Source organism: Paenibacillus zeisoli, from assembly GCF_003994465.1.
Lineage (GTDB): Bacteria > Bacillota > Bacilli > Paenibacillales > Paenibacillaceae > Fontibacillus > Fontibacillus zeisoli.
Genome location: NZ_RZNX01000001.1, coordinates 519,042 through 634,384 on the forward strand (window position 1 = coordinate 519,042; position 115,343 = coordinate 634,384).

Annotated in this window: 112 protein-coding genes and 2 riboswitches (2 of these 114 cut by a window edge); of the genes, 17 read left to right on the plus strand and 95 right to left on the minus strand. The window is 45.2% G+C overall.

Translation table 11 applies throughout. The features are described 5' to 3' along the window. The 5 genes from EJP77_RS02425 to gerQ form a co-directional block, all read right to left on the minus strand. Positions 1–147: the 5' end (the start) of an ABC transporter permease gene (locus EJP77_RS02425; protein WP_127197577.1), read on the minus strand. The gene continues 807 nt to the left of window position 1, outside the view; only the first 147 of its 954 coding nucleotides appear in the window; the start codon lies at positions 145–147; the stop codon falls past the left edge of the window. A gap of 58 nt (positions 148–205) precedes the next feature. Next, positions 206–1,945: an ABC transporter substrate-binding protein gene (locus EJP77_RS02430; RefSeq protein WP_127197578.1), complete on the minus strand. Its 1,740-nt coding sequence runs from the start codon at positions 1,943–1,945 to the stop codon at positions 206–208. A 199-nt stretch (positions 1,946–2,144) separates the two neighbouring features. Beyond that, on the minus strand, positions 2,145–3,059 hold the full coding sequence (locus tag EJP77_RS02435; RefSeq protein ID WP_127197579.1) for an ArsR/SmtB family transcription factor: 915 nt from the start codon (positions 3,057–3,059) through the stop codon (positions 2,145–2,147). Between the two features lie 127 nt (positions 3,060–3,186). Next, positions 3,187–4,419 carry a hemolysin family protein gene (locus EJP77_RS02440; RefSeq protein WP_246021699.1) on the minus strand — a complete coding sequence of 411 codons (1,233 nt, stop codon included), beginning with the start codon at positions 4,417–4,419 and terminating at the stop codon, positions 3,187–3,189. A gap of 368 nt (positions 4,420–4,787) precedes the next feature. Then, a complete protein-coding gene (gene gerQ / locus EJP77_RS02445; protein WP_127197580.1) occupies positions 4,788–5,321 on the minus strand; it encodes a spore coat protein GerQ in 534 nt (177 codons plus the stop codon). A 352-nt stretch (positions 5,322–5,673) separates the two neighbouring features. On the opposite strand from gerQ, the gene EJP77_RS02450 reads away from it, so the two are divergent. Next, positions 5,674–6,999: a phytoene desaturase family protein gene (locus EJP77_RS02450; RefSeq protein WP_127197581.1), complete on the plus strand. Its 1,326-nt coding sequence runs from the start codon at positions 5,674–5,676 to the stop codon at positions 6,997–6,999. A gap of 114 nt (positions 7,000–7,113) precedes the next feature. On the opposite strand, the gene EJP77_RS02455 is transcribed toward EJP77_RS02450, so the two are convergent. The 3 genes from EJP77_RS02455 to EJP77_RS02465 form a co-directional block, all read right to left on the minus strand. Further along, positions 7,114–7,539, minus strand: a complete 426-nt coding sequence (locus tag EJP77_RS02455; protein ID WP_127197582.1) for a DUF2500 domain-containing protein — start codon at positions 7,537–7,539, stop codon at positions 7,114–7,116. Between the two features lie 137 nt (positions 7,540–7,676). Beyond that, positions 7,677–8,957: a VPS10 domain-containing protein gene (locus tag EJP77_RS02460; RefSeq protein WP_127197583.1), complete on the minus strand. Its 1,281-nt coding sequence runs from the start codon at positions 8,955–8,957 to the stop codon at positions 7,677–7,679. A gap of 71 nt (positions 8,958–9,028) precedes the next feature. Continuing rightward, a complete protein-coding gene (locus tag EJP77_RS02465) occupies positions 9,029–10,006 on the minus strand; it encodes a polysaccharide deacetylase family protein (RefSeq protein WP_246021638.1) in 978 nt (325 codons plus the stop codon). Between the two features lie 322 nt (positions 10,007–10,328). Here EJP77_RS02465 and EJP77_RS02470 point away from each other — a divergent pair, with 322 nt between their 5' ends. Further along, the gene (locus EJP77_RS02470; RefSeq protein WP_127197584.1) at positions 10,329–11,258 is read left to right on the plus strand and encodes an L-lactate dehydrogenase; all 930 of its coding nucleotides are present in this window, start codon (positions 10,329–10,331) and stop codon (positions 11,256–11,258) included. A gap of 189 nt (positions 11,259–11,447) precedes the next feature. Here EJP77_RS02470 and EJP77_RS02475 read toward each other — a convergent pair whose 3' ends face one another. From EJP77_RS02475 to EJP77_RS02530, 14 genes are all read right to left on the minus strand, one after another. Beyond that, entirely contained in the window at positions 11,448–12,998 is a 1,551-nt protein-coding gene (locus EJP77_RS02475) for a 2-isopropylmalate synthase (protein ID WP_127197585.1), read from the minus strand. A 122-nt stretch (positions 12,999–13,120) separates the two neighbouring features. Continuing rightward, positions 13,121–13,270 carry a hypothetical protein gene (locus EJP77_RS20555; protein ID WP_185897123.1) on the minus strand — a complete coding sequence of 50 codons (150 nt, stop codon included), beginning with the start codon at positions 13,268–13,270 and terminating at the stop codon, positions 13,121–13,123. Positions 13,271–13,812: 542 nt separating this feature from the next. Continuing rightward, positions 13,813–14,904, minus strand: coding sequence for a DUF3900 domain-containing protein (locus tag EJP77_RS02480; RefSeq protein WP_127197586.1), 1,092 nt, complete (start codon positions 14,902–14,904; stop codon positions 13,813–13,815). Between the two features lie 69 nt (positions 14,905–14,973). Beyond that, positions 14,974–15,894 (minus strand): tyrosine-type recombinase/integrase, encoded by a 921-nt coding sequence (locus tag EJP77_RS02485; protein WP_281278448.1) that lies wholly within the window; start codon positions 15,892–15,894, stop codon positions 14,974–14,976. 306 nt (positions 15,895–16,200) lie between these two features. After that, positions 16,201–16,344, minus strand: a complete 144-nt coding sequence (locus tag EJP77_RS20560; RefSeq protein ID WP_185897125.1) for a hypothetical protein — start codon at positions 16,342–16,344, stop codon at positions 16,201–16,203. 493 nt (positions 16,345–16,837) lie between these two features. Continuing rightward, positions 16,838–18,313, minus strand: coding sequence for an alpha/beta hydrolase (locus tag EJP77_RS02490; RefSeq protein WP_127197587.1), 1,476 nt, complete (start codon positions 18,311–18,313; stop codon positions 16,838–16,840). 456 nt (positions 18,314–18,769) lie between these two features. Then, positions 18,770–19,987: a type III PLP-dependent enzyme gene (locus EJP77_RS02495; protein ID WP_246021640.1), complete on the minus strand. Its 1,218-nt coding sequence runs from the start codon at positions 19,985–19,987 to the stop codon at positions 18,770–18,772. Next, entirely contained in the window at positions 19,984–21,873 is a 1,890-nt protein-coding gene (locus tag EJP77_RS02500) for an IucA/IucC family protein (RefSeq protein ID WP_127197588.1), read from the minus strand. The genes EJP77_RS02495 and EJP77_RS02500 overlap by 4 nt, the downstream gene beginning before the upstream one ends. After that, complete coding sequence (locus EJP77_RS02505) at positions 21,873–23,654, minus strand: IucA/IucC family protein (RefSeq protein WP_127197589.1); 1,782 nt, start codon at positions 23,652–23,654, stop codon at positions 21,873–21,875. Before EJP77_RS02505 ends, EJP77_RS02500 begins: the two co-directional genes overlap by 1 nt. Continuing rightward, a complete protein-coding gene (locus EJP77_RS02510; RefSeq protein WP_127197590.1) occupies positions 23,623–24,996 on the minus strand; it encodes an MFS transporter in 1,374 nt (457 codons plus the stop codon). The genes EJP77_RS02505 and EJP77_RS02510 overlap by 32 nt, the downstream gene beginning before the upstream one ends. Beyond that, the gene (sbnB, locus tag EJP77_RS02515; RefSeq protein ID WP_127198279.1) at positions 24,989–26,008 is read right to left on the minus strand and encodes a 2,3-diaminopropionate biosynthesis protein SbnB; all 1,020 of its coding nucleotides are present in this window, start codon (positions 26,006–26,008) and stop codon (positions 24,989–24,991) included. The genes EJP77_RS02510 and sbnB overlap by 8 nt, the downstream gene beginning before the upstream one ends. Positions 26,009–26,025: 17 nt before the next feature. Further along, positions 26,026–27,009: a 2,3-diaminopropionate biosynthesis protein SbnA gene (gene sbnA / locus EJP77_RS02520; protein WP_127197591.1), complete on the minus strand. Its 984-nt coding sequence runs from the start codon at positions 27,007–27,009 to the stop codon at positions 26,026–26,028. 119 nt (positions 27,010–27,128) lie between these two features. Continuing rightward, complete coding sequence (locus EJP77_RS02525; protein WP_127197592.1) at positions 27,129–27,551, minus strand: helix-turn-helix domain-containing protein; 423 nt, start codon at positions 27,549–27,551, stop codon at positions 27,129–27,131. Positions 27,552–27,647: 96 nt separating this feature from the next. After that, a complete protein-coding gene (locus tag EJP77_RS02530; protein ID WP_127197593.1) occupies positions 27,648–28,622 on the minus strand; it encodes an ABC transporter substrate-binding protein in 975 nt (324 codons plus the stop codon). A gap of 144 nt (positions 28,623–28,766) precedes the next feature. On the opposite strand from EJP77_RS02530, the gene EJP77_RS02535 reads away from it, so the two are divergent. Beyond that, positions 28,767–29,756, plus strand: coding sequence for a FecCD family ABC transporter permease (locus tag EJP77_RS02535; protein ID WP_127197594.1), 990 nt, complete (start codon positions 28,767–28,769; stop codon positions 29,754–29,756). A 2-nt stretch (positions 29,757–29,758) separates the two neighbouring features. Continuing rightward, positions 29,759–30,739, plus strand: coding sequence for a FecCD family ABC transporter permease (locus EJP77_RS02540; protein ID WP_127197595.1), 981 nt, complete (start codon positions 29,759–29,761; stop codon positions 30,737–30,739). Positions 30,740–30,742: 3 nt separating this feature from the next. On the opposite strand, the gene EJP77_RS02545 is transcribed toward EJP77_RS02540, so the two are convergent. Beyond that, positions 30,743–31,231, minus strand: coding sequence for a GNAT family N-acetyltransferase (locus EJP77_RS02545; RefSeq protein WP_127197596.1), 489 nt, complete (start codon positions 31,229–31,231; stop codon positions 30,743–30,745). Between the two features lie 116 nt (positions 31,232–31,347). Between EJP77_RS02545 and xerS the strand changes: the two genes are divergently transcribed. After that, positions 31,348–32,430 carry a tyrosine recombinase XerS gene (gene xerS, locus EJP77_RS02550; RefSeq protein ID WP_127197597.1) on the plus strand — a complete coding sequence of 361 codons (1,083 nt, stop codon included), beginning with the start codon at positions 31,348–31,350 and terminating at the stop codon, positions 32,428–32,430. A gap of 32 nt (positions 32,431–32,462) precedes the next feature. Here the strand turns inward: xerS and mobB are convergent, their stop codons facing one another. The 8 genes from mobB to EJP77_RS02590 form a co-directional block, all read right to left on the minus strand. Beyond that, positions 32,463–32,993 carry a molybdopterin-guanine dinucleotide biosynthesis protein B gene (gene mobB / locus EJP77_RS02555; protein WP_127197598.1) on the minus strand — a complete coding sequence of 177 codons (531 nt, stop codon included), beginning with the start codon at positions 32,991–32,993 and terminating at the stop codon, positions 32,463–32,465. Beyond that, a complete protein-coding gene (locus tag EJP77_RS02560; protein WP_127197599.1) occupies positions 32,990–34,261 on the minus strand; it encodes a molybdopterin molybdotransferase MoeA in 1,272 nt (423 codons plus the stop codon). Before EJP77_RS02560 ends, mobB begins: the two co-directional genes overlap by 4 nt. Before the next feature lie 140 nt (positions 34,262–34,401). Beyond that, positions 34,402–35,139, minus strand: a complete 738-nt coding sequence (locus EJP77_RS02565; protein ID WP_127197600.1) for a DUF4247 domain-containing protein — start codon at positions 35,137–35,139, stop codon at positions 34,402–34,404. 11 nt (positions 35,140–35,150) lie between these two features. Further along, on the minus strand, positions 35,151–35,657 hold the full coding sequence (locus tag EJP77_RS02570) for a DUF4178 domain-containing protein (protein ID WP_127197601.1): 507 nt from the start codon (positions 35,655–35,657) through the stop codon (positions 35,151–35,153). A 108-nt stretch (positions 35,658–35,765) separates the two neighbouring features. Continuing rightward, positions 35,766–36,431, minus strand: coding sequence for a PspA/IM30 family protein (locus EJP77_RS02575; protein WP_127197602.1), 666 nt, complete (start codon positions 36,429–36,431; stop codon positions 35,766–35,768). Between the two features lie 103 nt (positions 36,432–36,534). After that, positions 36,535–36,912 (minus strand): prenylated flavin chaperone LpdD, encoded by a 378-nt coding sequence (gene lpdD / locus EJP77_RS02580; protein WP_246021642.1) that lies wholly within the window; start codon positions 36,910–36,912, stop codon positions 36,535–36,537. A gap of 14 nt (positions 36,913–36,926) precedes the next feature. Further along, positions 36,927–37,859, minus strand: coding sequence for a dihydroorotate dehydrogenase (locus EJP77_RS02585; RefSeq protein ID WP_127197603.1), 933 nt, complete (start codon positions 37,857–37,859; stop codon positions 36,927–36,929). Beyond that, positions 37,852–38,547 carry a dihydroorotate dehydrogenase electron transfer subunit gene (locus EJP77_RS02590; RefSeq protein WP_127197604.1) on the minus strand — a complete coding sequence of 232 codons (696 nt, stop codon included), beginning with the start codon at positions 38,545–38,547 and terminating at the stop codon, positions 37,852–37,854. The genes EJP77_RS02585 and EJP77_RS02590 overlap by 8 nt, the downstream gene beginning before the upstream one ends. 145 nt (positions 38,548–38,692) lie before the next feature. Between EJP77_RS02590 and EJP77_RS02595 the strand changes: the two genes are divergently transcribed. Continuing rightward, positions 38,693–39,487 (plus strand): polysaccharide deacetylase family protein, encoded by a 795-nt coding sequence (locus tag EJP77_RS02595; RefSeq protein ID WP_127197605.1) that lies wholly within the window; start codon positions 38,693–38,695, stop codon positions 39,485–39,487. Positions 39,488–39,537: 50 nt separating this feature from the next. Here EJP77_RS02595 and EJP77_RS02600 read toward each other — a convergent pair whose 3' ends face one another. Further along, a complete protein-coding gene (locus tag EJP77_RS02600; RefSeq protein ID WP_127197606.1) occupies positions 39,538–40,233 on the minus strand; it encodes a 3D domain-containing protein in 696 nt (231 codons plus the stop codon). Positions 40,234–40,241: 8 nt separating this feature from the next. Beyond that, positions 40,242–40,416, minus strand: a riboswitch (cyclic di-AMP (ydaO/yuaA leader). Positions 40,417–40,625: 209 nt separating this feature from the next. Here EJP77_RS02600 and EJP77_RS02605 point away from each other — a divergent pair. After that, a complete protein-coding gene (locus EJP77_RS02605; protein WP_127197607.1) occupies positions 40,626–41,279 on the plus strand; it encodes a glycosyltransferase in 654 nt (217 codons plus the stop codon). A gap of 113 nt (positions 41,280–41,392) precedes the next feature. Here EJP77_RS02605 and EJP77_RS02610 read toward each other — a convergent pair whose 3' ends face one another. The 5 genes from EJP77_RS02610 to glgB all read right to left on the minus strand — a co-directional run bounded on the left by EJP77_RS02610 (position 41,393) and on the right by glgB (position 47,833). Further along, complete coding sequence (locus EJP77_RS02610; RefSeq protein WP_127197608.1) at positions 41,393–41,839, minus strand: OsmC family protein; 447 nt, start codon at positions 41,837–41,839, stop codon at positions 41,393–41,395. Between the two features lie 209 nt (positions 41,840–42,048). Next, positions 42,049–42,771 (minus strand): amino acid ABC transporter ATP-binding protein, encoded by a 723-nt coding sequence (locus EJP77_RS02615; RefSeq protein ID WP_127197609.1) that lies wholly within the window; start codon positions 42,769–42,771, stop codon positions 42,049–42,051. After that, positions 42,758–44,200: an ABC transporter substrate-binding protein/permease gene (locus EJP77_RS02620; protein ID WP_185897174.1), complete on the minus strand. Its 1,443-nt coding sequence runs from the start codon at positions 44,198–44,200 to the stop codon at positions 42,758–42,760. Before EJP77_RS02620 ends, EJP77_RS02615 begins: the two co-directional genes overlap by 14 nt. A gap of 208 nt (positions 44,201–44,408) precedes the next feature. Continuing rightward, positions 44,409–45,839 carry a glycogen synthase GlgA gene (glgA, locus tag EJP77_RS02625; RefSeq protein ID WP_127197610.1) on the minus strand — a complete coding sequence of 477 codons (1,431 nt, stop codon included), beginning with the start codon at positions 45,837–45,839 and terminating at the stop codon, positions 44,409–44,411. Continuing rightward, positions 45,836–47,833: a 1,4-alpha-glucan branching protein GlgB gene (glgB, locus tag EJP77_RS02630; protein ID WP_127197611.1), complete on the minus strand. Its 1,998-nt coding sequence runs from the start codon at positions 47,831–47,833 to the stop codon at positions 45,836–45,838. The genes glgA and glgB overlap by 4 nt, the downstream gene beginning before the upstream one ends. A gap of 188 nt (positions 47,834–48,021) precedes the next feature. Between glgB and EJP77_RS02635 the strand changes: the two genes are divergently transcribed. Then, positions 48,022–49,242 carry a glucose-1-phosphate adenylyltransferase gene (locus EJP77_RS02635; protein ID WP_127197612.1) on the plus strand — a complete coding sequence of 407 codons (1,221 nt, stop codon included), beginning with the start codon at positions 48,022–48,024 and terminating at the stop codon, positions 49,240–49,242. Between the two features lie 96 nt (positions 49,243–49,338). On the opposite strand, the gene EJP77_RS21050 is transcribed toward EJP77_RS02635, so the two are convergent. From EJP77_RS21050 to EJP77_RS02660, 5 genes are all read right to left on the minus strand, one after another. After that, a complete protein-coding gene (locus EJP77_RS21050) occupies positions 49,339–50,433 on the minus strand; it encodes a GNAT family N-acetyltransferase (protein WP_127197613.1) in 1,095 nt (364 codons plus the stop codon). 114 nt (positions 50,434–50,547) lie between these two features. Next, positions 50,548–51,966 (minus strand): sensor histidine kinase, encoded by a 1,419-nt coding sequence (locus EJP77_RS02645; RefSeq protein WP_127197614.1) that lies wholly within the window; start codon positions 51,964–51,966, stop codon positions 50,548–50,550. Beyond that, positions 51,963–52,661, minus strand: a complete 699-nt coding sequence (locus EJP77_RS02650) for a response regulator transcription factor (protein ID WP_127197615.1) — start codon at positions 52,659–52,661, stop codon at positions 51,963–51,965. The genes EJP77_RS02645 and EJP77_RS02650 overlap by 4 nt, the downstream gene beginning before the upstream one ends. Before the next feature lie 34 nt (positions 52,662–52,695). Then, positions 52,696–53,979 carry a PDDEXK family nuclease gene (locus EJP77_RS02655; RefSeq protein WP_127197616.1) on the minus strand — a complete coding sequence of 428 codons (1,284 nt, stop codon included), beginning with the start codon at positions 53,977–53,979 and terminating at the stop codon, positions 52,696–52,698. Then, complete coding sequence (locus EJP77_RS02660) at positions 53,980–54,705, minus strand: phosphonate ABC transporter ATP-binding protein (RefSeq protein ID WP_127197617.1); 726 nt, start codon at positions 54,703–54,705, stop codon at positions 53,980–53,982. A 177-nt stretch (positions 54,706–54,882) separates the two neighbouring features. Between EJP77_RS02660 and EJP77_RS02665 the strand changes: the two genes are divergently transcribed. Further along, entirely contained in the window at positions 54,883–55,800 is a 918-nt protein-coding gene (locus EJP77_RS02665) for a winged helix-turn-helix domain-containing protein (protein WP_127197618.1), read from the plus strand. A gap of 101 nt (positions 55,801–55,901) precedes the next feature. Next, the gene (locus EJP77_RS02670; protein WP_127198282.1) at positions 55,902–56,630 is read left to right on the plus strand and encodes an HAD family hydrolase; all 729 of its coding nucleotides are present in this window, start codon (positions 55,902–55,904) and stop codon (positions 56,628–56,630) included. 18 nt (positions 56,631–56,648) lie between these two features. Here the strand turns inward: EJP77_RS02670 and EJP77_RS02675 are convergent, their stop codons facing one another. The 8 genes from EJP77_RS02675 to pdhA form a co-directional block, all read right to left on the minus strand. Further along, complete coding sequence (locus EJP77_RS02675; RefSeq protein ID WP_127197619.1) at positions 56,649–58,910, minus strand: type IA DNA topoisomerase; 2,262 nt, start codon at positions 58,908–58,910, stop codon at positions 56,649–56,651. Positions 58,911–59,048: 138 nt separating this feature from the next. Continuing rightward, positions 59,049–60,536 carry a glutamate synthase subunit beta gene (locus tag EJP77_RS02680; RefSeq protein ID WP_127197620.1) on the minus strand — a complete coding sequence of 496 codons (1,488 nt, stop codon included), beginning with the start codon at positions 60,534–60,536 and terminating at the stop codon, positions 59,049–59,051. 209 nt (positions 60,537–60,745) lie between these two features. After that, on the minus strand, positions 60,746–61,246 hold the full coding sequence (locus EJP77_RS02685; RefSeq protein WP_127197621.1) for a dihydrofolate reductase: 501 nt from the start codon (positions 61,244–61,246) through the stop codon (positions 60,746–60,748). A gap of 56 nt (positions 61,247–61,302) precedes the next feature. After that, a complete protein-coding gene (locus tag EJP77_RS02690; RefSeq protein ID WP_127197622.1) occupies positions 61,303–62,097 on the minus strand; it encodes a thymidylate synthase in 795 nt (264 codons plus the stop codon). 162 nt (positions 62,098–62,259) lie between these two features. Next, positions 62,260–63,675: a dihydrolipoyl dehydrogenase gene (gene lpdA, locus EJP77_RS02695; protein WP_127197623.1), complete on the minus strand. Its 1,416-nt coding sequence runs from the start codon at positions 63,673–63,675 to the stop codon at positions 62,260–62,262. Between the two features lie 3 nt (positions 63,676–63,678). Next, entirely contained in the window at positions 63,679–65,001 is a 1,323-nt protein-coding gene (locus EJP77_RS02700) for a dihydrolipoamide acetyltransferase family protein (RefSeq protein WP_127197624.1), read from the minus strand. Positions 65,002–65,031: 30 nt separating this feature from the next. After that, positions 65,032–66,012 carry an alpha-ketoacid dehydrogenase subunit beta gene (locus EJP77_RS02705; protein ID WP_127197625.1) on the minus strand — a complete coding sequence of 327 codons (981 nt, stop codon included), beginning with the start codon at positions 66,010–66,012 and terminating at the stop codon, positions 65,032–65,034. 137 nt (positions 66,013–66,149) lie between these two features. Then, the gene (gene pdhA, locus EJP77_RS02715; protein ID WP_127197626.1) at positions 66,150–67,217 is read right to left on the minus strand and encodes a pyruvate dehydrogenase (acetyl-transferring) E1 component subunit alpha; all 1,068 of its coding nucleotides are present in this window, start codon (positions 67,215–67,217) and stop codon (positions 66,150–66,152) included. 255 nt (positions 67,218–67,472) lie between these two features. Between pdhA and EJP77_RS02720 the strand changes: the two genes are divergently transcribed. Further along, positions 67,473–68,201 (plus strand): alpha/beta hydrolase, encoded by a 729-nt coding sequence (locus EJP77_RS02720; protein WP_127197627.1) that lies wholly within the window; start codon positions 67,473–67,475, stop codon positions 68,199–68,201. Between the two features lie 90 nt (positions 68,202–68,291). Here EJP77_RS02720 and EJP77_RS02725 read toward each other — a convergent pair whose 3' ends face one another. Then, the gene (locus EJP77_RS02725; protein WP_127197628.1) at positions 68,292–68,927 is read right to left on the minus strand and encodes a trimeric intracellular cation channel family protein; all 636 of its coding nucleotides are present in this window, start codon (positions 68,925–68,927) and stop codon (positions 68,292–68,294) included. 135 nt (positions 68,928–69,062) lie between these two features. Between EJP77_RS02725 and EJP77_RS02730 the strand changes: the two genes are divergently transcribed. Together EJP77_RS02730 and EJP77_RS02735 are read left to right on the plus strand one after the other, a co-directional pair. Next, positions 69,063–69,704, plus strand: a complete 642-nt coding sequence (locus tag EJP77_RS02730; protein WP_127198283.1) for a thiamine diphosphokinase — start codon at positions 69,063–69,065, stop codon at positions 69,702–69,704. A 283-nt stretch (positions 69,705–69,987) separates the two neighbouring features. Continuing rightward, positions 69,988–70,512, plus strand: a complete 525-nt coding sequence (locus tag EJP77_RS02735) for a C40 family peptidase (protein ID WP_127197629.1) — start codon at positions 69,988–69,990, stop codon at positions 70,510–70,512. 39 nt (positions 70,513–70,551) lie between these two features. Here the strand turns inward: EJP77_RS02735 and EJP77_RS02740 are convergent, their stop codons facing one another. The 24 genes from EJP77_RS02740 to metH form a co-directional block, all read right to left on the minus strand. Continuing rightward, positions 70,552–71,217, minus strand: coding sequence for a response regulator transcription factor (locus EJP77_RS02740; RefSeq protein ID WP_127197630.1), 666 nt, complete (start codon positions 71,215–71,217; stop codon positions 70,552–70,554). 146 nt (positions 71,218–71,363) lie between these two features. Then, a complete protein-coding gene (locus tag EJP77_RS02745; protein WP_127197631.1) occupies positions 71,364–72,395 on the minus strand; it encodes a thiazole biosynthesis adenylyltransferase ThiF in 1,032 nt (343 codons plus the stop codon). Then, positions 72,392–73,159 (minus strand): thiazole synthase, encoded by a 768-nt coding sequence (locus EJP77_RS02750; protein WP_127197632.1) that lies wholly within the window; start codon positions 73,157–73,159, stop codon positions 72,392–72,394. Before EJP77_RS02750 ends, EJP77_RS02745 begins: the two co-directional genes overlap by 4 nt. A gap of 4 nt (positions 73,160–73,163) precedes the next feature. Then, entirely contained in the window at positions 73,164–73,370 is a 207-nt protein-coding gene (gene thiS, locus EJP77_RS02755) for a sulfur carrier protein ThiS (protein ID WP_127197633.1), read from the minus strand. Then, on the minus strand, positions 73,367–74,497 hold the full coding sequence (gene thiO, locus EJP77_RS02760; protein WP_127197634.1) for a glycine oxidase ThiO: 1,131 nt from the start codon (positions 74,495–74,497) through the stop codon (positions 73,367–73,369). Before thiO ends, thiS begins: the two co-directional genes overlap by 4 nt. 6 nt (positions 74,498–74,503) lie before the next feature. Then, complete coding sequence (locus tag EJP77_RS02765; protein WP_127197635.1) at positions 74,504–75,166, minus strand: thiamine phosphate synthase; 663 nt, start codon at positions 75,164–75,166, stop codon at positions 74,504–74,506. A gap of 170 nt (positions 75,167–75,336) precedes the next feature. Then, a riboswitch (TPP riboswitch) is annotated at positions 75,337–75,444 on the minus strand. A 104-nt stretch (positions 75,445–75,548) separates the two neighbouring features. Next, positions 75,549–77,102, minus strand: coding sequence for an ABC-F family ATP-binding cassette domain-containing protein (locus EJP77_RS02770; RefSeq protein WP_127197636.1), 1,554 nt, complete (start codon positions 77,100–77,102; stop codon positions 75,549–75,551). A gap of 180 nt (positions 77,103–77,282) precedes the next feature. Then, the gene (locus tag EJP77_RS02775; RefSeq protein ID WP_127197637.1) at positions 77,283–78,272 is read right to left on the minus strand and encodes a hypothetical protein; all 990 of its coding nucleotides are present in this window, start codon (positions 78,270–78,272) and stop codon (positions 77,283–77,285) included. After that, positions 78,259–78,810 carry a hypothetical protein gene (locus EJP77_RS02780; protein WP_127197638.1) on the minus strand — a complete coding sequence of 184 codons (552 nt, stop codon included), beginning with the start codon at positions 78,808–78,810 and terminating at the stop codon, positions 78,259–78,261. Before EJP77_RS02780 ends, EJP77_RS02775 begins: the two co-directional genes overlap by 14 nt. An 11-nt stretch (positions 78,811–78,821) precedes the next feature. After that, on the minus strand, positions 78,822–79,214 hold the full coding sequence (locus EJP77_RS02785) for a hypothetical protein (protein ID WP_127197639.1): 393 nt from the start codon (positions 79,212–79,214) through the stop codon (positions 78,822–78,824). Continuing rightward, positions 79,214–79,699, minus strand: a complete 486-nt coding sequence (locus tag EJP77_RS02790) for an ABC transporter permease (protein WP_127197640.1) — start codon at positions 79,697–79,699, stop codon at positions 79,214–79,216. Before EJP77_RS02790 ends, EJP77_RS02785 begins: the two co-directional genes overlap by 1 nt. Before the next feature lie 22 nt (positions 79,700–79,721). Beyond that, on the minus strand, positions 79,722–81,848 hold the full coding sequence (locus EJP77_RS02795; protein WP_246021644.1) for a hypothetical protein: 2,127 nt from the start codon (positions 81,846–81,848) through the stop codon (positions 79,722–79,724). Continuing rightward, complete coding sequence (locus EJP77_RS02800) at positions 81,790–83,583, minus strand: ATPase, T2SS/T4P/T4SS family (protein ID WP_246021646.1); 1,794 nt, start codon at positions 83,581–83,583, stop codon at positions 81,790–81,792. Before EJP77_RS02800 ends, EJP77_RS02795 begins: the two co-directional genes overlap by 59 nt. Further along, positions 83,584–84,411, minus strand: a complete 828-nt coding sequence (locus tag EJP77_RS02805) for a P-loop NTPase family protein (RefSeq protein WP_127197641.1) — start codon at positions 84,409–84,411, stop codon at positions 83,584–83,586. After that, the gene (locus tag EJP77_RS02810; protein WP_127197642.1) at positions 84,408–85,121 is read right to left on the minus strand and encodes a hypothetical protein; all 714 of its coding nucleotides are present in this window, start codon (positions 85,119–85,121) and stop codon (positions 84,408–84,410) included. The genes EJP77_RS02805 and EJP77_RS02810 overlap by 4 nt, the downstream gene beginning before the upstream one ends. 14 nt (positions 85,122–85,135) lie before the next feature. Continuing rightward, positions 85,136–86,056, minus strand: coding sequence for an SAF domain-containing protein (locus EJP77_RS02815; protein WP_127197643.1), 921 nt, complete (start codon positions 86,054–86,056; stop codon positions 85,136–85,138). Then, entirely contained in the window at positions 86,056–87,570 is a 1,515-nt protein-coding gene (locus tag EJP77_RS02820; RefSeq protein WP_127197644.1) for a serine/threonine-protein kinase, read from the minus strand. Before EJP77_RS02820 ends, EJP77_RS02815 begins: the two co-directional genes overlap by 1 nt. A gap of 187 nt (positions 87,571–87,757) precedes the next feature. After that, complete coding sequence (locus EJP77_RS02825) at positions 87,758–88,822, minus strand: SAM-dependent methyltransferase (RefSeq protein WP_127197645.1); 1,065 nt, start codon at positions 88,820–88,822, stop codon at positions 87,758–87,760. A gap of 59 nt (positions 88,823–88,881) precedes the next feature. Next, the gene (locus EJP77_RS02830) at positions 88,882–89,232 is read right to left on the minus strand and encodes a cyclic-phosphate processing receiver domain-containing protein (protein ID WP_127197646.1); all 351 of its coding nucleotides are present in this window, start codon (positions 89,230–89,232) and stop codon (positions 88,882–88,884) included. 33 nt (positions 89,233–89,265) lie between these two features. Further along, on the minus strand, positions 89,266–90,120 hold the full coding sequence (locus EJP77_RS02835; protein WP_127197647.1) for a deoxyribonuclease IV: 855 nt from the start codon (positions 90,118–90,120) through the stop codon (positions 89,266–89,268). Continuing rightward, positions 90,110–90,925 (minus strand): Fpg/Nei family DNA glycosylase, encoded by an 816-nt coding sequence (locus EJP77_RS02840; RefSeq protein ID WP_127197648.1) that lies wholly within the window; start codon positions 90,923–90,925, stop codon positions 90,110–90,112. Before EJP77_RS02840 ends, EJP77_RS02835 begins: the two co-directional genes overlap by 11 nt. Positions 90,926–90,953: 28 nt before the next feature. After that, complete coding sequence (locus EJP77_RS02845; protein WP_127197649.1) at positions 90,954–91,745, minus strand: TIGR01457 family HAD-type hydrolase; 792 nt, start codon at positions 91,743–91,745, stop codon at positions 90,954–90,956. 221 nt (positions 91,746–91,966) lie between these two features. Then, positions 91,967–92,899: a ribonuclease Z gene (gene rnz / locus EJP77_RS02850; protein WP_127197650.1), complete on the minus strand. Its 933-nt coding sequence runs from the start codon at positions 92,897–92,899 to the stop codon at positions 91,967–91,969. Positions 92,900–92,996: 97 nt separating this feature from the next. Further along, complete coding sequence (gene metH, locus EJP77_RS02855) at positions 92,997–96,437, minus strand: methionine synthase (protein WP_127197651.1); 3,441 nt, start codon at positions 96,435–96,437, stop codon at positions 92,997–92,999. 192 nt (positions 96,438–96,629) lie between these two features. Between metH and EJP77_RS02860 the strand changes: the two genes are divergently transcribed. Further along, positions 96,630–97,172, plus strand: coding sequence for an acireductone dioxygenase (locus tag EJP77_RS02860; protein ID WP_127197652.1), 543 nt, complete (start codon positions 96,630–96,632; stop codon positions 97,170–97,172). A 101-nt stretch (positions 97,173–97,273) separates the two neighbouring features. Here EJP77_RS02860 and EJP77_RS02865 read toward each other — a convergent pair whose 3' ends face one another. From EJP77_RS02865 to EJP77_RS02890, 6 genes are all read right to left on the minus strand, one after another. Continuing rightward, entirely contained in the window at positions 97,274–97,672 is a 399-nt protein-coding gene (locus tag EJP77_RS02865) for a FixH family protein (protein ID WP_246021648.1), read from the minus strand. Then, positions 97,669–98,475 (minus strand): HAD family hydrolase, encoded by an 807-nt coding sequence (locus EJP77_RS02870; RefSeq protein WP_127197653.1) that lies wholly within the window; start codon positions 98,473–98,475, stop codon positions 97,669–97,671. The genes EJP77_RS02865 and EJP77_RS02870 overlap by 4 nt, the downstream gene beginning before the upstream one ends. A gap of 16 nt (positions 98,476–98,491) precedes the next feature. Beyond that, positions 98,492–99,007, minus strand: coding sequence for a hypothetical protein (locus EJP77_RS02875; RefSeq protein ID WP_127197654.1), 516 nt, complete (start codon positions 99,005–99,007; stop codon positions 98,492–98,494). Positions 99,008–99,038: 31 nt separating this feature from the next. Beyond that, positions 99,039–100,031 (minus strand): aldo/keto reductase, encoded by a 993-nt coding sequence (locus EJP77_RS02880; protein ID WP_127197655.1) that lies wholly within the window; start codon positions 100,029–100,031, stop codon positions 99,039–99,041. An 87-nt stretch (positions 100,032–100,118) separates the two neighbouring features. After that, the gene (locus EJP77_RS02885) at positions 100,119–100,292 is read right to left on the minus strand and encodes a DUF896 domain-containing protein (protein WP_127197656.1); all 174 of its coding nucleotides are present in this window, start codon (positions 100,290–100,292) and stop codon (positions 100,119–100,121) included. A 125-nt stretch (positions 100,293–100,417) separates the two neighbouring features. After that, positions 100,418–100,783 (minus strand): LysM peptidoglycan-binding domain-containing protein, encoded by a 366-nt coding sequence (locus EJP77_RS02890; RefSeq protein WP_127197657.1) that lies wholly within the window; start codon positions 100,781–100,783, stop codon positions 100,418–100,420. 186 nt (positions 100,784–100,969) lie between these two features. On the opposite strand from EJP77_RS02890, the gene lexA reads away from it, so the two are divergent. Further along, positions 100,970–101,596 carry a transcriptional repressor LexA gene (gene lexA / locus EJP77_RS02895; RefSeq protein ID WP_127197658.1) on the plus strand — a complete coding sequence of 209 codons (627 nt, stop codon included), beginning with the start codon at positions 100,970–100,972 and terminating at the stop codon, positions 101,594–101,596. Between the two features lie 70 nt (positions 101,597–101,666). On the opposite strand, the gene lepB is transcribed toward lexA, so the two are convergent. The 3 genes from lepB to EJP77_RS02910 form a co-directional block, all read right to left on the minus strand. After that, a complete protein-coding gene (gene lepB / locus EJP77_RS02900; protein WP_127197659.1) occupies positions 101,667–102,221 on the minus strand; it encodes a signal peptidase I in 555 nt (184 codons plus the stop codon). Positions 102,222–102,316: 95 nt separating this feature from the next. Beyond that, a complete protein-coding gene (locus tag EJP77_RS02905; protein ID WP_127197660.1) occupies positions 102,317–102,505 on the minus strand; it encodes a hypothetical protein in 189 nt (62 codons plus the stop codon). Then, positions 102,481–102,789, minus strand: a complete 309-nt coding sequence (locus EJP77_RS02910; RefSeq protein ID WP_127197661.1) for a pilus assembly PilX N-terminal domain-containing protein — start codon at positions 102,787–102,789, stop codon at positions 102,481–102,483. The genes EJP77_RS02905 and EJP77_RS02910 overlap by 25 nt, the downstream gene beginning before the upstream one ends. Positions 102,790–102,929: 140 nt before the next feature. On the opposite strand from EJP77_RS02910, the gene EJP77_RS02915 reads away from it, so the two are divergent. Together EJP77_RS02915 and EJP77_RS21070 are read left to right on the plus strand one after the other, a co-directional pair. Further along, a complete protein-coding gene (locus tag EJP77_RS02915) occupies positions 102,930–103,505 on the plus strand; it encodes a nucleotidyltransferase family protein (protein WP_127197662.1) in 576 nt (191 codons plus the stop codon). 96 nt (positions 103,506–103,601) lie between these two features. Further along, positions 103,602–103,805 (plus strand): DUF6199 family natural product biosynthesis protein, encoded by a 204-nt coding sequence (locus EJP77_RS21070; protein ID WP_425464219.1) that lies wholly within the window; start codon positions 103,602–103,604, stop codon positions 103,803–103,805. A 42-nt stretch (positions 103,806–103,847) separates the two neighbouring features. On the opposite strand, the gene glnA is transcribed toward EJP77_RS21070, so the two are convergent. The 11 genes from glnA to EJP77_RS02970 form a co-directional block, all read right to left on the minus strand. Further along, positions 103,848–105,176, minus strand: coding sequence for a type I glutamate--ammonia ligase (gene glnA, locus EJP77_RS02920; protein ID WP_127197663.1), 1,329 nt, complete (start codon positions 105,174–105,176; stop codon positions 103,848–103,850). 33 nt (positions 105,177–105,209) lie between these two features. Next, positions 105,210–105,623, minus strand: a complete 414-nt coding sequence (locus EJP77_RS02925; protein ID WP_127197664.1) for a MerR family transcriptional regulator — start codon at positions 105,621–105,623, stop codon at positions 105,210–105,212. Between the two features lie 82 nt (positions 105,624–105,705). Continuing rightward, on the minus strand, positions 105,706–106,959 hold the full coding sequence (locus tag EJP77_RS02930) for a methionine gamma-lyase family protein (protein ID WP_127197665.1): 1,254 nt from the start codon (positions 106,957–106,959) through the stop codon (positions 105,706–105,708). A gap of 57 nt (positions 106,960–107,016) precedes the next feature. After that, a complete protein-coding gene (gene hflX, locus EJP77_RS02935; protein ID WP_127197666.1) occupies positions 107,017–108,306 on the minus strand; it encodes a GTPase HflX in 1,290 nt (429 codons plus the stop codon). Positions 108,307–108,348: 42 nt separating this feature from the next. Continuing rightward, positions 108,349–109,338 carry an AAA family ATPase gene (locus EJP77_RS02940; RefSeq protein WP_127197667.1) on the minus strand — a complete coding sequence of 330 codons (990 nt, stop codon included), beginning with the start codon at positions 109,336–109,338 and terminating at the stop codon, positions 108,349–108,351. Between the two features lie 116 nt (positions 109,339–109,454). Next, positions 109,455–110,075, minus strand: a complete 621-nt coding sequence (locus EJP77_RS02945) for a YdcF family protein (RefSeq protein WP_127197668.1) — start codon at positions 110,073–110,075, stop codon at positions 109,455–109,457. Then, positions 110,062–110,625 carry a ribonuclease FAU-1 family protein gene (locus EJP77_RS02950; protein WP_127197669.1) on the minus strand — a complete coding sequence of 188 codons (564 nt, stop codon included), beginning with the start codon at positions 110,623–110,625 and terminating at the stop codon, positions 110,062–110,064. The genes EJP77_RS02945 and EJP77_RS02950 overlap by 14 nt, the downstream gene beginning before the upstream one ends. Before the next feature lie 152 nt (positions 110,626–110,777). Continuing rightward, on the minus strand, positions 110,778–113,468 hold the full coding sequence (locus tag EJP77_RS02955) for a transglycosylase domain-containing protein (RefSeq protein ID WP_127197670.1): 2,691 nt from the start codon (positions 113,466–113,468) through the stop codon (positions 110,778–110,780). 138 nt (positions 113,469–113,606) lie between these two features. Beyond that, on the minus strand, positions 113,607–113,846 hold the full coding sequence (gene hfq, locus EJP77_RS02960) for an RNA chaperone Hfq (protein ID WP_127197671.1): 240 nt from the start codon (positions 113,844–113,846) through the stop codon (positions 113,607–113,609). Positions 113,847–113,871: 25 nt separating this feature from the next. After that, positions 113,872–114,846, minus strand: a complete 975-nt coding sequence (gene miaA, locus EJP77_RS02965) for a tRNA (adenosine(37)-N6)-dimethylallyltransferase MiaA (RefSeq protein WP_127197672.1) — start codon at positions 114,844–114,846, stop codon at positions 113,872–113,874. Beyond that, a protein-coding gene (locus EJP77_RS02970; protein WP_127197673.1) for a class I SAM-dependent methyltransferase crosses the window boundary here: on the minus strand, positions 114,833–115,343 show its 3' portion. 272 nt of this gene lie beyond the right edge of the window; 511 of the gene's 783 nt are visible here — the last part of the coding sequence; the start codon falls outside the window, past its right edge; its stop codon occupies positions 114,833–114,835. The genes miaA and EJP77_RS02970 overlap by 14 nt, the downstream gene beginning before the upstream one ends.

Here is a 115,343-nt window from a genome sequence, read left to right on the forward strand (position 1 = left end):
TAGCTCCGCCTTCCGTTCAGGAGACAGTTTCAAATTTCCACTAATAAAATCACCTGGAGTAAGTGCATATAGACTAAAAACGAGCAGCGATGCAGCCAGGAGTATAATCAGCATGTAAATAAGTCTCTTAGAAATATAAGTGCTCATGACCGGCTCCTTATGAGATCCCGTAGCTCCTCTTAAGAAGAGCTACAGGACTGAATTTTTACTTGCTGAGGGACCATTCAGGAAGACTACTTGAAATTCCGTTAAATGGACTTATGCTGAGATTCTCTATTCTGCCGTTATAGCCGTAAACAGTCTTCTTGTAGTTGGTGAAGATTACTGGAAGCTCGTCATTAATTAGTTGGAAGATCTCTTTATATGTCCTTTTTCTCGCTTCTATATCGGATGTGGCCAACGCTTTGTTATAGAGTTCAATAAACTTAGGGTTGTCGTAACCTTTAACCTCACCAGTCGGGAGGAACATAGAAAGGCCGTCGGACGGGTCACTTAGCATAGGCGTTGAGAAGCTTGCGAGGTCATAGTCCTTGCTTTCCACTTTAGACACCAGGGCATTAAAGTCCGCGAATACTTCAGGTTGGAAATCAATGCCGATCGCTTGGAAGTTTTCTTTTGCGATAGGAATAAAGATATCGGTACTCTTACTTTTAAAGCCCAAGTAATGGAGAGTGAGTTTTTTTCCGTTTTTCTCTCGTATGCCACTTGAACCCACCTTCCATCCTGCTTCATCCAACAGTTGCTTCGCTTTCTCTGGATCATATTTATACGGATTAATTCCATCTTGAGTATATGCCCATGAAATAGGAGAGGATGGAATATTGGCAACTTCACCAGCACCCTGTGCAGCATCAACATAAATGCTCTGGCGATCTAATCCATAGGTAATTGCCTGTCTTACTTTCTTATCCTTCAGTTGTTCATGTTCTAAGTTTACTTGTAGGTAGCCGTAGGTACTTGGGGTATATGGAATTACATTAACAAAGCCAAGTCCCTTCAGCTTATCGATATTTTCCTGGGTGGCGCTAAAACTGGCAAAATCGATTTCCCCAGTCTCCAGGTATTGCCACGTATCTCCTTCAGAAGTTTTATATATAAAATGCTTTGTTTTGGGTATGCCTTTGTAATAGTACTCATTAGCTACAAAGCGTACTTCCTGCCCGGGGATAAACTTCTCAAGCTTGTAAGGGCCTGTTCCAACGGGAGCAAGATAGAGCTTCTTGATATAGTCCAACTGACCAAATTTATAATCCTTGCCGTAATAAGCTTTGGAGAGCACAGGTCCACCAAGTGTTGTAAGTGCGGTTGCGTTTGGCTGATCAAGTGTGACTGAGATGGTCAGTGGATCAATTACTTTGATTCCAGTCACTGTACTTGCTTTACCTGCTTTATAATCTGCTCCGCCTTTCACATGCACTACATCAATAGGTGTATCTCCTGCGTAGGCTTTATCATGTAGTATGGTCCAGGTAAACGCAACATCGTCCGAAGTAACGGGTGAGCCATCACTGAATTTCAAATTTTTGCGCAAATGATATGTAATAGTTAAATTGTCTGCTGAAATATCCCATTTCTCAGCAAGCTCTGGAACCGGAACACCTTCATTATCCGTTGTGACCAAGGAAGCTTGCAGCTGTGAATTAACGTTCCCGTCGTATCCGCTCTGTGTGAAGTAGGGTACAAAAGCACCTGATGGGTCGGTCAGACCAACAATGATGGTATCTGTCCGCTGCTTGGCTATGTCCGGAAGTTTGGACAGATCAGAAGCCTTAATATTTTGGGCTGCAGCCTGTTCTGTAGACACTTTGGTCTCTGTTACTGCCCCCCCTTTTGCAGTTGTACTGCTTGATGGAGGAATCGCATCATCCTGACTGTCGGAGCAAGCATTTAAGAGCAGCGAGCTTCCAACCAATAGTGAGACTAATAAAATTGCACCTTTTCTCATAGAATCCACTCCATTATCTTTAATATTAAATTCCGATCAACAAACTATGATTTATGATCGATACTGTAATTATATGGATGAGGATCGGTTCTGTAAAGAGAGAACTACAAAAGAAATTTAAAATTGCAAATTGGATACCCATAAAGTTATAAAAAAACCACTCTTTTCTAAAGAAAAGAATGGCTCTAATGACATGAATCTAATATTCGGTTATATATTCAAGTAGGTTCTTCTGCATTTCTTCGAGTCCGCTTGGTCGCAGACTGTATTCTGTTAACGCTTCACCCTCGAAGTGGGCATAGATTAAACCCGCTCTGCGGAGATTGGAGATGTGATCATGTGTAATTCCCTTAGATAATTTTAAATATCGAACGATTTCAATGAAGCTCCGAGGCCCCTTATTCAGATAGCGCAAAATTTTAAGTCGGCTCTTTTCTCCCACACTTCGGAGCATTCGATAGTTCTGTGGACTTATATTCTCATCATGATCAGCGAAATAAATTCGCGCTGAATAACTGCAAATTGTGAATTTACCGTAATGATATATTACACTAATGGGCTGAAAATGGAATTGCGGGATCAGTATTATCTCTTCGAGCCCACTTATTGGCTTGAACATAAGACCATTCGTGGTTGAATCGATAAATAATTCGGAATTCATTTCAAGCAGCTTGTCTAGTCTGGACTTTTTTTCTTGATGCAATGAAGTGAGGATCTCGGGCCGGATATTCTTGAAATAAAGTTCATTCCATTGCCCAAACAACACTAATGACTTGGAGTGAAATTTCCCCATATTCTCAGGCAAATAAGTACTGTACTCTGCAATCATATCATACAATTCACCTAGCGTAAGGTTCTCCAACCAGCTAATAAAACTTGAAACTTCAGTTTTGTCGGGGCACAAATGAACTAGCAAATACATCAGTTTCCAGTCAGCATCGACATCCGTTTCATCAAGCATATTCGCAAACTCCGGTGCTAAGAGCTTTTTAGCCGATGTAGCCCAGCTGGAGGACAGGTCAATTTTTTTATGGGAGCTTCTGCATATATAGGTATGCAGACTGTTAATTAACTCATGTATGGGTTCAAATTGAACTTCTACTCGAAAAGTCAAATGTTTATCCCTCCTTCCACATTACATTACAACTTGAACGCTTTAGTGTAAAGATGCAAATTAGTTGATAATGCTAAATTATACATCAAAAAAACCCAGCATAAGTTATGCTGGGTGACTTACGTTATTAAGCGCCTGCCTCTTCAAGCTGGGCAAAAGCCTCATGTCTAAGCAGCTTAATCCGAGAAATTCTTTTCTGATCGGTTTCTTCTACAATGAACGTACAGCCGCCATATTCAGCAGATTGACCGATACGCGGCGGGAGAACCTCAATCCTTGAGTATAACCAGCCGCCAATCGTATCATAATCATCAGAATCCATTTCCAGACCGAATCGGTCGTTCACGGCGTCTATTAACATTAGACCGTCAATCGAATACGTATTGTCGCCAATTTGCTCGAACCCTGGCCGTTCTTCATCGAATTCATCCTGAATTTCCCCTACAATTTGTTCGACGATGTCCTCGAGAGTAACTATTCCTGAAGTACCTCCATACTCGTCGATCAGTAGCGCAATCTGGGTCTTTCCCCTCTGCATGCGCTTCATCAGGTCACTAATAGGTATTGAATCAGGTACCGTCATCATCGGTCTGAGCAAATCCCTGTAGTCAGAGCTTCCAGTACGGATCAAATCCTTAATATGGATAAATCCAATAATGTGATCTTTATCGTTATCGCATACCGGATAACGGGTGCGCATACCTTCGAGCGCGATTTCCAAATTTTCATCAAGTGTATTTTGGGAGTATAAACAGATCATTTCCGTACGGGGGATCATAATCTCCCGGGCAGTCGTGTCAGCGAACTCAAAGATGTTATCCACCAGCTTAAGCTCCGTACTATCGAGCAGTCCGCTCTCTCCACTCTCTTTCATCAGAACACGAATCTCTTCTTCTGTATGCACATTATCCTGATCCGAAGCTGGGGATACGCGCATAAGCCGAAGCAGCGCATTCGCAAGTCCATTAAGCACCCATATAAAAGGATAAACTGCTTTGTAGAAGATTGACATGGGTCCTGCCGAGAGCAGTGTGATATTCTCTGCCTTGCGGATTGCTATCGCTTTGGGTGCAAGCTCACCGAGAACAATATGCAGCACGGTAACAAGAATAAAGGCGGCAGTAAAGGACACTCCCTGTAACAGTGAAGGTCCCCATCCAAAAAGCGAAAATACCGGCTTCAGCATAGCAGCAACAAGCGGTCCTCCTAACCAGCCCAACCCAAGCGAACATAAAGTAATTCCGAGCTGGCAGGCGGACAGGTAAGCTTCAGGATTCTGAATAATTCTTCTTGCCATCCTGGCATTCCGTCGTCCTTCTTCTGCTAATGCTTCGATACGGCTGCTGCGGATTTTCACCATAGCAAATTCTACGGACACGAAGAATCCATTTAGCACCACTAATAATATAATACTTCCCACTTGCAAAATACTTGGTAAAGGGTCACTGTCCAATACGTTTCCTGTCCACAGCTAAATCTCGGCGGCGAACAGGTGCACCTCCTTCGGTATTCAAATCATGATCGTAATCTTCATTCATATAATTATTATATTATTATACCTTATACAGTCAAATTTCAGGATATGACATCTACACTCAAATTTCTGGATAATGATCCAGCTTATCGCTCTGTGATTAAGAATAGGTTTCATGCAAAATCACGCTAAGCCGATATGTATCCAGGCTTAGCGTGATTGTTGTCCTATGAATAATGTTACTCTGTATAAGCTTATCTTGTCTGCTGTGCAGGCGGATTCCCAATTACGCCGGGATATTGATACACTAATGGCTGATCAAAAGTAGCATAGTCCAGGTTCACCATTAGCAGGATCGTGCGCATCCCGGTATTCGGATCACTGATGATGATGTGGTCACGGCCGGCCGCTTCCACTACCCCTTTAAATATTTTTGCATTCCACTCCCGGTTGTTCTCATAGGTCATATAGAATGTGCCTACCTTACCCAAATTTAGACGTAAAATATTCTCAATGAAGGACTGCTCGGTGAAATTCTGTGGTGATACCATAGCCGTTCCTTGAGGTGAAATTGAATTAACGCTTAAAGGCGGCGGATAAGTACCAGTTCCTCCAACTGCAGGACCTGTGGTGGTACCCATTTGGGAGCCGTTCTGGGCACCCATTGGTGATCCCATCGGAGAGCCCATCTGAGAGCCCATGGCTTGCCCGGAGCTTCCCATGGGTGCTCCTATGTTATTGTTGTTTCCAACCCTGTAAGTAACTGGACGGTATTGCGGATTATACATAACTTGCTTCCTCCTCAAAATAGGTCTTGTTTTTAATACACATTTGGACAATCTTCAGCAGTTCTTCCTCCTTATAAACACTTTCATCAACGTTATATCCTATGTGCGTTCGCCCATTTTGTGACTAAAATAAATGTTAAATTCATACAAAATTCGCTTCATATAAGGAAATGATTGCGATACCAAGTATGAACAAAACGTGTCCGTTTCTATGGACGCGCTTTCATGAATAGCATATACTATTAGTGAATCCTTGCTTGTGATTAGGAAATTGAGCTGTCATTCGGCACGTTTGGAGATAGCTCATCCTATTGAATTATTTGATTCCGCAGAACATTTAGGAGGTACGTTCATGAAGATCGCAATTATCGGTGGAGGTTTAGCTGGTTTGACCGCCGCCGCCTATTTATCCGAAAACCGCGAATTGGAAGGCACCGTATTCGAACGCAGTCCACAGCTCGGCGGCCGAGCTTTTACGTACCAGAAATCGGGATTCACCCTCAATTATGGAGCTCATGCCATTTATGGAATCGACCGTCATACCCTGCATCACATGGAAGAAGACCTCGGACTGGTTTTTGAGAGTAAGCAGGTAGACAAACGCAAAGTCGTCTATGCTAAGAAGGATCATCTGACACCAGCTCCACTGGATTTTGTGAATATAATGAAGACAGATGTATTGACTGCCATGGAAAAAGTGCGGTTTGTTGGAGAAATAGCAGCCATCATTGGAAATGTTCATCACTTGAAGAACTATGCCACATTGGGTGACTATCTGGACCAGTCCCACGCAGCTGGGGATGTTAAGGAGCTATGGCAGCACCTCGTCTGCTCCAACTTCTTCATTACCCCGTCCGATGCCCGAAAAGTATCCGGAGAAGTTATCGCAGTATATTATCATAATCTCTTCCTCTCCTCGAAGCCTGTCAACTATATCCTGGGCAGCTGGGCAACGATAACGGATCAGCTACAGGACAAGATTGACCATAACGAGAAATGGAATATTGCTCTAAAGGAACCCGTAGAGACGATAGTTATGGAGAATGGCAAGTTCATCCTCAAGACTAAGAATCATGAAGCACTTGTATTCGATAAGGTAGTTATTGCTACTCCGGTTCAACAAGCAGTTAAACTGCTTGAGAATACGGAATGGGCTGTCCATCTTGATCCTTACAAAGACAATACGTCTACCGAAGTTATGGTATATGATCTTGGCTTCAAGGAAGTTGTGGCAAGGCCGTTCCATTATATTAGCGATATGACGAACAAGATGTTCATCAGTGATGTCTCGGCCACGGACTATACCGTAGTCCCTGAAGGCGGACAGCTGCTGCAGGGTATTGCTTATTTGAAAGATGACTTTCAGGACGAAGAAGAACGGAAGGCCTACATGGACAAGAAAACCGAGAATATGGAAGGCTTGTTCGACAAGTATTATCCGGGCTGGCGGGAAGCCGTGGAAGTTAAGCGGGTTTCAAAGAAAGCTATGGTATCCAGCGTGAAGAATATCAGTACGAACCGGCTGCTGCCCAACCGTCTCCCTGAAGTTCCATTCTATTTTTGTGGAGATGGCTGTGTAGGAAAAGGGGAACTGGCTGAGCGAGCATTCTCCAGCGGTCGTAAGGTTGCCTTGAAGCTGCTTAATCAATTGATTAAGCCTGAACAGGTTACATCATAATCACGTACAATCAGACCTCCGAACTCCTTCGGGGGTCTTTGTTTGTTGTGGACTAACACGAATAGTAAAAGACCACCTGCCTCTATTTAGAGGAAAGGCGGTCAAGACGTAATCTTACATATGAGAGTGTCTCCTTACATTTCTGCGATCCAGTGAAGTATCTGCATGGATTCGTCCGTTCCGTTCGAATCCGAGATAACGACTGCCCTGTAGGGTAAGGGTCCCTTCATCGCCTTCTGCAGATTGCCCGAATTCCTCTCCGCTCACCCTGAACTCCAACCGATCCCCGCTCTCCACTTCAAAGGTCAAATAATAAGTAGTACTGGAGTGATGAGCAGAAGAATCTGAGTCATGATGATGGGTTACGGCTGTTCTTTTGCTGCTGATGACGGAGTTGACACTTAGAATGGGCTTTTTATTATTGCTAAACCATCGGTATAGCCCTCCAGACACAGACACTAGAAGAATTGTAATGATAATGAAGAAGAATATTGGAAAGATGGTCCCAGCCGTGTCGAGCACTTCAAAGCCAGTTTGCATGATTTTCTGCCCCCTTCCCATGGACACCAAAGAAAGCAATCACTTTCCGCATACTTATATATATGCGTCCACAAGAGAAACTTGAATTCTACATTACAGGAATTGGACCTCAATACAAAAAAACTGACACGGCTTGTTCAAAGCACGTGCCAGCGGATCCCACCATCTTGGGTTTGAAGCAATAAGGAACGTTTAAGATCATTGTTCTGGACTAGCAGCCAGCCTACCTTCGACGAATAGAACTGGAACTTGACCACTTCCGGATACTTTTTCATAGTCTGCATCAGCACTGAGCTTTCAGGCAGTTCCTCCCACTTAACCCCTTGTGACGTAGTATGGAATACCTTACCGGATTGAAGTGCCCACCCTTCCTTGCTATTCAAGAATGTCGGGGACAGGAGCTGATTTTCACCAGATTGCCAACCAATCGGAAATGAGAAGAATTTCCATGTATTCCCCGAGTCCGGTGTGTAATAAGCATTGAACTTGGTCTGCGCCTTCCGGGTACAGCCGACCGAGATCCAGCCTTCTTTGGCCCCTTCACCGAAGAAGACAGGAGCACTGCTGGTGAATTGTTCGCAGTCTTGGTACTTATCGAGATTGGAGAAGTTCTTGTTCTCATTCCAGGTCACCCCTCCGTCATTGGTGATGTGAAGATGGGGTTCACCTAGGATTAGGGAGGTCACATATCCATGTTGGTTATCCGTGAATACCATACCCATTAATGATCCAATCGTTGGAGATGGACTGCTTCCCCTAATTTCAATGTTGGCCGAATTATCCATAATTTTCTCCCAATTTACTCCCCCGTCTTTCGTACGGTACAGGGCTTTGTGCATATTTAGGGAGTTCTGATCATCCTCGGTAATGATCCAGCCTACATTCTTAGATATGAAAAAAATTGCAGAGGATTTAGCTTGTTGAGGCAGTGAGGCTAATTTCCAATTGGCTCCTCCATCTACCGTCCGCAGTACGACCGTCTCCGCGGAACCTTGCGAATTCCGTACCACCCAGCCAGTCAATGAGTCAATGAAGAATATATCTTTCCCATATTGAGGATTCGTCAGGAATTGCACCGAGGTAGACGGCGATATATTCTTCCATATCTTTCCGTTATCTTGTGTTAAATACAGCCGCAGCTCGTTACGTGTAGAACCCCACGCGATTCCTGTCGTGTCCGAGATCAGCTGGAAATCAGATAGCCTCGTCTGGATCTGATACTTCTCCTTGCTTGCAGGTTCTGCATTATCGTTAATTTTATTAGTTGAGTTCTGCTGAATTACTGTAATCGTCTGTCCAGAGTCTTGTATCTCGTCCTGTGCAGGGACTGATGCTTCGTTTGGTTTATCTGAAGTACAGGCTGTTAACAATACACCCATTACTAGTAAGATCAAGGTAATAGAACGCCATGAGGTCAAAGAACAATCCCCTCCTCTAAGAAGTGATAAATAACTAATAAACTATATTATATCATAATGACTTTTAGCAACTACAAACGGATGTCTTTCCCAAAATTAACAACCACATGATGATCCGGCTTGTATACGGCGAAGGAGTAGCCTTGGTGCTGTAAATAGGCAATAATCTGCGGGAGTGCCTGAACGGTCTGTTTCTTCTCGTGCATAAGAATAACTTCCTGCTTGCGGTGGATCTGGCGTTTCACTTGCTCAATCACCTTAGCTGGTTTTCCTTCATAGCTCCAATCCTTTGAATCAACAGTCCAATCCCACATCTTAAAGCCCGCCTCATAAATGGCTGTGCGGAAATTATAGCCGATCTGCGGAGCACTTCCGTATGGAGCTCGGATTAAACTGGACTTTACCCCTGTCAGTTTGTACAGTAATGCTTGCTCCTGCTTGAATTCTTGAATAAAATGATCGGATCCTCCGCTTTTATAAAGCTTGCTATAGCTGTGACTCATACTATGTAGACCGGCATAATGCCCTTCATGAATTAATCGTTCAACTGAGGATTTCTCATCCCTGAGCTGTGAACCAATCATGAAGAAAGTGGCATGGATATCATTTTTGCTCAGGATATCTAGAATTTGATCCGTATATTGGTTAGGACCATCATCAAATGTTAAATATACAACTTTAGCTTTCTGAAGAGCAGCAGCTGATGCGGCTTGGGAAGCCTTGGTGTCCTCTCCAGATGACTTCTCATTATGCGAATCTGATGGATCCCGGTTCTCAGGTTCCTTGTTTCCCACTTGGTCTTTCTTTGTAACCTGTTTGTGTGGATCTGCCGGATCAATGGACTGTGGCTGCTTGGCATTCACGGCCGCTAGCTTCGGCATCGCTGAGCTTGATTGTTCCTGCCTAATCTTCATAGACAATACAGTTGTAATAGCTATGGCACTGATAAGAACCAAATTAATCGTGAGGATAAGTCGTCTTCTTTTTTTCTTAACCTGTTGCGCTCGCTCAATCCTTGTTTCATTACTCCGCTCCATGACAAATTTCACCGTTTTCCTCTCTAATTTATAATACAAGAATAATATAAATAGTTAGGGGGAATCTTACAGAAAGGTTACACCTATGGTTACAATCTCCTAATCTGTTACATTTAACTGAATTAGTTGACATAATAAAATATATGTCTACTAACTTAATATTCTCTTAATTTCCATGTACAATAGATCTAGGTTAACAACATTTTCCTTTACATAAGTTAGACTCTTGTTAACCGCAGAAGTTGTAAAAGCCTCTTTTTATGGGTATAAATGGGGAGAGCTTTATCGTATCTACAATTTCTGAGCAAATACCTTTACCTGAGGAGATGATTTAATGACAACATCCAAAATGAGTTCCAGCAGAGTTGTAATTATTGGAACCGGCGCGGTGGGTGCAACCACTGCCTACACCTTACTACTAAGAGAACGTGTCTCGGAGCTCGTGTTGATTGATGCCAATCATGAGAGGGCACTCGGCGAAGCGCTTGATATGAATCACGGGCTGCCTTTCACAGGTGGGGTTAAATTATGGGCTGGAGATTACAGCGATTGTGCTGATGCTGACATTGTCATTATTGCAGCCGGTGCATCCCAAAGACCGGGAGAGACTCGAATTGACCTGCTCAAGCGCAATGCGGGAATTTTTGACAGCATTATTCAGAACATTGTGAAATATAACGATCACGGGATTATCCTGGTTGCAACCAATCCGGTTGATATTCTGACATATGTGTCATGGAAAAAAAGCGGCTTCCCTACCAACCGTGTTATCGGCTCAGGTACACTGCTTGACAGTGCCCGCTTCCGCTATTTGATCGGCCAGAACAAAGGAATTAATCCGCGCAGTATACACGCGCATATTGTTGGTGAACATGGCGATTCCGAGCTGCCTCTGTGGAGCCTTGCGAACGTAGCTGGCGTAGGGCTGGAATTTGAAGAACAGGAACGCAGTGATATTTTCTCCCGTACCAAGAATGCGGCATATGAGATTATTAACGCTAAAGGCTCTACATCTTATGCAATTGCACTTGCTTTGGACCGGATTGTAGTATCTATTCTTCAAGATGAAGGATCGGTTCTAAATGTATCCACATTGCTTACCGATTACAAAGGAATTTCCGACGTATATCTGGGAATACCGAGCGTAGTAGATCGCTCCGGGGTTAGAGAGATTCTCGATCTTAACCTTAACGATCAGGAGCTGGAGCAGCTTCGCGCCTCAGCGAACAAGCTCAAATCCGAGATCGAGAAGCTTGAGCTTTAACAAAAAGGCAACAGACGGAACGCAGCAGGCGCCCGTCTGTTTTTTTATTTAAGCGTAATAGACCTCAATGTATACAGGGTGGCAGCTTGATTCTTTGTTTTAATGATCTGCCGCGATCATTGTTTTATCCTCTAACGTGATTACACCTACTCCTAATATATGCTTCTGTCGGTTCTGTAAAGAACATCATTAGGATTGGATGGAAATGTTCCCTTCCCGTTCCGGATCGCTTTGGCGTGCAGCCAGCCTATTTAATGCGTCCAAATATGCTTTGGCGCTCGCCTCAATAATATCGGTGCTCACCCCTCTTCCCGTCGCTGACATATCTTCCATTTGAAGCACAACATGTACTTCACCTAATGCGTCTGTACCTTGGGTTACCGAATGAATCTTGTAATCCTCAAGCTGAGAACTCAGTCCTGTAGCTTTGTCTATCGCACGGTATACCGCATCAACTGAACCATTTCCAATGGCTGCCTCTTCGACACTACTGCCATCTTCTCTAACAATCCGCACAGCCGCGGTTGGCAGCGAATGATTACCATAGGACACTTGGATATTATCCAGCTTGTAAGGAACCGGACCTTCGGTTACGTTCTCATCCATGATCGCGCGGATATCCTCAGTGAGAACTTCCTTCTTACGATCTGCCAGATCTTTAAATTTGGCAAAAGCCATATTCAGACGTTCCTCATCCAAAGAATAGCCAAGGTCAATCAGGCGTTCTTTAAATGCATGTCTTCCGGAATGCTTGCCGAGTACAAGCTTGCTTGCGCTAATTCCAATCGTCTCGGGACTGATGATCTCGTAGGTAGCCCGGTTCTTCAGCATACCGTCTTGATGAATACCCGATTCGTGAGCGAACGCATTGGCTCCGACTATGGCCTTATTCCCTGGTACGGTCATTCCTGTAAGCTTGCTGACAAGCCTGCTGGTCCGGTATATCTCACTAAGTACGAGTGATGTTTTGGCTCCTCCGTAGCTGTCACCACGGGTCTCCAAAGCTAATGCCACCTCTTCAATTGCTGTATTCCCCGCACGTTCCCCAATCCCGTTAATGGTGCCTTCAATTTGATCCACACCACCCTCGATAGCTGCAAGCGTATTGGCCGTAGCCATACCCAGATCATCATGACAATGCGTGCTCAGCTGGATCCGTTCAATCCCCATGACCCTCTCCTTCACGGTCTTGAAAATACGACCAAACTGCACTGGGGTAGCGAATCCCACCGTATCCGGCAGGTTAACTACCGTAGCTCCGGCCTTAATGGCCCGATCTGTAACTTCACATAGGAACTCAATCTCTGTCCGGCTTGCATCTTCTGCTGAGAACTCCACCTTATCAAAATATTTCCGGCCATATCGAATTGCCGCCTCAAGTGTATCAAGCACCTTGCTCTTATCCATGCGGAGCTTATACTCCCTGTGTATTGGCGAAGTGGCCAGGAACAGATGCAGACAAGGATCAACGGCATCCCTTAAAGCTTCTCTTGCAGCATCAATATCCTGCTCTCTGGATCTGGAGAAGGCTACAACCGTAGCGTTCGTTATAACCTTAGCCACTTCCTGTACGCTCGCAACTTCACCTCTTGAAGTGATCGGAAACCCTGCTTCGATGCGGTCAATGCCAAGACGCTGCAGCTGAAGTGCGATCTCAACCTTCTCCTGTGAAGTTAAGCTAACACCTGGCGATTGCTCCCCATCTCTAAGCGTAGTGTCCAATACATAGATTTTGCGCATACATCATTCCACCTTTTCGTTATTTTTGTATAAAAAAACTCTCTCACCCCTGCTGCAGCTTGTGCAACAGGGGCGAGAGAGAATTTTCCTCCGCGGTACCACCCTGATTCACTGCAAAGCACTCAGCTCTGCAGTCTCAGTAGATCACAGCTTGATCTGTGATCCAGCACGTTATCGGGTGCGAACCGGTCCCACCTAACCTGCTCAATCAATACAGGCTTCAGAAGAACTGCTCCAAGGCGAGTTGGCTTCGGGGTTAAGGCGATGATCACACCAATCTCATCGCTCTCTGAACTTAAGGGCCCGTATGCCTGCTCCTTGTCATTGCATTATCCTTTGTATAAAAATAAAACCCCTTTCATCCCACGCAAGAAATGCGATCAGGGACGAAAGGGGTTATCTTCCGTGGTACCACCCATGTTCACAGTGATCTGTAATGGACCACTGCCTCATGAAAGCTAAGCAAGGCTTAGATTTCGCACGTTAACGGGTGCAACTCGGCTGTTCTTAAGTGGAAATTCCATTTGGGAACAGCGGCTCCAAGGCGAGTCGGATTCGGAATTATGGTGGAGATTTCAGCATACTCCCCACTCTCTGCATCATAATTATACGAGTCCTGCTCCTTTTCAATGCCGATGATTAAAAGGTTGAAGTTATTATATGCAGGCTGGAAGTATTTAGTCAACTTTTTTCTAGAAAATAATTCCCATCTTTCATCAAACCCTTGATATATAAGGACTTTGAGTTATATTTAATAACATTAACAATATTATTTAACTACATTAATTAATGTCATTAACCAATGCGTATCTATTTAAAACGGATATTCTTCAGTCTCCTCATCTTGCTTCTGAAGGATTCGCTCAGCAACAACTTCAAAGGATTCAGGCTGCAGCAGTTCGACGGGAGAGAATCCTTTGTCGAATACAAATGAGTCTCCCTCCAGAATTACGGCGTATCTGCCATTTACTTTGGCGATATGAATTTTGTCGCCGAAATCGGCAAGCCTTCCACGAACCATAGTATCCCCGATACGGAATTTAAGTTCAATCTCTGGCTTAATTTCAATAATTCTTTCCGCAGCCTCGACCACGGCCTCCGGCTCCCACTTCTCCTGAATATCACGTTTCTCGCTTGCTGCCCAAAACTCCAGTTCTCTCTCCACATGCTGACGTTCCTCATGCGTTTCATCTGGCCATTTAGTTTCTACATAATCTTGAACAAAATTCATAACGTGATCATTTACGATCTCGGGAATTGACTGCTCGTAGGTCACAAACTTCAAGAAATCCTCAAAGTAACGGGCATGGGAGGATTGATGAATCTTAAGCTCCCACTCCTCAAACATACCTTCTTCGGGCATATAAGGATACTGAATAGATTTCATATTCCGGGCACTTATGGCCATTTCCACCTGGTTCACTAGACTTTTCTCATCTGAGATCCGGGCGATTTTCTGCTCAAAATCACATTTTAGCAAAAAGATAATTGGGGTGTCCGAATGGGTAGCAAGCTCGGCTTGGACAATAATCATGGCCCCTCCCCTTACAGCACTCGTATCCAGATAACTGCGCATTAAGTCATCGCAGGCATTCTTGAAGTCCTCTTTCTCATCCGCAGCTCTTAGGCGGGTGAACAAATTAAAGTTCGGGTTGCTGTCAAGCTCATGGCCTGGCTCAACAATAAAAGTACCAATCTTTGTTGGTGCCTGCTCAGCCGATGGATTCTTCTCGACCTTCCGTTTGGCTATTCGGGTGAACTCCCCATCAAGGAATTTCTTGATTTCACTATCGATATATTCATATCCATCCAGTGTTTGATAATGCTTGTATGAACGGGTACCCTGAGATTCGCTCCCTTCCACTTGAATAACGAAGAAAGATAAGAATTGAATTGAGAATTGCATGTATAGACCCCTTTATAAGTAAATGTATATGCAAAATGATATTGGTTGACATAATAAAAGTTATGTTGCTTATTTCTGTGATGGGATATGAATTTCTAGTCGTCCCACGGCTTCCTCTTTTTCACGACTGGTTATATGGGTATAAATGGTGGTAGTCTGTATGGAAGAATGACCAAGCAATTCCTGAACGGTTCTTAAATCTGCTCCTTTGCGCAGCAGCATAGTGGCGAATGAATGCCTTAATTTATGACTTGAATAAGCTGCCCTTCGATCTTGAGGTACTTCATGCTGAAATCTATCAAAAGTATCTGCTGCAATTTGCTGGATACAGCGAATTGACAGCCTTCTTCCTTTTTGCGATATGAACATGGCTGTTTCTTTGGCCCTCCAAGGTTTCAAGCGATCCGTAATCGCCTGTTGCAGTACTTCCTTGACCGCTTCTGGAACAGGAATCGAACGCCACTTGCGCCCTTTACCATACACACTGAGCAGCTTCCGCTCCGGGTTGAAATCAGCCAGATTCAGTGCGTGAACCTCGCCTACCCGAAGACCCATATAGGACATCAGCAGGAATACGGCCATATTCCGAAGTCTGTGCTTGCCATCAACCGACTGCAGGAACCTGCTCAAATCAACCTCATCTAGAAAAACCGGTGCTCGGTTCTTGTCCATTTTCGATTTCTTAATCCCGGCAGCCGGGTTATCTGCATACAACTCCAGCTCAATTAAGGCTTTGAAGAAACAATTAACTGAAGCATGCTTGCGATTCCGGGTTGAGTCGCTAACTCCTCTCTCTCGTACCGCAGATAAAAAAGACACAACATGAAACTTTTTAACCGAGCTTAATGATTTACCTTTTAGTGACTCCAAAAATTCATGCACATCGCTAAGATATGACTTTTGTGTATAGTGGGTATACCCAGCGTCTTTCATCCAAATCAGAAAAGCTTCAAGCTCCTCACCATATAAATCTTCTGTATCGTCTTGCAAGCAGATCCGCTCCTTTTATACCAGCATTTAATTTTAACATAGTGGCTAGCAGGCCGCTTTAGATTTATTAACTATGATTAATTTAAGATAAACTATAAAGAACTCAGCTGTAACACAAGTTGCGAAAGAATATTCTAATTAATTTCAACAAAAACAGCGTATAACATATATTATACGCTGTTTATTAATAAATTCCACGTCAATTATAAGTACCTGATCATCACTTCCTGAAATCCACCACTTCTCAGCTTGGGCAGCTTAACTTCCAAAAATCGTGACTTATAGGTGGCGCTGCTCTTTGCAGAATTATCGGGGCTGCCAGCGTGTTAACCTGCGGATTCTCCCCTTCTTGCCGACTGACACATCCGTGACGAACAGACGGTAACCTGACATAGCCTTGCTGATTGCGTTCTCTACATATCTATCTACCTCAGACGGATCGAGACTCAATTGTTCCTTGAACTCTTTGAATGGAAAGTAGTAGAAAAACTCGAAGACACTTTGAACATTGGAACCCCCCCCCGGGAATGGCCAATCCGTAGAGCATATTGCAGTTGGCGATAACCTGAAGCCTCCGACTGACCATAAGGATCCAAAAGATGCAGGGCCTGATGAAATCAGCAACAGGTTGAAGTATCAGGTAATCTGCTTTCTTGGCGAGGAAGTCTTCTATAAGCTTGAAAGTATACTAAAAGTGAATAAGAGAAGAATGCACAACCCGTTAGTTAACATAATATATATTATGTCTTAAGCCTTGTTTTTCAATTGTTTAGTTATAGATATGTGGGTAGATGGATTATTGTTTATAGTAACTAGATTCATATTTTTTTGTGTATTCTGAATTTTTCATATGTTGTAAATTCACAATAATTTATTTCTTAATTCGCCGGCCGTTGTGCTGCTCCGTAATTAATCATGATTTGAATTAATCACAATCCCCGCCTCATTTACTTAAATCGCTGCTATTCATGAATTTCACTTCTGGATAGGCTGGACTCGGGCCGGTTAACAATTCTCCGCCTTTTCCCTTCAGCTGCTTGTCGAAGAAGTTAAGGACATACTCGTTCGCGATTTTTGCACCCCTATTACCATCTATATTTCCGGTCATCCCTGTTAGCCGTATAAGCTTGGAATATAATTGAAGATCCGTAAAGTTATAATGCGATGTACCTTGAATATACATCACCTTTCCCCCACTCCTTACTGATTGATTCATGACTTGAAGCTCGGAGGAAATCAACTTGGTCAGCTTGGCATCTTGTATAGCACCTTGCTTATATTTGGTTGTCCATGTCTTAAAATCCTCTGCCCTCAGGGTTATAAATGGCTTAAGTTGGCCTGCTGGCAGACTCAAATCATAAAGGGTCCCATCCATATTTACCCCTGCTTTAAGCTTGGGATTGAATTGCACTTCGTGAAAAGCCGTTGCGCCGCCAAAGGAATGTCCCATAATGCCAATATTATTCATATCCAGTGCCCCTTTAAGGAAGCTGTTCTCGTCACCCGCATTCATCCGCCCGAATTGATTGATCACATAATCGATATCTGCATTCCACACTTTACCGATCTTCTTGGCATTTGATAAGATTTCTTCATCTCCAGTTCCAGAATTCCGTTCATATCCAGTCACTCTTCCATCCGGGAAAGCAGTGGCCGTTGTACTATAGGTGTGATCGATTGCTGCCACAATATATCCATGACTGGCAAGGTTCTCTGCTTGTGAGATATGGAGGATGCGGCCCGTACCTTCTCCATGAGAAAGAAGGATCAGTGGATATGGCTTAGAAGGATGCAGAATACCAGCATTCTCATACGAATTGCTTTTGAAATATTTCCAGTAATCCAGAACAAATTCAGGAAGCTTTAGATTTGAGGCGTAAGCATGAGCGTATTTTTGAAAAAGGAACCTGTCCTGCGGGAAAATAGAGGCTATCTTCTCCCCTTGCTGCTGATCCGAGGGATACCAGATCTGTACCATTAGCTCCCTTTTATCACCTTGATTTGATGTAAATATTTCATCCCTGCTGGAGTCAGTGAAATGGAAAGTTCGTGTGCCCACTGTATATGGCCCTTCCGGTTTAGGCAGCTCAACAACAGGTAAATACACGGACGCCAAAGTTGAAATGGCCAGGAGGAGCACAGATAATGTATACAAAGCATAAGTCAGCAGCTTAGGCATTGCCCAAAGTACTTTCTTGTTAGAGCTTCGCAATAAGCATATCGATATGTAAATACATGCGGTGATATAGATGGGGAGCATCTGCCACCTATATCCTTCCCAGCTCAGTTGGATGATCGAATCAACCAAGACGGCCAAAGAGAGAACTAACCCCACCTTTTTCTCCGATTTCTTGAAAAAAATCAAATATTGAAGCAGTGCCAAACAGGATATTAGCAAAATAATCTCATAAATCCTCATCGTTTCCTCCTAGTCAATTCTATTTCAGCATCTTCATGTTTGAAAAATTACGATTCCGACTGATTTCACCTTCCTCTCATAACTTGATCATAAGGGTCCCTGATTAAAATAAGAGATCCTTCAGCTTTAAAATCTGATTAAATTTATGTTAAGACAACGGTTTAGGATGAGTGAGTATTTTGAAGTTTAAGTTAACATAATATATATTATTTCTCGCTTGATCGTTTTTCTATTTAAACAAATTTGTTATTGAGCTAGGTAAAGAAATACGTAGAGTTTTGGTATAACGAGACTAGATAAATTCCAATAATTTTATCTATTATGAATTTTTCATATGTTGATTTTTTATATTATATAATTGACTTCTGACTTTCTTTTCATTTTGATAGCGTAAAATCAGATCACACAAAAAGGACAGCTCTCCAAAGGAGTAGCTGCCCTGTGTTTAGAAATTTACTAAATGTACACCAATTTGGGATGCGGGTGACTTAAAAAGTCATGGTGAGAGATTGCCCATCCGTATGCACCTGTAAGAACAAACATGATCAAGTCTCCACTTCGTATGCTTGACACCGGAATGTTCTCCGCAAACACGTCTTTGGGAGTGCAAAGCTGACCGACAATCGTCACAGGAACATCGACTGCAATTGGACGCTGAAAAGGATAATCCCACGGGTCTCGCTCTACGATCTCGAAAGGATGATTATGCTTCCAGGATACAGGGAGCCGGAAATGCTGTGTTCCGCCTCTTACTATAGCATACGTTTTTCCATGGTTACGCTTCACATCAATGACTTCGGTTACATAGGTTCCACAGAAAGCTGCCAAATACCTGCCACACTCGAAGTTTAATTTAAGCCTACCGCTGGAGAGAAGTGGATTGCTTTGCCCAAGTTGATGCAGTCCGGTGGTGAATCTTTGCCAGTCAAACTGCCGGTTCAAATCCGCGTAATTAACCCCTATCCCGCCGCCTGCATTCAGGATAAGGTGATCCATCTTGAACATAGACATCCATGTCTCTACTTTGTCGATATAACGGCCTATTAACGAAAGATGCTGTACCGCATCCATCTGATTAGAGACCGTATGGAGATGGAACCCGGCCATTCGGAGAAAACGGGAGTTCTCCAAAATATGAGCCGCAACCTCTAACTCCTCTTCCTCCATACCGAATTGAGTCGGCCTTCCTCCCATCTGCAGGGTTGCCTTCGGTACATCACGTTCCATACTAATATTAACGCGAAGCAATACCGCGACCTCTGTCTCTAGCTTATCCGTGATGTGCATCAGACGCCTTAATTCATGTAGGCTCTCTACGTGAATACTCTCTACATGAAGTAGAACCGCTTCGCGAAGCTCTTCATCGGTTTTACCAGGCCCGCCAAAGATGATTGGGACTTCCGTGCTTACCGCTCTTGCCTTTCTAATCTCTCCGATTGAGGCTGTCTCAAACCCAGTAACATACGGCTGAATGGTATTCAGAATCGGCTCCTCGCTGTTAGCCTTCATAGCATAATACATTTGGCAATAGTCTGGAAGTGCATGTACCACATTGGAGACGTGCTCCCTCAGCGACTCAAGATTATACACAAAAGCGCATAAAGGATCGCCGCTATCTCCCTTCTCATATCCTTGTATCCATTTCTTTGCAACCCGGGTCCATTTTTCGTTCAAGACAATGAATCTCCTCCCTTAAGTAAGTTGATTTGCATTTGAGGCACGGGATGCAGGGGGTTAGGCACGGTATGCTCTCTTCCTTCACCCTCCCCATATATTTTACGGAGTGTTAGTTGACCGACCTGGAAAGTCTCAGCGGCTAGATCGAACAAGTCAAATTGCTGTTCCAATTGAGGGAAAAGACTTTGATAGTGCTGAACTGCAGCGCCGACCATTCCCCAAAATTGTTTTTCTGTAAAGCCATATTGTTCAGTCAAAAACACCGCTATTTCATAAAGCTGAATATGCAGAAAAGCGTCTACCCAGAAATCCCGCACGTCCTGGGCTGTATCTGCCAAGATCGGATGACTGCTCTCACCAGGTCTTAATGCAAGGGAAGGCATTGGCAGCCGATTATCATATAAATGATGATTCCCAAGACATTTAATTCCCCCTGGTAAATCTCGTAATGCGATTCTCTCAGGCCATCCATCCTTATGGATAAGTATCATATTCTGTCCGTGTGATTCCAATCCAACGCCGTATGCATAGAGAAGATGCAGCATCGGTTGTATCGTCACCTCAAGCAGCCGCTGTACCCACCTCTCTGCTCCATACTGATTGATCCAGCTATCTATTTCTGGCACATTGTTAGCAAGATGGGTTACATAAGTATATGGGACAGCTTGTTCATCAGCTCGCAGCAGCGGCTCAAGACTTTCACGATATATAGTACTCATAGAGCCCTCTAACAGTCTAGCCAGTGGTTCAGGAAGATGATCATACCGGAGCGCTGCGGCGGCAGTCTCCCGCAAAATCACCACACCGCATTCTTCTCTTAAATAAATATCATTCTTTAACAGTTGATGCAGCCAATCCGAAATAGCGGGTGCATTACGAACATGATGTATTCCAATGATTCGGAGTGCAGACGTGTTGACAATTTGTATGGATGTTTTCACATATGGCTTGGCCGAATTCGTAATATTAGCTAAAGTACGGATCGATTGAAGCGGCTGATAGAGATCACTATCATTACCTAGCGGGATCAACATTTTGCTGCGAATCAGTTCACTCGCGTCCATCTTGATCTTATGCTCCCACTGCCAAGGATGCACAGGTATCAGGAGATAACTGTTAAAATCTACGCCTCTTGAAGCGATTTTGTCTTCGAACTGCCTTTTCTGATCCTCCCCAAGTAATTTAACAATATAATCCTCGTAGCTTAAGTTAGATAAGGTGTATGCCTCAGCATATGATCGATGGACAGCAACCCAAATCAGATGAAAGTTTGGACTGAACTCCGGAGCGTACGATAGATGGTCTTCCAGTGAGAACCCAATACGTGACTTGTAGCTTGGATGATAAGGATGGCCAGTGCTTGTATAGGCTTCCCATTCCGTAAGTGAACAGGGCTCATGCATGTCAGTATCCACTAAATTGCTCCCTGTAGATTGCCGCTTCCATGCGTTATGAAAAGCATCATTTACAAGGGTTCTTTCCAGCTCTTGGGCAAATGTGGACAGCCGTTCTGCTTCAGCAATCGGATAATGTATAGATAACTCCTGCAGAAGCTGAGCAATTGAGATGACTTCCGATTTTAATGACTCAGAGCCTGACTTGCTTCGGTAGATCGGAGACAGAATACGAATACGGCCGAAGCTCCCGGTGTCTCTTGCATGAAAAGAGTACAATACCGCATGTCCATTCCCCTCTTGCCCTATTACTCGGTATTCCAATTTGTCCACTAGGTCGCCACTGGACATAGCAGACTTTGCAATTTCCACATGAAGTAGACCTTCATGTACCATGGATTCCATCAACTGCCGAAGTACCCGGCGTCTACAATCTTGAGTCTCCTCATAAGTGCATTGCGCTACCCATTCGTCTATCCACTGCTTCATTATCCGTTCACCTTCTTATCGCGGAATCCGTTCAGCGGATTTGGAATTTCTACATAACCGGGCCGCTCGCCATGCTGATGGAAACGGCTGATCAGATTTGCTTTTGCCGGAAGTACAGGTGCTTCTAACAAGCGGTTGATCCATTCTCGTAGTGAAGGAGCTACACTTTCAGAATGCGTGGAGATTGCATGTGCTGCCTCTCGCCATAGATCTCGTTCCTCTGTATGAGAGGACCGGGATACAGTTGCAATCATATGGCTCAGATGATTTGTTACATTATAATAGAGCAGCCGCTTCCATGCTTCTTCTGTATCACTTAGGACTGGGCTATCCGGCGCTACCATGTCATTAATCCATCCCAACTCCTGTGCTTTGTTGCTGCACACGCTTACACCTTCTAAATCACGAATATAACATCCGGTAGGGACACCATCCTGCACTCTAATCAGCGTATTCTGGACATGGGCTTCGAGACTATATCCAAAATCAGCAAACAGTTGAAAAACAGGAAATAAATATACGTGAACATAAGCCCTGATCCACTTAACAGCGTCTTTCTTAGTGGCTGGAAGGTGTTCCAACCTACCAATCTCATCTTCAAGTAAGGTTGCGGCAACATGCCAATCTTCATGGCGCTGTTGGTCACCGGAGAGGGAAGCACGGATGATTACCGTGAACTCCTCGGCAAGCTCGGCATCCGACATGGAGACAACGCCGTGCTCCTGAAGGATTCCAAAGCCCGGATAGTGAAAAGCAGGCTCTATCTCAGCCCAGATTCGGGCCGCATCCATGGACCGCTTGTATTGTTCCTCATTGTTCGTCCGGATAAAGTTCGTAATTCGCACGTGAAGAGGCAGCTTCAAGTAAAATGACTGTGCCGGCGACCAGACTGTCCGCACGGATGAACTTGGGTACTGCCTATCTCCCAGACTACCGAGATATATCAGCTTGCCCTCGTCTATCCAACGGCGAATACTAGATTGTCGTAATAAATATTCAGACTGCCAAGGGTGAGCAGGGAGCAAGCGGTATGAAGTCAGTGCCGCTATCTCATCTGTACTAAGCCCAGTTGATCGTTGGATTGCACCGATCTCTTCCTGCAATCTATGCTCCCAATCCTGCCATTCTGACTTTAGAGGACTCTCTTCTAACCATTCCTCATGATACAGATCCGGATGAATAGCAAACCAGGTTAGTTGAAATGAGGCATTCAACTCAGGAGCATAAAGGCGCAGATCATCTTCCGTGAAGCCTTCTGAACTCTTCGGCGTCGGATGAAAAGGATGCCCGAACAGCAAGGACTGCTCCGAACGAACAAGCGTATAATTCTGGTATTCACTTGTTGGATCAGACTGCTGTTTAGTGTCTTGTAGTCGTTTAAGAACATAGCATGCAGTCTTATTTATACTGTTATTAATTTGATTGCGAAGATCAGCTATTCTATCTTGCACCGTTATGGTATCTGCATCGGCTGCCCCCACTTCTGCCAATAGCCAATCCAAAGCTGTGTAGGGTTCTAATGCGATGACCTCTTTCCCTCCATCCGCATCTCTCCCTATTAATGGGAAAATGTATCTGTGGTGCCCCGCAGCGGAAATGTTGCGGAATTCCATGCTTAAGGATCGACCAGTTAATGGTAATCTTAACTCTGTGTTGTGTTCAGTTACCGGGGTACAATGTACCTCACGCAAATAAGTGTTGAGAAGCCGCGTCAATGTACTGAGCTCTGCTAACTGCTGTGAAAGAATTTCATCTGACATTACTTCTTGTTTCATGCTCATAATTCTTATTCCTTCTCCTTTCCGTGTACTTCTTCCCTATTGCTTGTGAGCGAATCAATGCTGCACCTATTAACGGTAATATCCCAATTCCCCATATGCCATGTATAACACTGGGAAGACTAAGAATGATCTGCGGCATGAAGGAACCAGCTAATTGACCGGTAACTAGCAGACTATTTGCCGTGCCTATATTGACTCCTTGTCTACCCCTAGCTGAGCCCTGAATGATAGACCTGAGTACTAATGGAATAACTGCACTGAATACATATCCCTGCACAAGCTTCGTCAGAATTAGAACAGTAAATACTGGTGTACAGGCTTGAAGGAAGATAACCAGTCCGCTTAGACAAAGGGAATTTATGACCAACCGTGCAGGCTCCTTGCGATCTCCTTTCTTGCTCCATCTTCCCGCTCCGAAAAGTGCTCCTACTCCTGTGGCAGCTTCAAGCAAGCCAATCATACGGGGCGCCGCTGGACCACTCGAATAATTCTCCTGTATGAACAGTGGGTATATAGCTGCCAAGGCTGTCGCAGCGCACTTAGACAGGATGCCTGCTGCTAGCAAATATTTCAATTCACGATGATACCAGAAATACAGCATGCTGGCCCTTACACCATGAGGTTTAGATTCAGATCCCAATTCAGCGCTGTCATTGGGAGCCGCGGCAGCATCCAATGACTGATCAGTTGTGACAGCGGTAAGATCGCAGAGCTTAGCAGGAACGTTCAGCAATATCCATGCCAATGCACTACAGGCCAATGTAAGCAGTCCCGCTATCGTAAGAAAGATTCCGCTGCCAATCCAGCCCATCGCCATCCCTCCAACAAGCGGGCCAGCAAGTCCTCCCGCTGTGACCGCTTGTTGATAGCGGCCAATGGCCTCCCCTTTTCTATCCGAAGGGGCACTAACTGCAATCATCGCGATCGCCGCATCGTAAATGCCTCCAAGCCCACCTTGCAGCAGACGAAATAATACAAATATCGTTAATGTTGGCGCCCAAGCCATTCCGAGCATACATATTCCTAGAGCCACAAGGGCTCTAACAAACATCCATTTACGGCTGACTCGGTCTCCCAGCTTGCCCCATAAAGGAGTCGTAAGCATGTAAGTTACAGATGGTCCCGCCAGCGCCACCGAGGTCCATAGCATAATGGAACTTTCAGAACCAGAAGCCAGTCTCCCGATATGGAATAGCATAAATGGGGTAGTTCCAGTCAGACCGAGCGTAACTACAAACTGACCAACCCAGAGTACAGCAAGATTGCGCTTCCACAGCGGCCATCGCTTTCTTTCGGCAGTTTGTTCGTTCTGTCCCACCTTATTTCCTTCCCGCTTACTCATACAAGGAGAGAGTAACTCCTATCCCTTTGGCATTAGCCTGTTCATATATCCGATACGCACACGAGATATCTTCAATCGCCATGCCCATTGGATTCAGGACAATGATCTCATCATCAAACTCCCGTCCAGGTCTAATCCCGGCTACAATCTCTCCTAGCTCGGCGTGCAGCTTCTCTCTGGAGAAAGCTCCTTCCAATACAAGCTGATTGATGATTTTCTTCTCTCTATTGGATTGATCCCAGTCATCTACGACCACTTTATCCGCACTGGTAAACACATCCTTATGCAGATCCATGATGGATACATTGCTGACAAAGCAGCCTTTCTTCAGCCAGTCATAATGGATATAGGGCTGATCTGTTACCGTACATGGAATTACGATATCACCGCTTCGCACCGCTAATTCAGCCGATTCACTGCTTCGGCAGGAGATATGAGAATACTGAGCGTTCACCCGTTCGGCGAGCCTTTGAGCAGCTTCAGCATGAACATCGTATAGATGAATCTGCTTCACCTGAGGAAATAACTGAGCAACACTTTCGAGCTGACGCTGTCCGATAATCCCACAGCCGATAATAGTCACATCCGAGAAGTCTTGTCTCGCCAAGTACTTAATCCCCACTGTTGTTACTGCTGCTGTCCGCATACTGCTAATGAGCGCAGCCTCCATAACCGCTAACGGATAGTTCGTCTGTGGATCGTTAAGCACAATCATTCCGCTCGCACGCTCTAAACCATGAACGGAAGAATTATCATGCTTACTACCGATCCATTTCAAGCCTGAGATTTGGAGATTCCCGCCTACATAAGAAGGCATAGCAATAATCCGGTCCGCGATATGCCCCTGTTCACCATCCTCTCCTCGCACTCTTAGATAAGGCTTCAGTGGCTGAACAAATTTGCCGAGGGCATGCAGCTCCAAGACCTCTTCGATAACCTTTGCGTAAAATTGTGGTGATTCTCCCCCTGCTTCTGCAACCTGGCTGCGGCTTAAATACAGCAGGGAAGGCATCTGCTTCTCTTGACTGATTAACACTCCTTGCTCACCCTCTCTTTCACCGTACTCAACCATTCATCATCGTACACAAGATCCAGATAGCGATCACCGCGATCGGGCAACAGCGTAGCGATTCGTACAGTCCCCTGTAGCTCCGGAAGAAGCTTCTGAATAGCCGCAACGACTGAACCAGAGGAACCTCCGGCAAATATCCCCTCAGTGCGTACCATCTCCCGGCAAGCCATGGCTGACTCGTAATCATTCACATGAATAACCTTGTCAATTTCCTCACGATTCAGCAGCTCCGGTACACGGCTAGCCCCGATGCCTGGAAGCTCCCTCTTCCCTTTCGGACCGCCAAAAATAACAGATCCTACAGCATCGACTCCAATAACCTTAAGCCTGGGGAACTTCTCACGAAGCCTACGGCTTGTACCCATAATGCTTCCCGATGTACTTATACCAGCCACCAATATGTCCAATTGATCCATTTGCTTAGCAATCTCTTCACCTGCTCCATAATAATGTGCCTTCCAGTTATATTCATTCGCGTACTGATTAATCCAGTAGCCATGAGGAGTTGTATGCAGCAGTTGCTTGACTGTGGCGATTCGTGTATTCAGATAGCCACCATGTTCATCCTTCTCAGTGACCATCTCGATGTTAGCCCCCATCTGTCTCATTATTTTCAGGTTGGTTTGGCAAATGTTCGGGTCAACTACACAAGTGACCTCCAATCCATAAATTCGGCTCATCATAGCAAGAGCAATGCCTAAATTGCCGGACGTGCTCTCAATGATATGACTGTCCTGGTGAAGAGCTCCAGTTCTAAGTGCCTCCTCCAGAATAAAGCGTGCAGGTCGATCCTTCATACTGCCACCAGGGTTCATGAATTCAAGCTTCCCATAGACCTGGACCTCATCACCCGGAAACAATCGGTTCAGTCTGAGCAGCGGGGTATGACCAATACAATCAGTTAAAGATTGTATAACTGGGGACTCCTTAAGTTCGATCATGAACTGTTCCTCCCTTCAAATAATCATCAACGAATCGGTGATATTGATAATCATTATCATTAATTCTTCTCTATCGTACATTCACTTAATTTGACTGTAAATGACCTGATTGAGTTATTTTAGTTATCCAAAGGGATTATTGATCCAAGCTTGATCTGTAATTCGTAGACAAAATCAGGACCGCTCTCGGTAATTTCAAGCACTCTTTTTATATTCTGAATATGCTTCTTAACCGTATTTTCTGATATGTGCAGGGTGGTTGCGATTTTGCGTACCGAGTAGTGTGAACATACTAAACTGGCAATCTCGCGTTGTCTTATACTTAGCGGTACTGCATTTCCGATTGGATTCGTTCCTGACGCGGCGTGAGAAGACAATGGCCGCTCTTCCTGCCCCTCATTTTCCCAGATGATATGAATAGATGCTTGTCCTTCTGTTGATCTTAGCTTCTCTACAATCATTCTCTGCAGTTCATCCATCATACGTTGTTCCTCTTGGGTTCTCGTAAGACTCTCAACAATTAACCGCTGTCTTCTTAACATTTTTCCCCTCCACTATAAATAGAAAATAGATTATTTACGATGCAAAAAGGGACTGTCAGTCTTTCAACTGTCAGCCCCCAGCCAGTCTAATTTCATTTATTTAGAAACGAAAATTTTGAACAAATCATCTACAACCAGGTTCGCAGCCTGAATACCAAGTCCGCTTAGCCACAGATCGGCATCCACCTTAAATACTTTCTTATCTTTCACCGCCTTAAGATTCTTCCAGAGCGGATTATTAGCCAGCTTGCTCTCGAGCAAATTATCAGTATCGCGGCTGAACCAAAGAATGACATCACCATCCATGTTCGCGACTTGTTCTTCAGTTGCTTTACTGGCAAACTCATCAGCCTGCTGAGTAGCAGGACGCTTCAATCCGGCATCCTCTACAATAATTCCGCTGAAAGATTGTCTTAAGTAAATGCGTACATGGTCAGTACGCGGACGTAGAACAGATACGGTTGTGTTAGCAAGTCTGTCTCCCATTTGATCTTTAAATTGTGCGAGCCTATCGGTATAGGCACTTAATAACTTATCTGCTTCCGCTTCCTTACCCAGTGCAGCAGCCTGCACTTTCAAATTATCTTTCCAAGTGTAGCCAAGGGACTCTACATAGACGGTAGGGGCAAGCCGTTTCAACTTCTCAAAAATCTTCTCATGCGTATCTTTACTTCCAAGAATAAGATCAGGCTTCAGTGAGGCAATCGTCTCGAGGTTCGGTTCATCAATGGTACCAATATTCGTTATCCCCTCAGCCTGTGAACGCAAATATGCGGGGTAAGGTTCCTCTAGCTGCACGGTTGGCGCTCCTACGGGCTTGACACCCAGTGCAAGCAAGTTATCCAAAGCTCCGTTGTCGAGTACAACCACCCTCTGCGGAATCCCCTTAAGCTTCTCTTCCCCCATTGCATGTTTTACAATGATTTCTTTTTCCGTTTGCGCCGTAGTAGTAGGTTCGCTTGAAGCATTACCGGATGTTTCTTTTGAGCCGCTTGTTGAACAAGCCGATAATGCCCCCATAAGGACAACTATCAGCATTAAAAATAAAATTTTTCCTCTACTTCTATTCATTGACAACACGCTCCCGACTTTGATAATATATGTAAGGCTTATTGATAATGATTATCATTATCTTTGCAAGGACAAGTATAAGTGCCATTATAATTGATTGTCAATTACAAATTTGGATTATTTTTCTTACGAGGGAGTAAGTTCATGACTAAACAATTTTGTCTGTTAGGATTTGGTCTAGTTTTGCTGATCGGGATTTTTCTGCTGGATCTATCAACCGGTTCCCTGATTATTGATTTTCCAACTGTTTGGTCCTCGATCTGGGGCAATCACAGCACTGAACTACATCAGGTTGTCTCTACTATTCGAGTTCCTAGAGCATTTATCGCTTTATTCGTAGGTGCGGGTTTGGCAGCTGCAGGCGCTTGTATGCAGGCACTAACCAGAAATCCATTAGCTTCACCAGAAATTTTGGGGGTCAACAACGGGGCAGCTCTTGCAATAGTGATCGGGTATTTCTTAGTACCGGGCTCCTCCGTCTGGATTTATCAAATCTTTGCGGTAGCAGGGGCGGCATTTGCAGGTTCATTAATATTTGTCTTGAGTTCAGTAGGCGGTACGCCGTTAACGCCTTTGAAGTTAATCGTTGCCGGCACAGCCGTCTCGCTGCTGCTTGCTTCTTTCACACAAGGCGTTCTTGTTCTTAATGAGAAATCGATTGATGAAGTTCGGTTCTGGCTGGCTGGTTCTGTTGCTGGGAAGGAACTGCAAGATCTTATCTATGGGGGACCTTTAATCCTTATTGGAGTGTTGATCTCCCTTGCCCTCGGAGCCAGAATGAATGCATTGCAGCTTGGTGACGAGGTAGCTGTTGGGATTGGATCTGATACCTCATTTACCAAAAAGATTTTGTTCTTCGTTGTTGTTCTGTTATCCGCGGGCTGTGTGACAATTGCGGGGCCGATTGCATTCGTCGGACTTGCCGTGCCGCATATCGTAAGGTCCATTGCTGGTGCTGATTACCGATGGATTGTCATTCACTCAATCTTGATGGGTTCATCGCTTCTTATGCTGGCCGATATAGCTGCCAAGCTCGTCATTCATCCGGATGAAGTGTCTGCTGGGGTGATGACTGTAATGATGGGGGCGCCTTTCTTTATTTATCTGGCGAGGAAAAAGGAGTGGAGGTTGTGAGGATGCGTCAGAGAATAATGGTTCAATGCAGCCTCATCATTCTGATACTTATTCTGTTTATACTGCAAGTTGGCACTGGGGAGTTTGCTATATCTCCTCTGGATACGATAAAGTCCATTCTTGGGATCGGTCAACCCGATCATGATTTCATCGTTCGTACACTTCGGCTGCCCAGAGCATTGATAGCTGTTGGTATTGGAGCTTGTCTTGCTGCTGCGGGGACACTGCTGCAGGGTATAACGCGCAATCCGCTTGCATCACCAAGCGTAATCGGGCTAAATGCAGGAGCCGCGCTCTGTGCTGTTATCTTCATAGTATGGGTTCAAATTCCTTCATACTGGCTCCCGTTCGCCGCCTTTGGCGGAGCACTTTTGGTGGCTTTCCTTAGTTATGCACTCGCATGGAAAAAAGGGCTATCTCCTATCCGCATGGTTCTGGTCGGTATTGGTATCGCCTCGATCTGTCATGGGTTTATTACCATCGCAATGACCTCCGGCAATATTCGGCTCGTGAATCAAGCAACCATCTGGATGACCGGGAGTCTATATGGACGAAGCTGGGAACAGCTTTGGCCCTATCTTCCTTGGGTAATGATCTTCCTCCCTACTGCTTGGTTGTGTTACCGCCACCTAGACATCCTGGGTCTGGATGATCAGTCATCCATAGGACTCGGAAGCCGCATCCATTCAACCCGGACATGGATCCTGCTAATCGCCGTTGCCTTGGCTGGCTCGTCTGTTGCAACAGCAGGAACTATAGGCTTCGTAGGCTTGATGGCCCCTCATATTGCCAGACAGCTAGTAGGCGGGAAGCACGCCGTATTGATTCCCACTGCTGCCCTGCTCGGAGCCTTAATCGTTCTGGCATCGGATTTTGTTGGACGAACCGTTCTGGCTCCAATTGAAATCCCCTGCGGTTTGATTACTGCGATACTAGGCGGGCCTTATATGTTGTATTTGTTAGCTCGGACTCGAAATCAATGAGTGTTAATTGGTAAACCTCTGGGAAATCTGACGATGAGCAAAGTGGGTCTCTTCTTCATAGCGGCCATTCGTGTACTCATTAATGATCGTACGCCAGAACATTTGAGCTGGAATATTCGAGCTGAGCTGGGAGATTAACCATCTCCCCTTGTATTTCTCAAACAGCTGTGTGGCTGCTGATCTTCCAACACCAAGCTTACGGTATTTTTTGAGTACGAAAAATTCAGTCATGTAACTGTCCGCGTTCCTCCTGCCTTGAAGTGCCTCAATTAGTGCAAACCCTGCCGTACATGATCCTATCTTGAATAAGTATGGAATATATTTATCATCATTTGCCCAATATTTATCGAAGTCCGGATAAGGTGGGTACTTTCCCGTTGTCTCATCGATTTCAAAATTTAGATAACCGCTAAAATCATAGATGTAATACTGCATTAAGTTACGAAACTTTTCTTTCATATGAAGATCTGCGCGTACCAAATCTACCTGCATTAAATTAGCCTCCTTTTGGCCCTATCTACTCTGTACAATTTGATTTATGTTCCCAGTGGTATGATATAATTATGACAAATCTATATATTAGCTGCTGGTACAAAGGAGCTTGCTAAATGAACATTCAGAAGATTGCCGACCGTAAAAAAATGGATGAGCGAGTGCTGAATATGCCATGGTTCGTTCAACAGTTCATTGATTATAAATTGCCCGATTTATCCCCCTCTACCCTGCTCGAATATATCCGAGATTATGAGCAGTTCTTCGGCTGGCTTCGTGGTGAGGGTTTATCTGCTGCTGAGAATAATGCCACAGTTACGCTTCAAGAACTTGAAGTGCTTCGGATGGATAGTATTGTCGGTTATCGGCTGCACCTAACTACCCGGGTGGATGGAAATAACTCACGAGTAACCGTATCTCGCAAAATGTCTTCTTTGCGCTCATTATTTCATTATTTAAGCCAAATTGCGGAAGATGAGGACTTTTATCCGCTTTTGAAACGGAATATCATGGCTAAAGTTGAAATCAAGCGTATCCACAAGCCTAAGGACACAGCTGCCAAGTTAAAAGGTAAAATTCTCGAAGAGGATGAACTGCTTGAATTCATCGGCTATATTCTCGAGGGATACGGTTCAGACATTGAGAATAACAAACAAGCCTTATATAACTATGAGCTGAACAGAGAAAGAGACGCATGTATTGCAAGTCTCATTCTAAATTCCGGGCTTCGCGTGTCCGAAGTCGTTAATCTAAATATTGATGATATCGATTCGGCTAATAAATTACTCTATGTATATCGCAAAGGTAACAATGATGAGACTTTCAAGACTCCAGTCTATTTCCGGGAACAAAGTAAAGACGAGCTTCAGGCTTATTTAGCCATTCGTAGCGCGCGTTACCGAACACCCAAGCGTGAAAAAGCTTTGTTCGTTGCACTGCCAAATGGCCACCAGGAAGGTAAAAGAATGACCAAGAGGGCTATACAGGCCATGATCATAAAATACGCCAGCCGTTTCGGAAAGCCATACTTAACGGTGCACAAGCTTCGACACTCCTTTGCCACAGATTATTACCTGCAGAATGATATCTACAAAACCAAGGAGCAGTTGGGTCATGCTTCTACAGAAACGACGGAAGTCTATACTCATCTTACAGACAAAACCATGTCTGATGCGATCGAAAGACGTTCAGAAGTGTAAAGCGATAACGCTAAACACTTCTGTTTTTTATTTTACAGAGAGAGTTCGGAAGAAATAGCTGCTACGATTCCTGGGATATCGTTAATATCGAAGATTGGCAAGCTGCCTCCAAGACCTGTAGCGGGACTGCTCTCTTCCAAGTTAATGGATAATTCCTGCCAAACCACTACTCCCTTAATGTTCGTAAGCTCATGAATTAAAGGCAGATCTTTATTCTCGCGCAGAATGACAAGCTTGGGATAGGTCTCCTGTTTGAATCCTTCGACGAGAACAAGATCGTAATCGGCAAAACGAACGACAAGATCCGGTAATTTAGTTCCCTTGTCCTCTAGAATGGCGGTGCGTGTAGGTGAAGTAATAGCCACTGCCGCCGCGCCAGCTTCACGATGCTGGTAGGTGTCAGTGCCTTCCTTATCCATTTCAAAGCCATGCATATCATGCTTGATTACAGCAACCCGCAAGCCTTCGGTAGTAAAGTGTGCAACCAGGCTCGAGACCAACTGTGTCTTTCCAGTGTTTTTATATCCTACAATCTGATATACCGGAATAGAGTCAAACTTCATATCGAACTTCCCGAAAGCCTTAAAATTTTCACTTTATCCCCCGCATTTAGAACTCCTGAAGAGGGTGGGACAACTATTAGACAATCACTGTCCTTGATCGTAATCATAACATTCGATTCATCCAGACTTGCAGGTGTGGCTACAAGCTGAGCATCTACAATGCTTAGACTTCCACGAACAAAACGTGTAAAGTTGTTAATTTTCTCGTAGCTTCTACCCAGTACTGCCGTTAATTCAGTAAGGAAGGGCTGTTTACTTCCCTGCATTAAACCCAGTGCCGGCCGAACGAACAATTCAAACCCTACAAAGCAGGCTCCCGGATTTCCCGATAAGGCAAAGAGGAGCTTCCCCTCCTTCACCGCAGCTGTTGTAACGCTTCCCGGGCGCATTGTTACTTTATTAAACAGCATAGTAACTTCATCTCCGCGTACCAAATCCGCCATAATATCAAAATCGCCTACAGACACACCACCCGTAGTCACAACGATATCATAGAAGTGGAAAGCCTCTTCCACACGCTGCTTAGCGATTTGAAGATCATCCTGTATGGCATCGAGTATTATGGGATCTCCACCGGCATCTCTAACCTGGCTTGCCAGCATATAGGTATTGCTATTGCGAATTTTGCCGTCCTGTATGGCTTCCTCAACCCCAAGCAGCTCAGAACCAGTTGAAAAAATGGCTACCGTTGGCCGCTTGAAGACACTGACCTGATGAACTCCGAAGGTAGCAAGTACTGAGATCTCCCCTGTCGAAAGGAACGTTCCCTTTTCAAGAATCAAATCGCCTTCTCGTAGTTCTAATCCCACCGGAGTTACATTCTTACCTGCTTCTATTTCCCGCTTGACCTGAATGGTTGTTCTTCCTTGATTAACAACAGTCTCCGTCATTTCAAACATAATTACAGCATCGGCTTCATCCGGAACCTTCGCTCCTGTCATAATACGGGAGACGGTGCCTGGAACAAGAGCAACCGATGGCAGTGATCCTGCAGGAATCTCATCCACAACCTCCAACCATACCGGATTCTCGGTTGAGCTTCCCGCAGTATCCCCACTTATAATTGCGAATCCGTCCATACCTGAGCGGCGAAAGTGTGGATATGGATGAGGTGCCATGATATCTTCAGCTAGATAACGTCCTTTGGCCTCGGACAAATCGACATGTTCACAATCCCCCAGCTGAACATGGGATTGAATAATAGCCTGGGCTTCTTGAACTTGTATAGCGTTCCTGTGCAGCTTGGAAGATGAGTTGGACTGCTCCATATATGAACCCCCTAGAATTCTGTGCTTAATATGTATACATGTTATCGTTGTTTCCCGCTCGATTGCAATCTTTATTAACATAAAAAGCATGCAGCTATCTGCATGCTCCCCTGTATGCTAGTGTTAATCCTGTGTCCCAGCTATCTCCTTCTTCTGGTAATGCCTCCAGAACCGGATCGGGTTTTGGGCTTTGTAATCGACTTCTTCGGCGATGAATAGGAACCGGAATCCGAGCTTCCCCCATCCTTGTTCCGTGTAATACTACCCTTGCTTGAACCTGAACTACTGCTATCTCCGCTGTAGCTTCCACTACTTGAGCCCGAACCTCCACGTCTTGTAATAGAGCCTTTCTTCTCCACAGTCAGCGGTGGAGCAGCCTTCTTGTCGTCTTTCGTAGGTGCATGATAGTCCTGCTTCGGCTTATAAGTATCCTTGCTTGAGTAACCACGGTAGGAGCCATGGCCTCCAAAAGAATCGAACAAGCTTCCAATCAACGAAGCCGCAAGGTATCCTTGTAGAAAGCTTGAATCATAATTACTGCGAACATATTCTTCAGAATCCACTTCTATCAGTGTATCTTCAGGCTTATTCGGATCTTTCTGCAGATGGTAATATTCCTTGTCATAGACGAGGAACATATGATCATCATTATCCGGCGACTTCTGATCAGGCTCATGTTCAGCGATGAGATCAGCTGCTACCTGAGGAACTTTCTCTCCTGCTGCTCTGTACACATAGGAGGTTGAGTTACCACTTCGATTCACCGATTCTAGCGGGTAATTCTCCTTTACATTAGGTGAGCCGCAGCCTGCCAATAACGACACAAGCAAGCTGAGAATCAGAGCTAACTTAACATATAAAGAAGACCCTTTCTTCACAAATATCACTCCTAAGAGGCACGGATGACTTTGACATCACCGGAGATCGTCTTATCTCCTTCATAAAGCATGAATCTTCCATCCTGCCATTCAATCCTTAACAGGCGATAATCATCAGACTGGAATTGCCATACGTGCTGTTCTCCGCCTTGGCGAAAAGGAGTTTTGCCCTTAATAATAACGTTACCGGCATATTCTTCCTCAAGATGGTAGGATCTATCGTCCAAATCTATAGTTGTTGGCACTTCATTCGGATTATCGAGACGCCCGTCTATCGGGTCGTATAAAGCATACTGCAAAATTTCACGTTCTTCAATGTGTAAATAACGAATGTCGTTCCCATCCCGCAGTGAAAGCATTGCGGCATTCCGCCCTGGATTGCGCACACTGCCAACAACTTCGTAGGTGACGAGAGATACTTCGCATATATCCCCTGGATTTAAGTCCAGCATGCTCTTCTCTCGAGCGGGTGGTTCGGACTTGGCAAATAATCTGCCAATTCTCTTCATTACATTCATGATTCCTGGCTCCTTCTGATTCATATGCATTACCCAAATCTTGCTATCCATAAGCAAAGGAGAAACAATGAATTGTCTCTCCTTCCCTTACATGCATATCGCAGATTATTATTTCTCGTACTGCTTGAGCAGGGCCGCCAGCTCATCTTCAACCGCTTTATCCTTATTAAGTTCTGCGAACTCTTCATCAAGGGATTTACCTTTGCTGGATACCTCATTGCTTGCTTCAGCCTGTGCTTCCATTTGGAGCATCTTCTCTTCCATACGTTTCAGTCCGGCAGACGCGGTATCCGAGTTAAGTCCAGACAATGATTTGTTAATTTCGTTCTGAGCCTTCGCTGCATTATAACGAGCTACCAGGGTCTCGCGCTTATTCTTCATCTCGGTAAGCTGCTTACGCATTTGCTCCAGCTTGTCACGGAGATTGTCCGCTGCCGCTTTGTTGCTATCATAGCTGGTCTTGTATTCAGCAAGCTTCACTTCAGCTGCCTTCTTCTCCTCAAGTGCACGGCGGGCAAGGTCTACGTTCTGAGCTTGTGCAGCCGCATGAGCTTGCTCATTACGTTTCGCAGCCAATGCTTCCTGCTCTTCATAAAGCTGCTTGAATTTCTTCTCAATTGCTATTTGGGCTGCTACGGATTTCTCGGCATCCTCTAGATCTTCCTGCATATCGCGAATGTATTGATCAGTTAGCTTGATTGGATCTTCTGCTTTATCGATAAGAGAGTTAATGTTAGACATCGTCAGATCACGTAATCTTTTGAAAATGGACATGGTTAATTTCCTCCCAGGAATAAATATGTTTTATGATATGGTTTACGCAGATAGGTGGCGGGACGTTTCAAATTTCTTAATATTCCCTTGCCTGCCATCCCATTTATTGTATCCTGTTCTTATCATAACTTGGAGGAGACACCGTTTGCAAAAAAAATTCGAGCTCGCGTTCGGCAAGCTGACATACCTTCTCAATCTGTTCAGAACTTAAATTGCTGTAGTGGATTCCCATAATTACAGTTACTGTCCGGTTAAGCCACCTGGAGGCACGAAGTGCAAAATCAGTGCTAAGAAGGGATTCCTTATGGCCGGGAACTGCCGCTGTATGAACTTCAGCCGGATATCCAGAGGAAGCGTACGCTGTCGAGACTGCGCCAATATGGGCATCGCCTCCCGTAATAATCAGTAAGATATCGCTTCCTATTTCGCGAAATTCCAGACGAATTTTGTTCATATCTATATCGTCATCGAAGTTATTCACAGATCCGCCCCTCTCTAGATAATCCCACGGATTTCATCCAATGTCTGGATACCTTCGTTGTTCATAAATTCCGTGATGCCGCTCAATAACTCTTCTCCAGCATGAATATTAACGAAGTTATAAGTACCTATTTGCACAAGAGAGGCGCCAGCCATAATAAATTCGATCACATCCGTGGCACTTGTTATGCCGCCCACTCCTATAACAGGTATATTTACCCTGCTGGCAACCTGATGTACCATTCTTAATGCAATTGGCTTTATTGCAGGACCTGAAAGGCCGGCATATAAGTTGCGAAATACGCTTTTACGCTTATATACGTCTATCTTCATGGCTGAGATGGTATTAATCAGGCTAACTCCATCAGCTCCTTCTTCTTCACACATCACAGCCATCGAGACCAGATCTTCTGCATTGGGTGACAGCTTAATGACTAGAGGAATAGAGGTCACGGCCCGAACTTCACGTACCACTTCACGGGCTTTCTCGGTCTTAATGCCGTAGGCCAAGCCGCCTTCCTTGACATTTGGACAAGAAATATTCAGTTCTATGATATCGACTGCTTTGAGGCCTTTGGCTTCCCGAATACGGGAATCCTGATTAATTAACAACGCCCCTTCAATATATTCATCAATGTGGTCTCCACCCAGATTCACAATTCTCGCCAGATCAAGTCCTTCCCAAAAACCGGCTTCGTTCTCAAGAAAATGTTTGATACCTGGGTTCTCTAAGCCGACACTGTTCAGCATGCCTGAAGGAGTCTCGAAAACTCGAAGTCCCTCATTTCCTGATTTGGGATGCAGGGTCAGTCCCTTACCGGCGATGCCACCCAGAACTGAAATATCATAATATTGTGCGTATTCTTTGCCGAATCCAAATGTTCCGGACGCCATGACAAGCGGATTCTTGAAGTGAACACCAGCAATGCTTCCCGACAGATTAATCATCTAAGTCCACTTCCTTTGCAAGAAATACAGGACCTTCAACACAAGCCCGCTTCGTTCCCTCGGGTCCTTTAACACTGCACACAAGACAAGCACCAATCCCGCAGGCCATCTTATTCTCGACCGATACATAGACATTGCCGTGATAGTCCTGCTCAACTTGTTTTTGCTTAGCTGCCTTCAGCATCCCCGTGGGTCCACACACCAAGATGTGATCATAATCCTCGAAGACAACTTCATCCAAAATACTACCGCCTACCTTAATTCTTACGTTACTGCTAATTGAGTTGAAATCTGTAACCAAACAGGCTTCTTCCCGGAAGCCGAGGTAAATATCTGTATCTCTTAGTTGTTTGGCTGCGAAATAAAGAGGTGCTATTCCTATGCCTCCCCCAACGAGTGCTGTTCTTCCCTCTATATCCGGAAAGCCGTTCCCCAGTGGCCCAACCAGGTTTAATGAATCACCCCGTTTAAGACTCGCAAATAGATGAGTCCCCTCACCAACAACTTGGTACAGGAATTCTATGTAATGGTCCTTTAAGTCAAAGATGCTCAGCGGCCTTGAGAGTAAAGGATCTATTCTAGAGCCTCTTAACATATAGAACTGCCCGATCCGTCCCTCATACTTCCCTGATATCTTAATCCGGAACACACCAGGCGAGACCTGGATATTCGACATAATTTCAGCCATGGCTAACTCCCCCCTGAACATTACGATGCCTTTTTTTCTATGCTACTGCCGTGATATTACTCACAGAGCAGACTCGCTCTGGATAAAAGAGCCTTTGTAAGGAAATAACAACGAGAAATATGTCCTGTAAAGGAGAGACAACTTGATGCAAAACAAATATGCATTAGCATTTGTCCTGCTTGCCTTATTCACGCTGCTGAGTTCCCATGCAGCTTCTGCAGGCAGCAACACTAGGTCTCCTGAGGAGCTGAACTCTACAAGCAAAGCTGCATCAAGCCATGAAGCATTAACCCTCGGTGAATTAAGACGCAAATATGCTGAAACCTTCAAATTCCGTGGGCCTAAGGTTAAGAGAATCGCGCTGACCTTTGATGATGTTCCAGATCCGAGGTTCACTCCTCAAGTCCTCGATATACTTGCTAAAAACCATATCAAAGCTACTTTTTTCGTGGTGGGCCAGCGGGCGGAGAAACATCCAGGATTAGTTAAGCGCATATACCGGGAGGGGCATCTGATCGGCAACCACTCGTATAACCATCCTTTATTCAAAAATAAAAGCTTAGCTTATTTCAAAGACCAAATTCTTCGTACCGAGACCATTATTTATAATCTCACAGGCTTTCGCCCCAAATTTATACGTCCTCCCTATGGAGAGATTAATGAAGAGCAGCTGCGATGGGTGAAAAGCAGGGGCTACAAGGTAATTAATTGGAATGTGGATTCAAAAGACTGGAAGGGTCTAAACAAGCTGCAGGTGACAAACAATATACTGAGCGCAGCTGGTCCGGGTTCTATTATTCTTCAACATGCCGGGGGCGGAGTTGGTGCAGATCTGACAGGGACGATAGAGGCCTTACCAATAGTCATACGCACATTAAAAAGTAAAGGGTATACCTTTGTTGATCTAAGTGAACTTCTTCATATAAAAGGATATAAGTAAAAGAGGAAAGCTCCAATTCCTTGGAGTCTCTCCTCTTTGTTCAACCCAGATTATTTAATGACGTAAAGTTTAACATTTTGAAATCCGAAGGTATTTACTTTAGCCTGGCTGCCAGGAATGAAAATATCGATTCGTTTTCCTTTAATCGCACTACCTTGATCTGTGGCTCTCGCCACAAAGGCTTTCTTCGGAAGGCCTGAATGAGTATGGCCTGTAACTAGTACCTTGGTGCCCATTGGAATGACTTTTGGATCTACAGCGATCGTACCCAAGGCAAGCGGTTTACCATAGTAATCGACCGGACCCCAACCATTCTCACTCGGATCTGACGAATAAGCTGTGGCGACTACATTAATGGTTTTCGAATAGTTAAATGTTTTCCCCCATGCTTCAACCACTTTGTTCGTCGTGAACACTTTAAGTATAGCCAGCGGATCTGTTTTTTTTACGATCAGGCTGCCTTGTACACTGGCAGTTTTCAAGCTGGTTGGAAGCTTGATTGATAGGCCGGCATAGATATTAGCAGGGCTGATCTTAGGATTTGCAGACATTAGGTTATTGACTGAGATGCCGTATTTTTTTGAAAGAGTGTAATACGTGTCTCCCTCTACTGCAGTATGTACGGAATCAGCATGGACCGGGCTCATGTGGATAAAGGCTGCCATGCCAAGCACGGCTGTAACTGTTTTCGCGACTAACGATAATTTGTGTACCTTCTTGTTCACTGTTGAATTCTTAGATGACATACAAGTAAGCCTCCTTTTGATGATGCCTGCGGAGTTAGCTGTCGGATTCGGATTGAGGATACAACCCGGCGCTCTATTCACCACTGCGCTTCACCCCAAGGACATCTATCTACAATTAAATAAGATAGCTATCCGCAAATCATCCCCCGCACTTGGAATTGCAAGTTTCGGCATTTCGAATATATCACAATTTTGTAACCAATTAATCAAGCAATTACTGGTAAACATATTATGAAACAAGCAATTTGTTACATATCTACATATTTAGGGATGAAATATACACTTCATGTGTAAGCCATGACAACAACTCAACCACTCTCTGTATAAAGCGGGAAAAATCGCAACATAATAAGACAGCCTGTTTCAATACACGTACAGAGGAGCAGATAAATATGAAAAATAAATGGTCTCTGGTGCTGCCATTATCTTTGGCTCTTTTGACTAGCAGCTCACCAGCTCTAGTATCCGGTCAAGCTGAAACGGCCCAAGAGAGAAGTTCGACCTGCCTAAGTCCCCATATGGTTAAATTAAAAACTGATATGCAGAAAGCATGGATTGACCACACGATATGGACAAGAAGCTATATCGTCAGCGCCATCTCCAATCGCCCCGACCAGCAAGACGTATTAAATCGTCTTTTACAGAATCAGCAGGATATAGGAAATTTGATCAAACCGTATTACGGAGAAGCTGCGGGTAATAAGCTTGCTAATCTTCTTAGAGAGCATATTCAGATCGCTGCCAAGATTGTTGCGGCGGCAAAGGCGGGCAATCAGTCCGATGTGAAAAAGCTCGATGCCGATTGGCATAGAAATGCCGATGATATCGCCAAATTTCTAAGCACAGCGAATCCGAACTGGCAGTTCAAAGAGCTGCAGGAAATGCTGTATACACACCTTCAGCTGATCACTGAGATCGTCCTCGACTGTCTCAAAGGAGATTGGAAAGCAGATATTGCTGCAACAGACAAGAATGAGATCCATATGATCCATTTAGCCGATATCCTGACTGAAGGCATCGTGAAACAGTTCCCTAGCAAATTCTAAACGAAGATTTAAGCGGTGTAAGGAAAGTTCGTGGGTTTAAGCATAGAAAAAGCTCTTCCATTTACACAGTGGAAGAGCTTTTCTATGCTTAATTTACTTAGTGCGCAGAGAATTTAATTTTCTATAATGATACTTTCTAATTTCAAGTTGACTGGATTGGCAATCGTATCTCCAACAGGACACTTGCTCTCAAGAAAATGAATAAATTCGTCAACCTTTTCTTTCGGTGAATCGGTCTTAATGCGGAATGTATACCGAATATCGGAATACCCTGGGCGTACATCCGATTTGTCGAAGAATCCATCGAGATCTAAATCACCTTCAACCTCAACACGAAAGTCATCGAGCTTCACACCAAATTTGGAAGCATATACTCTGGCAACGATCGATTGGCAAGCGCCTAGTGAGCCAAGAAGAACTTCAACTGGATTCATACCCGTATCGGTACCTCCCAGACTCTTAGGTTCATCAATAGTTAACTCGAAGTTTCTTGAAGCTACTTTAACTTGTACGCCGTCTTGTAAATGTGCAGCTGCTCTGAAGGTTTGAATATTAGCCATTAAATAACACACCCTTAACGCTATAATATGTAGCTGATTAACAAAACCAACAATACCACTATGTATTATCAGCTATTATAAAATACACAGTTTCTTACTGTCAACGAATTTCTCCTCCGTTCAGTTAATCATTTCCACCTCAGCGTAAGGGTCGTAATACCAAAAAAACTCTATCCACTTGGATAGAGTCTTGGATTATGCAGTCAAGCTTACAATACTTTGCTCAAGAAATCTTGGGTACGCGGGTGGGTTGGGTTACCCAATACCACTTCTGGTGTACCTTGTTCAATAATTGTACCTTGATCCATAAATAGAATCCGGTCACCCACTTCTCTGGCAAAGCCCATTTCGTGAGTAACTATGACCATGGTCATTCCCTTCTCAGCCAGCTTTTTCATTACATCCAGAACCTCGCCTACCATCTCTGGATCTAGAGCCGAGGTAGGTTCATCGAACAGCATCACATGAGGCTGCATTGCAAGCGCACGCGCAATGGCGATCCGCTGCTTCTGTCCGCCTGACAGCTGAGCCGGATAGGCATTCTTCTTATCTTCCAAGCCAACCGTGCGCAGCAGATCCAGAGCAATCTCATCCGCCTTTGCTCGGTCCAGCTTCTTCACCTGTATAGGAGCTAACGTAATATTTTGAAGCACGGTCTTGTGGGGAAACAGATTGAACTGCTGAAACACCATGCCCATCTTCTCACGTGTAAGATTAATATTGTGCTTCTTATCTGTAACTAGTTCTCCTTCAAAACGGATTTCGCCGCTCGTCGGCTGTTCCAGTAAATTGAGGCAGCGCAGGAATGTACTTTTACCGGATCCGCTTGGACCAATCACAACGACAACCTCACCCTTCTCGATTTCAGCATCGATGCCTTTCAGAATTTCCAGCTTTCCGTATGATTTATGCAAATTTTTAATGGATATCACTAGTTCTCAGCTTCCTTTCCAGTACACCCAATAGTTTAGAAAGTACAAAAGTCATGATGAAGTAGATCACGGCAGCAACGAGGAGCGGATTGAGCCCCGCAAAAGAAATACCGCGAACCACCTGGGCTTGGAACATCAGATCGGCCACCCCGATGAATGAAACAATCGATGATTCTTTAATAATTGTAATGAATTCATTACCAATGGCAGGCAGAACATTCTTGATCGCTTGCGGCAGTATAATGTGGCGGAACGCCTGACTACTCGACATGCCAAGTGATCTTGCCGCTTCCATCTGACCTTTATCTACACCCTGGATACCAGCCCGGAAAATCTCGGCTAAATAGGCTGAACTGTTGATGGACAAAGTAATAATCCCGGATTCAAGGGCGGTGAAGTTGATATGGAAGGTCAGCGCCAGACCATAATGGATAATGAGGAGCTGGACAAGCATTGGTGTTCCGCGCAGTACTTCAATGTAAGCTACACCGATCCAGCGCAGGATCGCGATTCGATTCATTCTTAGCAAGCTGATAAACAGTCCGATAATGAACCCGAATATGACTCCGAGTATGGACAGCAGAAGTGTATATTTAATACCCGCGATATAATAATCCTTATACTTTAGGAAGAATGAGAAGGTATCCTGTGTCTTCTGCTGGCCATTAACCATACTGCTGGCCTCATCAACGAACTCTTGGACTTTCCCGTCTTTAATTAGATGAGCAAGTGTAGCATTAATACTATTCAGCAGCTCAGGGTTATTCTTCTTGACTCCGATGGCATAGCCGTAATCCTCTACTTGCGGTACAGCCGACGTAATCGCGAAATCATCTGTAAGATTCGCTTGAGCTACGGGTCCTTCAATAATAGCGGCATCTACACGGTTAGTCTGAAGCTGCATGAGGATATCAGAAATTTTATCAAGAGAGGTTAACTGCGCACCTTCAATCTTCTGACCAATCTCCTCCTGCAGAGAAGACTTCTGAACTCCGATCTTGGCCCCTTTTAACGTATCCATGGTGTTGTATTTGTCTTTATCTGCCTTACGGACCATGATGGCCTGATTGGCACGATAATAAACGTCCGAGAAATCGATGCTTTTCTTCCGTTCCGGTGTCGGGTTCATTCCTGAGATCAGGAAATCCACCCGTCCGCTTGTCAAAGCTGGCAGCAGACTGTCAAAGCTCATGTCCTCTATCTTCAGTTCCGCACCCATGTCTGCTGCAATCTGCTTGGCAATCTGAATGTCAAAACCAACAATTTGATCCTTACCGTCTATTACCTTATGAAACTCGTAAGGAGGAAAATCAGCACTTGTTCCCAGCACGATTGTTTTCTTGGCTGAATTCGTGCTGTCCTCTGCATAAGCCAATCTATTTAACCCCGAGTAAGTCATGACGAAGCACAGCAGGACTATGATCAGCATCTGTAATTTTCTCAATTTTGTTATCGCTCCTTGCTTCTATTTTGGTTTTTATCATATTAGGACTGAGTCATTATAAAACAACATGTATTATTATGCAATAAGAAAGGTCCGTACCTTTATCAGGAAAAAAACACCAGGAAGCAAACTAGACGGCATTCCTTAGAATGCCGCCTGAGAATCTTCATTATTCTATGCAGTATATACATTTCTAATTAAGGAGACTCTGATAAATCTCCAAATACCTCTCAGCAGATACATTCCAGCTATAATCACCGGCAAATGCGTTACGAACAATCTTCTTCCACTGGTCAGGCTGATGATACATGTGAACAGCCCGCCGCAGGGTATACAGCATGTCATGAGCATTGTAATGGTTGAAGGAGAAGCCGTTCCCCTCCCCAGTAAATTCATTGAAGGATTGAACCGTGTCATTGAGCCCCCCGGTCTCTCTTACTACCGGAATGCTTCCGTAGCGTAGAGCCAGCAGCTGACTGATCCCGCAGGGTTCAAATTTGGAAGGCATCAGGAAGATGTCACTTCCCGCATAAATTCGCCGCGATAACCCATCATTGAATTTAATTTGGGCGGATAGCTTGCTGGGGTGACGATTCGCCGCCTCCTTGAACCACTGCTCATATTCATACTCACCGGTTCCCAAAACAACCACTTGAATGTTGTCAAAATACAGAAGTTCATCCAGAACTCTTCTGACCAGTTCCAGTCCTTTAGAGTCAACAAGCCTTGTAACCATCGAAATCAGTGGGATCTTTGGATCTACAGGCAGCCCCAATTCTTGCTGAAGGAATGGCTTGTTCTCTCGCTTCTTGTTAAGACTGGTTCTGTATTTAGCAGGAATCTCGGTATCTGTAGCCGGATTATACAGCTTTGTATCGATTCCATTAACAATACCGGATAGCTTCCCGCCAAGCGATCTTAGCAGACCATCTAGGCCATAGCCATAGTACTCGGTCTTGATCTCTTCCGCATAGGTCGGACTTACCGTGGTTACATGATCGGCATATACCAGTCCCGCTTTGAGGTAATTGACATTTCCGTAATATTCCAGACCATCCGGCGTAAAATAGTCATTCGGGAGGTCAAGGAGATCAGGCATAACTTCGTAAGGGAATATACCTTGATAGAGTAAGTTATGTACCGTAAATACGGTTCTTACAGACTGATAGAAAGGATTGTGTAAATAATGATGCCTGAGTAGTACCGGAATGAGAGCGGCATGCCAATCATGACAATGGATTACATCTGGCTGGAAGTCAATGTAAGGCAAAATTTCAAGTACAGCCCGGTTGAAAAAGGCAAAGCGCTCCCCATCATCTCCATAACCATAAATTCCATCCCGACCATAGTAAAATTCGTTATCGATGAAGTATACGGGAATCCCTTCATACGTAAGCTCTTCAATTCCGCAATATTGGGATCTCCAAGCCAAGGGAACCTGGATGATATCCACCGGCTCAAGCTGACTCCGAAATTGATCCGGAACCGCTTTGTACTTAGGCAGCACGATTCGCACGTCATGGCCTGCCTTGAGAAGAGCTTTGGGCAAGGCTCCAATCACGTCGGCCAGACCGCCGGTTTTGACAAATGGAATGGCTTCTGCAGCCGCAAACAAAATTTTCATGTCGACTTCCTCCTTTTTGTAGTCTTACGCTGCTTTGGAGCCTCTTGTGCCGTACTGCTGCTTAGCGGCTCGCTCTGTTCCCTCTTGGCTGATCTACCTGACTTCTTCCAGATCGATATGCTAAGCGGAGGTACGGATATTTCGATGCTGTACGGCTGATTGTGCCAAGATATCTTCTCCGATTTGACAGACGAAAGATTCTGGCCCGAACCGCCAAATTCCTCAGCGTTGCTGGTGAATACCAGCTCGTAATTGCCAGGCTTGGCTATTCCAAGGCGGTAATGATCCCTGTTCACAGGCTGGAAGTTGATGACCACCAGCAGGCTGTCGCCGGGTCTTTTTCCTTTACGGAAAAAGGATATGACGCTTTGCGAAGCATCATGCGGAGATACCCATTCGTACCCTTCCATTCCATGGTCCAGCTCCCAAAGCGCCTTTTCCTGAAGATAAAAGTGGTTTAGGGCCGCCGTGTACTTCAGCATTTGCCGATGAGCGTCATAATCCAGCAGGAACCAATCCAGCTCTCCCTGGTCTCTCCACTCGATGAACTGCCCGAACTCCCCTCCCATGAAGAGGAGCTTCTTGCCCGGACTTGTTAATTGGTATCCCAGCAGCACGCGCAGACCTGCAAATTTCTCCTCATAGCTGCCCGGCATTTTGTCCAGCAGTGACTTCTTGCTATGCACCACTTCATCATGTGAAAGAGGAAGGGCGAAATTCTCGGAATAGGCATATACAATGGGAAAAGTAAGCAGGTTGTGATGATACGGCCTGTTATGGAAATCCGTCTCTACATAATCCAGCGTATCATTCATCCAGCCCATATTCCATTTATAGTTGAATCCGAGTCCGCCTTCATGAACCGGTGACGTAACTAGAGGCCAGGCACTGGATTCTTCCGCCATCATCAACGTATGAGGATACGCCTGGAATACAGCCTCATTCAGCTGGCGAAGGAAGCCCGTTGCTTCAAGGTTCTCATAACCCCCATACTCATTTGGCACATACTGGCCTTCACTTTTCTCGAAATCAAGCCGTACCATACTTGTCACTGCGTCGACACGAAGGCCGTCGAAATGGTACATGTCCAGCCAGTAGAGCGCATTAGAGATCAGGAAGGAACGTACCTCAGGCTTGCCAAAATCGAAGCTCAGGGTTCCCCAGCCAGGCTTATCAGCCTTGCGAGGGTCTGCGTACTCAAATTGAGGTGTTCCATCGAACAGCCTCAGTCCATGGGCGTCACGGGTGAAATGTCCGGGCACCCAATCCAGGATGACACCTATGTTTGCCTGATGGCAGCGATCTACGAAATACATGAGATCCTTTGGAGTTCCGTAGCGGCTTGTCGGGGCGAAATAACCCGTAATCTGATACCCCCAGGATAAATCATAAGGATGTTCGGCCAGGGGCATAATTTCAATATGCGTATAGCCCATTTCTTGTATGTAAGGAATCAACAAGTCCGCCATTTCACGATAGGTGTAAAATGACCCATCCTCCTTCTGTTTCCATGTCCCGAAATGAATTTCATAAATATTCATCGGCTTCTGGTAAGGAGCCCTATTCTTACGACGCCAGCTGGCGTCACCCCATTGGTAACCTTCCAGTGAGCTGACTACAGATGCTGTAGCGGGTCTTACTTCAGCATGAAACGCATATGGATCAGCTTTGAGGAAGGTCTGCCCATCCGGACCCGTAATCTCATATTTGTAAAAAGTACCTTCCGTTAATCCCGGGAAAAAGCGACTCCAAAGTCCCGAATCGGGCATCTTATATAAAGGATCGTGTTCTCCCTTCCACTGATTGAAGTCAGAAGCCAGACCCACATGCTGTGCATGAGGTGCCCAGACAGTGAATCGGACTCCGGGGATTCCTTCTTCTTCTGTAAGATGGGCCCCAAGAGAACGGTAACTGCGATATAAAGTTCCTTCATGGAACAGGTATACGTCCAGAGGCGAAATTGATTTTTTTTGTTTATATAGGTTCTCTGACAACTCTCCACCGCCTTTTTAAACATAGTCCACTTAGTTTATTACCCTAATGACAAGGGAATGAATTAAGAATTTACAAAAAGAAAATAAAAATGTAATTTTTCATGGAATCCACAATAAAATAGTTTCAACTATGGGCTTTTTCGTTTATGTAAATACTACACTGACATAATCCTTGGGAGGGAAACGTAATGAACAAGAAAGAATGCATTGCCATGCTGCTAGCCGGAGGAGAAGGTCGCAGGTTATCTCCACTTACGTCCAAGCAAGCAAAGCCGGCTGTGCCGTTTGGCGGTCGATACAGAATAATTGATTTTCCTCTCAGCAACTGCGTTAACTCAGGTATTGATACAATCGGAGTTCTTACCCAGTATGAGGCGGATTCACTCCATAGCCATATCGGTGATGGGGATGCCTGGGGTCTGACACAAACAGACAATGGAGGAATCGCACTGCTTCCTTCTTACAATACAGGTTCTGATGAATATTCTGGCACAGCTGATGCCATTTATCAAAATATGGAATACATTGAATCTCAAAATCCTGAACATGTTCTGATCTTATCAGGTGATCATATTTATCATATGAATTATCGTGAAATGCTTGATTTCCATATCGAATCAGGTGCCAGCGCTACGATCTCTGTAATGCCGGTACCTTGGAACGAAGCTCACCGTTTCGGTGTGATGACAACAGATGATCAATACCGGATCACGGAATTTGCGGAGAAACCGAAGGAACCGCAAAGCAATCTGGCTTCCATGGGGATCTACATTTTCAAATGGGACTATCTGAAACAGCATTTGACCGAGGATGCCCTTAATCCTAATTCATCCCATGACTTCGGTAAAGACGTTATACCCAACATGCTTGCCGGAAACACTCCCCTTTATGCTTACGAATTCAAAGGATACTGGAGAGACGTAGGTACTGTTGACAGCCTTTGGGAAGCTCATATGGACCTTCTTGACGAGTCGGCTGAATGGAAGCTCCACAATGAAGCTTGGCCGATGTACACGAATGAACAGCTCACGAGAAAATCCGGAGTTAAACACCGTGCAATTCAAGCCAATTCTTCCCTCGTGCACGATAACTGCGGTCTTGAAGGTTACGCGGAGCGTTCTGTACTGTTCGGAGGAACTGAAGTTGGACGCTTCAGTAAAATCAAAGACAGCATTATCATGCCTCATGCCAAGATTGGCCGCAATGTTGTGATCGAGCGTGCTATTATCGGTGAAGGAGCCGTTATCAAGGATGGCGCCATCATCAAGGGAAATGCTAATGAAGTCATGGTTATTGGTCCTGGAGAGACTGTTGTTGCTAAGCCAGCGGTTCGTCCTCAACCAGCAAGACTTCTCAAAGAAGTATATGACAATGCTAACCGTCTGCGGGCTGGCGGAATGTCATCTTAAATTAATAATCTAAGCGGATCGTAATGATCCGCTTTTTTTGTGTATTCAACTGTTCGCACATGCACAAAAAAGGGCGGATACAGATCCGCCCTTTTTCTAAGTTTCTTCGCTATACAGCTCTTCCCATTCGCTGCGCAGCATGCTCATCTCGATCATGCTCCAATATTCATTCCGATACAGGGTCTTCTCGCGCATGAGCCCTTCCTTCTTGAAACCAGTGGACAAATACAGCTGAATCGCCGGCCTGTTAAAATCGAACACCCCCAGGGTAATCCGGTGCAGATTCAAGGACTGAAAGCCAATCCTGAGCATCTCGACAATCATGGCTTTCCCTATTCCGCGCCCCCGGTATATGGGATCGCCCAGAATGACACGGCTTATCCGAGCAGAACGGTTTTTGCGGTCAATTTGGGAAAGGCTAATGTGTCCAATGATCTCCTTGGAAAGGCGATGGATCACCTTAAAGATCAATGTATCGGACTTCCAGGGTAAATTGGCGTCCTGGATATAAGCCCTCATGTCTTCCTCTGTAAGTGGATATGACCATCTCCCCCCTGCCCATTGCAGTTGAAACGCCTCGGAGGCTGACCAGCTTTGCAGAAGGTGGAAATCCTTTTCATTGAAATAAACGAAGTCTACCAGGTCATCTTCCCGGAACGAATCCGGGGCTTCCCACTGTTCGTAAAGGTTATACTCCCTTCCGTTCTTCAGCGCAGTCCCCTTATAGCGGAAACCTAGCCGCTGATAGAAGCTGTTCAGCTTGAGATTCTGGGCCAGACAATCAAGACGAAGCCCTTTCCTTCCACTTAACCGCGTCCGTTCGGCAGCCCAATCAACAATATAGGAGCCTAATCCGGCACTGCTGAAATTTCTTCGTACCGTAAGCCGATGAAGATAGTTGTATCCCCTGCTGTTGCGCATACCCCAATAATCAGGATCACTCTGCTGTAATGTAAACATGGCTGCAGGTTCCGTCTGAGCATAAATGATGTAGATTTCTCTGTATTCAAAATACGACAAGATCTCTTCTCTTGTGAATTGTTCGGGATTCCATTGATAAATACCTTGCGAGATCATCCATTCTGCTGCTTCAATCAGCATTTGACAAATCAGGTCAGTATCTTCTTGGTCCGCCAGATGAATTTCCAGCTGTTGGTCTGGCAGTGTCAGCATTCCTACAGGCTTGCTCATGACAGATCATCCTCTTCTCCCGAATCCTCATTACCTATATGGATTGAACTAAAGACTGCGGTAGCCTTGATCCATGTGCTCATTTCTTTAGTTCATTCCATATAAACGGAAATCTTAAGCATCATTCTTATTCAGTTCATCAAGCAGAGGGAGACGAACATTTACCGTCGTTCCGACACCCAGCTCACTACGCATCTCCATTTCTCCATTGTGCAATTCAACGAGTTGTTGACTAATTGCAAGTCCCAGACCCGTTCCTCCTCCTTGGTGATTCACCTGGAAGAAGCGGTCCTTCACACGGCGCAAATGCTCTTCGCTTATCCCGATCCCGCTGTCTATGACTTCAACTATTGCCCACTCATCCTGAGTGCGAATATCCAGATGGATCCACGAATCTTCTGTAGAGAATTTTATGGCATTATCAACAAGATTCAGGAAAACCTGTTTTAACCGATTGCCGTCACCGGGAACCATGACCGCAGACTCGGTATGGTCATCCAGTTTGATTTGTATCCTTTTTTGTTCTGCTTTAGCCCAAACGTTCAGCATCGTCTCTTGAAGGATTTCTTTCAGATTGACCGAGGCAATAACAAGCTTCATCTCGTTCTGCTGTAATTTGGAGAAGTCCAGCATCTCCTCGACAAGACCAATCAAACGATCGGTTTCCTTCGCTATAATCTGCATACCAATCTTGGTCTCTTCAGGATCGAAGCCGCCGGAGGTTAAAGTTTCGCTCCACCCCTTGATCCCTGTAAGCGGAGTTCGCAGCTCATGAGAGATCGAAGAAATGAAATCATCCTTGATCTGGTTACCCCGGACAATTTCCTGTGCCATATAATTAAGGGTACTGGCCAATTCTCCAAGCTCGTATTTATATTCCCCTTTGACACGCACGTCAAACCTCCCCCGGGCCATTTGAGCAGAGACTGCCCGAATATTATTGATAGGTTTGACTATCGAGTTGGCAAGACCCATGCTGAACAGCAGGACAACCGCCAAGATGACCACACCCACTAATGCGGCAAGTAAAGTAATATTCAGCAGCTTGGAATTAATGGGCTCCATTGAAGTGATATACCTTATAACGTACTTGTTCTCTCCCAATAACTGAATCGGGCTAGAAACCGACATCACCATCTCCCCGGTATCAGGCTCACGGCCGATCCATTTGCCGATATTGTTGGTCAGTGCCTGTGATAGATCACTCGTCTGCACAGGCCTATCGGATTGAAATGAACTGTTGGTCATAATAATATTCCCATGGCGGTCAAGTACCTGAAGCTCTGTGTTGGCCAGAGAGAATACGGATATAATGTTGGTGAAAAAGGCCTTATCTTCCTGAACCTCTGACTTGTCTGAATTCTGGAAGTTATCTGTAACCAAGGCCGCATGATTGGCAATATGGTTGTAGATACTGTCATAATAGTAAGTTCGTATCGCGAACAGAAATATGATCTCAACCAATAACAGGGTAACAAATACCACGATAAAATAGTGAAGAACGATCTGGCGACCGATCCCTTTACTAATCATTGACCTTCGCCCTTCCACTTATAACCGTGTCCCCACACGGTCTGCAGATAAGCCGGATCTGAAGGGTTAGCCTCAATCTTCTGCCGGAGTCTACGGATGTTCACATCCACAATCTTCGGATCTCCCATATATTCTTTGCCCCATACATGATCCAGCAGTTGATCCCTGCTGAGCGGTGTGTTCTCTTTCTCCAGGAAATACTGAATTAGCGAGAATTCTGTCGGAGTCAGCTCAATCATCGTGCTGTCCTTTTTAAATTGCTTGGTAATCAGATCCAAGGTGAAAGGTCCAGAGGTAAAGCTTACTTTAGCGCTTGTCTCTCTATATACATTAACCCGTCGAAGCAGCGAGTGAATACGTGCGATCAGCTCAGTCGGACTAAATGGCTTGCTGACATGATCATCTGCACCCACAGACAATGCATATACTTTATCCTGCTCTTGAACTTTTGCCGTCAAAAATATGATTCCAATCCGCTCATTCGTCTCCCGTATGCGCCGGCAGACCTCAAATCCGTCGATTCCCGGAACCATGACGTCCAAAAGCGCAATATCGATATCAGGAACACTGGTCAGCTTGCTGAGTGCCTCATTTCCATCGGCTGCTTCCAGTACTTCAAAGCCGTTACGCTTCAAGTTAATGACAATAAAACTGCGGATAGACTCCTCGTCTTCCATGATAAGAACTTTACTCACAGCTCAAAACATCCTCTCTAATTGAAACGATCCACTATCTCAAATTTTTCTTCATGATTTCTGTATTAAATGATGTCTTATAGACGATGACCTGATCATTATCACGCATTAACAGAGACCATTCCGGCTTTAGCTTCTCCCATTGGGACAGGGGAACGAATTTGATCTCAGCGACCAGTTCATGATTATCAATTTTGACGAACCTTAAATATTGATCAACTACCGAGTTCTGATCCAGAGTGACCTTCCCTTTCAGATTATCAGGGAAGTCGAATACGAATCTTCCGTCCGGATCCATATATTGCTCCTTAATGAACTTCATATCCTTTAAGTCGCCAGAGGTTACTTTCTCCTCCCACTGGTAATAGTCCAGGAACCGTGGCGGCTTATCTAGAATTACTTTCTCCCAGCCGGAAGGAATCTTAAGCCGACCCATTTCCAAAATGTCGTCATCGTTGACATCCCCGCTCCGGATCGGAAGATCATTCAAATTATCATCCTGATCCAGCACGTTAACCAGCTTATTATCCTTCATCATGATTAAGGTTGAATAAGCAGAGTGCGTCAAGTAAGAGGCATCCAGAACAATTCCATTCTGGTTCGGGGTTACTTTGCCGGACATGACATTCAAGTAATCATTAAGTCCAGCTCCGAGCTGAAGGCTGTCAAGCTTGATGGCTTGATCTTCCCTTATCTGATAACAGGTCACTAAATTGTAGTCATTTTTCTTGAAATCGACCGTGGTTACCTCAAGCAGATCATCGTCATTCAAGTCCTCGACAACATAATTGGAATAGGGAGCAAGAAGAATCTTGTCCACTTTCTGTCCGGTGAAAGCATAGACAGCAAGTATTCTTCGCTCATCAAGATCTTCTTTGCTGAAGCCGGCGAGAATTACCTTTCTCCCATCATGATTCAAATCCCTGTATTCCAGAGATACTAGACTCCTGCCGTCCCCTTCAAACTTTTGCTTGATGACCCAGGTGTCCTCAGTCTCCTCCAGAACCATGCCTTGAGCGTTTGCGTCTCCTTTCGTGCTCTCAAAGAACACAACCGCATCCTTGTTCCCATTGTTGTCCAGATCTTCAGTCTGAATAGATTGAATGCCATTGAGCCCTCGCGGCTGTAGGCGGGTATCCGGCGGGATATTCGCATCAATTACACTTCTTAAAGACTGCAAGCTGGAAGTCGATTGAGGAGGTTTCATCAGTAACTTCGGATCTGTAATGAGATCACAGCCGCTCAGAACAGCCAGACATAGACAACCTGCCGTGATATTCAACCACCTTGCTCTAGCCAATCGAATCACTCTTTTCATCTAGATCAACTGCTTCTCTTCCTGGGTTAATCTTCTTCCCTTGATATCCCATTGCAGCCGCCCCTCATTAATTCCCCATATGCGGGTACAGTATTGCTCTGCAAGCTCAAGCGGCAATACAGCTACAACTGTCGATTTATCATTTGTACATAATTCTTTTAACGTGGTAAGAACCTTTTCAGTTGCATATTTATCCAGCCCGATCACAGGTTCATCCGCGGCAATCAATTTGGCACCATGGACCAAAGCACGGCAGATGGCAACCCGCTGTCGCTCCCCACCACTTAATTTACCTGCTTGTACATGAGCTTTATCCAGCAATCCGAACTTTTCAAGCTCATCCATAGCTCCCATGTAATCATCTGATCGAATAGATCCCGTTAATCTGCGAATCCAAGAAGTCTGTCCCGCCTGACCGATAAGTACATTCTTCAAGGCAGTTTTCTGTAAATTCAGCTCCGGGCTTTGCTCCAAATAAGCGAACTTCGAACGATATTCCGAGGAGCCTCTCCCACCCGACTTAATAACTTCCTTACCCTCAAAAGTGTAACGCCCTGTTGTCCACGGGGTTCGCAGGGCCAGGCAGCGTAATAGTGTACTTTTGCCGCTTCCGCTTGGACCGACCACGCCAATCATCTCACCCTGCTCAAAGCGGAGATGAACCTGATCGATAATTTTTCTTTTATCTGCTCCTGCAACCACACTTAACTGACTGACTTCAATCATCTCTTAGCTCCCCTTTAACCCCTAAATCTCTATTTCTTATTCTATCTTATCTTTTTCTTGTTTGAAAGGAGCGCTCCTGCGTTAATAATCAAGTGGTCAATTGTTTATAGTGGACACTCGTCATCGAACAAGCCATAATGAAAAAATAAAGCAATTTTTTGGGAGGTCACCTTTCACATGGCTTATACGGTAAAAGTAGACGTGTCTCCAGTCTATGAACTGCTTGGAAGCTTTCTGGTTCATATTGTACGCAAATGGACGAATAATATCGACATGGGTCCTGAATGGAGCGACACCATCAATTCACGTCTTAACGAAACTACACGTGCAGCTTTTGCCGAGGCTGCTTCATGGCCTTTTGAGGATTATGATGTTCTTTACGCCTGGGCGGTTGAACGCGGAGAGCACCATCAAATTGAGGACTATCTTAATTTCCTCCAGAATGCTTCTTCGGAAGTACTTTGTGACAGGGTTAGCCCATACATACCTGAGATGACTGCTGAGAAAGCACTAGTAATCCGCGACAACTATGTGCCCTTACTTCAAATATGGTACGATGTGTATTTTAAAGAAATTGAATCATTGTATGTCCCTCTTCTTGAAGAGGATGCTGCCGAGAAGCTGGCTCTTCTGGACAAAATGGATCCTGAGAGTCTCATTGATTATGCATCCGGCGGTTTGATCGTCTCGGATGAGCTTCCTATTGAGCAGGTTATTCTGCTGCCCATTATTCATTTGCGCCCAATTAACACTTATTGCTTCTATAACAATATGCTGTTGATTCAATATCCTGTGGACCTTCCGCTTGAGGATGAGAATGAAGCACCGAATTACCTGCTCAGGCTTACCCGTGCCCTGGCAGCTCCTGAACGCCTTCGTATGCTGCGTTATGTTGCGAATGAGCCCAAGTCTCTTCCCGAAATGCAGCAGTTCCTAAATGAATCCGAAGAGACACTTATGTATCATCTAAGGCTTCTCCGGGTTGCAGGACTGCTCAGAGTACATCTGGGAACTCATGATCAGGAGAAATTCTGCTTCCGTCCTGACGGCATCTCCGAGCTGCAAATTTTCCTGGAGACGTATATCCAAATATAAATGAAGTAATCAAGTTATACTAAGCAGCAGATTAGTATAACTGTAGAGAGGAGCAGCCTGCTTTGAACCCTTATCATTACCGCCAACAAATTTTATTCGATATGGATGATACGCTAATCCACTGTAACAAGTACTTTGAAATGATCCTGTGCAAATTTGCTGATGTCATGCTTGAATGGTTCAGCGAATATCAATTAACGAATTCTGAAATTCGTAGCAAACAAATTGAGATTGATGTAGCAGGCGTTCTCAAATCCGGATTTGCAAGTAAGCATTTTCCTCAATCCATGATTGAGACTTACCACTACTTCTCCAGAATGACTGGACGCGAGATCAATCCTGCTGAAGAGAACCAGCTTATGGAGCTTGGAATGAGTGTCTACGAACAGAATATTGAACCCTATCCCGGTATGGTTGAGACCCTGGATATTCTCGAACATCAAGGTCATGAGCTTAATCTCTACACAGGTGGAGAGAAAGCTATTCAGGAACGCAAAATTGAGCAAATGAAGCTTGCTTCGTATTTCCATGACCGAATCTACATCCGCCAGCACAAGAACGAAGAAGCCCTGGAGCAGATTCTTACTTCCCGCCATTTCGACAGGGAGAACACCTGGATGATCGGCAACAGTCTTCGAACAGATATTATTCCTGCTCTTGCAGCCGGGATTAACACCATCTATATCAAGCTGCCCAATGAATGGTCCTATAATGTCGTTGAACTGAAAAACGAACCGACCACCGCCATGTATACGGTCTCCTCACTTGAGGAGGTTCCTAGTATCATAGCCGAGAGTATTGCGGCCAAACAAAAGAAACGGACCCTTTAAAGAGTCCGTTTCTTTGTATTATTCCACACGTTCCAGCTCAAGCTGACCCTTCTCTTTGTCCAGAAGGACAATTCTAGCCTTGTAATCAAGGTCTCCATCCTTGAAGGACAGCAGCTGAGTCTGCCCTTTCTCAATTAAAGAGGCCAGCATATTATGAGAAATTTTCTTGCCGGAGTATTCCTTCCATATCACAAATCCGCAGCCCTGCTTGAAATGAGTACACCCATACCCCTTCTTGCCCTCAATAAGCTGCCCATTGCAGCCGGAACGAGGACATTCACCCAAGGGTACTCGTTCGGCTGGTGCAGTAGCCTTGCCTCTATTGCTGGAATTACCAGAAGTCTTTGTTGCTTTACCCGTTCTTGGGCCTGCTGAGCTCGCACTTTCACGGGTCCCTCCATTTCGGCTTCGCCCTGTAGGTTGTGCTGCTCCTTCGAACAGAGACGCGGAAGCCTTAGGCTGACTGCGTACCTTCTCGATGATCGAGACAGTGAACTTCTTCACGTTCTCCATGAATTTCTCTCCGGCAGCTTCGCCTTTGGAAATTTGATGTAGACGCCGCTCCCACTGACCAGTCATCTCCGGGGAGGTAAGGAGCTCAACACCGGCATGACGGATTAACTCAACCGCCGTACGGCCTTTCGGCGTAACAGTGATTCTTTTACCCTGCATAGTAATATAACCGACCTTCTTAAGCCGCTCAATCGTTGCTGCACGAGTCGCTGGCGTTCCAAGCCCCGCATCCTTCATGACCTCGCGAAGCTCTTCATTCTCCAGCTGCTTCCCGGCACTCTCCATAGCCTTTAGGAGGGTTCCTTCGGTATAAGCCTTGGGTGGCTGAGTTGCTTTCTCCTTAACCTCGGATGATTTACAGAGCACATCCAGGTCCTTGTCCACACTGAAAGGCTCGCTCACAAGCTCTTCCGCTTCCTCATCCTCGTCCTTCTTCTTGCCCTTGCCACTTGACTTACGTGCCTCTTCAGTTCCTTGACATACTTTCCAGCCCAGAGAAATGAGCTCCTTCACATTGGTCTTAAAGGTCTCCCTCTCCACTTCAGTAAGTACCATATGCTGTTTGTACTCTGCTGGAGGGTAGAACTGAGACAGGAATCTCCGTATAACCAAGTCGTATACATTCTGTTCCTCAGAGCTTAACGTGCCAGCACGCTTAAGAGTAGGAAGGATGGCATGGTGATCCTCAACCCGTGCAGGGTTACAGATCGACTTATTATTTTTATGAACAAGGGTAGGAGTAGCACCGGCGGCAAGCTCTTGGTAACTGGTTGATTTCAGCATGTGGAGTGCCTTGTGCATACCCTCTATATTCTGTTCCGTAACATAGTTCGAACTCGTACGCGGATAAGTAATCACTTTATGCTTCTCGTAAAGCGCCTGTGCGATATCCAGGGTCTTCTTGGCCGAGTATCCATACTTCGCATTCGCCTCACGCTGCAGGAGGGTTAAGTCATATAGCTTAAAAGGATACTCTTTCGTGTCCTTTACCTCGTACTCCGTAATCCGTCCCTCTTTGCCTCGAACCTTGTTCGCGATGAGATCAGCCTTCTCCTTATCTGTCATTCTGTCCCCCTGCCAGGACCCGGAATAACTTCGTCCATCCTGCTGGAACTCTGCCTTGATCTCATAATAAGTGAGCGAGTCGAAGCTTTCTATCTCCTTCTGTCTGTCATAGATTAGCGCAAGTACCGGCGTCTGAACACGTCCAACGGAGAGCAGCTCCTTATGCTTCGTGGTAAAAGCTCTTGATGCATTCATCCCGACCAGCCAATCGGCCTCGCTTCTCGCTCTTGCGGCAATCGTCAGATTCGCGAATTCCGAGCTGTCCTTAAGCTCCGAGAACCCCTTCGCAATGCTCTCTGCGGTCAAATCAGAGATCCACAGCCTTCTGACTGGCTGGGTCATCTTCAGCTGCTGCTGAATCAAGGCGAAAATATACTGGCCTTCACGCCCAGCATCACAAGCATTTACAATCCGGTCGGACCGCTTGGCCAGTTCACCAATGATTTTAAGCTGATCCTTCGTCTTTGGATTCGGAACAATCTTAAAGTGCTCAGGAAGAATCGGCAGATCCGAGAAGTTCCACCTTTTATATTTAGGATCATAGGCATCCGGTTCAGCCAGACCGAGCAGATGGCCAATAGCCCAGGTTATGATATATTGTTCGCCCTCCAGGTAAGACCGGTTATTCTTCGCCTTCGGTTCAATTACAGCGGCGATTGTCCGTCCCATATCCGGCTTTTCTGCGATTACTAGCGTTTTCATGGTGAGACGCTTCCCCTCTCCCAGGTCCTTTTCGGCAAAAAAAGAGCCGCGCACAGCGCAGCCCCGTTGCATTCTATTATTATATCATAATTCATTAGGAGGCATGAACTCTCTGTTCCAGGCCCCCTCATCTAAGACTTAAGCCAGAACCGAAGCACCCATCAAAAACTTATCTACTTCACGAGCAGCTTCGCGTCCTTCGTTAATTGCCCATACAACTAGACTTTGACCACGGCGCATGTCGCCTGCAGCAAATACTTTGTCTGCATTGGTCTTGTACTTGCCGTATTGTGCTTTCACATTGGAACGACGGTCTGTACCGAGCGAGAGTTCATTGATGATTGTATTCTCAGGCCCATCGAATCCGATCGCGATCAAAGCCATTTGTGCCGGGAAGACACGCTCCGTACCCGGAATTGGCTGATAGATCTTGCGCCCTGTCTCGTCAACGATACGCTGAATCTGGATCGTATGAAGCTCTTTGAGATTACCTTCATCATCTCCCACGAATTTCGTAGTCATGATAGAGAATTCACGAGGATCTTCACCGTAAAGTGCTTTAGCTTCTTCTTGCGCATAATCCAATGTGTATACATTCGGGAATTGCGGCCAAGGATTCTGAATTGGATCACGTTCGAGTGGAGCCTTGGTGTGCGTACCGAATTGAGTAATACTTCTGCATCCATGACGCAGGGATGTAGCAACACAGTCGGAGCCTGTATCTCCGCCGCCGATAACGATAACGTCTTTACCTTCTGCAGAGATGTATTGTCCGTCTTGAAGACCGGAATCCAGGTAGCTCTTAATCGTGCTGTTCAGGAAAGGCATTGCATACTGCACACCTTTCAAGTCGCTGCCTTCAATGTTGAACTCACGCGGCTTGGTAGCTCCACCACAGAGAACAACAGCATCGAACTCGTCAACCAGCTGCTGAGCTGGAATGTCCTTACCGATCTCCGTATTGGTTACAAACTTAACCCCTTCCTCAACAAGAAGGTTAACCCGTCTTTCCACAACTGACTTATCCAGCTTCATCGAAGGAATTCCGTACATGAGCAGGCCGCCGACACGGTCGGATCTCTCATAGACAGTAACTTCATGTCCAGCCTTGTTCAGTTGAGCCGCACATGCGAGTCCAGCCGGTCCTGAGCCTACAACCGCGACACGCTTGCCTGTACGTTTCTCAGGCGGTTCTGCAACAACCCATCCTTCCTCAAAGCCTCTCTCAATGATGGCTTCTTCGATGGTCTTGATCGTAACTGGTTGACCAATCAGCCCCACTGTACAAGAACCTTCACAAGGTGCAGGACAGATCCGTCCTGTGAACTCAGGGAAGTTATTCGTCTTATGAAGACGATCGAGTGCATCTTTCCATTGTCCGCGGTAAACCAGGTTATTCCATTCCGGAATCAGGTTATGCACCGGGCAGCCTGAAGTGCCTCCAGTCATATCAATTCCAGTATGGCAGTAAGGTGTACCGCAATCCATACAGCGGGCACCCTGTGTACGTAGTTCCTCTTCCGACATATGTTTATGGAACTCTTCCCAGTCCTTTACCCGTTCAGAGGGACTGCGGTCTCCCGGAAGCTGTCGTTTGAATTCCATAAACCCCGTAGGTGTAGACATCTAACTTTTCCCCCATCTCTTTGTTTTGCTTATCTATAAGGAATGAGCTAAACCTATCTTCTCTCCAGCTCATCCACAATAAAAAGAACAAATCATACAGAAATCAACTGTTCCCTTTATAATAAATGTCGAATTTACCCTGATGTTAAAATATATTATCATTCGGTGCTAATCATATTAATGGACTTTGTCTATAATAATTTGCATTATTACGTAGCTGCTTTAACGCGTTCATATGTCACAAACCGATACGGATAGCGATTCTTCTCATCCTGAACTCCTTGCACTTCTTCAATAACCTTGAACTCAGACCAATCGAACTTGGGAAAAATAACATCCCCTTCTATGTCCTCATCAATATAAGTAACAAGAAGCTTATCCGCAAAGGGAAGGAAGTGCTTAAATACTCCCGCTCCGCCAATGACCATCAGCTCTTCACCCGGCTTGTGCAGATCCAGCGCCTCCTGAATGGAGTGGATAGTCTCTCCATCGTCCGCAGTATAATGCTCGTCCTGAGTAAGAACTACATTACGGCGGCCCGGCAAAGGCTTACTTCCTATAGACTCCCAAGTTTTTCTGCCCATGACCATAGTTTTCCCAAGCGTCTGAGCCTTGAAAAAAGCCAAATCGGCCGGCAGACGCCAAGGCAGCTGGTTATCCTTACCCATCACACCGCCACGTGCCATTGCCCATATCAGCGTAATTCCCATTAGACCGACCTCCTGTAATGCGGGAAGTGAACATCTCCCTTACCGCTCTTCTCTAATCAGACTGATACCGCAGCTTTGATGGCCGGATGATGCACGTAATTTACGAATTCAAAATCCTCGTAGGTATAATCAAATATAGAATCCGGCTTCCGCTTGATTACCAATTGGGGCAGCTCATAAGGAGTTCGGGTTAACTGAAGGTTCACCTGTTCCATATGGTTTGTATAAATGTGCACATCTCCTCCTGACCAAATGAACTCACCGACCTCAAGATCGCATTGCTGGGCCACCATGTGAGTTAATAGAGCATAGCTTGCAATATTGAATGGAAGACCCAGGAAGGTATCTACAGATCGCATTGTAAGCATGCAGGACAGCTTACCGTCTGCCACATAGAATTGAAATACAAAATGACAAGGAGGAAGCTTCATATTCTCAATCTCAGCTACATTCCACGCACTGACCAAATGTCTCCGAGAATCCGGGTTTCGTCTAATCGCCTCAATCACATTAGAGATCTGATCGATATGCTTACCTTCCGGTGTCTCCCATGCGCGCCACTGCGAGCCATATACTGGACCTAGATCTCCATTCTCATCTGCCCATTCATCCCATATTCGAACTCCATGCTCTTTGAGGTATGCAATATTGGTGTCTCCCTTAAGGAACCACAGCAATTCATGTATGACAGACTTCAAATGAATTTTCTTGGTAGTCACAAGGGGGAAGCCTTTGCTCAAATCAAAGCGAAGCTGACGGCCAAACACGGAAATCGTGCCGGTCCCTGTCCGGTCATCCTTCCTTGTACCATGATCTTTAATATCCTGAAGTAAATCCAAATAATTTTGCACAGAACCACACCTCCGACTTTCCCTCTAATGTAATATATCACGTGGCTGCCTATCTTGTTAACAGACAAAAAAAAGAAAGGCAAGAACGCCAGTACGTTCTTGCCTTAAAAAATTCACATTTGCTTAAGAGACCTATGATTGAATACACAGGCTACATGAAGATTAACGAGACAATACGTGGATCGGATGACCTTCAACAAGTTCTGCTGTTTCCATAACAATTTCACCAAGTGTTGGGTGAGCATGTACGGTAAGGGAGATATCTTCAAGAGTTGCTCCCATTTCGACAGCAAGACCAAGTTCAGCGATCAAGTTGGAAGCTTCAATACCTACGATTTGAGCGCCGAGAACCACATTGTTCTCTTCGTTAGCTACGATCTTGATAAAGCCATCAGGTGCGTTCAGGGAAGTTGCACGGCCATTACCCGCAAACGGGAATTTACCGGCTTTCACTTTATAACCCTTCTCCTTGGCTTCTTTCTCCGTGTAACCTACGCTGGAGCATTCAGGATCTGTAAATACAACCGCAGGCATAGCTTTGTAATCAACTACAGACGGAAGTCCGGAGATCGCTTCAGCTGCCACTTTACCTTCGTAAGAGGCTTTATGAGCCAGAGCAAGACCTGGAACAATATCGCCGATAGCGAAAATTTTCGGATTGCTGGTACGGCCTTGGTGATCGACTTTGACAAGACCACGGTCAGTCAATTCTACACCTGCAAGATCAAGACCCAGATCCCCATCGGTATTTGGACGGCGTCCAACAGTTACCAGAAGGTAATCCGCAGTTACTTCTTTGTTCTCTCCATTAACGGAGTATTTCACAGTAACGTTCTTGTCTGTTTGCTCAGCACTTTCAGCTTTTGCATTTGTAACGATTTCGATGCCTGTCTTCTCCATGCTTTTAGCAACAAGACGGGTCATGTCTTTGTCAAAGCCAGGAAGCACAGTATCCAGACCTTCGATGATCGTTACTTTCGTACCGAATTTGGAGAACATTTGACCAAGCTCGGCGCCGATATATCCACCACCGATAACAACAAGGCTTGAAGGAATTTCTTCAAGCTGCAAAGCTTCAGTAGAAGAAAGGATACGTCCGCCAAATGGGAACGGCTTAAGTTCGATTGGACGGGAACCTGTTGCCAGAATGCAGTGTTTGAAGCGGTAACGTGGAGATTCATGATCATTGAACGCGCGAGCTTCGTTCTCGTTGATGAACATTACTTCACCACTAAATACCTCAACCTTGTTCCCTTTCAGCAGTCCGCCAACACCTTGTGTCATTTTCTTCACAACACCGTTCTTAAAAGCTTGTGTCTTGGAGAAGTCAACTTTCACGTTGTCAGCAGAAATACCGAATGCATCGCCATGCTTGGCAGCTTCAAATTGATGAGCTGCCGAGATCAGGGCTTTGGAAGGAATACATCCACGGTTCAAACATACACCGCCGAGTTCCGATTTATCTACGATAATTACCTTTTGTCCAAGCTGAGCAGCACGAATGGCTGCTACATAACCGCCGGGGCCGGCACCAACTACTAATGTATCGATATCAAGAGAAGCGTCTCCTACTACCATTTCTTACACCTCCATAACCAACAGCTCTGGATTAGCGAGCAGTGATTTAATGTAGTTCATAAAGTTCTGAGCTGTTGCACCATCGATCAGACGGTGGTCAAAGCTTAAGGAAAGAGCCATAACTGGCGCTACAACAATTTCACCATTCTTCACAACTGGTTTCTCAGAAATACGTCCTGTACCAAGAATAGCTACCTCAGGGTAGTTGATAATTGGTGTGAAGAACATACCGCCAGCGGATCCAATGTTAGAGATAGAGATTGTGCTGCCTTTCATTTCAGAAGCGCTGAGCTTGCCATCACGACCGCGAGCTGCTAGATCACGAATCGCATCCGCAATCATCCAGATGCTCTTACGATCAGCATCCTTGATTACTGGAACGATCAAGCCGTTATCTGTATCTGTTGCAATACCGATATCATAGTGCTTCTTGTAGACGATTTCGCCAGCCTCTTCGTCGATGGAAGCGTTAAGTGCAGGGTATTGACGCGATGCTGCAACCAATGCTTTAACGATAAATGGAAGGTAAGTCACTTTAGTGCCTTTCTTCTCAGCAATTGGCTTCATGCGTGTACGGAATGCAACTAGCTCAGTTACGTCTACTTCGTCCATAATAGTAACGTGTGGAGCTGTGTATGCGGATTTAACCATAGCATTCGAAATTGCCTTACGGATACCTTTGAATGGAACGCGTTCTTCTTCAACGTGAGCATTACCAGCAGCCGCTGCCGCAGGAGCCGATTTAGCTTCAGTCTTCGCTTCCACAGCTGCAGGAGCAGAAGCTGCTGCACCGCCGCCATTCTTAAAGGCTTCTACATCTTCACGAGTAATCTTGCCAGCAGTACCTGTTCCGCTTACTTGGGACAAGTCTATGCCTTGCTCACGAGCGAACTTGCGCACGCTTGGTGTAGCGAGAACTTCTTTGTTAGGAGCCGCTGGAGCAGGTGTTCCTGCTGCCCCACCCTGTTTAGCTTCAGCAGGGCTGTCGGAAGCTGGTGATGAAGTCGTATCCGCTCCACCTTTTGCCGCATCCGCTTCTTGGCTGCCATGTTGTTCAGGAGCTGGTTCCTGATCTGGAACTTCACCTTCTGCATCAATAATAGCAACTACATCGCCTACGCGGAAGATTGCACCATCTTTACCGAATACTTCTTGGACAGTACCATTTACCGGACAAGGAACTTCAACTACAGCCTTGTCGTTCTGCACTTCCATAATGATGTCATCGTCGGTTACTTTATCTCCCGGCTTGATGTGCATTTTGATAATTTCGCCTTCATGCAGACCTTCACCGAGTTCCGGGAAACGATATTCAAATTTTGCCACCTAGAGGACCTCCCTTTAGTTCGTTAAAAATTAAAATTCGAGTACTTTGTTCACTGCTGTAATGACGCGTGCTGGTGAAGGAAGCCATTGATCTTCAATTTGAGCAAATGGATACACAGTATCCGGACCAGCTACACGAAGAACTGGAGCTTCAAGGTGAAGGATAGCTTTCTCGTTGATTTGAGCAATGATTTCTGCAGCCATACCCGCAGATTTCTGTGCTTCCTGAACCACGATAGCACGGTTGGTTTTCTTAATCGAAGCCACAATCGTGTCAATATCAAGAGGAACCAGGGTGCGCAGGTCGATAACCTCGGCTTTAATGCCTTTTGTTTTCTCAAGTTCTTCCGCTGCTTTAACCGCAGTGTGTACCATAAGTCCGTAAGCGATAATGGTAACATCAGAACCCTCTTTTACAATGTTAGCTTTACCCAGTTCCACAGTGTATTCACCATCAGGTACTTCAGCGCGGAACGCATGGTAAAGGTTAAGGTGCTCCATGTAGAATACAGGGTCATTATCGCGGATTGCGGAAATCATAAGACCTTTTGCATCGTAAGGGTTGGAAGGAATTACAAGTTTGATACCCGGAGTTTGAGCAATCAAACCTTCCAGGGAATCCGTATGAAGCTCAGCCGCTTTAACACCGCCGCCAAATGGTGTACGGAATACGACTGGTGCGTTGTATCGACCACCGGAGCGGTAACGCAGACGAGCAGCTTGAACCAGGATTTGGTCAAGAGCTTCAAAAATAAAACCTACAAACTGAATCTCGGCCACAGGACGGAAGCCCTGAATTCCAAGACCAAAAGCCAAACCGCCAATTGCGGATTCAGCCAGCGGCGTATCGAATACGCGCTCTTCTCCAAATTCCTTTTGCAAACCTTCGGTTGCACGGAATACCCCACCCACGTTACCTACGTCTTCCCCGAAAAGCAGGACGTTGGCATCGCGGTTCAATTCCACGCGCAGTGCATCGCGGATCGCTTCTTTCATGTTCATTTGTGCCATTGCTAGATATCCTCCTAAAAGTCAGGTTTGATTCCTGAAATCATATGAATACGCTTCGTAACAGCCGGTACAACCGGCATTGCAAGAACTCCCCCGTCCGATCACGATCTTACTCTGGGGAGTCTAAAGGCTCTATATTATTGGAAGTCTGCTTTTTGCTCTTCCAGATGCTTCGGTGTGGTTTCGAACATGCTATCAATCAAGCCGGCAACCGTCATTTTCTCTGTTTGTTCCGCTTTCTTGATCTGCTCGTTCACTTTTGCTTTAGCTTCTTCTTTCACACGAGCTGTGTCTTCATCAGTCCAAAGACCCTTCTTCTCCAAATATTTAGCAAGACGGGCAATCGGATCTTTCTCATTCCATTGTCCTTCTTCTTCTTTGGTACGATATTTGGAAGCATCGTCAGAAAGGGAATGCGGGCGGAAACGGTAAGTAACGGCTTCGATCAATGTCGCACCTTCGCCATTACGGCCGCGTTCAGCAGCTTCTTGTACCGCTTTGATAACAGCAAGAACGTCCATTCCGTCTACTTTGACACCAGTGATCCCTGCTGCAACCGCTTTATGAGCTATAGACAGAGCAGCCGTTTGTTTGGAGAATGGAGTTGTGATAGCATAACCGTTATTTTGCACAAAGAAGATAACCGGCAGCTTGTATACTCCGGCATAGTTAAGTCCTTCATAGAAATCGCCTTCGGAAGAACCGCCGTCACCTGTATAAGTAATTACAACTTGCTTTTGCTTTCTGAGTTTGTAACCCATTGCAATACCCATGGCATGCAAAATTTGCGCACCGATGATGATTTGCGGCATAAGTACGTTAACACCTTGAGGAATTTCTCCGCCATGCTGGTGTCCACGGGAGTACAGGAACGCTTGATACAAAGGAAGACCGTGCCATACGATTTGCGGCATATCACGGTAACCCGGACATACAAAATCTTCTTTCTCAAGTGCGAACTCACTGCCAACCATAGTAGCTTCTTGACCGGATACCGGAGCATAGAAACCAAGACGTCCTTGACGGCCCAAGTTCACAGCACGATCATCCCAAGTACGGGTAAATACCATGCGATACATAATTTCTTTCAGTTGATCGTCGGTCAAATCAGGAAGTTTTTCTTTGTTTACGATTTCACCGTCCGGCGAGAGCACGGAAAGCGTATCAACTTCCTCGGTATATACTTCATAAGGAACCTTGCTCATTATCTTCACCTCGACAAAAAATTTGAATATCATGTTCCACTGTTATAGAATTATTATACATCTGTTTCACCGATTAAGTCAAAGGATATACTTTAAAATGTGTTCTACTCTGTTTTTTGTATGTATAACAGAAGAACGATAATTGTATAACACTTAGGGGAAAAACTCCCAATTTCAGGACATGTCTTCATCGGTAATCTTACCTGATTGCAGATTCAAAAGCAAAAAATTAACGGGCGGAGCGTGAACATTAGCATGACAGATTCGCGTTATTTAAAACGAACTATAGTGAAAGAAGTCATTGACAGCAGCATCCTAAATGAGAAACGAAATCTGAGGATTTATTTGCCTCCCGGCTATAATGAGATTCTTAGCTACCCTGTGATTTACTGCCAGGACGGTGAAGAATTTTTCAATTATGGACGTATTGCGACCCTCGCCAATCAGCTAATTCTTGATGAGGACATCGACCCTTTTATTGTCGTAGGGGTTGAGGTAGACACCAAGGTTCGTACGGCTGAATATGCTCCATTTGGACATCGTTTTGAGGCCTATACATCCTGTTTCACACAAGAGATCATTCCCTTTGTGGAACAGAATTATCCGGTAAGAAAAGAACGGAGCGAACGTATTCTAGCCGGGGATTCTTTGGGCGGTACAGTGTCGCTCCACTTAGCTATGAAAAACCCGGAGCTGTTTTCCAAAATAATCAGTTTGTCCGGGGCATTCTATATCCCCACCCAGGAATTTGTTGCTCAGGAGACTGATTTATCAGGACTATCCTTATACATGATTGTCGGTCTCCAAGAACGTGACTACCAGACCGATACAGGTATTTACGATTTCGTAGAGCTTAACCGGAACACCAAGGCGCTGTTGGAAGCGCGAGGAGCAAAGGTTCATTATCTCGAGAAGGAAGGCAAGCACCTATGGGGCTTCTGGCAAAAGGAGCTGCCTGATGCCTTGATTCATTTCCTGAAATAACTCGTAATCACACAAAAGCGCCGGGTTCGATCACAGATCGATCCGGCGCTTTTGTAATACAGCCTATATATGATTAAAGCAAAAATTTAATTATGAATCCAGAAATTGTGAATGTGGATGATTTTCTTTGAGTGAACGTCTTGGCAGCTTCCATTTATAGAGCACGGATAGCATTCTAAAGATAACTACGACTACAAACAGAAATATTAATTCCCAGTTGTTCTTGGCCATACCTAAACCCACAGCAATACCAGCAACCATTGCCCATACCGCATAGATCTCATCACGAAGAACAAGCGGCTTGCGGCCCGCCAATAAATCACGGATTATTCCCCCGCCTATACCGGTAAGAACGGCTGCTACAACTACAGCGCTAAGGGGATGCTTCATATTAGTAGCGTATAACGCTCCCTGAATGGCAAATGCAGAGAGACCAATTGCATCAAATAGAGCCTCCGTCTTTTTCCAGTGCTGAATCCATTTGAGCGGAAGCACAAAAGCTACAAGTACAGACAAATTCGCAAGAATAATCAAGTCTCCCTGGGTCCAAAGTGTAGTCACCGGCACGCCAATGAGCACATTACGGATGATCCCCCCGCCAAAAGCTGTCACGAGGCCAAGCACCAGCACCCCTAGGATATCATACTCTTCTTCCATCGCTACAAAAGCTCCTGACATGGCGAAAGCAATTGTACCAATAATGCTGAAAATATCAAATATATGCATTTCTCTTATGCCCCTACTCTCTCTGCTCTTTAGACGACCTATATATTGTAATCCTGACCTCCAAAATTGTGCAAGACATAAAGTTGTCCTATACTGATTATAGTAATCATGTCAGGGGTAGAAAGGATGAAGACAATGCCTCCAAGACGGGTTTTGATTTTTACAGGCGGCAATATTAAGAAGGACAGTATTCATGAGATACAAGAAGATGACTTCATTATAGGGGCAGATAAAGGTGCCCTGTTTCTCGTCGATAATGGGATTCAGCCTGATATCGCTGCAGGAGATTTTGATTCAGTAACTGAGGACGAGCTTGAACGGATCAGGAAATCCAGCCGTAAGTTGTTTACATGCGATCCAGTGGATAAGAACCTTACAGATACCGAGCTTGCTTTTGAAATGGCCCTCGATCAGCGGCCTGAAGAGGTTGTTATGATTGGAGCGATAGGTTCAAGGCTCGATCATTCTCTCGCTAATATTCAGATGATGTTAAGAGGACTTCAGCATAAAGTGGTTAGTTCCATTCTGGATGAACATAACTATATCTCGCTTACGGGTTCCTCTTTAAAAGTTAAAGACCGCGGATTTACCTACGTCTCCCTCCTCCCTCTCACGCCCGAAGTAACCGGGATTACCTTGAACGGGTTTATGTATCCGCTGCAGGATGCTACGATTCAGATGGGCCAATCTCTTGGCATTAGCAATCGATTAACGGGTCATGAAGGAACGATCCAGATTGAAAGCGGCCTGCTGCTCGTAATTCAGAGCAAAGATTAAGATGTTTTTCCGGTAACAAAATTGTCATAACGTAAGAACTCTGTTTCAGATTTAAATACCGATAAACCCTTGTGTATCAAGGGTTTATTTTTGTTATTTTCTCTAGATTTGACTTTGAATGCGCTATTTTAGTTAAACTTTTTGTAACTTTAATGATATTTTAATAATCGCCTTCAAAGCCCTGCCTGGCATGAGTTTGTTGGCACCTATCCATAATCTAGTAGCTTAATAACCTGATATAGTAGAGCCATGCCCAACAAGAAAAGAAATTTGGAGGTACTACATGAGAAACCATAACAAACTATTCCAAAAAGTATTGACTCTAGGGGTGTGTGCCACAATCACATTCTCAGGATTCTTTGCAGCAGGTGCTACTTCAGTTAACGCAGCATCTTCAACTATTAACGCTCAAGCTACAGCAACATCGAAAGCCCAAAAGGTAATTAACCTAGGAAAAAAATTCATGGGCGTTCCATATAAGTTTGGCGCAGCAACCAATACAACTCGTAACTTCGACTGCTCTACTTTCACGAAATATGTATTTAAGTCTGTTGGCGTTAAATTGCCTCGTACGTCAGCTCAGCAATCCAAAGTAGGTAAATTTGTATCCCGTTCTAACTTGAAGGCTGGGGATCTGGTCTTCTTCTCAAGCGGAAGCCGTGCCAACGGAAAGAACGTAACTCACGTTGCCATATATATTGGCGGAGGGAAGCTTCTTCATACCTATGGCAAACCAGGCGTAACCATTTCCAACCTGAACAAAGGGAATTGGGACCGAACTTATCTGAAAGCACGCCGCGTGATCTAACACACCTAATCAAGCCGATGTCTATTGACATCGGCTTTTTTAATGGATAATATAGCCGGTGCCTCTTACGGTATGAATGATTTTACGGGAATGCCCCCGGTCAATCTTGCTTCTCAAATGGCGAATATAGACATCCACCACATTCGTATCTACCCGAAAATCGTATCCCCATACTTCCTGAAGCAGTTCTTCACGGCTGCATACCTGGTTCACCCGGCGAAGCATAAAGCACAAGAGATCATATTCCTTGGGTGTTAGCTTAATCAGCTGTTCTCCTCGGTACACCTTTCTGCTTTTCAATTGCACCTGAACATCCGCAAACGACAACAACATTTCAGCGCCAGCTCTTGCTCCATAGAACAATTCAAGCAGCTTATGAATCCGAGCCACTAGCTCCACAGGTGGCCCTTTCATATCAACATAATCATGGGCACCTTCTTGAAAGGCTTGTACTAGCTCCTGGGTAGAGGATTCAGGAGAAAGGACAATAACAGGACATTTCATCGCGGGAGAACCATCCTTCATCGCTTTAAGGAATTCGAGAAGACCCATATTCTTCAAAAGAGTGCTTATCAGCAATAGGTAAGGAACTTGATTACGAACAATTTGAAGTCCTTCCTCCGTACTCTCGATCTTTTCGATGCCAAATCCTGCATCAATCAATGCCTCCGAAAGCACTTGATCAGCTCCATTCAAATTACCCACAATCCATAACGTTCTATCAGGAACCGTCTTCGACCTCCTTCTTGATCAGGCCATTTGTAGGACTTATTTTCTCACAATACAAAAAATCCATACTGCCAAATGGCAATATGGATCTCTAAATTTCCTAAATTTATTAATCAGAAGTCTTAACCGAAATAGCGGTGGTAAATACGCTTGGCCTCAGTAATATCCTTGGTACCATGAATCATGGCACGACCATCCTTAAATATAACCATCCTTTTATCATGAAGTTTGATCGATACGAGAAAAGGATTGCTTTCAACTGGTCCCTCATTAAGCTGACTAAGTGAATTTGCAACCTGAGTAAGATTGACATCTCTTCTTACAGAGGGGCGAATCTGAACCGTATCCCGGCCGCATAGCACTTCAGTCTTTTGCAGATTGGCTGCCGATAGGAACGGATAGGTTCTGTCAGGCCCGCAAGAGTGGCAGTCGTGCTTGATCGCACTCCCAACCTTGATAGATGCTTGCTCGTTGCGCCACAGATCAAAAGAGAGCAAGGTTCCTCGCAGCGCCTGTTTGTTCCCCGTCAACAGCTTCATAGCTTCGGTCGTTTGATGGGCCACAACGGTCTGAACTGCCGGAGGAATTATGCCAGCGGTATCGCAGGTATCCCCACCAAGGGGGATGGACCCCAGCAGACAATTAAGACAGGGGGTCTCACCGGGAACTATAGTATAGGTAATCCCATAACTGCCCACGCATCCTCCATAAATCCAGGGAATTCCATGCTTTTGGGCAATATCATTAATTAACAATCGCGTATCGAAGTTGTCCGTTGCATCCAGGATCAGTTGTATACCCGGCAGCAAATCTTCAATTTCTTGTAAAGTAACGTCAATGACATGCGCATCGATCTTGATGCTTGAGTTAATCTCCTTCAACCTTCTGTGAGCTGCAACAGCTTTGGGGAGGCGCTCTCGTGCGTCGGACTCCGAGAAAAGCTGCTGACGCTGCAGATTGCTCCATTCCACATAATCTCTGTCTGCAATACGAACGTGCCCAACTCCTGCACGAACCATCGTCTCCGCTATTCCCGTGCCAAGCGCACCTGCACCAATAATCAGGATACTGCTGTCCGCCAGTCTCTTCTGGCCTTCAAGACCAATCGGCGTGAAACGTTCCTGTCTGGAATAACGGTCTTCCCCATCATTCATTTCGTGATCATCCCTTCCTGCGGACTGCTTGCCGCAGCATAACGTTTAACCGGGATCCTCCCTGCTTCATATCCTAAGCGTCCTGCTTGAACTGCAAGCTTCATAGCTTCAGCCATTTTCACAGGATCATTTGCTCCTGAGACGGCTGAGTTCAACAGTACACCATCTGCTCCTAGCTCCATGGCAAAAGCTGCATCTTTCGGAGAACCAATTCCCGCATCCACAATTACAGGAACCTCCGCCTGTTCAATAATGATCTCCAAATTGAATGGATTGATGATTCCTCGGCCTGTTCCTATAGGGGAAGCGCCAGGCATTACAGCATGTACGCCCAGCTTCTGAAGCCTCTTGGCCAGAATCACATCATCCGAGATGTAAGGAAGAACAATGAAGCCCTCCTCAAGCAAAATTTCACAAGCCTTCCAGGTTTCGAGCGGATCAGGTAGAAGCGTATGGGGATCGCCGATCACCTCTACTTTGATCATATCACAAAGGCCAGAAGCTTTCGCTAATCTGGCTATGCGAACGGCTTCCTCAGCATTAACAGCTCCGGCAGTATTAGGAAGCAAAGTGTATCTTTTCAGGTCTAGACGCTCAAGGAAATTCTCCTCACGTGGGTTGGACAAATTCAAACGACGAACAGCAAATGTTAGAATCTCCGTTTCGGAAACCTCAACTGCCCGACTTTGAATGTCTAAATCCGAGAATTTGCCTGTTCCAAGCAATAAGCGTGAATGAAATTGTTGTGATCCAATTGTTAACATGTTCTTAACCGCCTCCTACAAAATGTACAATCTCTATCGTATCGCCATCTTTTACCGGTGTTGCCGCATGTTGTTCCTTTAGCAGAATCTCCTGATTTCTCTCAACGACCACAGTCTTGACACCCAAGTCTAGACTATGAAGGAGATCCTCAACCGTTGTAATCGCCTTCTCATCCAGATCCATGAACTGTCCATTGATTCTCAGCTTCATCGAAGAAGTCCCCCTTCAAGCTGATTCTGGAATCGGTCTGGACGGAAGGGAGCCAGATTAATCCCCGGAGTGACGATGCCATCCATCTCGTCTGAGAGAATGCGGGCAGTAATAGCGCTTAGAAGAATACCATTGCGATAATGACCGGCTGCTGCATAGAGGCCGCGCACATCTGAGAACTCACCCAGGTATGGAAGTCCATCCGGGGACTTCGGGCGATGCCCTGACCAGGCTCTCACAAAGTGAGCATTGCTGATCTCAGGAATCATTTCTGCCGCTTCGCTAAGCAGTCTTGTCACACTTCCGGCAGCTACGCCATTTGAACTGTCACCAGGGAAGCTCGTAGCACCTATCCACAGCTTGTTGCCTGGTTTTGGCACAATATAAATAGATTTCGCGTACAGGGTAGTACGTAATAGAGGAGTGTCGCTTCGTACCTCGACAATTTCTCCTTTTACCGGCTCGAGTGGAAGTGATATTCCTAGAGGCTGCAAGAGCTGCTCCATTCGCCATCCTCCTGCAAGCACAATTTGGTCACATGGAAGAAACCCTCTTGAAGTTACCACCCCTTGGACCTGATTCTCTTGAACTTGTATACTTGTTGCTTCAGTCTGATGGAGTAAAACAGCACCTTTGGCCTGTGCACTGTACGCTAGTGCCTGGGTCAGTTTGGAGGGTATTACCTGAATTTCTTCTGAGCGGTAAATGGCACCTGCTAGTCCATGACGGAGTGCTGGCTCACTGGTTGATAGTCTCTCTGGTGTCCACCATTCACCTGTACCTCCAGCAAGTATCCTCGCCTGAAGTTCTTCGGCTTCCCGATTATCCCTAGCAGGGGTCAGAAATCCTTGCTCATTCAGTCCTGCGTCAATACCACTTGTCTGCCTTAGTTCACGAATAATTGCAGGAAAGGCATCCCTGCTCATTCTGGCCATAGTTTGAAGCTCTGGATGATCAAAATGCTCGCAATCCGCCGCAAGCATTCCTGCCGCAGCGCCTGATGCCCCTGAAGCAAGATCGGTCTGTTCAACTATCGTAACCTTCCGGCCTCTCTTGGTTAACTGGTAACCAAGGAAGCTTCCGATAATTCCGCCTCCAATAATAACGACTTCTCGTTGACTACCCAAAAATACTCACTCTCCCTCTTGATACTTCGCTGTCACTTCCCATGAAGCTTTCGCTGCAGCCTCATTCAGTGCATTCCGATACTCGCTTGCAGCGAAAGCTGGGTCTTCTGCATTCATAATTCCTGACATGATCGCGATCCCTGAAGCACCTGCCTGAATAACCTCCTTAACACGCTGGGGTGTAATGCCGCCTATCGCAATAACTGGGATTGGGGATAGGGTACAATTTAAGGTAAGCTCAGGTATCCCTCGGCCAGGAAGTCCTGCTTTGGAGTTGGTTGAGTATACATGTCCGTAAAGGCAGTAATCGGCTTTATTCGAACAAGCGGCTGAAATCTCCTCAGAATTGTGAACCGAGCGGCCAATTCTAAGTTTACCTTCACTCAGAGCTTTTGCTTGCAGAGGGCTGAGGCTCTCTGCGCCTAACTGCACACCACCTAGGAAATAAGCCATGGCAATATCTACCCGGTCGTTAACGTACAACTTAGAATTAGGTATTCCTTGTTCCAGCAGCTGTTCCACAGCGGATGATAACTTTCGTGCACTCCAGAGCCGTTCTCTGAGATGAAATGCGTCTATGTAGGGATGGATTGCTTCTGCAATGGACACCAGCTTATCCTGATCCGTTTGTCCATTTGAGATGACGTGGATTTCATAGGAAGAGCTCATTAAACTCCATCTTCCTTTCAAGTGCTATGTAGTAAAAGTGGTAAATCACATGCAAAAAAGCCGCTCTCATAGAGAGCGGCAGCACGTTCATATCAAAGCGAAAGCTCTGATCACGGTCAAATTCAACAGGGCTAATTACAAGCTTCCCCTATCTTGAATTGTGGTTGTGTCATTCACGAGTACCACTTCCCTACGCTGGTATAACCCAGATCAGGTGCAAAGGGTCCGGAAGTATGTAACTTCCATCTCAGCCAGAATCGGCCCCCCTAGTGTGTAACTATTCAGGTTGATACAATTGTAGCATGTTTTGGGAATATAGAGAACCCTCAGATCACTTCTCGAACGAAAAGCACTGAGGGTTACCATGATTAAAGCTTGAATATTATACCTTTTTGGTTGACCAGGCTTCTACATCCCAAGTCTTGGTTACCCAATCCTCATAGAAATCAGGTTCGTGGGAGACTAGAATCACAGTTCCTTTAAATTCCTTAAGTGCACGTTTGAGTTCTTCCTTCGCCACGACATCCAAGTGGTTCGTTGGTTCGTCAAACAGAATATAATTGGTTTCGCGCATCATCAGCTTGCACAGACGTACTTTAGCTTGTTCTCCCCCGCTCAGTGCTTTAAGAGGCCGGGTAATGTGTTCATTCTTCAGACCACAGCGCGCAAGATGTGCACGGACCTCATGCTGATTGAGATGAGAGAATTCATTCCATACATCATCGATTGGAGTAATATTCTCGGCGCGAACCTCCTGTTCAAAATAAGCCGGGAACAAGAAATCGCCCTGGTAGGTTTTTCCGCTGATTGGGCGAATTTTACCTAGAATAGTTTTGAGCAGAGTGGATTTACCTACACCGTTACATCCCACAATAGCAATCTTATCACCACGTTCAATCGTCATGGACATCTTAGGCAGCAGGGCATGAGTATAACCAATCTCAAAATCAATTCCCTCAAAGACCGTCTTACCGCTTGCGCGAGCTTCCTTAAAACCAAAAGTAGGCTTAGCCGCCTCCTCAGGACGATCGATACGTTCAATTCGTTCCAGCTGCTTCTCACGGCTCTTAGCCCGGCCGGAAGTAGAGTAACGGGCTTTGTTCCGCTGAATGAAATCCTCTTGCTTCTTGATGAATTCCTGCTGTTTCTCATACGCCTCGATATGCTGATTCTTGTTCATGTCTGCCATGTCGAGGAACCTTTCATAGTTGGCTGTATATCTAGTCAGCTTCGCAAACTCGAGATGATATACCACATTAACAACCTTATTCATGAATTCTGTATCATGAGAGATCAGCATAAAAGCATAGGGATAGTTCTGTAAATAGTTGGTTAACCACTGAATGTGTTCAACGTCCAAATAGTTCGTTGGCTCATCGAGCAGCAGAACATTGGGCTTCTCAAGCAGCAATTTGGCCAGAAGGACCTTCGTACGCTGTCCCCCACTAAGAGCGGAAACATCGCGGTCCAGCCCAATGGCAGAAAGACCGAGTCCATTTGCCATTTCTTCGACTTTAACATCGATTAAGTAGAAATCACCAATATCAAGCTGTTCCTGGATTTCGCCCATCTGATTCAATAGTTCTTCGAGTTCTTCAGGAGAAGCATCTCCCATTTTGTTGGTGATCTCCAGCATTTCCTGCTCAAGTTCCAGCAGGGGAAGGAACGCATCCTTCAGCACATCACGAACCGTCTTGCCTGGGGTAAGTATGGAGTGCTGATCCAAATAGCCATAACGCACTCTCGGGGTCCACTCCACTTTCCCGCTGTCTTTGAGCAGCTTACCTGTCAAAATATTCATAAGCGTTGACTTACCTACGCCATTTGCTCCAACCAATCCTACACGTTCCCCGGCCAGCAGGCGGAAAGAGACATTCTTGAATAACGTGCGGTCTCCAAAATTATGTGATACGTTCTCAACTGTTAATAAACTCATAAAAAAGAACAGGCTCCTATCTCATATATATTTAATAAATTCAGTAATCATCAATATAGACATTCAAGAATTTATTTTAGCATAAGAAGGAGCAATCCTGAAATAACTGAAGCAAAATTTAATGCAACTCGCTATTAAAATTGATGCTTAATTACTTGCTGTATTCCCACCTGTATCTTTTCAAGGTAATTTACGGCACACTCTGGACTCAAAATAACCCTTGGCTGCCGCTTCACGTTCACTCGTAAATACCTCTTCGAGTTTATATCCCGAATCGCATGAAGCACGGTAATAGTATTTAATTCCTGTGGCTTGATCGATCCCGCCGTGGATAACAGATCGTTTCACTAACCTTCCGCCGCCAAGAGCATAATTGTTGTAATACTCATCCCCTACAGGGATCCCTTGGAGAAAGACGAGGATTCCGATATCATTCAACGTATTGTTCCAGTCTTCTTCAGAGATAGTCGGAAGCGTGAATTGATAGGTTATCCCATGTCTAGCGGCGTACAAATTATGACTGTTGATCGTATTCGCTAAGTCATCTTCAATACTTTGAACTATCACGGTTCGTCTTGTTGCTTCATATACATCCTCATGGTCCAGCACAGATACACTGCTGCTTCTAGCGATTTCCTCCAGCGCCCCACTCATCCACTTACCAGCAGCTGAATCATACACACTCACATAATGATCGAGAGTGAAATGGATTACATTCCCTTGCTTGTCTGCGTCAGCGTACGGCTTCTTGACGCTCCATCGATAGTCTGCTAGCGGCTCGTTATGCTCTCCAGTATACTCGCTGGAATGATAGATGTAGTATCCATCATAATCCATGACAACTACAGCAGGAATATAGTTCATAAATGTCCGCTGTGCAGCAGCATCTTCTCCTATTCCAAAATTCAGATACAGCGTATGAAGTAACGAATCCAGCGCTTGATCGCGATTGGCTCGAAAATATTTGTCCGAAGCGTAACCCGCTTCATATTGCTGAAGCTCGTTGTCATTCAGCTGACTTCCACCGTCTTGAACAGCTGCTCTTAATGCAGAAGTATAGCGGCTGCTTAGACGCTGCGCTTCAAGTCTCTCCTGACTATGGACAGAGCTTACCCATAAGAAAGGTCCCACGATAAGAACGAACAACACAGCAAGATCAGTAATCTTCATTCAACACCATCCCTCCATAATGCAGAGGGCTATCTTGTTCGCCAGAAGCTGAATCATACAGCATACTTGTAAATGTATTTAGAGGACTTTGATCTTTCCGCTGAATATTTACCGTGAAATAGTCACCCATCTCCAAATAGTACTTTCGCTCTTTACTGTCCTTCTCAGCTGGTGTATCCGGAAATAAAACCTCCTCCAATTCCTCGGTGTAGTGTCCTTCATATTGAACACTATATTTATTGAGGAAAGTTGATCCGTCCGAGGGATCATCGTATTCGGGATGATACTTTTTATGCTGATGCTCCATTGCAACATCAAAATATCCCCCGGAGCTTCCTAGCTCTGTCCGAAAATCCTCATACATCACTGGGGATATATATCCCTTATTCCTCACAGAATCAACAAACTCAGTTAAAGCATGGTAGGAAGTAAGAAGAGTAATATCCTCCTGGGTTTTGGCATGCTGTACCGCGGGCACTAAGTAAAGCAGCAGCACGGCGAGCAAGGCAGCCAATATTTTGGAAACGGAGTTAATCATGAACTTGCCCCTTAATTCATTTTATTAAATGACACCCGCTTAATCTCTCCCGAAGTATCTCTGACGTACTTTACTTCATAACTACTGGTCAAACTGACTTCTTCAGCAGGGAAATCCACTTCCGATTCTATCTGACTGGGATATAATCGGCCCTGAAGCTCAACATCTAAGTGTTCTTTATGGCGCTCCTGCATAATTACTAGAACCTCAGCTCCCGTATAGGTCTCGGCAGTTACCTTGTTTGTACTAAGAGAGACACTTCGATTCTGTGACCCTCCTATATCAGAGGCGCGTTCAAGTGCCTGATTGCTCAAGGTTATTCCGGACCAGGTATAGAATAATGCTGTGAGCCATAAAGTCAGACCTGCCGCTAACCAAAGTATTTTCCTAGTATTCTCTAACATTATCTCGCCGTACTCTGCACAAAGATTAGACCACGAACAACGTTGGAGCTGTCCTTCACGACCTGAGCCCTGAACTTGCCGCTGGGATTAACATAGTTGGGATCTGTTTCATCCCAGGATTTCGTGACTTCCGTTGTGCTTTTCCCTGTAACTGATCCATAAGCACCGTCAGCAACATCTGCAGTGTTTAGAGAGGAGCCATACCACACGCCGCTCTGATTCTTCCCGGTGAGGACCTTGATTCCAAATTGATCTTTACCTTTAAATTTTCTAATGGCATTGACAACCTGTGAACCGCTGATCGAAGTGTCGTCATACACGGTAAACGAGGCTTGGGCAAGCTCGGTTTGAATATCAGAAAAATTATTTTGGGCCGTCTTTGTTGCCTCTTGAGCGGAGATAAATAAAATAACGACAATTGTAATAAGGGCTATGGTCAGGAAAATACCAGCTGCAACTTTAAGTGCTGTAGACGCATTATTCATAAATTGAAACCTCCATCTTTAGTTATATTTTTTGAATTTGTTCGTAATATTGGCTCATCTGTTCAAAGCTCATCCAGATCAATGGAATAACCAGATACATAAAGATAAGTGCATACATTGGCGTAAAACCGATCATCCGGCCAAGGTTTGCTTTAGTCTCCAGCATTTGATCGTAGTCCAGCCGCCTTTGCTCAAACCGAAAAGCCATCTCTGTCTCCAGATCATCGAAAGCCTGCGCTATCGGTATCTTCTCCACCGCCAGCAGCAGCTTCTCCGCCAATCTGCTGAACTCCGGAAGGGCCGATTCTTCCTTCATACATTGCAGAGCAGCTTCTGCCCCATGCTCATAATGGAGCAGGCATTTCTCGATAGGTGTTCTGAATATGATGGAGTAAGCAAGCATCCACTCTAGAATTTCCTCTACAGAGATTCTCTCAAGTTCTCGAAGAATGGAGATCATGGTCTGAAACTGGTAGACTTCATGCTTCATATCCATTGATCTAACTCTTCTTTGGAAATAAAGCATCCATATGGGGAAATAATATCCTGAACATCCGACGCCTATTGCCAAAAGTATTTCCCACCACTTCAAGTACTCTTGATTTAATCTGTTCATTTTGTCCATGATGCGGCTAACTGTGGCGGTAATCTGATCTTTAGAAAGACTTGTATCTTTGCTTGTAGCAACCATTTGGGACATTTGATTATAGTTAACCGTTGAGCGTAATCCAGCATTACGCAGACTATCTATCCATTTCCGATCCTCGTCAGCGATTACACGGGCTTTCTTCATCTCATCGGGAGACGATGAGCCAAAAATCACGCCTTCTCTCGGACTCTCCGCTACAATACGTTCCCTTTCACTCCAATGCAGAAAGAAACAAGCACTTAACGTAATAAGAAAAGCACATATAAACAAAACGATTCGCCGAACATATATCCATTCCACTTTAAGTGGATGGTTAGTATCTCTTAACAGCTCAGAAACCTTCATATAGACTCTGGAATCAGGTTTAGGGATAAATACTACGAGCAGATTTCCTATCTTTGAATTTTCATATATTGTTTGTTCCCAGGGTCTTCGCTTAGGGCCGGATTCATAAGTTCTATCCTCCAGACTGCTTAGTTTCTGAAGCAACACATAAGCAAGAATGATAATGACATATATTATGATCTTGGTCAGCAGCCCATATTTCCCTAAATAGAAATCCTCCATTAATGGGAAGCTTTTTCTTGCCCACAGCTCGATCGGTTTAGTGAAAAAGACCGGAATAAGAGCAATGAAATGTAATCCTCTCAATAAGTAATCAAGTTTATTGCGGCGCAAAACGTCCAAATGGATTTCCTGTGTAAGACTGCTGATCGCTTTTAAATAGACAGAGCCTTCCTTCTTCACTTTATCCCCATATTCCATAATTAAATAAGAAATTCCGGCAAAGGATTTAAGAAAGCGATTGGGAATTGTCTCATAGTACTTATTAAGTTCTTCATCAGGCTCTGCGGAGACAAGCGCATCAGCTATAGCAAATCCGTGTCTTGCAATTTCTTCATCCGAACTCTCTGCAGCTTCATACAAGGCTTCTTCAACAATCCCGTGACGGTGATAGGCATGTCTCACCTCTGTAAAGTAATCCACCATTTGGAGGAGCAGCCTTTTCTCCAGACGATTAATAAATGAGTCCACAAACATGCCATTCAGAATGATTGCTGTAAGAATCAGCGTCAATAAATAAATAAAATCAGGATTTAAGCCGTAAAGAAGTGTTATACTGCACCCGAATGTTCCCATAATACTTATTCCTGCTGACATGGAATGTATACGAAGGTCGAACTCATTATAAATATTCACACCGGCAATTCTTTTTCGGATCTTAAGAATATATGTACGTACTAAGGGGAGCTTCATACTGCTCTGATAAGCTACCAGCATCCAGATTTTGTACTGATTAACCCAATTACCGGAAGCAGCTGGCTGTTTAAAAGCAAGATAGCCTTCGCTACTCTGTTCTTTTTTATGTATTATCTTTAAAGCTATCATCAGGCTAATGAATACAACTACTGATACGATCAGGGCCCACGCCAGCCACTGCTTAAGCTCCAACTTGTTCACCCCAATAAGTGTTGACGAAAGTGCGGAAGTTAATGGCATCTTCCTTGGTCATTTGATCTGTCATTTCCTGAATACATTGACTGGATAGAGAGCAGGAGGGTACATAACGTCCATTGTGATACTCAACAATGTTCCTACCTCTGGACTTATCTTCATTCACACATTCCGTAATCCGCTCAATATAGCGGTTGCCTTTCATATCTGCACGCAAATGGATATTGAAATTAATGACGCTCAAAACTTGCCCTTCGGCCATTCTCTCATCCCTGAACATACCTGATTTAAGCAGTGAATTACGTAATGACTGAATAAGGTCATCAAATGTCTTGGCGTGATGTGTAAAAATAGTAAATAAACTAGCCACCTGTGCCATCTGAATCATCCACGTTGCCACCTCGTCTGTAGCCACTTCACCCAATATATTAACCGCTCCATCCGTCTTTTTCTGAAGATCAAGTCCAGCTTGGCCGCTAATATAATCTGTCTCCTTGAAGCTAAGGATATTGCGGCTGCTGTACAAGCTTCTTAGATTAAGCTCGAACGACATCTCCTGAACTCGGAGTGTGTATGAAGCATAAATATGCTTAACCATAGCCATAAGCAGAGTTGTTTTCCCAGATCCTTGTGCTCCGGTAATTGCAGTAATTCTGCTTCCCTTCATCAAATATTTAATAAGCTCAATGGGCAGCTCAGCATTGTCATCCTTGATTAATTGAGCTAGTACAGCGGACTTGACATCAAATTTCCTTACAAAAAAGGCCCATGACTCAGAAAACGGTGGCCTAACCACGACTACCCGGGATCCGTCTTTCATTTCGTTCACTTTATACCCACTGGATTCGGATAGTTGACCAGGGAGATTATACTTGTAGATATTTTGGCATACCCGCTTGAGCTCGCTCTGACTCCCAAACGATAGAAAAGGAAGATGAATGGACTTACCTCTGTAAAAGATCCACACACTTTCATAATTCTTTGGAACATGTGTCTGACTATTACGATGCCAGGTGCCATAGCCGGGACTATCCGAATTCTGTTCAATAACCTTCCGGCTACCCTGATCCGAAACACCACTAACCCCACCGCTTATACCGTCTATTCTCTGATCACGAAGCTCGTCTGCCACCGAGAATCCCTTATACTGCTGATAAATTCTTTGTACGATAATATCTAATTTCTCTTGGAGCAATAAAGGCCTGTACTCTTGATCAAAGGCATGGTTGATATCCTCAGCTGTAATCTCGAACACCTCTTCCTCGTTGTCAGCAGAGATTCTTGCCCTGTCCAGCTTATAATTCTCAATAAGAGTGCTTATAGCATTTTCTCCATGGCTCGATTTATATAAATACAGAAGGATATCAAACCGATCCTGATTGCACAACAAATGGATCTCTTCAAAGGGAATGATCTTGTCAATATTTGAGGCGTCAACTCCATAGGTGGTCTGTAGCAGATCGGAAATATACAGCTTCACAAATTCCTTATTCGCCAGGTCCCCTGATACACAGCCCTTTAAGGCTTTGCGAAGCTCGGTCCTCTGATTAAGAATTCTCCGGTATTGCTCTTCCCCATATTTCCAATCATCAACTCTTGTTCGGCTAAGATCATGGAGACTTTGTTTAATAGAATGAATTAGCGCATCGAGCGTATAGCTTTCCTCTTGTTCCCCCGACTCCCTTAGGCTACGACTAGGTACAAATAGCTTGAAAACAACGAATAATATTATAGATAAAGATATAATTCCAACTAATACAGCATTCATTCCAGCACCCATTCAAGCCCCCCTGCCCGAGGAAGGCATACGCTGAATATCCGCAAGCTCCATCACTTTCTGGCTTAATCGCCGGACTGCATCCATATACTTCTCACTGGCCGTATTTCTCCGCAACCTGTTATAATTCCGCTGGAAAAACGCAATCACTTCTTGAGAATTCCAAGCGTTGGCGTATTCCCGGCAGTAGGGAATACCGAATATCGGTGCTTTATAGCCATATTTTCGTTTGATATTTGAGATTGAACAATGCTGATCGGCATCGTAGTGGTGTATGACAAGCACATGCGGCTTATTGGTAAGCATTGGATTATACTTAGCTTCTTCAAAATAGGTCTCGAGTAGTCTATTGTTCTGTCTTAGCAAAATCACCGTAACTTCCCCTCCTTTCAATGTCATCTCATTAAAAGTTCCCGTCCCGGGGGAGTCGATTAATACACAATCATAACGTTCGTTGGCGACTTGAAGCAGATGATTGAACTGGAGTTCCTGGTATCGCAAGAGACCTGATTCACCAAATTCAGGACCTGGAGCCATATCCAACCTGCCACTTATAAGCGGTATCGTATAATCCGAGATATTATTTCTGTCTAAAATCCCGCTGGCGGATAAACGCATTAATGCATCCATCCCTTGTTCGTTCGGCCGTGCAGCTAAATCTGCAGCATAGCTTTTATCTACCTTAAATGCTTCATCAATACCCGTTCTTCTTTTACCTGTCTGTGTGAGCAAGAGCCTGATTCGATAATCCAGACTAGTCATCACTGCGAGTGGCACCGCTAGCTCTGACGTTCCAATCTGTCCATAGTCCCAAAAAGCAACTGTAGTCATGCTCTTCTCCTTTCAGCGCAGCGAAAGGCTTTTCGTGTAAGGGCTCTATCCCAATCGGTCAGCTGTTCAACCAATTCTTTGAGAGCTTTTTTATAGGAGCGGGTTACCCTCTTAAATCCAATGGTTTGCGCGTGCTCACTTTCCAATCGTACGACTATATTAGTTTCATCCCAAGGCATCTCTATGAAATCCTCCTCCCACAAAATGGGCAGGCTGCTGACAAAGCTGCGAATATAAGGTTCACTTAAATGGCTGTCCACACTTTGAACATATACTCTTCTAACTTTAATCCCTTGAAGATTAGGATACTGTCCGAGCAGCCTTGTAAATTGCTCCTTACTCTTTTCAAGTGCATATCTTTCAAAGCTGGTCACCCACACAATGGCATTCGCTTCGCTCCAAATATCCTGTCCACAAAAACCTGGATTCTCCAGGTCATACAAAATGTAGTCGTACGATAACTCAGACTCTCCACTTCTATCCAGGTCATTATATAAATCAAGTGCATTCGCGTAACCCGAAGCAATGTCAATACCGCAAAATTCTGTCAGGGGCATATCTTCTTCATGGACTCCAATTGAGTATTTATACTTACTCTGTTCCGTAGCATCGACTAGCAGAACCCGATGTCCGTTCACCGTAAGGATCTTACTTAGATACAACAGCAATTCCCGCTTATCACTAACTCCAGCAAAAATCCAATGCTTCACTTTTATCCCTCCATCTAAGGTTTAGTATTTGAATCTCTGCTCGCATCTTCACCGGATTGGCGGCTCTTTCCAGGCTGCTCTGCAGCTTGTAGATACTCCACCTGTTTACCTTCAAATTCTGAAGTGGTCTGTGGTGTTAAGGCGCTTAGATCCTGCTCAAGCAGTGCCCTTGAAGTATGGCTGAGCCCCTGTTCCGCACGCTTTAGAATATTGGGATCTTTTGCAATTAACTTTAACACCTGATCATTGGCCGGGTAGGTGGGAATAGCAGACAGCTGAAGTTCAGGTTCAACATAGGTAAGTGCATAGATGGAAGCTTTATGTAAGTAGGCGTCAACCACCGCGCTGGACAAAGAGAGAATCTCTGGCTCAGTTAAGGTTAAAGTTAATGTGGAAGACTTTAAATCCTTCACTTTCTTTTTCGATAAAATGATGTAATCTTGACCTGTAGGAAACTGAATTCTCACATCAATAACATCTTTCGACTTGAGAACCGCAGGTATCTTTACGAAGCTGATCTCGCGATTACGCAAATCATTAGTCGCTGCTTCAGCCTCATAGAGCAGTGAGTCTGTGACCAAAGTGCTCGGCTTTAGCGTAATCTTGGTGATCTTCCCTTCTATATTCTCCCTAGATGAGACAACATCGCTTGGAACAAGATCTGATGGAAATTCTTTTTGCTCAAGATCAGATAAGCTCAGTTTCTCACCTGCCTCAATTTGGCGGGCTGCCACCCATCCTTGGATAATTTGCGCTGACTTCACCTCCTTAAGCCGCTTAATTTCAGATTCATATCTTTGTTCAACGGCTTTCTCTGTTTGTGTAATATGGTTCTGGTTCATGATGAGATAGGCGATGAACATGATAATCACTATTCCTGCACCCGACACAGCGGAATACATCAAATGTTTGGTTTTCTGTCTTAATCTCAACATTAAATTCCTCCTCTCCACATTCTCTTGAATCCTAACTTAAAAAATCGCGTTGTTTTTTCTTTGCCGATGATGGTTCTACATACATTCTCCATCACTGAGACCGATTCATCAGAAGGATGAAACGGATCCGTTTCATGCGGAAATGGAAGCAATCTGGAAGTCCCGAGCTTCTTTCGTAAATGCTGAACCACCGGCATGGGTGCCGACGGGATTGCGTAGATCCATTTACTTTTTGAATAGGAAGCCGACATCCGGCAGAAGGATAGAATATCCTGAAACCTCCATTCAGCGCCAGAACCGATCACAAGCGAGAGGTCCGCCCGAAGAAACTCTTCAAAAGTCTCCTTGCTTCGATCACTCCCCAAATCCAAAATAACCAAGCCATCCTCACCGGAAATTAAGTCCAACATTTCCATCCTGGTTGGTCTCCGGTAATAGTGAACCCCCTCAATCGTAAAAGTTCTCTCTGCGGATGCGGCTCCGCTTCCCTTGGACTTGTAGGCTGCTGCTTGCAATCTGGAGAAGGCATTCGATTTGTCCATAAGTTCAAGAAGTGTGACATTTTTAAAATGTTTAGATAAAGAATAGGCAAGCATGATGGCTGTATGCGTAGTTCCAACTCCGCTCGATACGCCAATCACTGCAATTACTTTTGTTCTGGAGGTCTCCGACTTCTCGTTCTGTATCCTATTGATAAAGGTATGTTTGATCTCTAGTTGAAGAGCCTTTCTGACTTCACGTACGGAGGCATAACGGTTCTCCGGTTCATATTGCAGCAGCTTCTGAATGACCTTCATTAGCGCGTTCGTAGTATTCTGTTCAGCATCTATTCTAAGTAACTGTAAAGCCTCGGGCCTCCACTCACTCAGCTGACCACCTGTAACCAGATACAAAAGCAAAGCACCGAGTGAGTAAAGATCCGTTCTTGCGTCCGTTTGCTTCCCTCCGTACTGTTCAGGGGCTGCAAAACCAACTGTGCCTAGTTTCACCGTGTCCTCTGGCTGATCTACCTTGAATTGCCGAGCTATACCAAAATCAATAAACCGGATGTTGCCCGCCTGATCAACCATTAAATTCGAAGGTTTTAAATCCCGGTATACTATAGGAGGATCATAGTTATGCAGGTATTCGAGTCCTTCGCATATCTGCCCAGCAATATGTAGAACCATCTCTACATTAAGGCGGCTGTTGATTTCCGCAATATAGTTCTCCAACGTTACTCCATCAATAAAGTCCATAACCAAATAGGTATAACCCTCATCATTAGGTGGAAAAAAGTCCACAATATGCGGCAATCGAGGATGATTGAGTCGTATCAGCAGTCTGGCTTCTTCTTCTAGCTTGGCATTCTGCTCGGATACCGTTAATGTCTCTTTAATTGCCCATTTCTTATCTTGAAGCTTTAAATCTGAAGCACAATATACATGGCTCATCCCCCCACAAGCTACCCATTTGTCAATCTGATATCTACCTCCAAGGATGGCACCCGGCTCCAGCTTAGAAGGAAAATGCAATAGATCTTCTCCTTTCTTGACCAACACAAAAAAGGGAAAGCTCCAAGCACTCCGGCATGTTCGTCATTTAACGAAACCGAAGACTTGGGATACTTTCCCTAAGCGGTCTTTGTATAATATTGGAATTAGTATAGAGCAGATACCATCTAAAGTAAAGTTAAAATTTAATTGAAATTAATTAAGTATATTAATATTTAACCATATACAATGTTATCTCATCTCGGTTGTGGAACAGCTGTTTTGCCCTCTGGATCTGCAGATTTGCTTCTTCAAACGTGTCCATCACTTCTCTAATTAGTGCAAGCGGCTTCTTACTCAGCAGCTTTACTGTGACTATGGCAGTCCCTCCAGGTACGAGGCTGTACAGCAAGGCGGTAACCAACTTCGCGGTCAGCTTAGGACTCCAGCTCATATCACATACCAATAGATCGAATTGGTTCTCCCTAAATTTAACGCTGTCTGCATTCTTGTTCAGATAAGTCAATCTGTCCGACTCCATTAAGGAAGGATGCATCTTCGCAGGGTCAACAGCCGTGACTCGAAGTCCACGTTCCAAGAGGAATGAAGTCCATCCCCCCGGAGCGGCACCAATATCAAGTGCCTCTTTAAACGCTGTAAAATCAATTCCGAATACCCGTTCAGCTTCAAGCAGCTTAAACTTGGCTCTGGAGATTTGTCCTTCTTCTTTCTGGAATCTTACTGCCCCTCCATTCCAATCCGACAAATTATCTTGAGGAGAAGAAATACCTGCATAAAGGGCCTTATCTGTGGCCAGGACTGAGACTATCAGCTCGGCTTCTTTGACCACGAATTCATGCACAAGCTCTTTCAGCCCTTCTTGAATCTCATCCTTCAAATCCGTAGAGGTACCTTCCCAGGAATCCTGACCGGCTTTACGCGCTTGTACTGTCACTTGAGCTCCCCGTAGCTCCGGTAAGTGCTGAAGACAGGCAGTTAATTGGAGCATTGCGTTGTCTTTATTCCCTTCAACGATACCGATCTGATATTGAACAGGGAATATATGTCTAAGAAAGATAGGCTGCTCCATGCGGAGCCTCTCAATTGCTTCCTGACTAGATACATCTAGCGTCCCCAGGAAGATTTCACCTGGCAAAAGAACGGTACTTTTTACCGAACCGAACTTTCTCCTTAGTTCTTCTTGTGCATAAGGTGCAAACCCATGATTAGCCGTGCAAATAAATCGGGATGATATCCCGGTTGGTGTGTTCTCAATTTCATCTTGACTATTCAAAAGCTCTTAACCTCCAGTAAATTGCATTGCAATGCGTGTTGTCATGCTGCGCCGACTGCTTATTTAGTCTTCTTAGCCGTGTCATAAGCGATCTCATCCAGACGGTCAAAAGGTATCGGTCCGTTATGAAGTATGACATGGTCCGGCTTGCAGGTATAAAGAGTTTCATACATGCTCATTTTCCCATGCAGACTTGAGGTGTGAAGGTATATTTCTCTTGCAAATAGCCCCTCTTTGGCCATTACTGCCGCCACCTCGCCACCCGTCATTCCATCAGGACCCATATCATAATCAAGTGAAAGGATATCAACCTGAGTTGTACGTAATACCTCAAGACACTCCTGACCGCTTCGTACCAAGGTGAACCCTGCAGGACAACGCCGCATATCATCCATATATAAGTGGATCACATTTGTTCTTCCTTTCCCCAGTTGCGTAATCAGCTAAGCTTCAGACCAACGTCTTACCTGCTCCATATCCCACGTATATGTACCGTCTTCCCCAGTTTCACTTTCGAGGATGAAGGCTTTCTCTTTAATTTCTTCTGCCGCCAGCAGCTTTTGAAACCCGGCTTCACCAATATATCCTTGGCCAACTCGCTCGTGCCGGTCCTTACGGGAGCCATACGGATACTTAGAGTCATTTAGATGTACAGCCAGCACATGATCCCAGAAGCCCAGCTCTCTTCCCTTGGCAATAAAGGAGTCATCTTCTGCTCCTCTCCAGACCCCTGCTCCAAATGCATGACAGGTATCCAGACAAAAGCCGATTTGTTCGGGTGTTTCACACAATTTGCGAATCTGGACCATTTCCTCTATCGTCATTCCCATGTCCCCATGGTCGCCAGCCTGATTCTCAATGAGCAGCTTCGCGTTACCCTGCCAGCCCTTAAGAATCTCATTAATACATTGTATAACATTTTTGTATCCTTGTAAGGGGTTTCCTGCCCTATAAATTCCAAAATGCACAACGATTCCCAGCGAACCGCACGCCTCTGCGATTTCCAGATCATTCCGCAACGAAGCTACAATTTTGTGATAAGCAGCAGACTCAGACTCGGAATCAACAGCCAGATTGCTCGGGTAAGGAGTATGGGCTACAGAAATTATTCCTCTTTCATTACACCATAGCTTACATTTCTCCGCATCTCCTGGATCAAAATGCTTAATTGTAAGACTGCGCGGATTCTTGGGGAAATATTGAAATGCTCCGGCGCCCATGGTAGAAGCAGTCTGCGCAGCGTGAAAGTATCCTCGGCGAATACTGAGGTGCCCGCCAACCTTAACTCTACTTGTCATGCTGACATTTTGGACAGTAGAACACTTTTCTACCGCCGATCTCACTCTTCTCGATCACTCCATCACAGCGAATACAACCTTCACCTTCCCGATCATAGACCCGGCAAAGATCATTAAATCCTCCGGTAAGCTTATCTTCTTGTGTTAAAGGAAGTTCCATGTAACCGCCATGCTCTATAGCGTGATGAAAAACAGTCCTTGCTGCTTCATAAATTCGGGCGAGATCCTCCTCAGACAAGTTCTGGATTTTGGCTGATGGTCTAAGCTGGGCCTCAAAGGCAATCTCATCCGCATAACAATTCCCAATTCCGGCAATAACGTGCTGGTTAACCAGGGTGCTTTTGAGAGCACCACGCCGTTTGCTGAACAATTGAATAAATTTATCCTGATTCATCTTCCTGTCCATTAATTCCGGTCCTAGATCCGACAAGAATTCATCTGTCTCTTTGGCGCTATAAAGATGCAAATAACCAAGCCGGAGGCCAATGAAATACAAGGTTTGTTCTCCAAAACTAAGCTCTACTTGCGTACTTCGATTAGGCCTATCTTCTTCAGTTCCTAAGTATAGCAATCCACCCAGCATTAAATGCAGCAGCAGACGGCGGCCGCTATCTAGATGGAAAAGCAAATGCTTGCCGCGACGCTCTATGAAGATTATCCGGCGTCCGGTAACCTCCTGGATAAAGACTTCGGGTTCTTTGTTGATTGACTTCTCCCTGTTAATTACGACCTTTGTGATTGGTCGGTCAAGGATGAGTTGAGATAATTGTATTCGGTAATTGTCCATCTCCGGAAGTTCCGGCATTGTGCATCTTCCCTTCGTTATTCGACTCTCATCTTGTAATCAGCTGTCTGAGTTCATGGAGATCTGAGCAGATCATGTCAGGCTTCACACCTGTACTTGACAGGAATGTATCCAAATTGTCCGGTGTGGTAACTCCGGTTAATGTCAGAATCGACCCGCACCCTGCCTTTACTCCTGCTGTAATATCAGTGAGCATATTATCTCCGATAACCGCTACATCTTCCGGCCGTAATCCGAGACGATCTATAGCAAATTTCATCAATATGCCCGAAGGCTTGCCGATCACAATAGGGTCAGCACCGGTTGCAGCCTTGATTGCTGCGGATAGAGTCCCTGCACCGGGAAGCAGACCATCCTGAGAAGGTAACAGCAGATCCGGATTCGTTAAAATATACTTGGCGCCGCCGAGAATCCAGCGGGCAGCCTCGGTCAATTTTTCATATGTAAATGAGCGGTCAATGCCTTGGACCACATAATCGGGATACTCATTGGTAAGCTGTAATCCCGCTTGTTCCAGAGCGATTCTAAGACCCTGTTCACCAACTGCAGCCACTCGGCTTCCTGGTGCGGTCTCAGCAATATATTGAGCGGCCGCTACAGCTGAGGTACACACCTGATCGGCGACCGCCGGAATTCCCATTCCGCTTAAATGCGCGGCTACATCTTCGGGTGTCCTCGATGAATTATTAGTGACAAACAGCAGTGGGATGCCTCTATCGTTAAACTCCCGGATTAGCTCGTCAGCCCCTGGAATCATCTGTGTTCCATGATAAAGTGTACCATCCAAATCGATCAAAAAAGCTTTCCAGGCTTCATTCAAGTGGGTTCTCTCCCTTAGTTCTTTCCCATTTCTAATCCCATTGTAAAAGAAAGAGGCGGTGCGGGCAAATTCATTAATTTCCCGCTTTCCGCTGGAGACCTAACCTATTTGCGTCGAACTCTATCGAAGGTTGAGACTATTTACATTGGGACAACGAAAAACTTTGCAGCCCGATGTCATTTCCTGCGCTTTCCCGGAAAATAATTCACGGTATTTCCTGCCTAAAGCTGTTCATCCCGGGCTACAACTACAAGTTCATGTTCTTTGGCGAGCCTTGTATTAGGGAATATCACACGAGCTTCATCTAGCAGCAGCCCAAGCTGTTCATCGTCCTTGTAACGGGAACTGAAGTGAGTGAGCACCAGTTCTTTGGCGTGTGCGGCAGAAGCTGTCTGGGCAGCCTGAACAGCTGTACTATGGTGATAGTTATATGCAGTCTCAGCAAGTTCATGTAAAAAAGTAGCCTCGTGGACAAGCAGATCAGCGTCCTTTGCAAGCTGAATTGCCGCCGAGCAGGGTCTAGTATCCCCAAGGATGGTTATAATTCTGCCTTTTTTGGGTACCCCCAGCACATCCTTGGCGTGGACCGTTCCCGATCCTGTCTCGATACTCTCCCCTCTCTTGAGCTTTCCATAAAGTGGCCCAGGCTTAACCCCTAGCTTTGTAAGAGCCTCAAAGTCGAGGCGGCCAGGTTTATCCAGCTCCGTAACCCGATAACCGTAGCTATCGATGCGATGTTCTAGCAGAGCAGACTCCACGCGGAAAGTTTCATCTTCGAATATCAGGCCCCCGCTATGCTCCTTCACAATGAGCTCATAATTAATATGTGACTCACTGATTCCCAGTGACATTCTTACATATTGTTCAAGCCCTTTAGGTCCATACAGTACAAGCGGGGTGTCTCCCCCCTGATAAGAACGGCTTGATAGGAGACCCGGAAGACCAAACAAATGATCACCATGCAGATGAGTAATGAATATTTTCTCCAGCTTACTCAGCTTTAGAGGTGACCGGAGTACCTGATGCTGAGTCCCCTCCCCGCAATCGAATAGCCAAAATGACCTTCTCTCTTCGAGCATACGCAAGGCCAGGGAAGTGACATTACGCTGCAGCGAAGGGACACCTGCATTGGTTCCCATGAAGTAAAGTTCCATCTTCTCAACCTTCTTCCCTATACTTGGTTAATTGCTAATGTAGCAAAAATCCCCCGTTACCCGGAGGATTTTGCGGCCATCTCTATTGTATTGTAACTTAAGCCTTCTCTACGTTGAAATATTGTGCTTCCGGATGGGCGAAGACGAGGGCTGATACTGATGCCTCTGGCTCCATCATAAACCCTTCCGTAAGTTCAACACCAATATCTTCGGGCTTAATCAGATCGAACAGCGGCTCCTGAAGCTCTAGATCAGGACATGCTGGATATCCGAAGGATACCCGGATTCCTTGATATCTTGCACCATGACGCTGTTTCATGGTCATGTCAGCAGGATCCGGGAAGCCCCAGCTGTCTCTCATAATATGGTGTACGCGTTCAGCCAATCCTTCTGCAATCTCAAGGGCTGTAGCCTGGACAACATGAGAACGTAGGTAATCGCCTTTATTTTTCCACTCTTCTGACAATTGCCTTACTCCGTGTCCTGCAGTGACGACCATAAAGCCGACATAATCCATAACGCCGCTGTCTACACTCTTCAAAAAGTCAGACAAGCACAAATGAGGTTCCACTCTTTGACGCGGGAAACTAAAGGTCTTGAGCACCTTGCTGTGATCCTCTGGATCGTAGATCAAGATATCATTCCCGCTGGACTGAGCCGGGAAGAATCTGTAAATGGCATGTGCCTGAATAATCTCATTCGTCAATGCCTCATGAAGCACTTGATCTACCGTTTCTTTCAGTTCAACAGCTTTAGGATCATGGGATGCGAGCAGCTGCTCAACCGAGCCTCTAAGCCCTAGGTGATGACCCAGAAGCATCTGCATATTTACGTAAGGAATAATATGGCTGATTGGATAATTTCTCATTACATGACGATCGAGATCTGGCGGCAAATATACCGGAGCCTCTTGAGAGATATTGGAACGGACAGCACGGGTAAGCTCTGGCAGAGCTGTCTTAACAACCTCCTGCTCCCCTGCTTCTTTCTCTGCTTCAAATTCCAAGCGCATCTTCTCTCTGGAAGTCGGATCCATTAGCTTGTTGGCCAAATCAAGTCCGTCCATGGCATCTTTAGCATATACAACCAACCCATTGTATTCCGGCCGAATACGAGTCTTCGTGAACTTACGGGTTAAGGCGGCGCCGCCTACCATGATCGGCACATCAATTCCAGCATTTCTTAGATCCTGCGCCGTCGATACCATCTGTTGAGCGGATTTAACCAGGAGACCGGACAGGCCGATCGCATCGGCTTTTTGCTCACGGAAAGCTTCAATTATACGTTCCGGTGGTACCTTTATGCCCAAATTGACAATATCATAACCATTGTTGGAAAGGATGATCTCAACCAGGTTTTTGCCGATATCGTGGACATCGCCTTTTACGGTTGCGAGCATAATCCGTCCTTTTACCGAAGACTCATTCTTCTCCATAAATGGCTCAAGATAAGCAACGGATGCTTTCATTACTTCAGCGCTCTGAAGCACTTCGGCAACAATCAGCTCGTTATTGTTAAACAGCCGTCCGACCTCTTCCATTCCTGCCATGAGGGGCCCGTTGATCACTTCTAGAGCGGTATACCGGCCTAGAGCTTCTTCTAGGTCAGGAAGCAGACCCTCCTTGGTTCCTTCTACCACATAGGAGGCGAGTCTCTCTTCAAGAGACAGATTGCTGATCTTCTCCTTCTTCTCCACCTTCTTATTGCGGAAAGCCGCTACAAAAGAGGCAAGTGTCTGATCATTGGTATTGTAGATAAGCTCTTCAGCGAGCTTGCGTTCTTCTTCAGGAATAGAAGCATAACGCTCAACCTTCTCGGTATTCACAATTGCATAATCTAGGCCAGCTTTCGTGCACTCATACAAGAACACAGAATTCAGTACTTCACGTCCAGCTTCCGGTAAACCGAATGAGACGTTACTGATCCCGAGGACGGTATGACATGATGGCAGTGCTTCCTTGATCAGACGAATTCCCTCAATGGTCTCCTTAGCGGAGCCAATATACTGCTCGTCCCCGGTTCCTACCGGGAATACAAGGGGATCAAAAATAATATCTTCGGCATTCAGACCATACTTATTTACAAGCAGATCGTGGGAGCGAATAGCTACTTCCAGCTTGTCCTCTCTCGTAATAGCCTGTCCCCGTTCATCAATGGTACCGACTACGATAGCCGCCCCGTATTTATGAATAATCGGCGTAACCTGCTCGAATTTTTCTTCACCATCTTCAAGGTTAATGGAGTTAATTATTGATTTCCCCTGACAATATTTAAGCGCCAGATCAATCACTGCTGGGTCCGTGGTATCGATCATCAGAGGCACCTTGACTTTCTTAACGACCAGCTCAAGGAACTTCTTGATGTCTTCCGTCTCATCCCGGTCAGGATCCTGTACACAGACGTCAATAACCTGGGCACCGCCCTTCACTTGAGCACGAGCTATCTCAGATGCCTCTTCATACTTCCCTTCAACTATAAGCCGTTTGAACTTCCTGGAACCCAGTACATTTGTTCTTTCTCCGATCATGTAAGGACGATTGTCCGATTCAATATATACGGGTTCAATACCTGATATAGCCGGAGGATGCGTTACCTCATCCATCTTGCGGGGTTCGTACTGCCCCATTTTCTCAGCCATCGCAGAAATGTGCTCAGGGGTTGTTCCACAGCAGCCCCCCGCAATATTGAGCCAGCCCTTCTCGGCAAAGGCTGCCATCTTGGTTGCAAGAGATTCTGGAGATTCGTGATAGTTCCCATTCTCATCGGGAAGGCCGGCATTGGGATAACAACTGATGGCTGTATTCGCCATATCCGAAAGTGTGCGAATATGATCACGCATGAACTCTGGACCCGTCGCACAGTTAAGTCCGACCGATACCGGATTCAAATGTTCAAGAGATACATAGAACGCTTCAATATTTTGTCCAGCAAGTGTAGTTCCCATCGGTTCGATGGTTCCCGAGATCATTAAAGGCAGAGTAATCCCCGTAGCTTCATATGCACGCCGAATTGCGATACTTCCTGCCTTTACATTTAACGTATCCTGAGACGTTTCTAACATCATTGCATCTACGCCAGCTTCAATCAGTGCAACTGCCTGCTCTTCATAACTTGAAATTAATTCGTCGAAGGTAACGCCCCCCGTTACTGAAAGCGTCTTGGTCGTGGGACCCATGGCGCCAACAGCATAACGCGGATGTTCTGGAGTAGAATATTTATTAACAGCATCAACCGCAAGTTTGGCCGCAGCCAGGTTAATCTCACGGGCTTTATCTTGAATATCGTACTCGGCTAGGACTACTGAAGCTCCCCCGAACGTATTCGTCTCTATTAAGTCCGCTCCTGCTTCAAGATATTTCTCATGAATACGGGAGATGACATCTGGACGCGTAAGAACAAGCATTTCATTACAACCATCAAGCTCTTCTCCACCGAAATCTTCGGGTTTTAGGTCCTCTTGTTGAATCATGGTTCCCATGGCCCCGTCAAGGATCAATATTTTGTCTCTCAATCTGGATTGCAGACTTGGCTTAATCAAGATTTCATCCCCCCTGTAAAACGCTAAAATTAAGTGTAGCAGAATCAATCGCTTTAGGAAAGGGATTGTATTCATTTCAGTCTCGTTGAAAACGCTTGAAAAGATCGGGTTATCCTCTTAAATAGGGGGTCGACACACCATCTTTAATCCTTTATAATTCTAACTATATATCAAAGAAAGGGGAGTAATCCCATGGCGGAAATAAGAATTAGAAAAACGAACGAAATTATATCTGGTGAAGAGAACGTTCGCAATTTCCTTAATCAATTTGAGGTCATTTACGAACATTGGGATGTCAACAAACTGCCAGCACATTTGCAGGAAAATTTCTCCCTGACGGACGATCAAAAGGCTGAAGTACTTGCAACGTTTGATACTGAGATCAAAGATTTGGTTGCACGCCGCGGCTACCGTACTTGGGATGTCATTACTCTTTCGGAGGCTACTCCTAATATTGAAGAATTGCTAGCTAAATTCGAACAAATTCACACCCATACCGAGGATGAGATTCGTGCGATCGTCGGAGGTGCTGGAACTTTCGTAATCAAAGGATCCGATGAGATTGGTTACTTTGATGTGAACCTGCTGCCAGGTGATCTAATCTCCGTTCCAGAGAATACCGTGCACTTTTTCACTTTGACTGATGACCGTAAAGTAGTGGCTATTCGTCTGTTCGTGGAAGAGAATGGCTGGATTGCTCATCCTTTTGAAGATCCTTCTTTCCAAAAGGCTTAATTTAAAGCCAACACGTAGATAATTTATAATATGAACAAAAAGCTGTTTACCTCATCTGAAGATGAAGCAAACAGCTTTTTATTATGGCTTTCCGTTCAATTCTATTTCACATCAAATACGGCTGAAGGCATCGAGTGCTGACTATCTGCGGTTACATGAGAAATGACATGATAGGAACCAGCTTCACTAAAAGACTTAACCATGACATACTTCCCATCTCCCGCTGAAGTTACAGTAACTTTGCTGTGCTTCTCCGAGCCGTCTTTCCAGAATTCGAAAGTGACCTCTTGAGCTTGATCGACATTTGACCCACCTTGGGTAACTTTCGCTTCAAATGACATTTTCTCATTCACCTTCACGCTCGTTGGGGTAACGGTTAACTTAACCTCTATCGGTTGCGGCATCTCATTAGCCTCATGATGGGTATCCTGCCCACATCCTGAAAGCAGTAGAACTAAGCTGATTAACGCTGAAGCATACCTTAAGCGTAATAATCTCAACTAGCCCTACCTCCTAGACTGTCAATAATGCCATGTAATTCATAAAGATGTTTGATCTCGTAATCAGGAATGATTTCGTCTGTCCGGGTTTTGCCATCGCGATTCACCCATACCGAATGAATGCCTGCACTTAATGCTCCCTTAATATCCGTAGTCAGCTTGTCGCCAACCATAAGAGCCTCTGAAGCCTTCACACCAAGCAGGGACAAAGCATGTTCAAAAATGCTAGGATCCGGCTTTCCTCTACCGAAGGAACCCGAAATAATGATTTCATTAAAGTAAGGAGCTAGCTCAGGAACACCATCAAGCTTCTCCTGCTGAAGTGCAGGACAGCCGTTCGTTAGCAGCAGAAGCTTTACCTGTCCCTTCAGATCATTAAGAATTTGAAAAGTTTCTTCATAAATATGCGGACGTGAACGACGTTCTGCACCGAATTGTTCAGCAAGCTGTCCGGCGAGCTCCTCATTATTGATGCCTAGGGCAAGCAGCCCACGATTCCATGATTCCTTACGATAGACTGGAGCAAGCTTTTCCATTGCACGGAATTCAGGCTGATCCCCAGCGTTAAAGTTCCCCCACAAGCCTTCAAATGGGTTAATTCCGATCATTTTGGTGAAAGAAAATGTCTCGTATGATTCGTATAACGCTCTAGCTTCCTTACGAACAGATTCCTCCAACTGTGTTGCATTGACTCCGGTAATTTCTGCAGCTGTCTTACATGTAAATTCAAAAGCTTCAGCTATACTACGCTCATCCCACAATAGTGTATCATCAAGATCAAAACAAACGGCCTTTATCGACATTGTAATTCCCCTTTTATTAATGATTCTCTACTGTAATTTTGTTCAGTCTTCCAAATTCGGTCAATCTTGCTCCCATTGCCTCTGTATTGAATCGGTTACGTGAGCGAAGGAATGTCCACTTCTGCGCGTTTCCATTAGGAACTATGGTGACAACACCCTCGCTAAGAATGATCTTTTGAATACTATCAGCTGACAACATCCGATCACGATTAAACTTGGAAGTATACAAAGCATTTTTCCCAATTCGCAAATAAGGCTTCCTAATAAAGGTGATCACACCAAGCAGGATATACAATCCAATTGTAAGCCAGTACAAGAAGGAATTAATATCGCTTCCGCCTCCTATGAAGCCGAGTGATCCATAAACCACCCCGAACAAAATGAGAAGTGAAGGTAAAATAAAATTACGCCCTCTGAATGTTTCTCCTTCTCCACTAAGACCCATTTTCCCAGGCTGAATTCCCTGTTTCTTCTGCTGCATCAACAACTTTTGTTTGTTTTTCTCAACCTGTTTCTCAAATGAACGCGCCATACTTCTTTCTTTCCTCCTCGATAATCTGCTGTTAAATCTGTCTCTTGAATTTCCGTATGAAGCGATCAGGATACTCGCTAGGAAGGCTGCTTACCTCATCAAGCAGATCGCGGTGTTCAGCCGTAAGCTCGAAGTCAACAGCGCCAATATTCTCATTATACTGATCAAGCGTACTTGCTCCAAAAATTGGTGAGGTGATGCCCTTATGACCCATCAGCCAGTTCAGCGCGACCTGTGAAGGAGTTCTGTCAATTTCTTTTGCAATCTTGACGACTTGGTCCAGAATTTCAAAATTCTTCTCTGATGCGCGGTATTCCCACGAGCTTTCACCACCGTTGGCCGCGCTCAATCGTCCTTGCGTAGGCTTTTCTCCCTGCTTATACCTATTTGTAAGAAATCCACCGCCAAGTGGAGCCCACGGGATTATCCCTACATTCTCTTCAAGACATAAAGACATCATTTCCCTGTCGGCCTCGCGATTAAGCAGACTATACTGCTGCTGAAGTGATACGAAGCGGACGTATCCTTTGGCTTCACTTACAGCAAGACTCTTCATCAGCTGCCAGGATAAATAGTTCGAGCAGCCAATATACCGAACCTTTCCTGATGTGACCAGATCATCCAGAGCACGAAGCGTCTCCTCTACAGGGGTTGCTTGATCCCATACATGAATCTGATACAGATCAATGTAATCTGTTCCAAGACGTTTAAGGCTTGCATCAATGCCGTCCATAATATGCTTACGGGAAGATCCCTGACCGTTCACATGGCCCTCGGTGGGCATACGGACCTTGGAAGCCAAAATAACTTCGGATCTGCGGTTATGAATACTCCTGCCTACAATTTCCTCTGACCGTCCGCCTGTATAGACATCCGCGGTATCAATAAAATTTCCTCCATGATCAAGGAACCTGTGGATCATTTCCTTCGAGTCTTTCTCATCCGTAGTTCCACCAAAAGTCATAGTTCCCAAGCAAAGACTTGATACGGCCAATCCGCTTTTGCCTAGATAGGTGTATTTCATGAAATATCCTCCTTATCATTTAGGGATTCCACCGACAATGCGACATTCATACGCCGATTATGTACTTCCGGCACAAGGCCGGATGTTTTATTTATCTACAATTTCTATAGAATCCAATTGTTGACGGAAATTCCTGCGGATATTTTGCAAGTAGATTTCCCGAAGCTCTGCTCTCTCAAGCGTTTCTTCCTCATTCAATCCGGATTCTTTATGTTTTCGCGCAAGTTCATTAATGCGCTGTACTAAGCTATCGATATCCATAAGAGACTCCTCCTTCAGTTAAGGCATTAACTCTTACTTTGACATGAGAAAAAGAGCTTGTCAAGGAGCGTGAAATCCTTGAAAAACTCTCTAAGTTGCACTTGATTCTTTTATCCAAAATTCTATCAATATGAAGGGATGAGTAGTACATCCCCAGCTTGTACTTCACTGCTGGTCAGTTGGTTCTCTTCCTTAATATTACGTATTATGTCACGAATGTCTTGGTCTGGTGTCTTATTAGCAGAAGCGATACTCCATAATGAATCGCCTGGCTGCACCACAACCTGAAGAGGTTCAGCAGAACTGGAATGGTCGACTGAGGAAGCAAACGCAGTAATCATCCCTGTTGTTGTAATAGCAATAAACAATACAAGGGCTGCAACTCTTACGAATATAGCTCTGGTTATAAACTCTTCCAGATTAAATTTATTTCGATTAGGCTCAGTTGGAATTACTTCATGAATACTTTGGTATGTAGAATATCTTAACATTATCACTCACTCCAAACGTTTGTTCTTGTTTTATGAAATCAATATAACACGAACATTTGTTTCGTTCAATAGTTTTTTAGAACAATTGTTCGCTATATTTTTTCAATGATTTAGAACTTACGTTTGTACGAACGGTAGTTCTATGTTATAATTTTTCCAAACGTTACTAAATGGGGTTGATATAATATGTCGAAAGTATCCAGTCGTCAACAGGCGATCCTTGAATTTATACGAAATGAAGTCAGAATGAAGGGCTACCCCCCTTCTGTAAGAGAAATAGGAGAAGCGGTTGGACTAGCTTCCAGCTCGACAGTTCACGGTCACTTGGACAGGCTCGAGAAGAAAGGCTTCATTCGTAGGGACCCTACGAAGCCCCGGGCAATTGAACTGCTGGGCCAGGAGGATTCGGATAATTATAATCTGTTCGCCCACACTGTTGCACGTGTACCTGTGGTCGGTAAAGTCACTGCGGGTGTACCTATTACAGCCACAGAGAATATCGAAGACTACTTTCCACTCCCCAACCATTTCGTTGGTGACAAGGAGATTTTCATGCTTTCCGTCATGGGTGATAGTATGATTGAAGCAGGTATTCACAACGGTGACTTTGTTATCGTCCGTCAGCAGCAGACTGCTGAGAATGGCGATATCGTTGTAGCTATGACAGAGGATGACGAAGCTACGGTGAAGACCTTTTATAAGGAAAGAGATCATATCCGGCTACAGCCAGAGAACCCTACGTACGAACCGCTGCGCCTTAAGCATGTTACCATTCTGGGTAAAGTCGTAGGCTTGTTCCGTGACATTCACTAAAGTTACACTTTTATATTCATAATGACAGAAGAGGATGCCTAGTGGCATCCTCTTCTTGACTCTCAGTCTACTATTTAATCTCTTCTATCCCCATGATGTGGTCGAATGGGATCGGTCCAATCTCTCTGCTATCTTTACTATTATTCCTGTTATCTCCTAATACAAAGATGTGATTATCTGGAATTACCCATTTGCTGTCCTCAGACGGATTCATTTTCTCTTTGATATAAGGTTCTACTAATGCTTCACCATTCCGGTACACCTGTTGATTCTTGATCTCGATCACATCCCCTGGCTTCCCGATCACCCGCTTTATAAAGAAAGTGTGATCCTCATTGGCGCCACGAATTAGCTGAATCAATGGGTGCTCAAGTACACTGTCCATAAAGGAGCGTTCCCGATTCACCCTGCTGTCAATAACTACAATATCCCCATAAGCAGGCATATGCGAGAATGTCCGAGCAAGCTTGGAAGTGTAGACTCTTTGTGTATCATCAAGAGTGGGCTCCATAGACTGACCAACAACCTTATAGGGTTGGAATACAAAGATACCGATAAATAGACTTAGAACGAATGCAATAGCAATTGCCGGAATGTAACTAGTAATCACTTTTAACATTTTCATATACTTTTGGACATCCTCCTTTTAACTTGTTAAGGAAAGTATAACATTTCCAATTTTAACAATACAAATTTCTCCTGCTTACCTTCTATTTCTTGTTAATCTTCGTCTGAACTTCGGTAAATAAGGTTCTTAGCAAAATGGTTCTTTCTTACCTCCGTCTGAATCTCCCGCGATAAAGATCGATAACGTTCTATAGACAGTGCGATACGTCGTGAAGCCTGATCCAGGTCAGCCTCCTTGCGACGATGCCGCTGTAGTATTATTTCGATCCATCTGGACCACATGAAGAATCACTCCCATCAGACTTCTCCACTTTCTTGATGCTCTTAAACACATCCAGTACCGGTTCCCACAATTCCTCTCTTTCTTTGTCCAGAATGGCCTGGAGCCGATCCCGATCCTCTTCTGCCTTCTCTAGCAATCTTCTGGATACCAAATCTCCTTGTATGATCATTCTTACTAGGACAACCAAAATCATGAGCAGGATAAATGTAAGCACAACCGCCAGACCATATCTCTCAGCGAGCGGCAAAAGCTTCTCCATGGTTGTTAGCTCACTGGATTCCATTTTACTTCCCCCTGTCCAACAGAGTTATACTATATTGTATGCCACTACTAGAGTAAGAGAGATAGTCATATCTTCTATACCAATAAGATTTTTTGATTTATAATGTTTGGAACATACGTTCTAAAAAGAGGAGGCTTCAAGTGATCATACATACTGAAGAGGATGTAATCCTGCTTGTGAAACAAGATAAGTGGTTAATGGATATTCTAAGAACGGCAGCTCAGTTACATTTACCAGATTGGTGGGTCTGTGCAGGTGTTGTACGCTCGAAGTTTTGGGATGTGCTTCATGGTTACCAGGAACCAACTCCTGCTGCCGACATTGATGTGATTTACTTTGACCCTTCAAACCTCGATGAAGAGAACGAGAAGGTTCTGGAACACAGATTAGCAGAGCTTCGACCTGGCCTGCCCTGGTCTGTCAAGAATGAAGCACGCATGCACAAGGTCAACAATCTTCCCCCTTACCTTTCAAGTGTTGACGCCATTTCCAAATTTCCCGAGACAGCTACTTCAATTGGAATTTCATTAAGCTCGGTTGGAGAAGTTTTGCTGACTGCCCCTTGGGGAGTTCAAGATCTTGTTCACCTTCGCGTGAAGCCAACCCCCTTCTTTAGGGCCGCACCGAACGGAGCACAGATTTACGAACAGCGTATCGCTCAGAAACAATGGACACGTCAGTGGCCAAATCTGTCGATCTTCGGTATGACTGATTAAAAGCAGTGCCTTTTATTGGAGTAAAGAGACTAAAGATAAATTCCTGGAACTATTTCCCTGACAGATCGTTGTACATGTAAAGAGGGGGAATGCTTCGTGTTGCTATTTATTGGAATTATAAGTTTGTCTCTTGGTCTAGTTCATTTAATTAAGCCTAACTGGGGTTGGTACATTAATGAAGGTTGGAAAGTTGAAGGAGATTCTGAGCCGAGCGAGGCATACTTGGTTATGGCCCAATTAGGCGGGATCGTCGGAATCGTAGCTGGAGTAATATTATGTCTAGTTGGAATTTCTAATTAAAAAGAACCCCTGACGCTAAATGCGCCAGGGGTTCTGTCTATCTTAGTACAAAGTAATGTATTGGTCACGTTCCCATTGGTGAACTTGTGTGCGGAACATATCCCACTCGATTTCTTTGAGTTCATAGAAGTGGGAAAGCGCGTGATCACCAAGTGCTTCAGTTACCACTTCACTGCGGATCAACTCTCCAAGAGCTTCCTTCAGATCGGATGGAAGGCTAGGAATTCCTTCTTCCACACGCTCTTCCTCGGACATTACATAGATGTTACGGTCAATTGGATCAACGAGAGGAATCTCGTTCTTAATTCCGTCAAGACCTGCTTTGAGCATAACAGCTAGTGCAAGGTAAGGGTTAGCAGCCGGATCCGGGTTACGAACCTCTACACGAGTTCCCATACCACGAGAAGCAGGAATACGAATCATAGGGCTGCGGTTACTGGAAGACCAAGCTACATAACAAGGCGCTTCGTAACCAGGAACCAGACGTTTGTATGAGTTCACTGTAGGGTTAGTAATCGCTGCAAAAGCACGAGCGTGCTTCAGGATACCAGCCATGTAATAACGGGCAGTTTGGCTAAGACCCAGAGTGTCACTTTCCTCATAGAAAGAGTTCACATCGCCTTTGAATAAGGATTGGTGACAGTGCATACCGGAACCGTTAACACCAAACAATGGTTTCGGCATAAATGTCGCATGAAGTCCATGCTGACGAGCGATTGTTTTTACTACCAATTTGAAAGTTTGGATTTGGTCAGCTGCTTTCACAGCATCCGCATATTTAAAGTCGATTTCGTGCTGCCCAGGTGCAACCTCGTGGTGGGAAGCTTCGATTTCAAAGCCCATTTCTTCAAGAGTGAGAACGATCTCACGGCGGCAGTTCTCCCCAAGGTCTGTAGGTGCAAGGTCAAAGTAACCACCTTGGTCATTCAGCTCCATGGTAGGGTTGCCTTTCTCATCTGTCTTGAACAAGAAGAATTCCGGTTCAGGACCAACGTTCATGGAAGTGTAGCCAAGTTCTTTGGCTTCCGCCAGGTTACGCTTCAAGATTCCGCGTGGGTCACCTGCAAAAGGTGTTCCATCCGGCATATATACATCACAAATGAGGCGTGCAACACGATCTTCAGTTACCCATGGGAAAATGACCCAAGTCTCAAGATCCGGATATAGGTACATATCGGATTCTTCAATGCGGACATACCCTTCAATGGAAGATCCGTCGAACATCATTTTGTTATCGAGTGCTTTAGGCAGCTGACTTACAGGAATCTCAACATTCTTGATGGTTCCAAGCAAATCTGTAAATTGCAAACGAATGAAACGGACATTTTCTTCCTTGGCAATACGAAGAATATCTTCTTTAGTGTAACTCACTTTACCCTCTCCCTTTGTGATTAAATTTAATGATTATTGCTTAAAAAACCGTGATAACTCACCTTGAATCAGGGATACCTGACCTGGTCTCTTGCCGCCTGTAACGAGTTCCTGCTTGAGCATACGATAGAGCTGTGAGTCCGTCAAAACCTTGCGTTTCTCCTCAGTGTCGTTCGTAATTACTGTAGCTTCCTGTGATTCTTTGTTCACCGGATTCATTACCTGCTTAATCCCCGCAATGTTGACGCCTTTGTCAATCAAAGCTTTGATCTCGAGCAAACGCTCAACATCATTGAATGAGAAAAGACGTTGATTACCGGAAGTTCTCGCCGGTACGATTAGCTGATGCTGCTCGTAATAGCGAATCTGACGGGCCGATAGATCAGTAAGCTTCATTACGATACCAATTGGAAACAAGGCCATATTTCTACGAATTTCATCACCCATCGCTCTCAACCTTCCACTTAATTAATCATAATCCCATTCTATGTCATATTGCCTCACAGTGTCAAGCGTATGTAAGGAATGCTTACAATAAATTATGATCAATCATATTTTGAAGAGCGGTAAGAATCCCGTACTTCACGTGAGAATAGGTCAGACCGCCTTGCATGTAAGCAATATACGGCTCACGAATAGGTGCATCCGCAGACAACTCAAGACTGCCGCCCTGAATAAAGGTTCCTGCTGCCATGATGACAGGGTGTTCGTAACCAGGCATGTCCCAAGCTTCAGGAACCACATGACCGTCCACCGCTGCTGCCCTTTGAATTCCCTGGACAAAAGCGATCAAGTGCGCAGACGAAGAGAACGCAATGGCCTGGATTAGATCCGTTCTCGGTTCATCCCATCCGGGCTTGCTCTCAAAACCTGCTTGTTCAAATACAGCTGCTGCAATGACACTTCCTTTAACAGCTTGTCCAACAATAGTGGGAGCAAGGAACAGCCCTTGATAGATCCCTCTTGTTGTACCCAGCATGGCGCCTACTTCCCCGCCAATGCCTGGAGCAGTTAACCGATATGCAGCGAGCTCGACGTATTTGGCTTTGCCGCAGATATAACCTCCTGTCTCGGCAAGGCCGCCTCCGGGATTCTTGATGAGTGATCCCGCAATTAGATCGGCGCCCACTTCCGTGGGCTCCCGATCTTCTGTAAACTCACCATAACAGTTATCCACGAAGACGATGACATCCTGCTTAATTTCTTTTACACGCTTAACCATCTCTTCGATCTGGTCAATGCTGAATGACTCTCTCCAATCGTAGCCCCGTGAACGCTGGATCCCGATTACTTTCGTGGCTGGCGTGATCAAATTGGTTACCTGGTCCCAATCCACACCGCCATGATCAAGAAGCGCAGCTTCCTTATAAAGGATACCATAGTCCCCAAGGGACCCGGTACCGTCTCCAGGCTTACCAATCACCTTGTGAAGCGTATCGTACGGACGTCCCGTAATATACAAAAGTTCATCCCCAGGTCTCAGTACACCAAACAGGGCTGTAGCAATAGAATGTGTTCCTGAAGCAAAATGCGGCCTCACTAATGCGGCTTCCGCCCCAAACACATCCGCATAGACAAGATCAAGGACCTCACGTCCACGATCGTTATAGGCATATCCGGTAGAGCCGGCAAAGTGAAAGTCACTCACCTGGTGCTTTTGAAATGCTTCAATGACCTTCCACTGATTAGCATCGACAATCCGGTCGATCGCCTTGAACCTTGAATCCACCTTCTTCTCGGCTAGTTCCATCCACTGTATAACTTGATCTGAAAATACGGCCATCCCCATTATCCTCTCGTTATCCCATTAGCTGTTGTAGTTGCATATATATATCCGTGATTATGAACGCACTTCATATTCCTTTAACAAGTAGCCGCTCTTCTCATAATCCGCCTGGTTTAACCTAACCTCGAACAACAAATCGTCTTCCTCGAAATTCTGCCCGATCACCTCGCCTACTCTGTAAATTACAGAGCTGAGATCCCCGCGTGCAGCGGGAATGCGGAAAGTTACCGTTTCACCAGTTAATTTATCCTGAATGATCTCTCGAATGCTCTCCAAGTCTTTATCGTCATAAGCACTTATCTTGATATGATTCTCATCGGCCGGCAGTAGCTCCAGCTGTTCTGGTGTGCAAAGATCCTTTTTATTGAACAGAACCACCTGTGGGGTACTGCTTGCGCCCAGATCATTCAAGATCCGGTCCACGACTTTCATCTGCTCATCCCGCGTATCTGAGGAAGCGTCAACCACATGAAGAATCAGATCCGCCTCATTAGCTTCCTCCAAGGTCGCCCTGAAGGATGCTACGAGATCATGGGGAAGATTCTGAATAAACCCTACGGTATCCGTCAAAACAACCTCTTTGCCACTAGGCAGGATCAAAGCCCTGGAAGTCGGGTCCAGCGTAGCGAAGAGTTGGTTCTCGATATACACGTCAGCAGCAGTGAGCTGCTTGAGAAGTGTGGATTTGCCTGCATTCGTATATCCTACAAGCGCCACCTGCACAACCCCGTTCTCCTTACGGCGTTCCCGGTGCAGCTTGCGGTGTTTGGTCACCTCGTCAAGCTGTGCCTTCAGCTCACTAATCCGATTACGAATGTGTCTACGGTCCGTCTCAAGCTTACTTTCCCCTGGGCCCCGGGTCCCGATGCCGCCACCAAGACGAGACAAATTCTTGCCATGCCCGGATAGCCTAGGCAGCAAATAACTATGCTGTGCAAGCTCAACCTGAATAATCCCCTCACGCGTCTTGGCTCGCTGGGCAAAAATATCAAGGATGAGCTGTGTTCTGTCAATGATTTTGACATCAAGTGTTTCTTCCAGATTGCGCACCTGTGCGCCAGATAGCTCCTGATCGAAAATTGCCGTGTTGGCACCCAGCGCATCAATCGCAGCACGGAGTTCTTCCACCTTCCCTTTTCCGATGAACCATCTTGTATCCGGGGTTTCCTTATTCTGTACAATTACATCTGCAATCTCCACGCCTGCAGTCTCCGCTAACTGAACGAGCTCATTTAACGAATACTCGGGATCTATTCCACTCCGCTTGACTTCATTGGTGACAAGACTAACCAGCACTGCTTTATCCGGTAGGGTAGTCTTCGTTTCGTAGGTTGAATTTCTCATCGATCATTGCTCCCTTGTTGCGACAACGATATAGTGTAAGGTCTACTTGTTACTATTCTTGTCAAATTTAAAATCCTCTGTGCGTATCGTCATTAGTTCAAGCTTGCCCGGAGACCCGCTCGAATATTGATTCAAAAGTCGAACTGCCTGGTGACGAATCGAACGCTCAATTATATTGCGAACATATCTGCCATTGCTGAATGCATGAGGACTTTCATTCTTTTCTGCAGCCAAATGCTGCCTAAGTTTGAGTATCGCCTGCGGCATAAGGATATAATCACGCTCTTTGACCATACTTTCCGAGATTTGTATCAGTTGATCAATGGAATAATCGGGAAAATTAATCTGGATCGGGAAACGGGAGGGGAGTCCCGGGTTAGTATGAAGAAAGAATTCCATCTCGTCGGAATATCCGGCCAGGATCAATATGAACTGATCCTTATAATCCTCCATAGCCTTAACAAGGGTATCAATGGCTTCCTTGCCAAAATCCTTCTCCCCGCCGCGGGCCAAACTGTATGCCTCATCTATGAATAGAATACCGCCTAATGCTTTTTTAACCAATTCACGCGTCTTCTGTGCAGTATGTCCGATATATTCGCCAACCAGGTCGGCTCGTTCCGCCTCGATAAAATGACCTTTACTAAGTACGCCCATCTTCTGAAACATCTTGGCAACAATGCGTGCAACGGTTGTTTTCCCTGTTCCTGGGTTACCTTTATAGATCATATGATAGACTTGAGAGCCTGCGAGCAGACCGGCTTCTGTCCGAAGCTGCTTAACCTGGAGTAAAGCGAATATTTCGAATACCAGTTCCTTAATGTTCTCTAGGCCAATTAATTGATCCAGTTCCTTCTGAATCTCAGCAAATACTCCTTGATGCTGTCCTGCGTTCTTAGAGATTGCTGCAGGCTCAGCGTCTGGAAGTGTCTGCGAGATAACCGGAGGTTCACTACTTCGTAGAATGACATTGATCTGTCTGGATGGTCTCTCCTCAGAACGGCCGCCAGCGGCCACAACACGCCCTTGCATGCGGCATCACCTCTTCTTAGAGTAGGGAGCAGATAACTACTATAAGAGTTTATTCCGGCTATGTGCTGGTTATTAGAAGTTTGTCATGGAGATGCAATAAGTCCATCTTCACGAGCTTATAAATCAAGCGGTATACCCAGCTTATTCAGTGTCCATTTGGTATAAGCCAGAATTTCTCTAAAATGATTGGGCACCTTTGGGAGCACCTTGGATTCTACCAAGGAAAGCTGAGGATCTATGTAGTTAAGAGATTCTGCAATTTCCTTAGCCCGTCTACCGTGATAAGTATGAGTAATAATGACTGCAGTACGAAGCTGATGCTCCTCCATGATTCTCCTGCTGAATAGAAGGTTCTCGTACGTATTGGTCGCTTTATTCTCAAGCAGGATAGCCGTGCTGGGAACTCCCTGCTTTCGCAAGTAGTTCGCCATACCCTCCGCCTCAGTATATCTCGATTTCGTTGTATCCAGTCCTCCTGTGAGGATGAAGTAGCGGAAACTGCCCGCATGATACTCCTTCAAACTTTGTTCTAGCCTTTCTCTAAGCCCCGGACTAGGTACATCCCCCCATAGGGCTGCACCCAGCACAATTCCGGCATCTGCCTTCTTATACGCCATTGTGGAACCCAAGCCGGAGATCTGAATCCATGCGTAACCCAGCCAGAGACATACCAGTACGGCCGCAATAATAACACCGCGCATCACCTTGGTGACTACACTAGGCTTATTTGATGGCATCGTTATTATCTCTTTCCTCAAGAAATCCGCTACGCCGATGTTCCAAGGACATTAGAAAAAAAGGAAAGGTATGCGCGTCAATGGCATGAAGCAGCTCTCTCGTAGTCTGGGCAGCTAATTCATAATCTTTTGGCGAGATTAGTCTCTTAGCCAGAGCGTCATCCAGCTCATCCTGATCGAGCAGAAATACTTCCCCATTCTTAAGAACAACAATGTCCAGGTAGAGATCATCGAACCACGGCACACCCTGATCCGTAATCCCCTGACTTTTGCAAATATCTATATACCATTCAATAATTTGCTGTTTGTCATCAAACATGGCCGTCACGATGAAATTTGAGCCCTTGGGATAGTACTGCAACCAAGAGTAGCCTTTATCAGCAATTCTAAAAGTATGGGTGCCGTATGATTTCCAAAGCGGCTCCTTCAATGCTTGTATGCTGTACAATGTAATGTATCCGGTAAAATTTTCACTTTCCACATAACGTGATGTGAACTGGCGCCGGGTCACACGGCGCCAGTTCGCCCGGTCTCCAAATTTTCGCTTCATGAAAATTACCCTTTCACTCTCTTCTTACATTCAGCTTACCATATTTCTCTAACACGCACCAAATCAACACTTTCTCACTTTCCTGGATCACAAAAAAGCCCCGCAATCACTAAACGTGATCACGAGGCCCTAAGCTAACATATTCGGACGAGTTAACGTCCCCCGGTCTGAGTACCGGTATCCGTTCCAGGAGTTTTGGTAGTTGTGCCTCCTGTATCTGTTCCTGGGGTAGTCGTACCCGGCGTGGTAGTGCCAGGTGTTGACGTTCCCGGTGTTGTTGTTCCTGGTGTTGTTGTTCCTGGCGTTGTCGTTCCCGGGGTATTGGTATCCGGATTCGTGGTTCCAGTACCTTGATCAGTACCCCCATTCTGGTCATCTTGACCCGTTCCGGCATCCTGGCCAGTGCTGTCTTGACCACTGTCGGAATCCTTATTTCCTTTTCCATTCCCACTGTTGCCTTTTCCGTTACCGCCATCCTGATTGTTGTTTCCTTGGTCGGTATTGCTGCCATTACCATCAGGATTATTAGGATCAGGCTGGTTAGGATCTACAGCAGGTGCTTCTGCTTGCTGTGTAGATACCTGGATCGATGCTGATTTCTCACTTTCCAATCCAGTAGACGGATCTACATAAGTAACATAATATTCATAGGTTGTATTCGGGATCACGGTCACATCCTCTGCGGACGTTGAATCAGCTTCAAGCAGCTGAGAAAATCCGGATTCCGAAGCCTCCTTGCGATATACACGGTACTTCACATTCGGAACATCCACGCCATTCCAGCTTAGCAAGACGGTTCCCGTATCCTGATTGAATGCACCTGCAAGACCACTGATCGTGGTTACCTGCTTAACAGGTTCCTGTTCCTTTTGCTTCAGGTCATTTGGAATTGGGAAATCCTTAACTGGAACATCCTTAAGCGCATCCTTCATAATGGTTCCGAATAAGGCCGCCGACTGACCACTGCTTCCTTTGAGAAGATGGTCTTTGTCCGGCTTGTCATAACCCATCCATACCGAAGCGGTCCATTCAGCCGTATAACCCACAAACCAGGCATCACGGTTGCGGCTGCTGTTCAGGCCTTTAATCCCGTGTTGGGTTGTACCGGTCTTACCAGCAACAGGGCGACCTCCCAGGCTCGCGCGCTTACCTGTTCCACTTGTAACAACCTGCTCCATCATTTTTGTCATATAGTAAGCCGTGTCCGAGCTGATTACAGACTCCGGATTAGGAGGATTGTAAGTGTAAACCTCCTTACCATCTGGCCCCTGTATGCTCTTGATGGAATACGCAGGATTGTGATATCCGCCGTTTGCGAATACGCTATAGGCTTCAGCCATTTCCAGAGTATTCGTACCTTTTGTCAAACCGCCAAGGGCGATGGCCAGGTTCGCATCATTAGGATCCATCGTAATTCCCATCTTCTTGGCGTATTCCACTCCTGTCTTGACCCCTACTTGATCAAGGAGCCATACCGCCGGAATGTTCGCGGATTCTTCAAGAGCCTCGGTCATCCCGATTGTCTTGGAGTATCCATGCAGGTTACCGGGACAATAAGTTCCGTTAGCGAAACACTGCTTCTCATTGCTGAGCATGGAATCCGGGGTGAACTTCTTCGTATCCAAGGCCGGAGCATAATCGACGATCGGCTTAAAGGCAGATCCTGGCTGACGCCGCGCTTCGACCCGGCTGAAGCCTTTACGTTCATAGTCACGCCCGCCCAGCAGGGCAACAAGGCTGCCATTCTGATGGTTCATAATGACAACTGCACCCTGAACCTGCTGATCGTCCTTGCTTTTCTCAAAATTGCTGTCATCTGCAAAAGCCTTCTCAACAGCTAACTGAGCCTGTTTATCCATCGTCGTATAAATCTTGTAGCCGCCTCGGTTCAGCTGGTCTTCCGTAAGACCCGTCTTCGCTTCGGCTTCCTTCATCACGAAATCCTTAAAGGCGAGATAGCTCTGACTCTTCTTAGGAGGAGTATAATCGTAATCCACTTTCTTCGCTTCATCTCGCTGGGCCGCCGTAATATATCCCTGATCGAACATCAGATCTAGTACGACACCTCTGCGTGTTTTGGAAAGTTCGGGATTCGTCACCGGGTTATAAGCTGAAGGACCTTTCGGTAAAGCCGCAAGCGTAGCGATCTCCCATAATTTCAGCTCTTTCAGATCACTCTCGCCGAAATAGCGTTGGGAAGCGGCCTTGATCCCATAAGACCCTTGACCGAAATAAATTCGGTTCAGGTACATTTCAAGAATCTTTTCTTTGCTGAAGTTACGCTCCAAAGCCATGGCAATGGATACTTCAGTTGCTTTACGGAAGAAGGTCTTGTCGCGAGACAAGAACATGTTCTTCGCAAGCTGTTGCGTAATTGTACTTCCGCCCTCCACTTTGGAACGAGCTACAACGTCCTTCACCGCCGCACGGCCGATCGACCATAGGTCGACACCTGAATGTTCCATAAAGCGTCTGTCCTCAGTTGCAATAAAAGCTTCCTGAAGCAGCTTCGGAATCTGCTTGATATCAACCGGCTCACTCTTCGTAATGGACAACTCGCCCATCAGATTCCCGGATCGGTCATATACTTTGGATGTTTCATAGATCGTCAGCTTATCCTGGTTCTCACTCAGAATTTTCTCACCGTTAATGGAGATAAATATATAGCCGCCAATTGCACAAATCACTGCAAATGCCATGGTGAAAAACATAGTCCAAAGCACACGCTTCGTTGTTATCTTTTTCTTTTTCTTAGGAATCTTAGACTTAGTTGTGTTCTCTTTGCCATCAGAAGGATTCGACCTCGAAAGCCTAGATGGCGGTCTGTTATTATTCGTAGACATGGTTCTGCACAGACTCCCTTCAAGTCAATCTTCTCTCTATAAAGGACGGAAAGAAAAGAACAACCTTCTTCAGGTTGCTCCTTCTCCTCATCTTATACCTTTTAACGTGCTTTGTTCAAAAAAGTTTCATGATAAATCTTAGCTTTCGGATGGCGTCTCTTGCATCAAAGAGACATTACGCTGCGGTTGGAACGTAGAAATGGCATGCTTGTACACCATTTGCTGACGGCCATCACTGTCAATGACAATGGTAAAGTTATCAAATGCTTTAATTGTCCCTCTAATTTGGAAACCATTTGTCAAGAATACTGTAACAGGGATATTCTCTTTGCGTAGTTGGTTCAAGAACGTATCTTGGATGTTAATGGACTTGTTCATTAGCGGTACCCCCAATGAGTTTCAATTAGTGTTCTGAAGTAAATTCAAGATCTTCATGGAACTTTCCTGCTATTATAGCACGTACTTTCGCCAAATTCTCCGTGTAATTTTCCGGGCATGTCATATCCACCCAATGAATATCATGCATATGCCGGAACCAGGAAAGCTGCCGCTTCGCATATCTGCGCGTGTCCCTCTTTAATTTGAACACAGCTTCCTCCAGCGGAACCCCGTCAACCAGGTGCTCGGCAATCTCCTTATAGCCCAGCCCTTGCATAGCCACAAGACTTCTGGAATAACCTTTGCCCAATAGAGACTCAACCTCTTGAACCAGACCCTGGTCCATCATTTCGTCAATGCGCGCTTCTATACGGTTATATAGCAATTGACGGTCCATTGTCAAACCAATGATGCACAGCTCATAGGGAGACTGCTTCTTCTGAACAGCAAGCTGGGACGAGAGTGTTACTCCAGTTAAATGATAAATCTCGAGCGCTCTTATAATCCTCCGCTGATCATTAGGATGAAGCCGATCCGCCGACACTGGATCAATCAGGGCCAATCTGGCATGTAGTGCTTCTGCTCCGTGCTCTTCCGCATATCTGACCTGCTCCTCCCGGAAGTCTTCGTCAGCGGCAGCGTCTGTGAATTTGAACTCATAACAGACAGATTCGACGTAAAGTCCGGTCCCCCCGACAATAAAGGGCAAATGTCCGCGGGAAGTGATCTCAGGGATCAACTGGTTGCAGTATTCCTGAAAAAGGGCAACCGAGAAGGGCTCCTCAGGAGAAAGCACATCTATCAGATGATGGGGTACTCCATCCATTTCCTGCGGCGTGATTTTGGCGGTTCCTATATCCATTCCCTTGTAGACCTGCATGGAATCGCCGGATATGACTTCACATTCGAACATATGAGCCAGGTCAATACTCATTCGCGTCTTACCGACCGCGGTAGGTCCTACGAGGACCAGCAATTTGGGTTTCTTATCTGTTGTCAAGCTCAATCACTCCGTAAGCTATTTTGGTATGGGCCCGTTCGCGAACCGCGAAACCTAACCTGGCGAATTCTCCGCTATCCCTTTTCTCTTTCAAAACAACGGTTTTTCTCGCTACCCGGCAGGCTTCTTCAATCGATCTTCTATCCAGAGAGCTTCCATTAGCAAAAGCCCGAAGCGGGGAAATGGATGAAGACTCCTTTACCGGTTCCCGGAACATAGGATCAAAGTAGACGATATCTACACTTTTATCTGGCAGCTCACCAAGCAACTGAAGATGATCGGCATGCTTGACAACAATACGACGCATTGCCTTGTCAAATTCTTTTAACCCAGATTGGTAGGTTCTTAAACCTTCCTTGAGCAATCCATAGATAGGGAGCGAACTTTCCAGCGCGGTTACACTCCCCTCTTCTCCCGCCGCAATAGAGAATATGATGGAGTCCGAGCCGAGTCCGGACGTACAATCTAAAATTCGGTCCCCTGACTCGGCCTTCGAA

Excerpts from the sequence above, each read along its gene's own strand:
- EJP77_RS02430 (WP_127197578.1), bottom strand. The coding sequence starts at position 1,945 with ATGAGAAAAGGTGCAATTTTATTAGTCTCACTATTGGTTGGAAGCTCG.
- EJP77_RS02440 (WP_246021699.1), bottom strand. The coding sequence starts at position 4,419 with ATGGTGAAAATCCGCAGCAGCCGTATCGAAGCATTAGCAGAAGAAGGA.
- gerQ (WP_127197580.1), bottom strand. The coding sequence starts at position 5,321 with ATGTATAATCCGCAATACCGTCCAGTTACTTACAGGGTTGGAAACAAC.
- EJP77_RS02450 (WP_127197581.1), top strand. The coding sequence starts at position 5,674 with ATGAAGATCGCAATTATCGGTGGAGGTTTAGCTGGTTTGACCGCCGCC.
- EJP77_RS02455 (WP_127197582.1), bottom strand. The coding sequence starts at position 7,539 with ATGCAAACTGGCTTTGAAGTGCTCGACACGGCTGGGACCATCTTTCCA.
- EJP77_RS02470 (WP_127197584.1), top strand. The coding sequence starts at position 10,329 with ATGACAACATCCAAAATGAGTTCCAGCAGAGTTGTAATTATTGGAACC.
- EJP77_RS02475 (WP_127197585.1), bottom strand. The coding sequence starts at position 12,998 with ATGCGCAAAATCTATGTATTGGACACTACGCTTAGAGATGGGGAGCAA.
- EJP77_RS02480 (WP_127197586.1), bottom strand. The coding sequence starts at position 14,904 with ATGCAATTCTCAATTCAATTCTTATCTTTCTTCGTTATTCAAGTGGAA.
- EJP77_RS02490 (WP_127197587.1), bottom strand. The coding sequence starts at position 18,313 with ATGAGGATTTATGAGATTATTTTGCTAATATCCTGTTTGGCACTGCTT.
- EJP77_RS02500 (WP_127197588.1), bottom strand. The coding sequence starts at position 21,873 with ATGAAGCAGTGGATAGACGAATGGGTAGCGCAATGCACTTATGAGGAG.
- EJP77_RS02505 (WP_127197589.1), bottom strand. The coding sequence starts at position 23,654 with ATGAGCATGAAACAAGAAGTAATGTCAGATGAAATTCTTTCACAGCAG.
- EJP77_RS02510 (WP_127197590.1), bottom strand. The coding sequence starts at position 24,996 with ATGAGTAAGCGGGAAGGAAATAAGGTGGGACAGAACGAACAAACTGCC.
- sbnB (WP_127198279.1), bottom strand. The coding sequence starts at position 26,008 with ATGCCTTCCCTGCTGTATTTAAGCCGCAGCCAGGTTGCAGAAGCAGGG.
- sbnA (WP_127197591.1), bottom strand. The coding sequence starts at position 27,009 with ATGATCGAACTTAAGGAGTCCCCAGTTATACAATCTTTAACTGATTGT.
- EJP77_RS02525 (WP_127197592.1), bottom strand. The coding sequence starts at position 27,551 with ATGTTAAGAAGACAGCGGTTAATTGTTGAGAGTCTTACGAGAACCCAA.
- EJP77_RS02530 (WP_127197593.1), bottom strand. The coding sequence starts at position 28,622 with ATGAATAGAAGTAGAGGAAAAATTTTATTTTTAATGCTGATAGTTGTC.
- EJP77_RS02535 (WP_127197594.1), top strand. The coding sequence starts at position 28,767 with ATGACTAAACAATTTTGTCTGTTAGGATTTGGTCTAGTTTTGCTGATC.
- EJP77_RS02540 (WP_127197595.1), top strand. The coding sequence starts at position 29,759 with ATGCGTCAGAGAATAATGGTTCAATGCAGCCTCATCATTCTGATACTT.
- EJP77_RS02545 (WP_127197596.1), bottom strand. The coding sequence starts at position 31,231 with ATGCAGGTAGATTTGGTACGCGCAGATCTTCATATGAAAGAAAAGTTT.
- xerS (WP_127197597.1), top strand. The coding sequence starts at position 31,348 with ATGAACATTCAGAAGATTGCCGACCGTAAAAAAATGGATGAGCGAGTG.
- mobB (WP_127197598.1), bottom strand. The coding sequence starts at position 32,993 with ATGAAGTTTGACTCTATTCCGGTATATCAGATTGTAGGATATAAAAAC.
- EJP77_RS02560 (WP_127197599.1), bottom strand. The coding sequence starts at position 34,261 with ATGGAGCAGTCCAACTCATCTTCCAAGCTGCACAGGAACGCTATACAA.
- EJP77_RS02570 (WP_127197601.1), bottom strand. The coding sequence starts at position 35,657 with ATGAATGTAATGAAGAGAATTGGCAGATTATTTGCCAAGTCCGAACCA.
- EJP77_RS02575 (WP_127197602.1), bottom strand. The coding sequence starts at position 36,431 with ATGTCCATTTTCAAAAGATTACGTGATCTGACGATGTCTAACATTAAC.
- EJP77_RS02585 (WP_127197603.1), bottom strand. The coding sequence starts at position 37,859 with ATGATTAATCTGTCGGGAAGCATTGCTGGTGTTCACTTCAAGAATCCG.
- EJP77_RS02590 (WP_127197604.1), bottom strand. The coding sequence starts at position 38,547 with ATGGCTGAAATTATGTCGAATATCCAGGTCTCGCCTGGTGTGTTCCGG.
- EJP77_RS02595 (WP_127197605.1), top strand. The coding sequence starts at position 38,693 with ATGCAAAACAAATATGCATTAGCATTTGTCCTGCTTGCCTTATTCACG.
- EJP77_RS02600 (WP_127197606.1), bottom strand. The coding sequence starts at position 40,233 with ATGTCATCTAAGAATTCAACAGTGAACAAGAAGGTACACAAATTATCG.
- EJP77_RS02605 (WP_127197607.1), top strand. The coding sequence starts at position 40,626 with ATGAAAAATAAATGGTCTCTGGTGCTGCCATTATCTTTGGCTCTTTTG.
- EJP77_RS02610 (WP_127197608.1), bottom strand. The coding sequence starts at position 41,839 with ATGGCTAATATTCAAACCTTCAGAGCAGCTGCACATTTACAAGACGGC.
- EJP77_RS02620 (WP_185897174.1), bottom strand. The coding sequence starts at position 44,200 with ATGCTGATCATAGTCCTGCTGTGCTTCGTCATGACTTACTCGGGGTTA.
- glgA (WP_127197610.1), bottom strand. The coding sequence starts at position 45,839 with ATGAAAATTTTGTTTGCGGCTGCAGAAGCCATTCCATTTGTCAAAACC.
- EJP77_RS02635 (WP_127197612.1), top strand. The coding sequence starts at position 48,022 with ATGAACAAGAAAGAATGCATTGCCATGCTGCTAGCCGGAGGAGAAGGT.
- EJP77_RS21050 (WP_127197613.1), bottom strand. The coding sequence starts at position 50,433 with ATGAGCAAGCCTGTAGGAATGCTGACACTGCCAGACCAACAGCTGGAA.
- EJP77_RS02645 (WP_127197614.1), bottom strand. The coding sequence starts at position 51,966 with ATGATTAGTAAAGGGATCGGTCGCCAGATCGTTCTTCACTATTTTATC.
- EJP77_RS02655 (WP_127197616.1), bottom strand. The coding sequence starts at position 53,979 with ATGAAAAGAGTGATTCGATTGGCTAGAGCAAGGTGGTTGAATATCACG.
- EJP77_RS02660 (WP_127197617.1), bottom strand. The coding sequence starts at position 54,705 with ATGATTGAAGTCAGTCAGTTAAGTGTGGTTGCAGGAGCAGATAAAAGA.
- EJP77_RS02665 (WP_127197618.1), top strand. The coding sequence starts at position 54,883 with ATGGCTTATACGGTAAAAGTAGACGTGTCTCCAGTCTATGAACTGCTT.
- EJP77_RS02670 (WP_127198282.1), top strand. The coding sequence starts at position 55,902 with ATGGATGATACGCTAATCCACTGTAACAAGTACTTTGAAATGATCCTG.
- EJP77_RS02675 (WP_127197619.1), bottom strand. The coding sequence starts at position 58,910 with ATGAAAACGCTAGTAATCGCAGAAAAGCCGGATATGGGACGGACAATC.
- EJP77_RS02680 (WP_127197620.1), bottom strand. The coding sequence starts at position 60,536 with ATGTCTACACCTACGGGGTTTATGGAATTCAAACGACAGCTTCCGGGA.
- EJP77_RS02685 (WP_127197621.1), bottom strand. The coding sequence starts at position 61,246 with ATGGGAATTACGCTGATATGGGCAATGGCACGTGGCGGTGTGATGGGT.
- lpdA (WP_127197623.1), bottom strand. The coding sequence starts at position 63,675 with ATGGTAGTAGGAGACGCTTCTCTTGATATCGATACATTAGTAGTTGGT.
- EJP77_RS02705 (WP_127197625.1), bottom strand. The coding sequence starts at position 66,012 with ATGGCACAAATGAACATGAAAGAAGCGATCCGCGATGCACTGCGCGTG.
- pdhA (WP_127197626.1), bottom strand. The coding sequence starts at position 67,217 with ATGAGCAAGGTTCCTTATGAAGTATATACCGAGGAAGTTGATACGCTT.
- EJP77_RS02720 (WP_127197627.1), top strand. The coding sequence starts at position 67,473 with ATGACAGATTCGCGTTATTTAAAACGAACTATAGTGAAAGAAGTCATT.
- EJP77_RS02725 (WP_127197628.1), bottom strand. The coding sequence starts at position 68,927 with ATGCATATATTTGATATTTTCAGCATTATTGGTACAATTGCTTTCGCC.
- EJP77_RS02730 (WP_127198283.1), top strand. The coding sequence starts at position 69,063 with ATGCCTCCAAGACGGGTTTTGATTTTTACAGGCGGCAATATTAAGAAG.
- EJP77_RS02735 (WP_127197629.1), top strand. The coding sequence starts at position 69,988 with ATGAGAAACCATAACAAACTATTCCAAAAAGTATTGACTCTAGGGGTG.
- EJP77_RS02745 (WP_127197631.1), bottom strand. The coding sequence starts at position 72,395 with ATGAATGATGGGGAAGACCGTTATTCCAGACAGGAACGTTTCACGCCG.
- EJP77_RS02750 (WP_127197632.1), bottom strand. The coding sequence starts at position 73,159 with ATGTTAACAATTGGATCACAACAATTTCATTCACGCTTATTGCTTGGA.
- thiS (WP_127197633.1), bottom strand. The coding sequence starts at position 73,370 with ATGAAGCTGAGAATCAATGGACAGTTCATGGATCTGGATGAGAAGGCG.
- EJP77_RS02765 (WP_127197635.1), bottom strand. The coding sequence starts at position 75,166 with ATGAGCTCTTCCTATGAAATCCACGTCATCTCAAATGGACAAACGGAT.
- EJP77_RS02770 (WP_127197636.1), bottom strand. The coding sequence starts at position 77,102 with ATGAGTTTATTAACAGTTGAGAACGTATCACATAATTTTGGAGACCGC.
- EJP77_RS02775 (WP_127197637.1), bottom strand. The coding sequence starts at position 78,272 with ATGAAGATTACTGATCTTGCTGTGTTGTTCGTTCTTATCGTGGGACCT.
- EJP77_RS02780 (WP_127197638.1), bottom strand. The coding sequence starts at position 78,810 with ATGATTAACTCCGTTTCCAAAATATTGGCTGCCTTGCTCGCCGTGCTG.
- EJP77_RS02785 (WP_127197639.1), bottom strand. The coding sequence starts at position 79,214 with ATGTTAGAGAATACTAGGAAAATACTTTGGTTAGCGGCAGGTCTGACT.
- EJP77_RS02790 (WP_127197640.1), bottom strand. The coding sequence starts at position 79,699 with ATGAATAATGCGTCTACAGCACTTAAAGTTGCAGCTGGTATTTTCCTG.
- EJP77_RS02795 (WP_246021644.1), bottom strand. The coding sequence starts at position 81,848 with ATGCCATTAACTTCCGCACTTTCGTCAACACTTATTGGGGTGAACAAG.
- EJP77_RS02800 (WP_246021646.1), bottom strand. The coding sequence starts at position 83,583 with ATGGGTGCTGGAATGAATGCTGTATTAGTTGGAATTATATCTTTATCT.
- EJP77_RS02805 (WP_127197641.1), bottom strand. The coding sequence starts at position 84,411 with ATGACTACAGTTGCTTTTTGGGACTATGGACAGATTGGAACGTCAGAG.
- EJP77_RS02815 (WP_127197643.1), bottom strand. The coding sequence starts at position 86,056 with ATGTTGAGATTAAGACAGAAAACCAAACATTTGATGTATTCCGCTGTG.
- EJP77_RS02835 (WP_127197647.1), bottom strand. The coding sequence starts at position 90,120 with ATGACAAGTAGAGTTAAGGTTGGCGGGCACCTCAGTATTCGCCGAGGA.
- EJP77_RS02840 (WP_127197648.1), bottom strand. The coding sequence starts at position 90,925 with ATGCCGGAACTTCCGGAGATGGACAATTACCGAATACAATTATCTCAA.
- rnz (WP_127197650.1), bottom strand. The coding sequence starts at position 92,899 with ATGGAACTTTACTTCATGGGAACCAATGCAGGTGTCCCTTCGCTGCAG.
- EJP77_RS02860 (WP_127197652.1), top strand. The coding sequence starts at position 96,630 with ATGGCGGAAATAAGAATTAGAAAAACGAACGAAATTATATCTGGTGAA.
- EJP77_RS02870 (WP_127197653.1), bottom strand. The coding sequence starts at position 98,475 with ATGTCGATAAAGGCCGTTTGTTTTGATCTTGATGATACACTATTGTGG.
- EJP77_RS02875 (WP_127197654.1), bottom strand. The coding sequence starts at position 99,007 with ATGGCGCGTTCATTTGAGAAACAGGTTGAGAAAAACAAACAAAAGTTG.
- EJP77_RS02880 (WP_127197655.1), bottom strand. The coding sequence starts at position 100,031 with ATGAAATACACCTATCTAGGCAAAAGCGGATTGGCCGTATCAAGTCTT.
- EJP77_RS02885 (WP_127197656.1), bottom strand. The coding sequence starts at position 100,292 with ATGGATATCGATAGCTTAGTACAGCGCATTAATGAACTTGCGCGAAAA.
- EJP77_RS02890 (WP_127197657.1), bottom strand. The coding sequence starts at position 100,783 with ATGTTAAGATATTCTACATACCAAAGTATTCATGAAGTAATTCCAACT.
- lexA (WP_127197658.1), top strand. The coding sequence starts at position 100,970 with ATGTCGAAAGTATCCAGTCGTCAACAGGCGATCCTTGAATTTATACGA.
- lepB (WP_127197659.1), bottom strand. The coding sequence starts at position 102,221 with ATGAAAATGTTAAAAGTGATTACTAGTTACATTCCGGCAATTGCTATT.
- EJP77_RS02905 (WP_127197660.1), bottom strand. The coding sequence starts at position 102,505 with ATGTGGTCCAGATGGATCGAAATAATACTACAGCGGCATCGTCGCAAG.
- EJP77_RS02910 (WP_127197661.1), bottom strand. The coding sequence starts at position 102,789 with ATGGAATCCAGTGAGCTAACAACCATGGAGAAGCTTTTGCCGCTCGCT.
- EJP77_RS02925 (WP_127197664.1), bottom strand. The coding sequence starts at position 105,623 with ATGGGTGATGAAATTCGTAGAAATATGGCCTTGTTTCCAATTGGTATC.
- EJP77_RS02930 (WP_127197665.1), bottom strand. The coding sequence starts at position 106,959 with ATGGCCGTATTTTCAGATCAAGTTATACAGTGGATGGAACTAGCCGAG.
- hflX (WP_127197666.1), bottom strand. The coding sequence starts at position 108,306 with ATGAGAAATTCAACCTACGAAACGAAGACTACCCTACCGGATAAAGCA.
- EJP77_RS02940 (WP_127197667.1), bottom strand. The coding sequence starts at position 109,338 with ATGCAAGGGCGTGTTGTGGCCGCTGGCGGCCGTTCTGAGGAGAGACCA.
- EJP77_RS02945 (WP_127197668.1), bottom strand. The coding sequence starts at position 110,075 with ATGCCATCAAATAAGCCTAGTGTAGTCACCAAGGTGATGCGCGGTGTT.
- EJP77_RS02950 (WP_127197669.1), bottom strand. The coding sequence starts at position 110,625 with ATGAAGCGAAAATTTGGAGACCGGGCGAACTGGCGCCGTGTGACCCGG.
- EJP77_RS02955 (WP_127197670.1), bottom strand. The coding sequence starts at position 113,468 with ATGTCTACGAATAATAACAGACCGCCATCTAGGCTTTCGAGGTCGAAT.
- hfq (WP_127197671.1), bottom strand. The coding sequence starts at position 113,846 with ATGAACAAGTCCATTAACATCCAAGATACGTTCTTGAACCAACTACGC.